The sequence below is a fragment of the Helicobacter enhydrae genome (assembly GCF_001693335.1).
Lineage (GTDB): Bacteria > Campylobacterota > Campylobacteria > Campylobacterales > Helicobacteraceae > Helicobacter_G > Helicobacter_G enhydrae.
Genome location: NZ_CP016503.1, coordinates 1,038,085 through 1,153,427, shown reverse-complemented (window position 1 = coordinate 1,153,427; position 115,343 = coordinate 1,038,085). Strand labels below are relative to the sequence as shown.

Annotated in this window: 101 protein-coding genes, 6 tRNA genes, 3 rRNA genes, 1 pseudogene and 1 riboswitch (2 of these 112 only partly in view); of the genes and pseudogenes, 43 read left to right on the top strand and 68 right to left on the bottom strand. The window is 41.6% G+C overall.

Features of this window, described 5'->3' with window-relative positions:
• The 6 genes in view from BBW65_RS05485 to BBW65_RS05460 are tightly spaced (at most 48 nt apart) and all read left to right on the top strand, a layout consistent with a single transcriptional unit that may run on beyond the window.
• Positions 1 to 360: the end of a hypothetical protein gene (locus BBW65_RS05485; RefSeq protein ID WP_066340811.1), read on the top strand. The gene continues 654 nt to the left of window position 1, outside the view; only the last 360 of its 1,014 coding nucleotides appear in the window; the start codon falls outside the window, past its left edge; its stop codon occupies positions 358 to 360.
• A gap of 48 nt (positions 361 to 408) precedes the next feature.
• Positions 409 to 1,578, top strand: coding sequence for a hypothetical protein (locus BBW65_RS05480; protein ID WP_066340808.1), 1,170 nt, complete (start codon positions 409 to 411; stop codon positions 1,576 to 1,578).
• Positions 1,541 to 2,350, top strand: a complete 810-nt coding sequence (locus BBW65_RS05475) for a hypothetical protein (RefSeq protein WP_066340805.1) — start codon at positions 1,541 to 1,543, stop codon at positions 2,348 to 2,350. Before BBW65_RS05480 ends, BBW65_RS05475 begins: the two co-directional genes overlap by 38 nt.
• Positions 2,347 to 3,822, top strand: coding sequence for a pilus (MSHA type) biogenesis protein MshL (gene mshL, locus BBW65_RS05470; protein WP_066340802.1), 1,476 nt, complete (start codon positions 2,347 to 2,349; stop codon positions 3,820 to 3,822). The genes BBW65_RS05475 and mshL overlap by 4 nt, the downstream gene beginning before the upstream one ends.
• Positions 3,812 to 5,197: a GspE/PulE family protein gene (locus tag BBW65_RS05465; protein ID WP_066340799.1), complete on the top strand. Its 1,386-nt coding sequence runs from the start codon at positions 3,812 to 3,814 to the stop codon at positions 5,195 to 5,197. Before mshL ends, BBW65_RS05465 begins: the two co-directional genes overlap by 11 nt.
• Positions 5,194 to 6,384, top strand: a complete 1,191-nt coding sequence (locus BBW65_RS05460; RefSeq protein WP_066340796.1) for a type II secretion system F family protein — start codon at positions 5,194 to 5,196, stop codon at positions 6,382 to 6,384. The genes BBW65_RS05465 and BBW65_RS05460 overlap by 4 nt, the downstream gene beginning before the upstream one ends.
• A gap of 23 nt (positions 6,385 to 6,407) precedes the next feature.
• On the opposite strand, the gene rplQ is transcribed toward BBW65_RS05460, so the two are convergent.
• The 29 genes from rplQ to rpsJ all read right to left on the bottom strand — a co-directional run bounded on the left by rplQ (position 6,408) and on the right by rpsJ (position 20,049).
• Positions 6,408 to 6,758, bottom strand: a complete 351-nt coding sequence (gene rplQ, locus BBW65_RS05455; protein WP_066340793.1) for a 50S ribosomal protein L17 — start codon at positions 6,756 to 6,758, stop codon at positions 6,408 to 6,410.
• Between the two features lie 3 nt (positions 6,759 to 6,761).
• Positions 6,762 to 7,775 carry a DNA-directed RNA polymerase subunit alpha gene (locus BBW65_RS05450; protein WP_066340790.1) on the bottom strand — a complete coding sequence of 338 codons (1,014 nt, stop codon included), beginning with the start codon at positions 7,773 to 7,775 and terminating at the stop codon, positions 6,762 to 6,764.
• A gap of 15 nt (positions 7,776 to 7,790) precedes the next feature.
• Positions 7,791 to 8,417 carry a 30S ribosomal protein S4 gene (rpsD, locus tag BBW65_RS05445; protein WP_066340787.1) on the bottom strand — a complete coding sequence of 209 codons (627 nt, stop codon included), beginning with the start codon at positions 8,415 to 8,417 and terminating at the stop codon, positions 7,791 to 7,793.
• Between the two features lie 10 nt (positions 8,418 to 8,427).
• Positions 8,428 to 8,817, bottom strand: a complete 390-nt coding sequence (gene rpsK, locus BBW65_RS05440; protein WP_066340785.1) for a 30S ribosomal protein S11 — start codon at positions 8,815 to 8,817, stop codon at positions 8,428 to 8,430.
• A gap of 11 nt (positions 8,818 to 8,828) precedes the next feature.
• A complete protein-coding gene (rpsM, locus tag BBW65_RS05435; protein WP_027326679.1) occupies positions 8,829 to 9,191 on the bottom strand; it encodes a 30S ribosomal protein S13 in 363 nt (120 codons plus the stop codon).
• 3 nt (positions 9,192 to 9,194) lie between these two features.
• The gene (gene rpmJ / locus BBW65_RS05430; protein ID WP_066340782.1) at positions 9,195 to 9,308 is read right to left on the bottom strand and encodes a 50S ribosomal protein L36; all 114 of its coding nucleotides are present in this window, start codon (positions 9,306 to 9,308) and stop codon (positions 9,195 to 9,197) included.
• A 123-nt stretch (positions 9,309 to 9,431) separates the two neighbouring features.
• Positions 9,432 to 9,650 (bottom strand): translation initiation factor IF-1, encoded by a 219-nt coding sequence (gene infA, locus BBW65_RS05425; RefSeq protein WP_066340781.1) that lies wholly within the window; start codon positions 9,648 to 9,650, stop codon positions 9,432 to 9,434.
• A complete protein-coding gene (gene map, locus BBW65_RS05420) occupies positions 9,650 to 10,411 on the bottom strand; it encodes a type I methionyl aminopeptidase (protein ID WP_066340778.1) in 762 nt (253 codons plus the stop codon). The genes infA and map overlap by 1 nt, the downstream gene beginning before the upstream one ends.
• Entirely contained in the window at positions 10,411 to 11,664 is a 1,254-nt protein-coding gene (gene secY / locus BBW65_RS05415) for a preprotein translocase subunit SecY (RefSeq protein ID WP_066340775.1), read from the bottom strand. The genes map and secY overlap by 1 nt, the downstream gene beginning before the upstream one ends.
• The gene (gene rplO, locus BBW65_RS05410) at positions 11,665 to 12,063 is read right to left on the bottom strand and encodes a 50S ribosomal protein L15 (RefSeq protein WP_066340774.1); all 399 of its coding nucleotides are present in this window, start codon (positions 12,061 to 12,063) and stop codon (positions 11,665 to 11,667) included.
• Between the two features lie 11 nt (positions 12,064 to 12,074).
• Complete coding sequence (gene rpsE / locus BBW65_RS05405) at positions 12,075 to 12,515, bottom strand: 30S ribosomal protein S5 (RefSeq protein WP_066340773.1); 441 nt, start codon at positions 12,513 to 12,515, stop codon at positions 12,075 to 12,077.
• 9 nt (positions 12,516 to 12,524) lie between these two features.
• Positions 12,525 to 12,881: a 50S ribosomal protein L18 gene (gene rplR, locus BBW65_RS05400; protein ID WP_066340771.1), complete on the bottom strand. Its 357-nt coding sequence runs from the start codon at positions 12,879 to 12,881 to the stop codon at positions 12,525 to 12,527.
• 9 nt (positions 12,882 to 12,890) lie between these two features.
• The gene (gene rplF, locus BBW65_RS05395) at positions 12,891 to 13,427 is read right to left on the bottom strand and encodes a 50S ribosomal protein L6 (RefSeq protein ID WP_066340770.1); all 537 of its coding nucleotides are present in this window, start codon (positions 13,425 to 13,427) and stop codon (positions 12,891 to 12,893) included.
• 10 nt (positions 13,428 to 13,437) lie between these two features.
• On the bottom strand, positions 13,438 to 13,833 hold the full coding sequence (gene rpsH / locus BBW65_RS05390; protein WP_066340765.1) for a 30S ribosomal protein S8: 396 nt from the start codon (positions 13,831 to 13,833) through the stop codon (positions 13,438 to 13,440).
• A gap of 10 nt (positions 13,834 to 13,843) precedes the next feature.
• Entirely contained in the window at positions 13,844 to 14,029 is a 186-nt protein-coding gene (locus BBW65_RS05385; RefSeq protein WP_066340761.1) for a type Z 30S ribosomal protein S14, read from the bottom strand.
• A gap of 1 nt (position 14,030) precedes the next feature.
• Positions 14,031 to 14,576 carry a 50S ribosomal protein L5 gene (gene rplE / locus BBW65_RS05380; RefSeq protein WP_066340759.1) on the bottom strand — a complete coding sequence of 182 codons (546 nt, stop codon included), beginning with the start codon at positions 14,574 to 14,576 and terminating at the stop codon, positions 14,031 to 14,033.
• 1 nt (position 14,577) lies between these two features.
• Positions 14,578 to 14,808, bottom strand: coding sequence for a 50S ribosomal protein L24 (rplX, locus tag BBW65_RS05375; protein ID WP_066340757.1), 231 nt, complete (start codon positions 14,806 to 14,808; stop codon positions 14,578 to 14,580).
• Positions 14,808 to 15,176 (bottom strand): 50S ribosomal protein L14, encoded by a 369-nt coding sequence (gene rplN / locus BBW65_RS05370; RefSeq protein WP_066340756.1) that lies wholly within the window; start codon positions 15,174 to 15,176, stop codon positions 14,808 to 14,810. Before rplN ends, rplX begins: the two co-directional genes overlap by 1 nt.
• A 2-nt stretch (positions 15,177 to 15,178) precedes the next feature.
• Complete coding sequence (gene rpsQ / locus BBW65_RS05365) at positions 15,179 to 15,439, bottom strand: 30S ribosomal protein S17 (RefSeq protein WP_066340754.1); 261 nt, start codon at positions 15,437 to 15,439, stop codon at positions 15,179 to 15,181.
• 3 nt (positions 15,440 to 15,442) lie between these two features.
• Complete coding sequence (gene rpmC, locus BBW65_RS05360) at positions 15,443 to 15,631, bottom strand: 50S ribosomal protein L29 (RefSeq protein ID WP_066340753.1); 189 nt, start codon at positions 15,629 to 15,631, stop codon at positions 15,443 to 15,445.
• On the bottom strand, positions 15,618 to 16,043 hold the full coding sequence (rplP, locus tag BBW65_RS05355; RefSeq protein ID WP_066340751.1) for a 50S ribosomal protein L16: 426 nt from the start codon (positions 16,041 to 16,043) through the stop codon (positions 15,618 to 15,620). Before rplP ends, rpmC begins: the two co-directional genes overlap by 14 nt.
• A 2-nt stretch (positions 16,044 to 16,045) precedes the next feature.
• Positions 16,046 to 16,747: a 30S ribosomal protein S3 gene (gene rpsC, locus BBW65_RS05350; RefSeq protein ID WP_066340749.1), complete on the bottom strand. Its 702-nt coding sequence runs from the start codon at positions 16,745 to 16,747 to the stop codon at positions 16,046 to 16,048.
• 1 nt (position 16,748) lies between these two features.
• The gene (gene rplV / locus BBW65_RS05345; RefSeq protein ID WP_066340739.1) at positions 16,749 to 17,099 is read right to left on the bottom strand and encodes a 50S ribosomal protein L22; all 351 of its coding nucleotides are present in this window, start codon (positions 17,097 to 17,099) and stop codon (positions 16,749 to 16,751) included.
• A gap of 11 nt (positions 17,100 to 17,110) precedes the next feature.
• Positions 17,111 to 17,392, bottom strand: a complete 282-nt coding sequence (gene rpsS, locus BBW65_RS05340) for a 30S ribosomal protein S19 (RefSeq protein WP_066340737.1) — start codon at positions 17,390 to 17,392, stop codon at positions 17,111 to 17,113.
• A 9-nt stretch (positions 17,393 to 17,401) separates the two neighbouring features.
• Complete coding sequence (rplB, locus tag BBW65_RS05335) at positions 17,402 to 18,229, bottom strand: 50S ribosomal protein L2 (RefSeq protein WP_066340734.1); 828 nt, start codon at positions 18,227 to 18,229, stop codon at positions 17,402 to 17,404.
• A 10-nt stretch (positions 18,230 to 18,239) separates the two neighbouring features.
• Positions 18,240 to 18,521: a 50S ribosomal protein L23 gene (locus BBW65_RS05330; RefSeq protein WP_066340733.1), complete on the bottom strand. Its 282-nt coding sequence runs from the start codon at positions 18,519 to 18,521 to the stop codon at positions 18,240 to 18,242.
• Between the two features lie 4 nt (positions 18,522 to 18,525).
• Positions 18,526 to 19,140: a 50S ribosomal protein L4 gene (gene rplD / locus BBW65_RS05325; protein WP_066340726.1), complete on the bottom strand. Its 615-nt coding sequence runs from the start codon at positions 19,138 to 19,140 to the stop codon at positions 18,526 to 18,528.
• Positions 19,141 to 19,719, bottom strand: a complete 579-nt coding sequence (rplC, locus tag BBW65_RS05320) for a 50S ribosomal protein L3 (RefSeq protein WP_066340724.1) — start codon at positions 19,717 to 19,719, stop codon at positions 19,141 to 19,143.
• Positions 19,720 to 19,734: 15 nt separating this feature from the next.
• Complete coding sequence (rpsJ, locus tag BBW65_RS05315; protein ID WP_066340722.1) at positions 19,735 to 20,049, bottom strand: 30S ribosomal protein S10; 315 nt, start codon at positions 20,047 to 20,049, stop codon at positions 19,735 to 19,737.
• Between the two features lie 178 nt (positions 20,050 to 20,227).
• Here rpsJ and BBW65_RS05310 point away from each other — a divergent pair, with 178 nt between their 5' ends.
• Positions 20,228 to 21,265, top strand: coding sequence for an ATP-binding protein (locus tag BBW65_RS05310; RefSeq protein WP_066340720.1), 1,038 nt, complete (start codon positions 20,228 to 20,230; stop codon positions 21,263 to 21,265).
• A complete protein-coding gene (locus BBW65_RS05305; protein WP_066340712.1) occupies positions 21,262 to 21,834 on the top strand; it encodes a ribonuclease HII in 573 nt (190 codons plus the stop codon). Before BBW65_RS05310 ends, BBW65_RS05305 begins: the two co-directional genes overlap by 4 nt.
• 81 nt (positions 21,835 to 21,915) lie before the next feature.
• Here BBW65_RS05305 and trmA read toward each other — a convergent pair whose 3' ends face one another.
• From trmA to BBW65_RS05285, 4 genes are read right to left on the bottom strand one after another with little or no spacing between them, the layout of a single operon-like run.
• Positions 21,916 to 23,010 carry a tRNA (uridine(54)-C5)-methyltransferase TrmA gene (gene trmA / locus BBW65_RS05300; protein WP_066340709.1) on the bottom strand — a complete coding sequence of 365 codons (1,095 nt, stop codon included), beginning with the start codon at positions 23,008 to 23,010 and terminating at the stop codon, positions 21,916 to 21,918.
• Positions 23,007 to 24,533 carry an AbgT family transporter gene (locus tag BBW65_RS05295; protein WP_066340707.1) on the bottom strand — a complete coding sequence of 509 codons (1,527 nt, stop codon included), beginning with the start codon at positions 24,531 to 24,533 and terminating at the stop codon, positions 23,007 to 23,009. Before BBW65_RS05295 ends, trmA begins: the two co-directional genes overlap by 4 nt.
• 21 nt (positions 24,534 to 24,554) lie before the next feature.
• Positions 24,555 to 25,262 (bottom strand): flagellar type III secretion system pore protein FliP, encoded by a 708-nt coding sequence (fliP, locus tag BBW65_RS05290; protein WP_066341834.1) that lies wholly within the window; start codon positions 25,260 to 25,262, stop codon positions 24,555 to 24,557.
• Between the two features lie 50 nt (positions 25,263 to 25,312).
• Complete coding sequence (locus tag BBW65_RS05285) at positions 25,313 to 25,774, bottom strand: hypothetical protein (protein ID WP_066340705.1); 462 nt, start codon at positions 25,772 to 25,774, stop codon at positions 25,313 to 25,315.
• Positions 25,775 to 26,928: 1,154 nt separating this feature from the next.
• Between BBW65_RS05285 and gdhA the strand changes: the two genes are divergently transcribed.
• The gene (gdhA, locus tag BBW65_RS05265) at positions 26,929 to 28,281 is read left to right on the top strand and encodes an NADP-specific glutamate dehydrogenase (protein WP_066340693.1); all 1,353 of its coding nucleotides are present in this window, start codon (positions 26,929 to 26,931) and stop codon (positions 28,279 to 28,281) included.
• Between the two features lie 44 nt (positions 28,282 to 28,325).
• On the opposite strand, the gene radA is transcribed toward gdhA, so the two are convergent.
• The 8 genes from radA to BBW65_RS05215 all read right to left on the bottom strand — a co-directional run bounded on the left by radA (position 28,326) and on the right by BBW65_RS05215 (position 37,726).
• Entirely contained in the window at positions 28,326 to 29,654 is a 1,329-nt protein-coding gene (radA, locus tag BBW65_RS05260; protein WP_066340692.1) for a DNA repair protein RadA, read from the bottom strand.
• Positions 29,655 to 29,656: 2 nt separating this feature from the next.
• Entirely contained in the window at positions 29,657 to 30,544 is an 888-nt protein-coding gene (gene ftsY / locus BBW65_RS05255) for a signal recognition particle-docking protein FtsY (RefSeq protein WP_066340691.1), read from the bottom strand.
• On the bottom strand, positions 30,544 to 31,071 hold the full coding sequence (locus tag BBW65_RS05250) for a hypothetical protein (RefSeq protein ID WP_066340690.1): 528 nt from the start codon (positions 31,069 to 31,071) through the stop codon (positions 30,544 to 30,546). Before BBW65_RS05250 ends, ftsY begins: the two co-directional genes overlap by 1 nt.
• 1,555 nt (positions 31,072 to 32,626) lie before the next feature.
• Positions 32,627 to 32,742 (bottom strand): 5S ribosomal RNA (gene rrf, locus BBW65_RS05235).
• Positions 32,743 to 32,895: 153 nt separating this feature from the next.
• Positions 32,896 to 35,780 (bottom strand): 23S ribosomal RNA (locus BBW65_RS05230).
• A 204-nt stretch (positions 35,781 to 35,984) separates the two neighbouring features.
• Positions 35,985 to 36,060 (bottom strand) — tRNA-Ala (locus BBW65_RS05225).
• A 3-nt stretch (positions 36,061 to 36,063) separates the two neighbouring features.
• A tRNA-Ile gene (locus BBW65_RS05220) sits at positions 36,064 to 36,140 on the bottom strand.
• Between the two features lie 88 nt (positions 36,141 to 36,228).
• Positions 36,229 to 37,726, bottom strand: a 16S ribosomal RNA gene (locus tag BBW65_RS05215).
• Together the 16S, 23S and 5S rRNA genes with 2 tRNA genes alongside form the textbook arrangement of a ribosomal RNA operon.
• A 546-nt stretch (positions 37,727 to 38,272) precedes the next feature.
• Between BBW65_RS05215 and BBW65_RS08110 the strand changes: the two genes are divergently transcribed.
• Both BBW65_RS08110 and BBW65_RS08105 read left to right on the top strand, forming a co-directional pair.
• Positions 38,273 to 39,286: a phosphoethanolamine transferase domain-containing protein gene (locus BBW65_RS08110; RefSeq protein ID WP_066340688.1), complete on the top strand. Its 1,014-nt coding sequence runs from the start codon at positions 38,273 to 38,275 to the stop codon at positions 39,284 to 39,286.
• 8 nt (positions 39,287 to 39,294) lie between these two features.
• A complete protein-coding gene (locus BBW65_RS08105) occupies positions 39,295 to 39,834 on the top strand; it encodes a phosphoethanolamine transferase (protein ID WP_066340686.1) in 540 nt (179 codons plus the stop codon).
• Here the strand turns inward: BBW65_RS08105 and BBW65_RS05200 are convergent.
• The 7 genes from BBW65_RS05200 to BBW65_RS05170 form a co-directional block, all read right to left on the bottom strand.
• Entirely contained in the window at positions 39,831 to 40,745 is a 915-nt protein-coding gene (locus BBW65_RS05200; RefSeq protein WP_199919389.1) for a lipid A biosynthesis lauroyl acyltransferase, read from the bottom strand. The two genes, BBW65_RS08105 and BBW65_RS05200, sit on opposite strands and share 4 nt — an antisense overlap.
• The gene (gene waaC, locus BBW65_RS05195; protein ID WP_066340683.1) at positions 40,742 to 41,716 is read right to left on the bottom strand and encodes a lipopolysaccharide heptosyltransferase I; all 975 of its coding nucleotides are present in this window, start codon (positions 41,714 to 41,716) and stop codon (positions 40,742 to 40,744) included. The genes BBW65_RS05200 and waaC overlap by 4 nt, the downstream gene beginning before the upstream one ends.
• A complete protein-coding gene (locus BBW65_RS05190) occupies positions 41,713 to 43,188 on the bottom strand; it encodes a Ppx/GppA phosphatase family protein (protein ID WP_066340680.1) in 1,476 nt (491 codons plus the stop codon). The genes waaC and BBW65_RS05190 overlap by 4 nt, the downstream gene beginning before the upstream one ends.
• 7 nt (positions 43,189 to 43,195) lie before the next feature.
• Complete coding sequence (locus BBW65_RS05185; protein ID WP_066340664.1) at positions 43,196 to 43,447, bottom strand: YfhL family 4Fe-4S dicluster ferredoxin; 252 nt, start codon at positions 43,445 to 43,447, stop codon at positions 43,196 to 43,198.
• 82 nt (positions 43,448 to 43,529) lie between these two features.
• Entirely contained in the window at positions 43,530 to 44,795 is a 1,266-nt protein-coding gene (locus tag BBW65_RS05180) for a tetratricopeptide repeat protein (protein ID WP_066340661.1), read from the bottom strand.
• Positions 44,792 to 45,178 (bottom strand): YkgJ family cysteine cluster protein, encoded by a 387-nt coding sequence (locus tag BBW65_RS05175; RefSeq protein WP_066340659.1) that lies wholly within the window; start codon positions 45,176 to 45,178, stop codon positions 44,792 to 44,794. Before BBW65_RS05175 ends, BBW65_RS05180 begins: the two co-directional genes overlap by 4 nt.
• A gap of 8 nt (positions 45,179 to 45,186) precedes the next feature.
• Positions 45,187 to 47,253 (bottom strand): MMPL family transporter, encoded by a 2,067-nt coding sequence (locus BBW65_RS05170; RefSeq protein WP_066340648.1) that lies wholly within the window; start codon positions 47,251 to 47,253, stop codon positions 45,187 to 45,189.
• A 96-nt stretch (positions 47,254 to 47,349) separates the two neighbouring features.
• On the opposite strand from BBW65_RS05170, the gene xseB reads away from it, so the two are divergent.
• The 11 genes from xseB to BBW65_RS05110 all read left to right on the top strand — a co-directional run bounded on the left by xseB (position 47,350) and on the right by BBW65_RS05110 (position 63,368).
• Positions 47,350 to 47,556, top strand: coding sequence for an exodeoxyribonuclease VII small subunit (gene xseB, locus BBW65_RS05165; RefSeq protein ID WP_066340644.1), 207 nt, complete (start codon positions 47,350 to 47,352; stop codon positions 47,554 to 47,556).
• A 94-nt stretch (positions 47,557 to 47,650) separates the two neighbouring features.
• Positions 47,651 to 49,531: an RNA polymerase sigma factor RpoD gene (rpoD, locus tag BBW65_RS05160; protein WP_066340641.1), complete on the top strand. Its 1,881-nt coding sequence runs from the start codon at positions 47,651 to 47,653 to the stop codon at positions 49,529 to 49,531.
• 130 nt (positions 49,532 to 49,661) lie between these two features.
• A complete protein-coding gene (gene feoB, locus BBW65_RS05155; RefSeq protein ID WP_066340640.1) occupies positions 49,662 to 51,830 on the top strand; it encodes a ferrous iron transport protein B in 2,169 nt (722 codons plus the stop codon).
• Positions 51,831 to 52,059: 229 nt separating this feature from the next.
• Entirely contained in the window at positions 52,060 to 56,763 is a 4,704-nt protein-coding gene (locus tag BBW65_RS05150; protein WP_066340638.1) for an autotransporter outer membrane beta-barrel domain-containing protein, read from the top strand.
• A gap of 828 nt (positions 56,764 to 57,591) precedes the next feature.
• A complete protein-coding gene (locus BBW65_RS05140; protein ID WP_066340634.1) occupies positions 57,592 to 57,831 on the top strand; it encodes an HP0268 family nuclease in 240 nt (79 codons plus the stop codon).
• A gap of 18 nt (positions 57,832 to 57,849) precedes the next feature.
• Entirely contained in the window at positions 57,850 to 59,166 is a 1,317-nt protein-coding gene (miaB, locus tag BBW65_RS05135) for a tRNA (N6-isopentenyl adenosine(37)-C2)-methylthiotransferase MiaB (RefSeq protein WP_083986084.1), read from the top strand.
• The gene (locus BBW65_RS05130; RefSeq protein WP_066340632.1) at positions 59,159 to 59,842 is read left to right on the top strand and encodes a lysophospholipid acyltransferase family protein; all 684 of its coding nucleotides are present in this window, start codon (positions 59,159 to 59,161) and stop codon (positions 59,840 to 59,842) included. Before miaB ends, BBW65_RS05130 begins: the two co-directional genes overlap by 8 nt.
• A gap of 32 nt (positions 59,843 to 59,874) precedes the next feature.
• Complete coding sequence (locus BBW65_RS05125; RefSeq protein ID WP_066340630.1) at positions 59,875 to 60,864, top strand: hypothetical protein; 990 nt, start codon at positions 59,875 to 59,877, stop codon at positions 60,862 to 60,864.
• Entirely contained in the window at positions 60,861 to 61,379 is a 519-nt protein-coding gene (locus BBW65_RS05120) for a hypothetical protein (RefSeq protein ID WP_066340629.1), read from the top strand. Before BBW65_RS05125 ends, BBW65_RS05120 begins: the two co-directional genes overlap by 4 nt.
• Before the next feature lie 13 nt (positions 61,380 to 61,392).
• Positions 61,393 to 61,944: a hypothetical protein gene (locus BBW65_RS05115; RefSeq protein WP_066340627.1), complete on the top strand. Its 552-nt coding sequence runs from the start codon at positions 61,393 to 61,395 to the stop codon at positions 61,942 to 61,944.
• A gap of 53 nt (positions 61,945 to 61,997) precedes the next feature.
• On the top strand, positions 61,998 to 63,368 hold the full coding sequence (locus BBW65_RS05110) for a major outer membrane protein (RefSeq protein ID WP_066340624.1): 1,371 nt from the start codon (positions 61,998 to 62,000) through the stop codon (positions 63,366 to 63,368).
• A gap of 92 nt (positions 63,369 to 63,460) precedes the next feature.
• On the opposite strand, the gene BBW65_RS05105 is transcribed toward BBW65_RS05110, so the two are convergent.
• The 5 genes from BBW65_RS05105 to BBW65_RS05085 all read right to left on the bottom strand — a co-directional run bounded on the left by BBW65_RS05105 (position 63,461) and on the right by BBW65_RS05085 (position 77,836).
• Complete coding sequence (locus tag BBW65_RS05105; RefSeq protein ID WP_066340621.1) at positions 63,461 to 63,748, bottom strand: hypothetical protein; 288 nt, start codon at positions 63,746 to 63,748, stop codon at positions 63,461 to 63,463.
• 1,014 nt (positions 63,749 to 64,762) lie between these two features.
• A complete protein-coding gene (locus tag BBW65_RS05100) occupies positions 64,763 to 65,806 on the bottom strand; it encodes an argininosuccinate synthase domain-containing protein (RefSeq protein WP_066340618.1) in 1,044 nt (347 codons plus the stop codon).
• Positions 65,784 to 67,415: a DNA primase gene (dnaG, locus tag BBW65_RS05095; RefSeq protein ID WP_066340615.1), complete on the bottom strand. Its 1,632-nt coding sequence runs from the start codon at positions 67,413 to 67,415 to the stop codon at positions 65,784 to 65,786. Before dnaG ends, BBW65_RS05100 begins: the two co-directional genes overlap by 23 nt.
• A gap of 1,000 nt (positions 67,416 to 68,415) precedes the next feature.
• Positions 68,416 to 71,574: an autotransporter outer membrane beta-barrel domain-containing protein gene (locus tag BBW65_RS05090; RefSeq protein ID WP_066340613.1), complete on the bottom strand. Its 3,159-nt coding sequence runs from the start codon at positions 71,572 to 71,574 to the stop codon at positions 68,416 to 68,418.
• Positions 71,575 to 71,725: 151 nt separating this feature from the next.
• Entirely contained in the window at positions 71,726 to 77,836 is a 6,111-nt protein-coding gene (locus tag BBW65_RS05085) for an autotransporter outer membrane beta-barrel domain-containing protein (protein WP_066340610.1), read from the bottom strand.
• 1,059 nt (positions 77,837 to 78,895) lie between these two features.
• On the opposite strand from BBW65_RS05085, the gene BBW65_RS05075 reads away from it, so the two are divergent.
• The 8 genes from BBW65_RS05075 (at position 78,896) to BBW65_RS05040 (ending at position 84,041) form a co-directional block, all read left to right on the top strand.
• Positions 78,896 to 79,399 carry a glycosyltransferase family A protein gene (locus tag BBW65_RS05075; RefSeq protein ID WP_066340604.1) on the top strand — a complete coding sequence of 168 codons (504 nt, stop codon included), beginning with the start codon at positions 78,896 to 78,898 and terminating at the stop codon, positions 79,397 to 79,399.
• 2 nt (positions 79,400 to 79,401) lie between these two features.
• Positions 79,402 to 79,860, top strand: coding sequence for a hypothetical protein (locus tag BBW65_RS05070; RefSeq protein WP_066340602.1), 459 nt, complete (start codon positions 79,402 to 79,404; stop codon positions 79,858 to 79,860).
• A complete protein-coding gene (gene holA / locus BBW65_RS05065) occupies positions 79,857 to 80,852 on the top strand; it encodes a DNA polymerase III subunit delta (protein WP_066340599.1) in 996 nt (331 codons plus the stop codon). Before BBW65_RS05070 ends, holA begins: the two co-directional genes overlap by 4 nt.
• Before the next feature lie 76 nt (positions 80,853 to 80,928).
• On the top strand, positions 80,929 to 81,372 hold the full coding sequence (rpsF, locus tag BBW65_RS05060; RefSeq protein WP_066340596.1) for a 30S ribosomal protein S6: 444 nt from the start codon (positions 80,929 to 80,931) through the stop codon (positions 81,370 to 81,372).
• A gap of 15 nt (positions 81,373 to 81,387) precedes the next feature.
• The gene (locus tag BBW65_RS05055) at positions 81,388 to 81,867 is read left to right on the top strand and encodes a single-stranded DNA-binding protein (RefSeq protein WP_066340593.1); all 480 of its coding nucleotides are present in this window, start codon (positions 81,388 to 81,390) and stop codon (positions 81,865 to 81,867) included.
• A gap of 9 nt (positions 81,868 to 81,876) precedes the next feature.
• Positions 81,877 to 82,134, top strand: coding sequence for a 30S ribosomal protein S18 (rpsR, locus tag BBW65_RS05050; protein ID WP_066340590.1), 258 nt, complete (start codon positions 81,877 to 81,879; stop codon positions 82,132 to 82,134).
• A 27-nt stretch (positions 82,135 to 82,161) separates the two neighbouring features.
• A complete protein-coding gene (locus tag BBW65_RS05045; protein ID WP_066340589.1) occupies positions 82,162 to 83,085 on the top strand; it encodes a glycosyltransferase family 2 protein in 924 nt (307 codons plus the stop codon).
• Between the two features lie 11 nt (positions 83,086 to 83,096).
• Complete coding sequence (locus tag BBW65_RS05040) at positions 83,097 to 84,041, top strand: alpha/beta hydrolase (protein ID WP_066340587.1); 945 nt, start codon at positions 83,097 to 83,099, stop codon at positions 84,039 to 84,041.
• 12 nt (positions 84,042 to 84,053) lie between these two features.
• Here the strand turns inward: BBW65_RS05040 and BBW65_RS08100 are convergent, their stop codons facing one another.
• Positions 84,054 to 84,182, bottom strand: coding sequence for a hypothetical protein (locus BBW65_RS08100; RefSeq protein ID WP_267886401.1), 129 nt, complete (start codon positions 84,180 to 84,182; stop codon positions 84,054 to 84,056).
• Between the two features lie 100 nt (positions 84,183 to 84,282).
• Here BBW65_RS08100 and BBW65_RS05035 point away from each other — a divergent pair, with 100 nt between their 5' ends.
• A complete protein-coding gene (locus BBW65_RS05035; protein WP_066340584.1) occupies positions 84,283 to 86,181 on the top strand; it encodes an NAD(P)-binding protein in 1,899 nt (632 codons plus the stop codon).
• A 56-nt stretch (positions 86,182 to 86,237) separates the two neighbouring features.
• On the opposite strand, the gene BBW65_RS05030 is transcribed toward BBW65_RS05035, so the two are convergent.
• From BBW65_RS05030 to BBW65_RS05010, 4 genes and pseudogenes are all read right to left on the bottom strand, one after another.
• On the bottom strand, positions 86,238 to 87,302 hold the full coding sequence (locus BBW65_RS05030) for a glycosyltransferase family 8 protein (protein ID WP_066340582.1): 1,065 nt from the start codon (positions 87,300 to 87,302) through the stop codon (positions 86,238 to 86,240).
• A 134-nt stretch (positions 87,303 to 87,436) separates the two neighbouring features.
• Complete coding sequence (gene groL, locus BBW65_RS05025; protein ID WP_066340580.1) at positions 87,437 to 89,074, bottom strand: chaperonin GroEL; 1,638 nt, start codon at positions 89,072 to 89,074, stop codon at positions 87,437 to 87,439.
• Positions 89,075 to 89,092: 18 nt separating this feature from the next.
• A pseudogene (gene groES, locus BBW65_RS05020) lies at positions 89,093 to 89,362 on the bottom strand (co-chaperone GroES); the annotation flags it as partial.
• A 1,069-nt stretch (positions 89,363 to 90,431) separates the two neighbouring features.
• Positions 90,432 to 94,973 carry an autotransporter outer membrane beta-barrel domain-containing protein gene (locus BBW65_RS05010; protein WP_066340575.1) on the bottom strand — a complete coding sequence of 1,514 codons (4,542 nt, stop codon included), beginning with the start codon at positions 94,971 to 94,973 and terminating at the stop codon, positions 90,432 to 90,434.
• Between the two features lie 948 nt (positions 94,974 to 95,921).
• Between BBW65_RS05010 and ilvC the strand changes: the two genes are divergently transcribed.
• The 9 genes from ilvC to BBW65_RS04965 are packed head-to-tail and all read left to right on the top strand — an operon-like array spanning position 95,922 to position 103,335.
• On the top strand, positions 95,922 to 96,908 hold the full coding sequence (gene ilvC, locus BBW65_RS05005; RefSeq protein ID WP_066340574.1) for a ketol-acid reductoisomerase: 987 nt from the start codon (positions 95,922 to 95,924) through the stop codon (positions 96,906 to 96,908).
• Positions 96,908 to 97,087, top strand: coding sequence for a hypothetical protein (locus BBW65_RS05000; RefSeq protein WP_066340572.1), 180 nt, complete (start codon positions 96,908 to 96,910; stop codon positions 97,085 to 97,087). The genes ilvC and BBW65_RS05000 overlap by 1 nt, the downstream gene beginning before the upstream one ends.
• The gene (dprA, locus tag BBW65_RS04995; protein WP_066340569.1) at positions 97,087 to 97,860 is read left to right on the top strand and encodes a DNA-processing protein DprA; all 774 of its coding nucleotides are present in this window, start codon (positions 97,087 to 97,089) and stop codon (positions 97,858 to 97,860) included. The genes BBW65_RS05000 and dprA overlap by 1 nt, the downstream gene beginning before the upstream one ends.
• 1 nt (position 97,861) lies before the next feature.
• The gene (gene ruvX / locus BBW65_RS04990) at positions 97,862 to 98,275 is read left to right on the top strand and encodes a Holliday junction resolvase RuvX (RefSeq protein WP_083986186.1); all 414 of its coding nucleotides are present in this window, start codon (positions 97,862 to 97,864) and stop codon (positions 98,273 to 98,275) included.
• On the top strand, positions 98,272 to 99,192 hold the full coding sequence (locus BBW65_RS04985) for a DMT family transporter (RefSeq protein WP_066340562.1): 921 nt from the start codon (positions 98,272 to 98,274) through the stop codon (positions 99,190 to 99,192). The genes ruvX and BBW65_RS04985 overlap by 4 nt, the downstream gene beginning before the upstream one ends.
• Entirely contained in the window at positions 99,185 to 100,366 is a 1,182-nt protein-coding gene (locus tag BBW65_RS04980) for a hypothetical protein (RefSeq protein ID WP_066340560.1), read from the top strand. The genes BBW65_RS04985 and BBW65_RS04980 overlap by 8 nt, the downstream gene beginning before the upstream one ends.
• Positions 100,356 to 101,090 carry a pilus assembly FimT family protein gene (locus tag BBW65_RS04975; RefSeq protein ID WP_066340557.1) on the top strand — a complete coding sequence of 245 codons (735 nt, stop codon included), beginning with the start codon at positions 100,356 to 100,358 and terminating at the stop codon, positions 101,088 to 101,090. Before BBW65_RS04980 ends, BBW65_RS04975 begins: the two co-directional genes overlap by 11 nt.
• Positions 101,090 to 102,244, top strand: a complete 1,155-nt coding sequence (locus BBW65_RS04970) for a glycosyltransferase family protein (RefSeq protein ID WP_066340556.1) — start codon at positions 101,090 to 101,092, stop codon at positions 102,242 to 102,244. The genes BBW65_RS04975 and BBW65_RS04970 overlap by 1 nt, the downstream gene beginning before the upstream one ends.
• Entirely contained in the window at positions 102,241 to 103,335 is a 1,095-nt protein-coding gene (locus BBW65_RS04965) for a DUF354 domain-containing protein (RefSeq protein ID WP_066340553.1), read from the top strand. Before BBW65_RS04970 ends, BBW65_RS04965 begins: the two co-directional genes overlap by 4 nt.
• Here the strand turns inward: BBW65_RS04965 and BBW65_RS04960 are convergent, their stop codons facing one another.
• Complete coding sequence (locus tag BBW65_RS04960) at positions 103,336 to 103,830, bottom strand: ferritin (protein ID WP_066340549.1); 495 nt, start codon at positions 103,828 to 103,830, stop codon at positions 103,336 to 103,338.
• Between the two features lie 97 nt (positions 103,831 to 103,927).
• Positions 103,928 to 104,031, top strand: a riboswitch (TPP riboswitch).
• Between the two features lie 54 nt (positions 104,032 to 104,085).
• Between BBW65_RS04960 and BBW65_RS04955 the strand changes: the two genes are divergently transcribed.
• Complete coding sequence (locus BBW65_RS04955; RefSeq protein ID WP_066340546.1) at positions 104,086 to 106,203, top strand: TonB-dependent receptor; 2,118 nt, start codon at positions 104,086 to 104,088, stop codon at positions 106,201 to 106,203.
• Here BBW65_RS04955 and BBW65_RS04950 read toward each other — a convergent pair.
• On the bottom strand, positions 106,197 to 107,129 hold the full coding sequence (locus tag BBW65_RS04950; RefSeq protein ID WP_066340542.1) for a D-2-hydroxyacid dehydrogenase: 933 nt from the start codon (positions 107,127 to 107,129) through the stop codon (positions 106,197 to 106,199). The two genes, BBW65_RS04955 and BBW65_RS04950, sit on opposite strands and share 7 nt — an antisense overlap.
• A gap of 54 nt (positions 107,130 to 107,183) precedes the next feature.
• Between BBW65_RS04950 and BBW65_RS04945 the strand changes: the two genes are divergently transcribed.
• Complete coding sequence (locus BBW65_RS04945; protein ID WP_066340540.1) at positions 107,184 to 107,999, top strand: WCX domain-containing protein; 816 nt, start codon at positions 107,184 to 107,186, stop codon at positions 107,997 to 107,999.
• Positions 108,000 to 108,049: 50 nt separating this feature from the next.
• Here the strand turns inward: BBW65_RS04945 and BBW65_RS04940 are convergent.
• The 4 genes from BBW65_RS04940 to BBW65_RS04925 all read right to left on the bottom strand — a co-directional run bounded on the left by BBW65_RS04940 (position 108,050) and on the right by BBW65_RS04925 (position 108,397).
• Positions 108,050 to 108,126: transfer RNA gene (locus BBW65_RS04940), tRNA-Arg, on the bottom strand.
• A gap of 7 nt (positions 108,127 to 108,133) precedes the next feature.
• A tRNA-Arg gene (locus tag BBW65_RS04935) sits at positions 108,134 to 108,210 on the bottom strand.
• A gap of 11 nt (positions 108,211 to 108,221) precedes the next feature.
• Positions 108,222 to 108,298: transfer RNA gene (locus tag BBW65_RS04930), tRNA-His, on the bottom strand.
• Positions 108,299 to 108,319: 21 nt separating this feature from the next.
• A tRNA-Pro gene (locus BBW65_RS04925) sits at positions 108,320 to 108,397 on the bottom strand.
• Positions 108,398 to 109,528: 1,131 nt separating this feature from the next.
• Between BBW65_RS04925 and nusA the strand changes: the two genes are divergently transcribed.
• Entirely contained in the window at positions 109,529 to 110,650 is a 1,122-nt protein-coding gene (nusA, locus tag BBW65_RS04920; protein WP_066340533.1) for a transcription termination factor NusA, read from the top strand.
• Positions 110,651 to 110,661: 11 nt separating this feature from the next.
• On the opposite strand, the gene polA is transcribed toward nusA, so the two are convergent.
• The 4 genes in view from polA to gyrB are tightly spaced (at most 41 nt apart) and all read right to left on the bottom strand, a layout consistent with a single transcriptional unit that may run on beyond the window.
• Positions 110,662 to 113,352 (bottom strand): DNA polymerase I, encoded by a 2,691-nt coding sequence (gene polA, locus BBW65_RS04915; RefSeq protein WP_066340531.1) that lies wholly within the window; start codon positions 113,350 to 113,352, stop codon positions 110,662 to 110,664.
• A gap of 2 nt (positions 113,353 to 113,354) precedes the next feature.
• Complete coding sequence (locus BBW65_RS04910; RefSeq protein WP_066340529.1) at positions 113,355 to 113,684, bottom strand: dihydroneopterin aldolase; 330 nt, start codon at positions 113,682 to 113,684, stop codon at positions 113,355 to 113,357.
• The gene (gene plsY, locus BBW65_RS04905; RefSeq protein WP_066340528.1) at positions 113,684 to 114,340 is read right to left on the bottom strand and encodes a glycerol-3-phosphate 1-O-acyltransferase PlsY; all 657 of its coding nucleotides are present in this window, start codon (positions 114,338 to 114,340) and stop codon (positions 113,684 to 113,686) included. The genes BBW65_RS04910 and plsY overlap by 1 nt, the downstream gene beginning before the upstream one ends.
• Positions 114,341 to 114,381: 41 nt before the next feature.
• Positions 114,382 to 115,343, bottom strand: partial view of a DNA topoisomerase (ATP-hydrolyzing) subunit B gene (gyrB, locus tag BBW65_RS04900; RefSeq protein ID WP_066340526.1) — the end only. 1,360 nt of this gene lie beyond the right edge of the window; only the last 962 of its 2,322 coding nucleotides appear in the window; its start codon lies beyond the right edge, outside the window; it ends in the stop codon at positions 114,382 to 114,384.

Below are 115,343 nucleotides of genomic sequence, written 5' to 3'. Positions count from 1 at the left end.
ATCACCCAAAAGCTCATTGCACACTTGCTAGAAGGTGGATTCAAAATCCCGCTTGATCAGCTCCAAAAACTGATTTTGAAAGCCAAGTTTTCAACACAAGCAATGATTGCCTTGCTTGGCAAACTCAACACCAATTATCCGCCTGATTCTTGTTTGCATCTTTTGGAAAACCTTGCTCCACACTCTCCAAATATCAAAGTTGCTTATGTGTATTTGTTACTAGAGTATTCAATGTTTCAAAAAGCACAAGAATATTTGCACACCGAAGAATGCGAGGAATTGCTTTGGGCTCAAGCATTTCTAGACCTCAAGGAAGCCAACAAGCACTATCCACTAAGCTTATTTTTTAAGTTTTCTTAAATTACTCTTGTGCTACCCTCTAAGCAAATACTTGCAGAGGGTGCTTAGATGCAAAGTTTAGAATCGCAGTTTTGGTTTTTTAGAATCCACAAAGACACTTTTGCATATTCAAACACGCCTCCAAGAGCCAAAGCTTCTTACCTCATCATCTCTTCCCAATCTGCCATCCACGCAGAGTTTGAGCTAAAAACAAACGATTTCAAATACCTCAAGCAAGAGCTTCTGCTCACAGCCTATCAGCAAGGCATCCTCAAGCCCGATCAAACCTATCTTCTCAACCACTTCACCACGCCACAGCAAACCTTCCAATGCTTTTTTATCCCCACACACTTCCTCCCCAAACATTATCAATACGCCACCCTTGATCTGTTTTTCCCATTGACATTACTCTCTGATGGAGCTTGCCTAATAGGCTATGACACACACTATGCTTTTTGTTTTTATCAAAACAACGCCCTCTCTTATCACAAAGCGATTCACTCTAGCGAGGATTTGTGGATTGCCACCCAATATGTCCAGACTATTTTGGACTACCAGCTCAAAGAGGTGTTTTATCTCTCACCCCACAACTCCCAACCCCCAGAATCCCCACTATCTGTATCCATCAAGCCTTATTCTCTACTTTTTTCCCAAGAGAGCTATGCCCATTTCCCACCAAACAAAGAAGTGCATTTCACTTACACAGCACTCCCAAATGCAAAAACAGACACGCACACCACGCCAATCCGACAAACAAAATACACCAAATTGCTCCTCTATATCGCCTCTCTTGCGTGTATCATCTACCCCTCAAGCCTTTGGCTCTACCACCTTCATCTCTCAAACACTCTCCAATCACTCCAACAAGACAGAACTGAGGCGATTCAAAACACATCGATTGCCCAAAAAAACCTCCAAGAGATTTCTGCACAAATGGCACAACTTGAGAATCTCAAAAAAGACAATCTATCCCTACTCTATGCGATTTGGTCGCACCAAAACGATAGGCTTTGGCAACAATGGCTGCTAGAATGTATCAACCTCATCCACCAAAAACAACTCTCCATACAAGAGCTAACTATCAGCCCCCACAAAGAGGTTTTTCTCAAACTCTTTGCCCCAAGCAAAGAGCATTTGATGGATTTCCAGCATTCGCTCAAAAACACACAAATCACACTGCTGCAAACCCACAAGGAAAAAGATGAAACACTTTTTTATATCAAGCTTTTTAAGCACTAAAGATTATTTGGCACAATGGCTCAACACGCGTAGCACAAGAGAAATCTATCTTCTTTATATTGTTTTTGCACTTATTCTTTTCTATGCCATTGAGCCAATGGCGACATCTTTGCACTACAAAATCGAGCATACCACACAGCAAATCCAAGCCCTAAAGCTTCAAACCAAACTTGAAAAAGACTTCATTCTCTCGTTGCAAAACAAAAGTGCATCTCCGCAAAATATCCAAGATTCACTCAAGCAAGAACAAGCATTACACCAACAAATCCTCCAAAAAATCAATGCTTTAGAATCCCACACCACCTCATACCACTCGCTATTGGAGCTATTCCCATCCATTCAGATCATCCAATCCAAAATCCTAGAAAATCAAAGTGTCAAACTTCTTATCAAAGGAAATGTGACGCACTTTTTGCAAGATCTCACCCACATTCAAGCACTCATCAAACTCACACAACTCCAATACACCCAAGAACGCTTTGAAGTGGAGCTCAAACTGCTCCAAACACTCCCCATTCCTCAGTTGCCCCAACAACTCTCATACACCCCAAATGAAATCACAGACATTTTGAGCCTGCAGAAACACAATACGACAAAACTCTCTCTTGAAGCCATTTTGAACTCTAGGGCAAAAATCAATGGAGTGTGGCTCTCAAATGGCGAAAGTATAGGAGAATACACAATCCAGCAAATCACACGAAGTAGCGTGATACTCACCTCCAAACACCACACAATCACGCTCAAACTCCATTCCAAAGGAATCTTCAAATGACAAAAATATTGTGGATATACGCATTATGCACTCTGATCCTGCTAGGTCAATGCAAAAACTTCAACCTCCAAACCAACGGCACATTGACATCTGCAGAGATCCTTGAAGAAGTCGCACACAAATGCCATTTGAGCTTGATTTATACAGACAAACTTGCAGAGGATTTTCTCACCCACAACAAACCTAGACTTATTTTCAAGAATCTCAATCTAGATGAAGTCCTCAAACTCCTAATCCAAGAGTTTGATTTGTTTTTCACCCTCAAAAACAAAGTGTTAAAAATCGGAATGCTCCAATCCAAAACCTATGATCTCAACTATGTTTCAACGCTCAGAAAAAGCTCAAGCAATACAGATATTATTTTTTCCCAAAACCTATCCAATGCCCAATCAACCTTTGGCGGAGAGGGCACCCAACCAAACTATGGCAAAAGTGGGACAAAAATCTCTAGCACGGATGAAAATGATTTTTGGAATACACTAGATACAGAACTCAAAGCAATGCTCTATCGCCCCGAAGATAGGCACTCTCCCAAACAAGACAACACAAACATCATCATCAACAAAAACGCAGGACTCATCACCATTACAGCCACACAAGCCCAACACAAACGCATACAAGACTATATCCAACGCATCAACAAAAAATCTCACGCTCAAGTTTTGATTGATGTGCATATTTATCTCATCAAGCACAGCAAATCCAAAACTTCAGGAATCAACTGGGATGAATTCTACAATCTTGGCAACATTGCACTCACAGGGGCAACGAGCCAATTGCCTAGCTTGCTTCAGATTCAGAACTCTTCAGTCAATTTTGGAATCAATGTCTTCTCTCAAGGGGTCAATCTCAATCGTATCGTGGAGTTTTTGGAAAAATATGGTGAAACACGCTCCCTCAGCAATCCCAAAATCCTCACCCTCAACAATCAACCCGCCATCATTTCTGTCGGTAGCGTATTGCGTTATTCCCAACAGCTCATCTACCAAAGCAATACTTCCAACGCCAATATCCAAAACTCCACCCAAAACTACCCTAGCATTTTCGCAGGGGTTTTGCTCGACATCACTCCATCGATCCAAAACGATGAAATCATCCTCAAAATCAATCCATCCATCACACGCACCAAAAACGCCTCTATCGAAAACGAATCCAACGCGCTCCAAAGCCCACCCAATCTATCCACCAACCAACTCTCATCGATTGTCAAACTCCAAAATGGTCAAAAAGTGGTGCTTGGAGGACTTATCTCCAATTTCAAAAGCAATAGGCAATACAAAGTCCCTATACTAGGAGACATCCCTTTGCTCAATTTGCTTTTCAGATACAAATGGGACACAGATTACACAGAAGAAATGGTCATCATCATCACGCCCAAAATCATCCAACCCCACAACCAGCCTTTCAAACAAGATCCCAAAATCCAAGAAAAACTTGAAACCCTCATCAAGGAGGCTCGATTTGAATCTTAGTGCATTCAAACTCCACACATCTATTTCAGAGAAACTAGAAATGATTCTCCAAGAGATTGATACAGCGATCCACATTGAGACAACGGGCAAAAATCCGCCCTCTCTCCTCAAAGAGTTTTTGCCAATCCCCCTCAGGCATCTCCCCATTCTTGCGACACAAATCACACAAGAGGACTTTTTGCTCAAGCTAGAAACACTCAAAACCAATCAAGCACTTCAAACCATCATCACCAAAATCAAACAAGAGGAAAATGACGCACTCACAGAGCTTTTGGATTTTTTGCTTGAGATCAGTATCCAACATCTTGCAAGTGATATACATCTAGAGCACAAAAACACAACAGCCACGATGAGGATACGCGTCGATGGCATCATCAGGGAAATCTTTCACTTTGATGAAGAGATATTTTTGCTTTTGAGCTCCAAAATCAAGCTAGAAGCTCATCTAGACATTCACGAAAAACGCAAAGCACAAGATGGTCGCTTTTGCAAAAAGTTTTCACTCATTCAGTTTGATTTTAGGATCTCAACACTCCCCACACAAAGTGGCGAATCCATCGTGATACGCATCCTCAACCAAAACACAAAACTCCTCAATCTCACAGAGCTTGGATTTGATTCTACGATCCAATCTGCACTCCAATCCCCAAGTGGCTTGATTTTTGTCACAGGTCCCACAGGTAGTGGCAAAAGCACCACGCTCTATGCAATGCTTGAAGAAATCAAAAGCATAGAAAAAAAGATCATCACGATTGAAGATCCAATCGAATATGATTTGGATCTGCTCACACAAGTCGCCATCAACGAAGAATATGGCTTTGGTTTCAGCCAAAGCCTCAAAGCAATCCTAAGGCAAGATCCCGACATCATTATGGTAGGAGAAATCAGAGATACACAAACCCTCTCTTTGGCAATCAGATCATCGCTCACAGGGCATCTTGTCCTCTCGACTTTGCACACCAATGATGCCATCAGTAGCATTGAAAGATTAATCGATATGGGAGCCAAACCCTACCTCATCGCCTCTGTCCTCAAACTCATCATCTCTCAGCGTCTAGTGAGAAAACTTTGCCCCCACTGCAAAATCATAGATTCCAATCCCCCATCGATACCCAACGCAAACCATCAGCACTTTTTTGCCCCCAAAGGGTGCCAAAAATGCCACAACACAGGATATAGCGGACGCATAATGATTGTGGAAAATCTACACATCACGCCACAACTCACACAGCTCATCGCCCAACGATCAAGCAAAGAAAAAATCCAAGAATACCTCACCCATCATCATTTCAAAACCCTACTAGAAGATGGAATCAACAAAGCCGCTCAAGGACTCACAAGCCTAGAAGAAGTGTTTAGGGTGGCGGGCAAATGAAATATCTCATCACGCTTTTAACACCACAAGGCACAAAACAGCACACCATCAATGCTCATTCCTTTGATGAAGCCAAACTGCTCACCATCAAACACTTCCACATTGCCCCCCATTCCATCTGCATTGCCCCACCACAATTCCCCACGCCAATTCCCCAACAACACATTATGCTGTTTTTCCACCAGCTTTTTTTGATGCTTCAAGCCAACTTGCCTCTCAAAGATGCGATTTATACAAGTATCACCAACTGCCAAAATCAACGCTTGGCACACACCCTAAACCTCATCTACAATCACCTCAACAATGGCTTGAGTTTGGGCGAGAGCTTTGAGCCATTTGCAAATATTTTTGGGACACTCACCACCAACCTCATCTGCATAGGTGCCCAAAGCAATCGCTTGGTCGAAACCCTTGAAATGATCGTCCTCTACCAACAAGAGCAACTTCATTATCGCAAAAACATCAAAAAAGCCTTCCGATACCCCCTCTTTTTGATCCTAACGATTTTCTTTGCTTTTGCTATTCTTTTGGAGCTACTTATCCCACAATTTATTGATATTTTTAGCACAAACTCCATTCCAGTCCCGCTATATACGCAGATTCTTTTTGATTTGCATCGCACTATCTCTCAAAACTTCTTGTGGATCATTGGCGGAGGGGTGTGTGTGGGATCGTGTGTCTATTTAAGTTTTTTACGCAAAGGCAGGAGTGCGAATTTTATTTATAAGATTCTGTGGCATATCCCATTGATTGGGGGAATCATGAAGCAAAACACTTGCTATCTATTTTTCCTTAGCTTATCGTTGTTTTATCAAGCAAAAATCCCCATCAATCTTGCCCTGCACAATGCAATCAAACTCATCCCCTATCCTTTTGTATCCCACACCCTCTTTCAAGCACTCCAATCCCTAGAAGATGGCAACTCATTGAGCCACGCACTCCAAGAATGCAAGTTTTTTGATCCTCTGCTGCTAAGTCTTGTTGCAACCAGTCAAAATAGTGGGAATCTTGGAGAGATTTTGGAGCTTTGTGCCAAAGAATACAAAAATCAACTACAAGACAATATCCAACAAAACATTGCTTATCTAGAGCCGATGCTTACGATTGTTTTGGGAGGTTTTGTATTGTTTTTGGCTTTGGCTATTCTCACGCCTTTGCAGGATTTGAATCAATTGATTAGTTTTTGAAGCCTAGAAGGCACAAATTGGCATTACACCAATTCGATCAGTGCCATCATGGAAGCATCACCGCGTCTGATTCTTGTGCGATGAATTTTTGTATATCCCCCATTACGCCCAGCATAGCGTGGAGCAATGTCAAGCACAAGTTTTTTTGTTGCAACCTTGTCTTGCAAATATGCAAAAACTGCACGATGAGCATTAAAATCACCCACTCTTGCTGTTGTGATAAGTTTTTCAATATAAGATTGCAATTCTTTTGCTTTGAACACTCCTGTTTCAATCTTCTCATGCGTGATCAAAGCGATTGCAAGATTTTTGAGCAACGCCTTGCGGTGAGAAGAAGTTCTACCAAGTTTTCTATATCCGTGCTTATGTCTCATACATTAATCCTTTTTAGATTTATTGATTTTCTTTTCAAATAGTGCAATAGTATTGTCTGCAAGCTTTGTGCCTACAGGATACCCAAGCTCTGCCATTTTTTCAGTGATCTCATCATAAGATTTTTTACCTAGATTTTTAATACCCTTCAACGCACTCTCTTCCATGATCACAAGCTCACCAATATGGCAAATTCCTGCACGATCAAGGCAATTGAAGCATCTTGCACTCAAATTCAAAGTATCAATCTTAATCATCAAAGTTTTGAGCTCTGCACTATCTTCACCATTATTTTTTGATGAGAAGTTTGGAGCTTCCAAAGACAAGTCTGCACCAAATACAGACATTTGAGAATGCATCACCAAAATCGCATTTTTAAAAGCTTGCATTGGGTCAATCTGTCCATCTGTCTGAATATCAAACACAATACGCTCGTAGTTTGGATTGTCCTCTACCAAAACATTTTCAATTTCATAAGTTACTTTTTTGACAGGCGTGAAAAACGCATCAAGTGGAATAAAACCTTGAGGCAATATCTCGCGAATGTCTTCACTTGGAACATATCCGATCCCACTCTGAATCAAAAGAGTGAGATTGAGTTCTGCACCTTCATTGATTGTGGCGATGTATAAATCTGGATTTTTGACTTCCATTCCCTCGACAGCAAAATCACCAGCACGCAAAATACGCTCTCCCTTGAACTGATAACTTGCTTTGAAAGGCTCACTATCCTCTTTGTTGGGAATAAAAAAGCGGATTTTCTTGAGATTGACAACAAGCTGTGAAACATCTTCAACAATTCCACGAATCGAATCAAACTCATGTGCCACATCCTCGATCTGAAGCCCAATGGGAGCAAAGCCCAAAGAACTAGACATCAAAAGGCGTCTGATAGGATGTGCAAAAGTGATCGCATATCCTGTTTCAAATGGATGTGCAGTGATTCTGATGTGATTGGTTCCAACCTCCTCTACAGAAATATCCGTAGGGACATAAGGGGTAGTTTTAATCGTTTTCATTAATGCCACCTCAAATTATTTGGAATACAACTCAACGATGAGTCTCTCTTCAATTGGAATCACGACTTCTTCTCGATTTGGGTATCTTGTAAAGATTCCAAACTTCTTGTCTTTATCTACATCAATCCACTCAGGAGTTGCGATTTGTGCAGAAAGCTCCAAAGCACGAACGATTTGTGCATTGTTTTTACTTTTTTCTTTGATTTCAATCTTTTGTCCAGGCTGAACCATATAAGATGGAATATCCAAACGCTTGCCATTCACCAAAATATGCCCGTGTGTCACAAGCTGGCGTGCGAAGCGTCTAGTAGTCGCAAACCCCATACGATAAACCACATTGTCCAAACGCTGCTCAATCAAGCGCACAAGGTTTGCTCCCGTATTGCCCTCGATACGATTAGCCTCTCTAAACAAACTTCTAAATTGCTTTTCACTGACACCATACATCATTTTGGCTTTTTGCTTCTCACGCAACTGCAAACCATACTCTGAAATCTTCCCGCGTCTTTGTCCGTGTTGTCCTGGTCCATAAGGTCGCTTGTCCAAAGCACTTTTGCCCGTAAGCCTACGCTCACCCTTCAATGCCAAAGAGACGCCAAATCTTCTTTCAATTTTTTCAACAGGTCCTCTATATCTTGCCATACGCTACTCCTTACACTCTTCTTCTTTTTGGAGGTCTGCAACCATTGTGTGGAAGAGGCGTAATGTCTTTGAACCACAATACCTTGATTCCCTCGATTGCTCCCACGCTCTTGACTGCAGTCTCACGACCACTTCCGGGTCCTTGCACCTTGATCCCGACTTCTTTGATTCCATGTTCTTTTGCCTTACTCATTGCACTCTCAACTGCTTGTTGTGCCGCATAAGGCGTTGATTTTTTGGAACCTTTGAAGCCCAAGCCTCCCGCAGTAGCCCAACAAATGACATTGCCCACTTCATCTGTCACTGTGATGTTTGTGTTATTGAATGTCGCAGAAATATACACAATACCCCTAGCGATATTTTTTTTGACAACTTTTTTCTTTATCGTTCTTTTTGCCATACTAATTCCTTTTATTTGCTACCTACGGTTTTCTTCTTGCCTTTTCTTGTTCGGGCATTATTTTTTGTTGTTTGTCCACGAACAGGAAGACCTTTTCTGTGTCTCAGACCTCTATAATTTCCTAAATCCATCAATGCCTTGATGTCCATAGTCACTTTTTTACGCAAATCACCCTCAACCATGTAGCTCTCTTGAATCTTTTTGGCAATCAAAGAGACTTCATCTTCGCTGAGATCATTAACTCGCTTATCAAAAGAAATATTTACGGAATTTAGGATATCCCTTGAACTCTTAAGTCCAATACCATAAATGTATGTGAGTGCATACTCAACTCTTTTCTTTTTTGGCAAATCTACACCAGCAATCCTAGCCATACTTTATCCTTGTCTTTGTTTATGTTTTGGAGTTGAACAGATTACTCTGATCACGCCTTTTCTCTTGATAACTTTACATTTATCACACATTTTTTTGACCGATGGTCTTACTTTCATTAACATCCTCCTTCAAATCTAGTGATGTAAAAAGTGATTTATAGAGCCTAAATTCTAGACAATATAAGCTTTGGATTATACCCAAAACTAAGGGTTTTTATCCAAAAACTTGCAAATTTCTTATTATTTGTATCTAAAAGTGATGCGTCCCTTATCCAAACTATAAGGGGTTAGCTCGATCTTGACACGATCGCCAAGAAGGATCTTGATATAGTGCATTCTCATTTTTCCAGCAATATGACACAAAACGATATGCCCATTATCAAGCTCTACCCTAAAAGTCGCATTTGGCAACACTTCAATCACTTTCCCATCAATCTCAATGACATCATCTTTTGCCATCATTTCTCCTCTGATAAAATTTTTGCTCTGCCATCGATAATAGCAACCATGTGCTCATAATGGCTTGTGTTTAGCCCGTCCTTTGAAACCACAGACCACCCATCTTCCAACACGACCGGCTCTCCACTTTTTTGACAAATCATAGGCTCAATACAAAACACCATTCCATTTTGAATCTTTGGTCCAGATTTGGCACTGCCATACTCTAAATAATTTGGAATCTGTGGATCTTCGTGTGGTTTGCGACCAATGCCATGCCCACAATAATCGCGTAATGGCACATAGCCATACCCCCTAATCAACGCCTCTAGCATTTGGCTCAATTCTTTGAAATGCATTCCTGCTCTAATCTCTTGGATCGCTTCCAAAAGTGTGTTTTTGGAACAAGCGATCAGCTCGTGATCTTTTGGTGCGATTTTGCCTATCCCTATAGTAATCGCTGCATCTCCAAAAAAGCCATCTTTTTCTGCCCCAACATCAATCCCCAAAATATCTCCATCTTGCAATTTATAATCTGTGGGGATCCCGTGTATCACTACGGAATTAAGAGACAAACAAGCAGAGTTTGGAAAACCATACAAGCCTTTGAATGCGGGTTTTGCACCACAGGAGCGAATGCTATCTTCAATCAAAGTATCCAGTTCAAGCAAACTCATTCCCACGGATGCAGAGTGGCGCGCCTTGCTCAACGCCTGTGCAACAATATCTGCAGATTGAGATAATTTCTCAATTTCAGATGTTTTGCGGATCGCGATTGCCATCAAAGACCTGTTGCACTAAGCATTTTGTATTTGTCCATATAGGCTTGTGCCTCTACTTTTCTCATTGTATCCATTGCCACTTGAACAACAATCAACACAGCGGTGCCGCCAAAATGAAATGGCAAACCCATTGCTTTCAAAATAATCCAAGGTAAAGTAGAAATCAATGCCAAATAAAGCGCTCCCCAAAAAGTCAGATTGCTCACCACATCATTCAAAAATCCAGTTGTCCCCTCACCTGGTCGTAATCCCGGGATAAACCCACCTTGTTTTTTGAGATTTTCTGCAATATCCTTGGAATTAAAAACAATGGAAGCATAGAAAAAAGCAAAAAATATGACAAACAAAAACATCAAAATGTTGTAGAGATAGCCACTAGGATTAATCCAATCAGCAATTTTGAGCAAATAGGGATTGCTAGAACTCTGCAAAATCGTTGCGGGAAAAATCAAAAGAGCCGAAGCAAAAATCGCAGGAATCACTCCACTCAAATTAACCTTAATAGGAATGTAGTTCATAATGCGTTTGTTTTGGTTTTGCATGACTACCTTTCTCGCATAGGACACAGGGATCCTGCGTTCTGAGAGCTCCATATACAAAATCACAAAAATAGTCCCTAGCATCACAGCCAAAATCGCCAACAAGCTCAACCAATTCAGCTGTCCGGTATTCACAAGCTCAAAAAGTGCCTTAATCCCTGATGGGATAGCCGATACAATCCCCGCAAAAATAATCAAACTCACACCATTCCCCACACCTCTTTGGGTGATTTGCTCACCAATCCAAAGCAAAAGCATTGTGCCTGCAAGCATTGAAAATGTTGATATGACCACAAAGCTTGTCATATCGATGGTAATCACTCCCCCATCGCCCATACTTCTCAAACCAAAAGAAACGCTGATGGATTGAATAATGGTGATGACTATCGTTGCATACTTGATGATTTGAGTGTATTTCTGTATCCCGTCTCTCTCTTTTTTGAGTTTGCCAATATTTGGAAATGTCGCAGCCAAAAGTTCCATAATAATTGAAGCAGTAATATAAGGCATAACCCCCAAAGAAATGATACTCAAACGCTCCACAGCATTTCCGCTAAACATATTAAAAAGCCCGAGTGCATTGTTGGCATTTTGATCAAAAAATCGTTTGATTTCTGCAATATCCACCCCTGGCACAGGAACATAAGCCAGCAGGCGATACAAAAAGAGGAATAAAAGAGTGATGAGAATCTTATCGACAATTTTTTTATTCATTTATTGTGCCTTAGTTACTCTTACTCTCTCATCTTTAATCTTAAAAGCCAAAGAAGATGCTTGTTCTCCAATCAATTTAACTTTGGTTACATAAAGAGGGAATCTATAGATTGCTCTCAAGCTCTCCAAAGTAATCTCTTCCAATGCCAAAACTGCGTCGCTTTTTGCGGTATTGATCACATAGGGCTTCTCAACTCTTGAGTTAAATCCAACTTTAGGAAGTCTTCTTTGAAGTGGTTGTTGTCCTCCTTCAAATCCTCGCTTTGCCTTATAACCTGTCCGTGCAGTTTGACCTTTTCCGCCACGCGTAGAAGTCTTCCCCATTCCGCTCCCTTGACCTCTTCCTACACGCTTGATTTCTTTTGTGCTTCCTTTTGCAGGTTTAATTTGCTCTAACATATTCTTGCTCCTTAGGCTTTAATCTTTGCCAAAGCATCAATAGTCGCTCTAACAACATTGTAAGGATTGTTTGATCCCAAAGATTTTGTCAAAATATCTTTGATTCCTGCAAGTTCTATCACTGGGCGCGCAGAACCACCGGCAATGACTCCGGTTCCCTCGCTTGCAGGTTTCAACAAAATCTTACTTGCATTGTATTTGTGCTCAATATCATGAGCGATTGTTGTGCCTTTAACATTGACTTGAATGATGTTTTTAAAAGCATCATCAATCGCTTTTTTGATCGCATCAGGCACTTCTTTTGCTTTGCCCAAACCAAAGCCTACAAGTCCATTTTTATTGCCAACCACAACAAGAGCATTGAAACGAAATCTACGCCCACCTTTCACAACTTTGGTAACTCTTCCAATATTTACAACAACTTCACTAAATTCTTCTCGATTAATTTCCATACCCATCCTTTATAGAGTGATTCCATTTTCGCGTAAAGAATCTGCAAAAGCAGAAACAACCCCGTGATAAAGATAACCATTACGATCAAAAACAACTTCAGAAATCTGATTTTTCTTCAAAGTTTCTGCAAATGCCTTTGCAACCTCTTTGGCGTTTTCTTTATTATTGCCTAATCCCATTTTTCTTCCATCTACACTTGCAAGCGTTGTGCCATTGCAATCATCAATCGCTTGTGCATACAAGTAACGATTGGAACGAAAAATACTCACTCTTGGTTTGGAGGAGATTCCAAAAATAGAACCTCTCACTCTCATTTTTCTCTTTAATCGCAATCTTTTCTTTTGCTCTAATACTTTATTTGTCATAGCCTACCCTTATTTCTTAGCAGTTTTTCCAGCTTTTCTAATGATGACTTCATCACTATACTTAATCCCTTTGCCCTTATAAGGCTCAGGTGGTCTAAACTCACGGATCTCAGCAGCAATTTGTCCAATTTGTTGCTTATCACTTCCCTTGATGGTAATCGTGTTTTTATCCACACTCATTTCCACACCTTCAGGAATGTCATACTTCACAGGATGTGAAAATCCCAACGCAAGCTCCAAAACTTTTCCTGACACACTTGCTCTATACCCCACACCATTGATTTCAAGCACTTTTGAAAAGCCTTGACTAAGCCCAATCACGATATTGTTAGCCAAAGCACGATAAGTCCCCCAATAAGCCCTAGATTGTGCCTCTCCATTGATGGGCTGGAAACTCAAAGCCTCGTTTGAATTTTCAATCACTACACGCCCAAAAGTTTCAAGCTCTTTTGAAATTTTAGAATTTTTAAAAATAATTTTGCTTCCCTCAACACTCACGCTCACGCCTGAAGGAATGTTGATAGGTCGTTTTCCAACTCTTGACATACTTTACTCCTTACCAAATACTGCAAAGGGCTTCGCCACCAACATTGGCTTTGTAAGCATCTTCATTTGCAATCACACCTTTGGAAGTGCTAACCACAATCGTTCCATAACCATTTTTGAAACGCTTAAGCTCATTGCGACTTTTATAGACGCGACGACCCGGTTTGCTGATACGCTTCACTTCACTAATGACACTATAGCCTCGCTCATCATAAGCAAGCTGCACACTGATGCTTTGCTTTCCTTCTTTGTCATTCACTCTATAATCTTTAATGAAACCTTTTGCTTTGAAAACTTCCAAAATTGAAACTACAATCTTTGCATAATATAAAGTTGTATGCTCCAATCGTCTCATTGAAGCATTTCGAATCCTTGTCAGAGAATCTGCAATAATATCATTGACCATTTTTATCTCCTTACCAACTTGCCTTACGAAGACCTGGGATCAGCCCTTCGTTGCCCATTTTTCTCAAGCACACTCTGCACAATCCAAAATCTCGATAAACCGAATGAGGTCTGCCACAAACTTGACATCGTGTGTATGCTCTTGCGCTAAATTTTGCTTTTCTTCCCGCTTTTGCGATCATTGATTTTTTTGCCATCTTACTTTCCTTTTGCAAAAGGCATTCCAAGAAGCTCGAGCAACTTGAATGCTTCCTTATCGCTATTTGTTGAAGTGATAAAAGTGATATTCATTCCGTGACTTACCATAATGTCATCATAAACAACTTCAGGGAACATCAACTGCTCATTCAAACCAAAACTATAATTTCCTCTTCCATCAAAACCATTGCGAGACACACCTCTAAAGTCTTTCACTCTAGGAAGCGAGATCACAATGAGTTTTTCCAAAAAGTTATACATCATATTGCCTCTAAGGGTTACTTTGACACCCATAGGCATTCCCTCTCTCATCTTGAATCCAGCAACGGATTTTTTTGCCTTTGTGATCACTGCTTTTTGCCCTGCGATGATTGAAATCGTATCTGCAATATTTTGCATAATCTTCATATCTTTGGCATACTCACCTGCACCCACGCTAATCACAATCTTTTCAAGTTTTGGAGTCAGCATAGGATTTTTGATATCCAATTCTTGCACCAATTTTTGCTTAATTTCATTTTGATATAAACTTCTCAAACCATACATCTTAGAGCTCCTCTTTCTTGACATTTGAAATGCTCATTGGAGCTTCTTTTGAAACAAAGCCACCTTTGGGATTCTCCTCTGTTGGCTTGATTGCTTTTTTGACCATTTTGCAACCCTCAACAACAACTTGTGCCGTTTTGGGATAGACAAATAGCACCTTTCCGCTTTTTCCTTTATCATCACCAGCGATCACTTTGACTGTGTCGCCCTTTTTAATTTTAAACTTTACCACTACAATACCTCCGGAGCTAACGATACGATCTTCATAAAATTGGCATATCGCACTTCTCTACTAACTGGACCAAAAATCCTTGTTCCGATTGGCTCACGCTTCGCATCCAAGATAACAGCTGCATTATCATCAAAACGCACAAGAGAGCCATCTTCTCTTTGGATTTCCTTTTTGGTTCGCACAACGACAGCTTTGACCACTTGACCTTTTTTGACCTTTCCATTTGGAATGGCTTTTTTTACAGATGCCACAATGACATCTCCAACAGTGGCATAGCGTCGATGACTTCCACCCAAAACCTTGATACACATAATCTCTTTTGCACCACTATTGTCTGCAACATTCAATCGAGTAAAACTTTGAATCATAATTACACTCCTACAGAAACAATATTTTGCAAGTTAAAAGTTTTTGTCTTTGAGATAGGCTTGCACTCAATAGCGCTAATCACATCGCCGACTTTGACACTATTGTTTTCATCGTGAATAGTGTATTTCTTAAACCTTTTAACAATCTTGCGGTATTTTGGATGGACCACTTTACGCTCCACCAAAATCACAACACTTTTATCCCCTGCCTTGCTTACGACTTTTCCCTGAATAATTCTTTTATGTGGTTCTTTGGCGATCATCTATTAATCCTTTTTTGCACTAATGGCAGTATTGATTCTAGCGATATCTTTGCGAACACCTTTGATTTCACTAGGGTTAGTCAATTGCATTGTTTTGAGTTTGAGCTTAAGCTCAAACAACGCTGTTTTTTTCTCCTTAAGAAGCTCATTGAGCTCCTTGCTGCTTTTCTCTTTCAAATCAATAAATTTCATTTTCACTCTCACTAGTTACAATTTTTGTTTTGAAAGGCAATTTGCTTTGAGCCAATGCCAAAGCATCTCTAGCTGTTGCCTCATCAATCCCAATCATTTCATAAATGATTCTTCCGGGTTTAATGTTCATCACCCACTTATCCACTGCGCCCTTACCTTTACCCATCCTTGTTTCAAGAGGCTTGGCTGTCAAAGGCTTATCAGGGAATACACGAATCCAAACCTTACCTGCTCTTTTGATATGACGGGTCATCGCAATCCTTGCGGCTTCAATCTGACGCGAATCGATTCTGCCGTGCTCTACTGCTTTAATCCCAATATTTCCAAAAGCAAGGTTGCAACCCCTAAAAGACTTCCCTCTGTTGCGTCCTTTTTGTTGTTTTCTATATTTTGTTCGTTTTGGCATCAACATGATTATTGTCTCCCTCTTCTAGTTTTTGGGCGCTCTTCTCTTGTTGCCTCTTCCTTTTTCTCTACTTGGATTCCCTTGTGAAGCACTTCACCTTTGAAAATCCAAACTTTAACACCAATGATTCCATAAGTTGTCATCGCCTCTGCAAAGCCATAATCAATCTTGGCTCTAAGTGTATGGAGAGGCACTCTTCCTTCCATATACCACTCTGTCCTAGCCATTTCAGCTCCTGCCAAACGACCTGAAACTTTGACTTTGATACCCTTGGCACCAGATTTCATCGCTGCTTGCATTACCTTTTTCATCGCACGCCTAAAAGCAACACGACGCTCAAGTTGAGTAGCTACGCTTTCTGCTGCAAGTTGAGCATCAGCTTGAGGACGCTTCACTTCTTTGATGTTGATTGCTACTTCTTTTTGCACAATCTTTTTGAGGGTTTCTTTGACTTTTTCAATATCTGCACCCTTTTTGCCAATGATAAGCCCTGGTCGTGCAGCAACAACAGTCACTCTCAATTTTTTTGCCGCTTTTTCGATGATAATCTCACTAACACCTGCATAATAAAGTTCCTTTTTCAAGAACTTTCTGATCTTGTGATCTTCCAAAATACTACTAGGAGTAATTTGAGAACCTGGAAACCATCTTGAAGTCCAATTTCTATTAATTCCTAGTCTTAAACCAATCGGATTAACTTTTTGTCCCATCTTACTTGCCCTCTTTCTTCATTTTTTTCTCTTTAGAAGCCATTGCCACTTCTACCAAAATATGAGAAGTTGGTTTGCGAATAGGTGTGGCTCTTCCTCTTGCTCTTGGCATAAATCTTCTTAGCACTGGACCTGCATCCACTCTACAAGATTTCACAATCACAGATTGAGGCTCATAACCTCCGTTTGCAACAGCTGACGCAATCACTTTGGCAATGATCTTTGCTGCTTTGTTTGGAGTGAATTCAAGACTTGCAAGTGCAAGTTCTGCATTCATTCCTTGCACCTCCCTAGCTACCAATCTAGCTTTTGTAGGAGAAAGTCGAATGTATCTCAATAATGCTTTACTCATTTCTCTCTCCCTTACTTACCGATTTTCTTTTGGACACTACCTTTGTGTCCTTTAAAAGTGCGTGTAGGTGCAAATTCACCAAGCTTATATCCCACATGGTTTTCTGTCACATATACAGGCACAAATGCACGACCATTATGAACATTAAAAGTCAGTCCGATCATATCGGGCAAAACCATACTTCTGCGTGACCAAGTTTTAATTGGTTTGCTATCTTTTGTTTCTTTTGCTTTGAGAACTTTTTTCATCAAGCTCTCATCAACAAAAGGACCTTTTTTTACTGATCTAGCCATTTTTCTTCCTTACTTTTTTCTTCTAGAGATAATTAAGCGATCGCTTGCTTTTTTGCGTCTAGTTTTGTAGCCCTTCGCTGGTGTCCCCCACGGAGAAACTGGATGACCACTAGAGCCCGTCTTACCTTCACCACCACCATGTGGGTGATCCACTGGGTTCATCGCACTACCTCTTGTCTGAGGACGAATCCCTCTGTGACGATTGCGTCCTGCTTTACCAATGCTAATATTGATAAAATCTTCATTGCCCACAACACCGACAGTTGCCATACACTCATCAAGAATGTATCTCATCTCGCCACTTGGCATTCTGAGAGTTGTGTATTTGCCTTCACGCCCCATAATTTGTGCACTTGCTCCTGCACTCCTTGCAAGTTGCCCACCTGCTCCCGGGTGCATCTCGATATTATGCACAATGGTTCCGATAGGAATATTTTTGAGCTTCATTGCAAAACCCACTTTGATGTCTAGACCACCCTCTGCAGACAAAACGCTATCACCTACATTCAAAGCACTTGGGCGGATAATATAGCGTTTCTCGCCATCTGGATAAACCACCAAAGCAATGCGACAATTTCTATAAGGATCATACTCGATAGCTGCGACTTTGCCTTCGATATTAAACTTATTGCGTTTGAAGTCAATGATTCTATAAAGTTTTTTTGCTCCACCCTCTTTGTGACGACTTGTGATGCGTCCATTGTTGTTTCTTCCTGCACTGACTGGAAGCTTGACAAGCAAACTTCTCACGCTTGGTTTTGATGTAATGTCCTTGGAACTAAGATTGGACATAAAACGCCGGCTTGGCGTATAGGGTTTGTAAGTTTTAATTGCCATCTAATCCTCCTTATACTGCCAACGAATCGATTTTTGCACCTTCAGGCAATTTGACATAGAATTTTTTGTAATCTGCTCTCTTGCCCTCCTTGCCTTTAAATCTCTTCGTTTTTCCACTTTGTTTGAGTGAGTTGATTCTCACAGGAGTGAAACCAAAATACTCTTTAAACACTTGTTTAAGTTGATTTTTGCTGACTTTAGGAGAAGTCTGAACAACCAAAACACCACTCTCTTGAAGAGCTAATGACTTTTCTGTATATAAAATTGATTTGATATCTGTTATATCTGCCATTGTTTTACCCTTCCTTCACAATTTCATCAAACACCGCTTTTTCAATCACTACAGACCTAAAAGCAGCAACCAAATAAGCATTAAGCTCATTGGAATCAGCCAAATAACATTGCTTGAGATTTCTATATGCCAAGAATGTAGGCTCATCACTCATTTGAGAAACAAACAATGTGCTTCTCTCGCCCAAAGCCTTGAAAGCATTGTAAGCATCTTTTGTTTTTCCACTAGCAATCGCCACAGAATCAACAATATAAAGTTTCCCTGCATCAGCCTTTTGTTTCAAAGCAAACTCAAGTGCCAAACGCTTTTGCTTTTTGTTGATTTTGAGATTGTAGTTTTTGTTATTGCTTGGTCCGTGAGACACACCACCACCTACAAATACAGGAGAAGTGATACTTCCCGCTCTCGCACGACCGCCGCCTTTTTGAGCCCAAGGCTTTTTGCCTCCACCACTCACTTGCCCTCTAGTCTTTGCATCTGCACTATTTGCACGCAAAGATGCAAGATAAGACTTGACATAAAGATAGAGATTATGCTCGTGAATCTCATTGTAGCGTTCAGGCAATGCAACTTCACTTGTTTTTTTCATTTTCTGATCTAACACTAATGCCTTCATTATTTATCCTACTACTTTAATTTTTCCGTATGCGTTATTAAATCCCGCAACAGAGCCTTTAAGCACCAAAATCCCATTGTCTTTGTCAAAAGAGACAATTTCATTTTTAGCACTCACTTGCTCATTACCATAATGTCCTGCCATCTTTTTGCCCGGCTGAACGCGTCCTGGCCATTCGCGATTTCCGATTGATCCCAATCTCCTATGGAAACGGCTTCCGTGTGCTGCTGGACCACCTTGAAAATTCCAACGCTTCATCGCACCACTAAAGCCACGCCCTTTTGTCTTGAAAGTTGTTTTGACAACCTTACTCTCCGCCAAAACACTTGTATCAAGATCGCCAATCTCTTGATTTTGCACTTTCAAAGTCGCAAAACGATTGAACTCCTTGCTCAAGCTGTATTTTTTTTGTTGCCCCTCAATGGCTTTATTCATTTCTTTCCCTTGAGCATAGGCAACCAACGCTTTTCCATCTTCACGCAAACTGCACACTTTCGCATCCAACACTTTCAAAAGTGTCACTGCGGTGCTTGAAGATCCGATTGTTCGGCTCATACCGATTTTTTGAACGATAAATTCCATAACTCTACCTTACCCTTAATTTTTTCCCATAGAAACAACTTCTACATCGACTTCTGGAGCCAAATCCAAGCTCATCAAACTATCCACTGTGTCTGGGGTTGCAGACATAATGTCAATGATTCGATGGTGGATTCTGATTTCAAACTGCTCTCTAGAATCTTTATTGACGTGAGGAGAGCGGAGAACCGTATATCTCTTTTTCTTGGTAGGCAAAGGAATGGGTCCTTTGATCTCAGATCCCGTTCTCTTCACTGCCTCAACAATCGCAACAACTGATCGGTCAAGCACGCGATGATCATATGCTTTAAGCTTTAATCTAATTTTTTCCATAATATTTTCCTCTCAAAGAACTCATCAGAACAATACTGATGTTGGATTTTGGAAGCGGCAATTATAAAAAAAGAAGGGTAATCTGTCAATATTTATCCACATTTTGCGATAATATTTGCACATTTTGTTTCCTTATCCATAAGGAAGCAATACCTTCAAAGACTTTGGGAGTTGTTTTATGCATTTTTTTTCACATTTTTATCTTGAGCAAAACTACCACACACTTCCTAGAAAGCAATCCATCTCTTCAGCCAAAACCATACTCTATGGACCCCCCAAAAGTGGCAAAACCTCTCTTGCTCTAGACTTTGCAAACAACTCCAATCTATCGCACAAAAAAATCATCTATCTAGACTGCCAAGACCCAAGGGTTTCTTATGAAGAGGCAAAAAGCGAACTGCTCAAACTCTATCTCGAAAAAAAGATCGAGCTCCTAATCATCAAAAACTACACCCACTCTTTCACCCTGCCAAACCTAGACCAAATCATCATCACAAGTCAAACACCCATACAAATCCCATCGTTTAGATTGCAGCAATGCAATTACTTGACACTGATTGAATATGCAAGTTTTTGCTTCAAAAACCTTGCTCCAGACCTGATGCTCAAAAACTTCATCAAAGACGGCAACCTCCCTCAAATGCCATTTTTGCAAGAACATCAAAAAACTCGCACCAAACAAGAAATGTTGCAACTCTCTCTATCCAACGATCTGAATCTATTCGCCCAACTTGCCTTATTCCAATCACAGAAGCTCACCTCCTTCCAATTCTACACCCTGCTCAAAAAACACCTCAAAATCTCAAAAGACAAAACCTACGCCTTTATCCAGTCTCTCGAAGAAAAAGGCTTGATTTTTTTTGTGCCACACATTTTGCCCAACAAACCCAAAAAACTCTATTTTGCAGATTTTTCAATCCCCAAAGCCCTGCACCTACACCACACCATCTTGCCCATTCTTGAAAATATGTTTGTTTTGGAGTTACGCGCCCTCAATCAAGAGATTTTCTATGATGATTTTGGGTGCTTCATCATTCCAAATCTTGGGAAATTCCTCTTTGCTCCGTTTGCACAGCAAGACTTCATCGCCCAAAAACTATCCAAAATGCCACAAGAATCCATTAAAATCATCACGCTCAATTTTTCAGATCACACGCAAGGTCGCTTTTGGGAAGCCCTAAACTTCCTTGAGTTTGCACTAGGAGGGATAGAATGATTTGTGGTATCGATGAAGCTGGACGCGGTTGCATAGGAGGGAGTCTTTTTGTATGTGGAGTGGCTTATTGCGATACGCTCATCTCCTCTCTCAACACACTGCCCATCAAAGATAGCAAAAAACTCTCCGAAGCCCAAAGAGAGAAAACCGCACAAGCTCTTTTGCACCACTCTCAAATCCATCACATCTTGGTGCAAAAAACCCCTCAAGAGATTGATTCTCTAGGCTTAAGCCTATGCCTCAAACTCTCTCTTGAAGAGATTATGCAAAAAATGCACTCTCAACACCAAATCACACGCTTCATCTATGATGGAAACTCCACTTTCAAAGCCCAAATTCCTTTTGAATGCACACTGCAAACCCTCATCAAAGGGGATATGCTAATGCACCAAATTTCTTCTGCCTCCATTCTTGCCAAATATGCCAAAGATCAAGAATGCAAAGAGCTAGATACCCTCCACCCCAATTATGGCTTTGCCTCTCATAGTGGCTATTGCACCTCATTGCACAAAGCCAAAATCGCAGAGCTCGGACTCACCCCAGCACACCGCAGAAGTTTTAAGATATAATTCCAAACTCATCTCAAAATTCAAAAAGACTTCAGTCTTTCAGACTGAAGTCCCCCCCAATCATCAAGCTAAGCACACAGCTCACTTTTTCTTCAGCCATACCCCACATTCCAAATGATGTGTGTAAGGGAATTGATCAAAAACGACAAAAGTTTGAATATGGTGCGTTGTTTCAAGGATTTCCAAATCCTGTTTGAGTGTCAAAGGATTGCAAGAAATGTAGATAATATTTTCAAAACGCCCCATAAAGCTTAGCATTCTTCTATCGCCGATTCCACTTCTTGGTGGATCCACAAGCAAATGCGTAAAATCATAATCCCTCAAACACACTTCTTGCAAACGAACAAACTCTCGCTCAAAACTCAAAGCTTGGATACTCTCCTCTCCGCTCATTCTCGCACAAAAGACATTTTGTATGGCATTGAGTGCAAGATTTTGCTTGAGGGCATTGATAGCCGTCCTATCGACCTCTGTGGCAAAAACATTTCTAAACCTCGCACTCAAGGGAAGCGTGAAATTCCCACCCCCACAATACAACTCTAGCAAATCCACAGCATTTGCACCAACACACGATAGGGCAAAATCAATCATTTTGGCATTCATATAGGGGTTGGGTTGTGAGAAACTATTGTCATAACGCACAAAAGTATAACGCCCACTCTGACACGACACGAGATCTAGTAGAGTTTCTTGAGAGATGATGACTTTTTGAGAACGACTACGCCCGATGAGAATCGTGCCTAGAGATTGAGCAAGAAGCTTGGCTTGTGCCTCCCATTCTTGATCCAACTTGCGATGATAAATCAAAGTGAGCAGACTCCCCCCACCAACAACGCCCAAAACCTCTACCGCAAAAAGCTTGGAGGCAAATGCCAAATCTTGATTTAGCAATCTTTTGAGCTTGGATAGAAGCTCTTGCAAATGGGGCAACAAAATCGGGCAATCGGCAATGATCACGGGTTTTTGCTTGGCAAACATTGCAAAATGCAATCCATGCTCATCGCGATAAACTTTGAACTCCGCCCTTGCCCTATAGCCTTTGTGAGGGCTTTGGAACACTGCTTGAGGAGCCCCCAAATCAAGCTTCTCAAAAGCACTGAGCTTACAATCAAGCTGATCTGCATAGCTTAGGGGCAATGAGCATCCACCACACTCCCCAAATACAGAGCAATTCAAAACGCACTCTGATAGATGTTTGCAGAGCCAGGTCCTACAGGCAATCCAAACACAAACACCCAAATATAAAGCATCACACACCAGCCAATCAAAAAGACAAGGCTATAAGGGAACATCAGCGAGATCAAGGTGCCGATTTTGATGTCTTTTTGATATTTCATCGCGGCTGCCAAAATCACCGGTAGATATGCCATCAGTGGAGTGATGATGTTTGTCGTAGAATCCCCGATTCTGTATGCCACCTGAATCACTTCAGGCGAATAACCCAAAAGCATCAACATCGGCACAAAGATTGGAGCAGTCAAAGCCCATTGGGCAGAAGCTGAGGAAATCATCAGATTGATAGAAGCACTAATTAGCACAAAGCCGATCAAAAGCAAACCTGCATTCAAATCCAACGCCTTAAGGAAGTTCGCCCCTTGGATTGCCAAAAAAGGTCCAAAGTTACTCCAAGAAAAGAGTGCGATAAACTGAGCTGCAAAGAAAATAATCACAAGATAGGCACTCATTGATTGCATAGCTTTTGACATCGCCTCAACGCAGTCATTGGCGTTTTTGAAGGTTTTCAAAACAAATCCATACACCAATCCCAAAATGGCAAAAAAGACAAACACAAAGAAAATGATTCCTTTGAAAAATGGTGATCCGATCAAAGATCCATTTGTAGGGTTGCGAAATGGGCTATCTATCGGTAACACACACGCCAAAACAATACCCAACAAAACAACGCCGCTCAATATCGCATACCACAAAGCTTTTTTCTCTTCGGGCTTGAGCGTCAAACAAACCTTCTCTCGCGTTGCGTCTTGAGGAAGCTCTCCCAAACGAGGTTCAACAATTTTTTCAGTCACAAAATAACCCAACAAAGTGATCAAAAATGTGCTGACAAACATAAAATACCAATTCGCCTCTATTCCGACCACATAGTTTGGATCAATGATCCTTGCTGCCTGTTGCGTAATCCCTGAGAGAATCGGATCCAAAGTCCCAATCAAGAGATTGGCACTATAGCCCCCGCTCACCCCTGCAAACGCCGCCGCAATCCCTGCAATAGGATTCCGTCCGACAGAGTAAAACACCATTCCTGCCAAAGGTATCAGCACGACATAACCCACATCCGATGCAAGATTGGACATAATCCCTGCAAACACAACAGCAAGGGTGATGAGCTTTTTGGGTGCATTGACCACCATCGCACGAATCACAGCAGACAAAAACCCTGATTGTTCAGCAATCCCCACACCAAGCATCGCCACCAACACCGTTCCCAAAGGTGGAAAAGCAGAAAAATTGCTCACTAGATTCGTAGCAATATGCACCCATTCTTTGAGGCTCAGCAAATTGATAATAGCAATCCTTGCATCCGGTTTTCTTGGATCAGCCACCGAAAGCTCAAAAAAACTTGCGACACAAGAGGCGACCAAAAGCAAGGCAATCAAGCACGCAAACAGCACCACCGCACTCGGCACATAATCCCCCATTTTTCTCAAAATATCTACAAAACTAGTTTTTTGTGTTTTCATTTTGTTTCCTTACAAATCAAACTATTTAAATCCCGCAACTAAATTGCCTACCAACAAATTAAACCCATCTACAAGCACAAAAATCAGTATCTTAAACGGAAGAGAAATCATCACAGGTGGCAACATCATCATACCCATCGCCATCAGAATCGAGCTCACCACCATATCAATCACCAAAAATGGCAGATAGAGCAAAAAGCCAATCTGAAAGGCTGTTTTAAGCTCACTAATCATAAAAGCTGGAATCAAAGTCGTGAGAGGAACATCATCGACGCTATTTGGATTTTCAAGTTTGCGAATACGATAAAACAATGCCAAATCTTTTTCTCTCGTATTGTGCATCATAAACTCTTTGAAAGGCTTCACTCCTTGTTCAAAAGCCACATCATAAGAGATTTTTTTGTCAATGTAGGGGGCAATCCCTGCATCATAAGCCTTTTTGGCTGTCGGCTCCATAATAAAAAAAGTCAGAATCAATGCCAAGCTCACAAGGATTTGTGTAGGTGGGCTTTGCTGCGTCCCAAGAGCCGTGCGTAAAAAGGCAAAAACAATTAAGATTCGCGTAAAGCTTGTCATCACAAGTATCAATGACGGAGCCAACACAAGCAAAGTCATCACGATGACAATGTTGAGAGTATTGACTAATTCTTTTGGTTCATTTGGTGCAGACAAAGAAAGATTGACGGTTGGCACGACAGGATCTGCCCCATACGCCAACAATACAAACATTGCTAAACCAATGATAATTTTTTTCAATTCTGTCCTCTATGTTGCAAAACTTAAGCAAGCATTATACATAAAAACACAAAGCTCATTGCACAAAGCTCGCAAGGCTCTGTTGCAAAGCCCCAAACGCTTCGACACCCCTCCACAATGTTGATTACCAATGCCTTAGACTCGATACGATTCTTTTGCTTGAGATTGGTTTGGCACAAGCATACTCTTGGGGATTCTAGAATCTCCCAGATTCTCTTTTTTGGCTTGACAAAGCACACTCTTTGGAGGATTCTTGATTTGTTTGCTAGTTTTTGAGATTGCTTTTGCAAAAGCACACTTTTTGATGATTCTAGAATCTGTGAGCTTTTCTTTGCAAGTTGGCTTGAGTGAAGCACACTCTTGGGGATTCTAGAATCTCCCAGATTCTCTTTTTTGGCTTGACAAAGCACACTCTTTGGAGGATTCTTGATTTGTTTGCTAGTTTTTGAGATTGCTTTTGCAAAAGCACACTTCTTAGTTTCCAAATCCCACTTTGCTTTTTTCTATAAGGGGGACAAGGGGGTTTATTGCGAGGCACCCCCCTTATCCCCCTTAAAATCCCCCAAACCCCTGCCCGCTTTTTGTGTGTTACCCACATTAGTTTGACTTTGTTTTGATTCTTTGGTGTTTCAGATTTGAATCTTGATTCTTAGAATCTTTGGAATCCCTATCAAAAACCCTAAAAAATATAAAACTCCACTATTTCAAAAAAGCAATGAAAACCGCTTCCAAAACCAACCTTGTAGAACCAAAAAAGGATTCCAAGTCAATGTAATCTTGAACAAGCCTTGCTAATGCAATGCTGGGGTTATGGGGGTTGTTAAGGGGGATAAGGGGAACGCTTGCTATAAGTTCCCCTTGCCCCCCCTTAAGAGAGATCCTAGGGGATTCTAGAATTGCATAAAGGGTGGTTTGCTCAAAGCAACTTGAAAAGAAAGAGAATTTAAGAGATTCTGGAATCACCAAAAGAACATAGCTCCCCAAGCCAAGATTCAAAAAGAAAGCTCTAAGAGATTCTAGAATCGCTAAAAAGCATAGTCTCAACAAACCAACTTCAAAAGAAAAACTCCAAGCTGTGCTTGAGAAATTGGGAAATGTGCTTTTTTCAAAGCAAACACCAAAAAGATAGAATCAGAAAGATTCAAGAATTGCCAAAGAGTATATCCCCCCTCAACTCCCCCAAGAAAACAATCAAGCCAATTTTAAAACAAGATTCAAATCAAATTCGCAAACTCAAAAGTAAGCGATTGCCAAACCAAGCTCCAAAAGAAAATCAAAGCATTGAACAACAAGATAATCTAGGAATACAAAATCTGTCTCATAGATTACAAAAGCTTGAAATGATTGTGAGGCACACACATTGCCTTGTAAGCTAGAATTTAGCCAAATATTGAGAGGTGGGGCATATAGTTTTTGAGAGTGGGGTGGTGTGAGCTATGACAAAGATCAAGGTGGGGCTGCAAGAGCTTTGTCTCAGACAGCAAAAGAAAGAATGTGGGAAACCTGCAAAGTGAATCTAGAGGGGGATAAAGTGGTATTTGGAAAAGAAAGAATGGGTTGTGGTGAAAATAAAATCAAATTTTTATATTTGTATTGGAAGTTTTGTTATATTTAAGAGACTTTATTTGAAAGGATTAAAATGAGCTATACACAGAGTGTCATACAGACAATGAGCGAGAAATACCCTCACCAAAAGTTTTTTCTTCAGGCATTGAGAGAAATTTTGGAAACTTTAGATGATGAGATTAAGCGCAATCCTATCTATGAGAAAAACGCGATTTTGGAGAGATTGGTTGTTCCTGAGAGAAGCATTGCGTTTCGTGTGCCTTGGGTGGATAAAGAGGGCAAAATACAAGTGAATCAAGCTTATCGCATCGAGTTTAATTCCGCATTGGGTCCATATAAAGGAGGCTTGAGATTCCACCCTAGTGTGAATGAAGATGTGATTAAGTTTTTGGGCTTTGAGCAGATTCTCAAAAACTCTTTGACGACTTTGAATATGGGTGGAGGAAAAGGTGGATCTGATTTTGATCCTAAGGGCAAAACTGATATTGAAGTGATGAATTTTTGCCAATCTTTTATGAGCGAGTTGTATCGTCATATCGGAGATCGCACTGATGTCCCTGCAGGTGATATTGGAGTGGGTGCAAGGGAGATCGGCTATCTTTTTGGACAATATAAACGCTTGAGCAATCGTTTTGATGGGGTTTTGACTGGTAAGGGGTTGAAATGGGGTGGCTCTTTGGCTAGAAAAGAAGCAACTGGTTATGGCAGTGTGTATTTTGCTCAAGCAATGCTTGAGGATAATGGTCAAAGCTTGGAGGGCAAAGTTTGTGCAGTTTCTGGAAGCGGCAATGTGGCAATTTATACGATTGAAAAACTCTATGCTTTGGGTGCAAAACCTGTCACTGCAAGTGATTCCAAAGGAATGGTTTATGAGGAGAATGGAATCAATCTTGAGTTGCTCAAGCAAATCAAAGAGGTAGAGAGACTAAGTCTAGAAGAGTATGCCAAGCGTTCTCCTAGTGCAAAATATACGCCTGTATCTCAGTATCCTCAAGGGAGAAATATGGTTTGGAGCATTCCTTGTTTTGCAGCCTTTCCTAGTGCCACACAAAACGAGCTTAATGCCGAAGATGCCAAAGTGTTGCTAGATAATGGTTGCAAATGTATCAGTGAGGGGGCTAATATGCCCTCGACTTTGGAAGCGACAAATCTTTTTATCGACGCACAAATCCACTATGCTCCTGCCAAAGCAGCAAATGCTGGAGGGGTGGCTACAAGTGGCTTGGAGATGAGCCAAAATGCAAGTATGAGCATTTGGACATTTGAAGAGGTTGATTCAAGATTGTCTGACATTATGAACAAAATTTATCGCAATGCCAAAGAAACGGCAAAAGAATTCAAGCAAGACAAAAACCTTGTGCTTGGGGCTAATGTGGCAGGTTTCAGAAAAGTTGCTCTTGCGATGATTGAGCAAGGGGTAGTTTGATCTATCGCTAAAAAAGGGTGGGGTTGAAAGGGGGTGTTTGGGGACTACATCCAATCTAAGAGCTTGGTAACTTCCTCAACAGCAAAACATTTGATGGGGGTTTGCATCGTGGGTTTTTTGGCGACAATGGCTTTGGTGAAGTTTTGATTTTCTAATTCTTTTAGTCGAATGTCTATATTGCTTGCTTGACGGATATCCCCTGTCAAACTCACTTCCCCCAAAAATGCTGTGCCTTGATTGAGCGGACGATTTTTGAAACTTGAGATAATGCTAGCAACTACGGCAAGATCGGCACTTGTTTCTGTGATCTTGATGCCACCTGAGACATTGATAAAGACATCATAGCGATTGAGAGGAATCTCTAGTTTTTTTTCTAGCAAGGCTAAAAGCATATTGAGGCGGTTGTTGTCAAAGCCTGTCGCAAGGCGTTTGGGTGCTCCAAAACTACTTTCGCTCACCAAAGCCTGAATCTCCAAGATTATGGCTCTAGAGCCCTCCAAAACCACAGTGATTGCACTCCCTGCCATCGGTTTTTTTTGCTCAAAAAACAGATGTGCAAACTCTTTGGCACTTGCTAGCCCATCTTCTTTCATCTGAAAAATCCCAACATCGCTTGTCGTGCCAAAGCGATTTTTGAAGCTCCTCAAGATTCTAAGCTCCTTGCTGGGATCGCCTTCAAAATACAGCACACAATCCACCATGTGCTCCAAAACTCTAGGACCTGCGATACTGCCCTCTTTGGTAATGTGTCCGATGATGAATATAGCCAGATTGTTTTCTTTGGCAATTCTCATTAGTGCGAAAGTGCTTTCTCTCACCTGTGAGACTGAACCTGGTGCAGAGGAGATGTTGGGAGAAAAAAGCGTCTGAATCGAATCAATTACGCAAATGTGGTATTGGAGCAAGTGTGCAAGAATGCTTTCAAGATTGATTTCGCTAAGGAGAAACAAATTGGGATTGAGGCAGTTTAGACGCATAGAGCGTAGTTTGATTTGCCCTAAACTTTCTTCGCCACTCACATAGAGAACCTTTTTGTCTTGTGAGGCAAGATTGGAGGCGATTTTCAAAAGCAAAGTCGATTTGCCTACTCCGGGATTGCCTCCGATAAGATACAAGCCTCCAGGCACAATCCCACCCCCCAAAACAATGTCAAATTCTTTTTCAAATGAGGAAAATTTTTCAAAATGTTCAACTTCCACTTGCGTGATGGGGATTGCCACAGAAGTGGTTGTATTGTCTTTGAGTGCTTGAATTTGAGCTGGATTTAATTCGATGAAGCTCTCCCAAGTATTGCAATTTGGGCATTTGCCTAGCCATTTTGGAGATTGGAAGCCACAATGTTGGCATTCAAATAGATGTTTTTTCTTTGACATTGTTATGCCTTGATGAAAATGCTATCAAGGAGCATTTGGACATACTCTTCTTCATCAAATGCCACAAGATCATCTTCTTTTTCGCCCATTCCAAGATACACAATGGGAAGCTTGAGTTCATAAATCATACTCAAAATCGCACCGCCCTTGCTTGTCCCATCAAGTTTTGTCACGATGATTCCATCTAGATCAAGAATTTGATGAAAGATTTTTGCCTGATTGATTGCAGAACTTCCTTGTGTCCCATCAAGAACAAGAATCTTGTGGAATTCTTGCCCATTGAGAGCCTTTTGGCAAACTTTGGCGATTTTGATGAGCTCATTTTTGAGATTGGTTTGATTGTGGAGGCGTCCAGCCGTATCGATGATAATCTCATCATATCCTCTTGCAATACCTGCCTTAATGCAATCAAAAGCAATCGAGCTTGGATCGTGCCCAAGTTGCGAGCTAATCACTTCAATATCCAAGCGATTCCCCCAAAGTTTGATTTGCTCAATCGCAGCAGCCCTAAAGGTATCACCCGCACCTAGCAAAACACGCTTGTTCTCTTTTTTTGCCTTTTTTGCAAGTTTGGCGATGGTTGTCGTTTTCCCTGCACCATTCACCCCAAGGATCAAAGTCACATTGGGCGATGCGTTGAGGGGGTGGTATTGGATTTTGTCATAATAGCTTTCTGAACGAAAAAAGCGAAAAAGTGCAACTTCAAGTGCCTCTCGCGTAACCTCTTGAGGCAGGTTGTCCAATATCATTTCCACCAAAGCATAATCAATATCGCTTTGGATTAATGCTTCTTCTAGGATTTCTTTTGCGATCTTTTCTTTTTTGATTCCAATGGTCTGGGTGATGCCATCGGTGGTTTTTTTGAATAATTCTTTTAAGCCTTTAAACATCAATTTGCTCCATTTTCCAAAATTTGATTGAGATCAAAGCCAATCATTTCCTCAGGCACAAGCCCTTCATATTCCATTACCTTTTGCAATTTGGCATTATATAAAACTAGAAGGGGGGTATTGGTTTTTTGTTGGAATGTTTGCAAAAAATCCTTGCCATCGGTGGAGTAGTAAAAATCAAAGGGCAGATTGTATTTTTTTTGCAGAGTGATGGCTTCCTCTCGCAGTTGGGTGGATTGTATGGAGGGGTTTTGCAAATCATAGATGATGGGGATAAAATTGATTTTGTCTTTGTATTCCTCAAAAATTCTGATTGTGTGCTCAATGCCATTGAAACATTCTGTGCAAGAAGCGCGTATCAAAAACAGCAAAACAGGTTTATGGTTGTTGGGCAACTCTAGGGTGTTGTGGTTTTGGATTAATTTGAGTTTGTCGCCGTTTGTATTTTGGAAATAAAAATGGTTTTTGGCGGATTGAAAATCGCAACCAGTGATGAAAAAGACTAGCAAAACAATAAGATAGGGCATTGGATACTCCTTGTGATTGGGATTTGTATTATACCAACTTCCTATGTTGGTGTGATAGTGGGAGGTGTATTGACTTTGGGGATTCAAATTGCGTTTTGAAGTGTTGGTTTGGCTTGGGGAAATGCGTCTTTAGATGATTCTAGAATCTCTTAGAGCTTTCTTTTTGAATCTTGGCTTGGGGAGCTATGTTCTTTTGGTGATTCCAGAATCTCTTAAATTCTCTTTCTTTTCAAGTTAGCTTGAGCAAAGCACCCTTTATACAATTCTAGAATCCCCTAGGATCTCTCTTAAGGGGGGGCAAGGGGAACTTATAGCAAGCGTTCCCCTTATCCCCCTTAACAACCCCCATAACCCCAGCATTGCATTAGCAAGGCTCGTTCAAGATTACATTGACTTGGAATCCTTTTGGGTTCTACAAGGTTGGTTTGGTCAGCAGTTGTTTATGCTTATATTGAAATAGTGAGGGTTAATATTTCTTAGAGTTTTTTAAAAGATTGCAAAGAGATTCTAAGAATCCAAAGAATCAAGAATCAAAAATGTTTTCACAAAGATTCTAAAGATTCTAAGAAATAAATACAAAAACTAGATTCAATTCAAATCAAAAACATAAGAATCTAGAATCTAGATTCAAATCAATAAATCTAGAATCAAAAAAACAAACCTAAAACACCAAAGAATCAAAACAAAGTCAAATTAATGTGGGTAACACACAAAAAGCGGGCAGGGGTTTGGGGGATTTTAAGGGGGATAAGGGGGGTGCCTCGCAATAAACCCCCTTGTCCCCCTTAAGAGAGAAAGCACTTTAAGATTCAATTATTAGAAAGCGTGCTTGTGCAAAAGTAATCTCGAGCAAGATTTCATCAAATTTGAAAAACCAAGAATCCGTGCTTCATTCAAACTAAGATTCAACAACAAAAAATCACCAAAAGAGCATAGCCCCTCAAGCCAACTTGCAAAGAAAGCCTCAAAGATTCCAGAATCCCCCAAAAGTATGTTTCTGCAAAACTAACCCAAAAAGAAAGCTTTAAGCCAACTTTGAATCACTCCAAAGTCGTGTTTCATTCAAGCCAACCCCAAAAAAGAAACCAAGAGATTCTAGAATTAGCAAACAAGCGTTATTCTACGAAAGCATATTTTGATATTTCAAACTTGGTTTGTTCTTTCTTTTGAAGTTGGTTTGGACAAAAGGGTGATTTTGTGTGTTTCTAAAATCTCTCAGTTTCTCTTTTTTGGGATTACTTTGGCAAAAACCACGCTTCTTGGCTTTTTATGTTTGACTAAAACTCCCAAATCCGTGCTTCACTCAAACCAAGATTCAACAACCAAAGAATCCCCTCAAGAGTATAGAGCCTCTCAAGCCAATTTCAAAAGGAAACCCTTAGAGATTCTAGAATCCCCCAAAGAGTATAGCCTCCTCCCATTCAACTTTTCCAACCATCTTGAGCCTAAAGTTTTCAAACCATTAAGCCATAACAAGACACAGAAATAAGAATTCATAAAAACAATCAACATAAAAGCAAAAAGATTAAAAAAGAAAGAATTGAAGTAAATCCCAACCCTGCATCGACCTACATTCCCACACTTGAAAAGTGCAGTATCATCAGCGATGAGGAGCTTAACTTCCAGGTTCGGAATGGAGCTGGGTGTGACCTCCTCTCTATAGACACAGGGAAAAGGGAATAGAAGATAAAAGCTTATCCTCTATTCCCTTTTCTAAGGGGATTATAACACATTGTTTCAAGCCTTGAAGCCAAAAGCTTCTTTGTAATAAGTCTATACACTCAATAAGGCAGTGATGCTCAAACATTACAAGAGCTTATCTAAATAAATAAGCCAAACGGTCTATTAGTATTGGTCAGCTAAATGTATTACTACACTTACACATCCAACCTATCAAGCAAGTAGTCTTCTTGCGACCTTCAGGGAAAGTTTATCTTAGAGTTGGCTTCCCGCTTAGATGCTTTCAGCGGTTATCACATCCGTGCGTAGCTACCCAGCGATGCCCTTGGCAGAACAACTGGTACACTAGTGGCACGTCCATCCCGGTCCTCTCGTACTAGGGACAGCTCTCCTCAACTTTCCTACGCCCACGGCAGATAGGGACCGAACTGTCTCACGACGTTCTGAACCCAGCTCGCGTACCGCTTTAAATGGCGAACAGCCATACCCTTGGGACCTGCTCCAGCCCCAGGATGCGATGAGCCGACATCGAGGTGCCAAACCTCCCCGTCGATGTGAGCTCTTGGGGGAGATCAGCCTGTTATCCCCGGGGTACCTTTTATCCTTTGAGCGATGACCCTTCCACACAGAATCACCGGATCACTATGACCGACTTTCGTCTCTGCTTGACTTGTTTGTCTTACAGTCAGGCTGGCTTATGCCATTACACTCAACTTGCGATTTCCAACCGCAATGAGCCAACCTTTGCAAGCCTCCGTTACTTTTTAGGAGGCGACCGCCCCAGTCAAACTACCCACCAGACATTGTCCTGCTTATGGATAACATAAGCCAGTTAGCAGACAGAAACATTAAGGGTGGTATCTCAAGGATGGCTCCATCTCCACCGGAGTGAAGATTTCAAAGCCTCCCACCTATCCTGCGCATAATGCTCCCATCGGCAGTGTCAAGCTGTAGTAAAGGTCCACGGGGTCTTTCCGTCTTGCCGCGGGTAGGAGGAATTTTCACCTCCACTACAATTTCACTGAATCCCTGGTTGAGACAGCTCCCATCTCGTTACGCCATTCATGCAGGTCGGTATTTAACCGACAAGGAATTTCGCTACCTTAGGACCGTTATAGTTACGGCCGCCGTTTACTCGGGCTTCAATTCAAAGCTTCACCTTGCGGCTGACTAATCCTCTTAACCTTCGAGCACCGGGCAGGCGTCACACCTTATACTTCCTCTTACGAGTTTGCAAAGTGCTGTGTTTTTGGTAAACAGTCGGGAGGGACTCTTTGCTGAGACCACATTGCTGTGGCACACCTTATCGCGAACTTACGGTGCTAGTTTGCAGAGTTCCTTAACCAGAGTTCTTTCACGCGCCTTAGAATACTCATCTCATCTACCTGTGTCGGTTTGCGGTACGGGCAACATTAGCTAAACTTAGAAGCTTTTCTTGGCACGACGGTATCAGTGATTCTCTCTTCCATCCGAAGACTTCAAAGAGCCTGTCAGGTTTGTGATACAGGAGCGGATTTGCCAATCTCCCAACTTACACCTTTCGACCAACTATTCCATCAGTTGGCTCACCTAACCCTATGCGTCCCTCCATCGCACACTAATGTTGGTATAGGAATATTAACCTATTTGCCATCGCCTACCCCTTTCGGACTCGGCTTAGGACCCGACTAACCCTACGATGACGAGCATCGCGTAGGAAACCTTAGACTTACGGCGAATATGATTCTCACATATTTTATCGCTACTCATTCCTGCATGCTCACTTCGCATCGCTCCAGCACTCCTTACCGGTATACCTTCAACGCTGATACGAACGCTCTTCTACCACTTGCACACAAGGTGCAAATCTACAACTTCGGTGTCTATCTTAGCCCCGTTATATTTTCTGCGCAAAATCACTAGACCAGTGAGCTGTTACGCTTTCTTTAAAGGATGGCTGCTTCTAAGCCAACCTCCTGGTTGTCTGAGTAACTTCACATCATTTTCCACTTAGAATAGAACTTGGGGACCTTAGTTGGTAGTCTGGGTTGTTCCCCTCTTGACGATTGATTTTATCACCCACCGCCTGACTCCCAAGATAGGGTAATAGGTATTCGAAGTTTGACAGGGTTTGGTACCGCGGTGAGCAGCCCTAGCCCAATCAGAGCTCTACCCCCTATTACTATTACTTGAGGCTATACCTAAATATATTTCGAAGAGAACCAGCTATCACTGAGTTTGTTTGGCCTTTCACCCCTATCCACAGCTCATCCCAACCCGTTTCAATGGGTACGAGTTCAGTCCTCCATAAGCTATTACACTTACTTCAACTTGGCCATGGATAGATCACTCAGCTTCGGGTCTGCAGCATCTGACTAAACGCCCTTTCAGACTCGCTTTCGCTACGGCTTCGCGTTTGCTTAACCTCGCCAGATACCACAACTCGCAGGATCATTATGCAAAAGGCAGTCCGTCACCCTGATAAATCATAGGGCTCCGAATGATTGTAGGCAGATGGTTTCAGGTTCTATTTCACTCCGCTCACTGCGGTTCTTTTCACCTTTCCCTCACGGTACTTGTGCACTATCGGTCAAAGAGTAGTATTTAGGGTTGGAGAGTGGTCTCCCCGGCTTCAGCCCGGATTTCTCGTGTCCTGGCCTACTCTGGATCCTGCTACCTAGCAATCACTTTTCATATACGGGGCTATCACCCTCTGTGGCTAACTTTTCCAAGTTATTCTACTAAATGATTGCAGTGGATATTGCAGTCCTCAACCCCAAGTGCAAGCACTTGGTTTGCCCTCTTCCCCGTTCGCTCGCCGCTACTAAGAGAATCTCTATTGATTTCTTTTCCTCTAGGTACTGAGATGTTTCACTTCCCTAGGTTCGCTCCATTTAAGGTAATACATATCTCTATGTATTGGGTTGCCCCATTCGGAAATCTACGGATCAAAGCTTCTTGACAGCTCCCCGTAGCTTATCGCAGTCTAGTACGTCCTTCATCGCCTCTCTTTGCCAAGGCATCCACCATCTGCCCTTAAAAGCTTATTTATTGCTTTTAAAGTATTGATAAAACTGCTTGTAATGAATGATTCTAAGTCATCACTGCCTTATTGAATGTATTGCTACACTCTTTTAAAGCAGAGTTATTGTAGTCTTATTACTATAGGCTATTAACAATGATAAATCAAATAACGCTTAGACAAAAGTCTAATCTAAACCTTTGATAAAGACTTAGATTAGACTTTGAAATCTTGGTGGAGAATAGCGGGATCGAACCGCTGACCTCCTGCGTGCAAAGCAGGCGCTCTCCCAGCTGAGCTAATTCCCCTTATGGTGGGCTTAGGAGGACTCGAACCTCCGACCTCACCCTTATCAGGGGTGCGCTCTAACCACCTGAGCTATAAGCCCCAATGCACCAAAGATAAATAATCTCTGAAAACTAAGCAAAAGAAGTCAAGTTGAAGCAAAGCAAATGAATGCTTGCTTATCTCTCTTGAAAGGAGGTGATCCAACCGCAGGTTCACCTACGGTTACCTTGTTACGACTTCACCCCAGTCGCTGCATCCGCCGTGGACGGTAGCCAGTTTAGCATCCCGGCTTAAGGCGAATACAACTCCCATGGTGTGACGGGCGGTGAGTACAAGACCCGGGAACGTATTCACCGTGACATGGCTGATTCACGATTACTAGCGATTCCAGCTTCATGTAGTCGAGTTGCAGACTACAATCCGAACTGAGAGATGTTTTTGAGATTTGCTCCACCTCGCGGTATTGCGTCTCTTTGTGCATCCCATTGTAGCACGTGTGTAGCCCTAGGCGTAAGGGCCATGATGACTTGACGTCGTCCTCACCTTCCTCCTCCTTACGAAGGCAGTCTCCTTAGAGTGCTCAGCCGAACTGCTAGCAACTAAGGACGAGGGTTGCGCTCGTTGCGGGACTTAACCCAACATCTCACGACACGAGCTGACGACAGCCGTGCAGCACCTGTTTTCAAGCTCCACAGAAGTGGCACTCCGCTATCTCTAGCAGATTCTATCAATGTCAAGCCTAGGTAAGGTTCTTCGCGTATCTTCGAATTAAACCACATGCTCCACCGCTTGTGCGGGTCCCCGTCTATTCCTTTGAGTTTTAATCTTGCGACCGTACTCCCCAGGCGGAATGCTTAATGCGTTAGCTGCATTACTGCCCTGACAAGCAGGGCAACAACTAGCATTCATCGTTTAGGGCGTGGACTACCAGGGTATCTAATCCTGTTTGCTCCCCACGCTTTCGCGCATCAGCGTCAGTTATGTTCCAGCAGGTCGCCTTCGCAATGAGTATTCCTCTTGATCTCTACGGATTTTACCCCTACACCAAGAATTCCACCTACCTCTCCCATACTCTAGAAAAGTAGTTTCAAATGCAGTTCTATAGTTAAGCCATAGGATTTCACATCTGACTTACTTTCCCGCCTACGCGCTCTTTACGCCCAGTGATTCCGAGTAACGCTTGCACCCTCCGTATTACCGCGGCTGCTGGCACGGAGTTAGCCGGTGCTTATTCGTTAGATACCGTCATAATCTTCTCTAACAAAAGGAGTTTACAATCCTAAAACCTTCATCCTCCACGCGGCGTTGCTGCTTCAGGCTTTCGCCCATTGAGCAATATTCCCTACTGCTGCCTCCCGTAGGAGTCTGGACCGTGTCTCAGTTCCAGTGTGTCCGTTCACCCTCTCAGGCCGGATACCCGTCATAGCCTTGGTGAGCCATTACCTCACCAACAAGCTGATAGGACATAGGCTGATCCTTTAGCGAAAAACTTTCCCCCGTAGGGAGTATCCAGTATTAATCACCGTTTCCAGTGGCTATCCTAGACTAAAGGGCACATAACCTATGCATTACTCACCCGTGCGCCACTAATCCACTTCTAGCAAGCTAGAAGCTTCATCGTTCGACTTGCATGTATTAGGCACGCCGCCAGCGTTCACTCTGAGCCAGGATCAAACTCTCCATAAAAAATGGAAGTTTGAGCCAAAGAATGAATCAGTGGCTAAACTCTCCATAAAAGTGTTTGTCCCAAAACTCTGTGTATCACAAGTTATAACTTCAATATAGAAAAATCTATACGGGTTATAAGAGTTGTAATGACATCAGAATATTAAGTCTTATTTTTTAAAGTCTTTGTTTGACTTGTAAAGGTTAATACTTAACATTCTTTTGCTTAGTTGTCAAAGATCATTATCTTATTTCAATATCTCAAAAAGACAAAGCTATAAAATAGAACAACCAAATCAATGTTTCAAAACATTTCTAAATGACTAAATTAAAACAATAGTTTTTTGAATCATAAAAATTAAAAAACAAAGCCAAAATCTAGGAGATAAAAAGTGTCTCACTGATTGGGAAGTGCAATCATACAAACAATAAACTTAAAATCTGCTGAAGTTTTTGAAAAAGGGGGGGAATAAGCAAAAATATCTTTTATCGCTCTGCTTTTGATGTGCATTTTGCGTGATTGAAGTATTATCATTATAATCCAATCAAAAAATCCCAAGGAACATTATGTTGAAACTTTCATACCACTTGTTTATTTTCTGCTTTGCGTTGGTGTTAAGTCTGTTTTATAACACCTACTTCTTTGATATTCTCAAACAAAGCCTCTCATCAGAACAAACGATTCTTGCAAGCTCTCTGCTCACCCTGCTATTGGCAATGGCACTTGAGATTTTAAGCTGTCGTTGGACGATCAAATGGGTCTCCTTGCTCATCTTGCTGATTGCGAGTGCTAGTTCATACATCATCAACACACTGCATATTGGTATCACAACTGATGTGATCCAAAGCCTGATCTATGCAAATCCTAGAGAGTTTCAAGAAAGCTTGACACTGCCTGTGTTTTGGCATTTTTGTCTTTGGTTTGGAATCCCTGCTTTGGTGATTTTGTATCTGCCACTTGCCAAAAGCCCTAGACTGCTTCCTGCATTGATCACAAAATGCGTGATTCTCCTAGGATATGCCGGGGCTGTGCTATTGCTATGGTTTGGATTGGTTGGCACGGATATAACTTTTGCTTTCAAAAAAGACAGACTCCTCTACTACATATCAAACCCCATCTCTCCGATTCGCACAAGCATTCAGTTCATCGATCAACAATACAAATCTCAACTCAAATACGAGCAAATCGCACTTGATGCCGTGCTTCAAAAAAGCCAGAAACCTAAATTCATCGTTTTGATCATTGGCGAGAGTGCTAGAAGTGCAAACTTTGCCATCAATGGCTATAGCAAACCCACCACTCCCCTTTTGTCTCAACAAAACCAAATCATTAGCTTCCGAAACTTTCGATCTTGTGGCGTGATCACGGCGATTTCTGTCCCTTGTATGCTCACAAATTACACACATCAAACATACACCAAGCGTTATTTGTCAGAGTTTCGCGATAATATCTTGGATATTACCCAACGCGTGGGCATTCAGACTTATTATATCGGCAACAATGGTGGAGGGTGCATAGGTCAAGTGTGCATACGGCTACCCAAAAATCACATCAAATTTTATGATAGGGGGGGGCACTAGATGCAATCATGCTCACCGATCTTGCACACATCATTCAAACAGCCAATCACCGATCCACTTTTGTCGTCCTTCATCAGCTCGGTAGTCACGGACAAGCGTATCACAAACGCTATCCAAAAGAGTTTGAGAGATTTGCACCTATATGCCAAACATCAGAAATCCAAACCTGCTCCCAAGAGGCACTCATCAACACTTATGACAATAGTATCGCCTATACAGACTTTTTTGTCAATTCTGCGATCGAGCAACTCAAGGCAATCCAAAAAGACTATGATGTGGCATTGTGGTATGTGAGCGACCACGGGGAAAGTTTGGGCGAAAACAATATGTTTATGCATGGCGGAATGCCTTATTTTATGGCTCCTGATGAACAAACCCTCATCCCCTCGATTCTGTGGCTTGGCAATGGCTTTGACACCCAAAGAGAATCAAGCATCAAGAAAACAAACTCTCCACTCAATCACGACTATGTTTTCCACACTTTGCTTGGGCTGTTTGGTATCAAAACAAGCGTTTATGAATCAAATTTGGACCTCACCGCACGCTAGTGATAAATCTCTGAATACCTTGCCTTGAAGCGTTTGTGGAACCAAAACCAACTTTTGGGATTGGCTTCAACCATCTCTTGCATGATTTGTGCCTGTCGTTGTGTCGCTTCCAAAATATCCTCTTGCACATTTTCACTCACGGGACAATAAAAAGGCTCGAAAAACTTCACTTTGAAACGCGTATAATCCTCGTTGAAATCGATAAATACCGGCACAATAGGGATCTTGAAACGCCTTGATAGCACCGAAGCAACCGGCGTGTGTGTCACTTCTTTGCCAAAAAACTCCACCCACACCCCCTCATTGGGAAAAACATTTTGATCCACAATGATTCCTGCGATTTGTCTAGGTTTGGCGTATAGTTTGAGCAAGTCTTTCAAAGCTCCCTTTTTGTCTATGAGCTTCACCCCATAGGATTGACGGCTTTGGATGATGACTTGATTGACTGCTTCAAACTGCGTCAAACGCCCAAGAGAATACAATTCGTGGTTTGGGGTGAAACGAGGCAACGCACTGCCAATCGCTTCCCAATAGCCAAAGTGCCCTGAAACAATCACGGCACTTTTGCCCTCTCGCTCAATATCCAAATAATAATCAAGGTTTTCAAAATCAAATTTCTGATAATGCTCTTGCTTATCGATATACATTGCGCGCAAACTCTCAAGCAACACAAAAGCAAAATTGCGATAGTTTCTAAGAATAATTTGGTGCTTTTCCTCATCGTTCATTTGATCTGCATATACGAAATTCAAGTTTATCAAGGCGTCTTGATAGCGTCTTTTATCAAACTTGCGAAACACAAACGCCAAGCTATCCACGCAAAACAAAAAGCATCTGTGGGGCATTTTGGCAAACAAATAGCCGCAGCATTTCATCATACAAACAAAACAAAACCCGATGAAATTTTTCATTGCAATATCTTTCTTAGAGATTCTAGCACTTCTTGTGGCTTGATATGGCGAATCGACCAATCATCTTTGGCATAACACGCCTTTGGATTGGCACTCAACGAAATATGATGCCTCCCACCAAGCTCAAATCTTGCAAGGGGTGTGTTGCCATAGAGTGTCACGCTTGGCTTGTGCATAGCCCACGCCAAATGCGTGATCCCTGTATCTCCACCAATGATGGCATCGACACTGGCTACTAGAGCTTTGACCTCATCGAGATTGAGTTTGGGCAATAGGCGTGCTTGTGTCTGATTGCAAAGTGTGTGAGCCAAATCCGAATGCGTATGATGTAGCACCCAAAACTCTACAGAATCACACAAGTTGCACAACTCCACGAAATGCTCGATTGGATACATTTTTTGGGGTTTTGAAGCCTCAATCACAAGCAATACATTGAGTTTGGAGGAAGCAGCAAGGATGTCTTGTGCTCTCATTGATGCCATATCGGTGAAACCAAAGGCTTGATCTCTTGTTTGCATTTGATTTTCACTCAGCCCCAAGACTTTGGCATTACGCTTCAAAATATTTTCCTCATAAGCAATATGCACTTTATCGCGATAAAACACACTTGCCACCCCCTCCTTGATACTCGCAGAATCAAACCCGCGATAGTCTTTGGATGGCAACAACCATCCAAGGATCGCTGATTTACACAAGCCCTGCATATCCACGACCATATCATAATGGGGCATTTGCGTTTGACGATAGGCGATTTGACACAAAAGTGGTAGATTGAAACTGCGACTAGCCCGTTTGAGTGGCAAAGAAATCACGCGATCCACGAGCGGAGATTGGCTCAAGATTTCTGCAAACCTCTCATCCACAAACCAATCAATCTCACAATCTGGATAGGCGTTTCTAAGTTGTGGCAAAAAACTCATCGCCACGACAATGTCCCCCAATGCACTCAAACGAATGATTGCGATCCTCATATCGAAGCTTTGGGGTGGAATGTTTTGGATTTCATAGGGCTTTTGGGTTTATGCTCCCATTGGATAGGAATCATTTTGGTGATTTTGCCCACCAAGTCTTTTTGCAAATAGGACGCACCCCTCACATATAGCACCTCTTTGCTCCATTCATAAGTGATGCGATGCTCAAAGGTGCCAAAAATCTTTGCCAAAGCCAACATAAAACTCAACGCCTGAAGCTCAAAGAGTGTGAGGTGCTTGTGCTTGTTGTCTTTGGGGAGTTTTTTGTTGCCAAACTCAATGAGATTTTTAATCAAAAATCGATCTTGATATGAGAAGCCATACTCCAATCCACAAAAAGCAAGATGTGCACTATGTATCGATTGCGTATGGCAACCAAGCACAGAGCCTATCACGCTAAGTTGCCCTGCACACTCAAGGATGTATCTCAAATCTTGTGAGCATTGATGCCAAGGGAGCAACACATCAAACAAAGCCAGAGCTTCTTTTTTGATTCTTTTGGAGCGTTGATCGCTGAAACGATCCAATAGCGACATCAGCGAGGGGTTGATCGCATTTGGGAAGCGTCCGTGATGATTACGCAACAAATCAGACAAAAACACACCCTCACGCACACCCACACCGCTAGTGACCACACGCTTGATCTGAAAAAACTCCAAAATCGTGGCAAAAATCAACGCCCCCGCACAAATGCTATCAAGCCTCTCTTCATTGAATCCCATCGAACGCAACTCTTCCCCATCGCTTTGCATAATCTGATTGCAAAAATCAATATAACGCTTGCACTCCACTTCAAAGCCGTGCATAATCGGGACTTCACGCTCTTCTTTGAGAATAATTTTGCTCAAAGCACGGATACTCCCCCCGATCCCCAAGACAACATCGCATTTGATACCACTTGCTATGCTTGATAGGCTTTGCACGATAAATTCTTTGGCAGATTCAAAATCCCTTTTGGTATCAAGAAACAATTCTTTGATTCGGATCGCACCGATATTCAAAGAAAAAGTTTGGAGGATTTTGCCATCTTCAATCACGCCAAACTCCGTCGAGCCGCCCCCCACATCAATGCTCAAGCCTGTTTTTTGGTGCAACAAATTCACACAAGCCAAAGAACCATAATAAGCCTCTTTGGCTCCATCAATGATTTTGATCTGTAGCCCACACTCGACTTTGACTCTTTTCAAAAAAGCTGCTGCATTGGGTGCATCTCTCAAGGCACTTGTTGCCACACAAAAAATCTTCCTAGCCCTATACATTTTGGCAATCTGCATAAAGTCTGCAAGTGCATTGATAGTTCTTTGCATTGGGATTTCTTGCAACACCCCTTGATTCTCATAAGAGCCTTCAGAAATACGCACTCGCGATTTTTTCTCATCCAACAAAAAAAATCCAAAACGACTAGTGCGTCTGTATATAGCCATTCTGACGGAATTAGAACCAATATCAATGACAGCTACAATTTTGGACATCTAGTCTCTATTCGCCTTTTTGCAATTGCTCAAATTTAAACTTCAGCTCTTCAATGCTCTCCATATTGTCTGGATCTGCACTGATTGCATCAACCGGACAAACACTGATACAGGTGGGTTCATCATAATATCCGATACATTCTGTGCAACGATCAGGATCGACACTATAAATCGGATCGCCCTCTTCGATCGCCTCATTGGGACATTCTTCTCGACAAGCATCGCACGCGATACATTCATCGCCAATCATTACTGCCATTTTTTCTCCTTTTGATTCAAGATAAATTCAATAATCTAAAATTTTAAGCTTGTGTTTTAGCCAAACTATTCTTAAATTATACTTAATCTTTTTGTTTTACTATATTGCATCGTGAAATTATCTCAAAATGCTCTGCCAATTCTGCGAACTCCTTGATTTTCTCTTGTGGGATCCGTGCAAACACTTCTTGAGCCATTTGGCATTTCCCAAGCTTATAATACCCCCACGCCAAAGAATCAAGAAATTCATAATTTGTTTGATCAAGCTCCAATGCTCTTTTGACATACTCAACCCCCTCTACAAGATTCACATCATAATTAATCAAAAGATACCCCGCAAAATTCCAAAGACTTGCGAGAGAGACTCCCTCTTCGTGGCGTTGCGTTGCTTTGATTTTGGCAATCGCTTCTAATGTGTTTTTGACAATTTCTTTGATTTGCTGATGTGTGATTTTGTCTTTGTATGCCTCAAATGCATAGATCTGTGCAAGTGCAAGGTATTGAGGATTTTTACTCTCTTCATAGATCCCCTGTGCCTCTTTGGAAGCATTGAGATAATCCCCCTTGCCGATATAAAGCTCTAGAAACACTTCGCGTTTGATGGGGTATTTGTGTGCGATTTTCAACGCTTCATCATACTTTTTTTGGTGTGCATAAAGCATAATGAGATTCATTGCATTTTGGGGGCTGGGCATCTTTGCCTCAATATCTTCAAGCAGTTTTTGGGCGTGACCAATCTGTTTGGTTTTGATATAAAACTCTAGACTGCTTTTGCATAGCTCTTGGGAGCAACCATATTCTTTGAGATGTTGATCTAGCATTTCGCTGACTTGTTTGATTTTGTTGCTTTGTAGATAAATCGCCATCATTTTTTCCAAACTACTCTCACTATGCCCGTCAGTATAGGCTCGATTGAGTTCTTTGAGCGCACGATCTAGATGGTTTTGCTGTAGATAGAGTGTCCCAAGTATTTCACGCACAAGAGGGGTATCGTCTTTTAGCTTGATTCTCTCAATGATAGTGATTGCCTTTTGGGTATTGCCTAGCTTCATATAAGAATCAGCAAGGATTTTCTCCACTTCCAAATCATAGGCACTATGTGCTTTTTTGTATAACTCTACGAGATTGATTGTTTGCTGGGGGGCTTTGAGCAGTGATGACACCAAAATACTCTCACGCAAGTATTCGATTTTGTGGCTCTCATCATAAAGGGCAAGATACAAATCTCTGGCTTGAGAGTATTGATTTGCCTCTACCGCATTGAGAGCCTCATTGATCATATCATCCTCGTTGAAAGCACCCAAACAAATGCCGCCTAGCAACAACAAACCAAGCCAAAATTTTTTCATTTTTTCTCTCCTTTAAGCTTCACGCCTATACATTCTTTGCACAAAGTATCAAACATTTCTTTGGGACGATAGACCTCCCAAAATGGGAAGGTGCGACATTGTTTGGGGCGATGTGGATAAATGCTGCATTGTTTGTTTTGTGTATCAAAAAACACGCAGGCATAGCCATCCAAAAACGGCTTCTCAATCAAAGAAAATTTGTAGCCGACCTTTTTGACAAATCGCTGTGTCCATTGTGCAAACTCCATCCCCATACTCTCGGCAATGGCTTCCATTTCAGCTACACTCAAAAAAATATAGCCACTTTCTCCAATGCAACATTTTCCGCCACATTCTGCACACATTTCGGAGTTAAAATCATAACAAAAGTTATTTTTTATCATTGTTTATTTTAAACCTTTTGTTGCAACAATATCAGACCTATCACACAAAGCATTCCCACAAAAATCACTTGACCAAAAGAATACAAAGCCCGCGTATCGCTAAACATAAACACCCCAAACGAACTTAGGGTAGTCAGCACAGAAAACAAAATCGCGTGTCTTGTCTCCAAGCTATCGCCCTCTTGTATATGATACACCCCATAATCCACGCTCACAACGACTAAAATCAGCAGGGCAAAAAGGTGCATAATATTGATCACTCCATTCAAAGAAAGATAAAACATCACACACGCAAAAGGAAAAATCACAAAGCTCAAAGCATCAAAAAAGCGATTTCTTGTAGCGATCAACAAAATCACAAGCATTGCAAGAAAAGCCAAGCCCAAAATACTCACCATTGGTGCATAAATCCCACTTGTAATGCGTGCGATCAAATCTGGCAATTGTGCCACATACACCCCATCGATGTATTCCAACCGCACAAGATTCTCAGACTCCACTTTGCCCTGATAATAGTAGTTTCCATTCTCCTTGATGATATTGAAACCTAGCCCAACTAGCGTTTGCAAATTGGGCTGCTGCATATATGGAGGGATAGAGGCATAGCTATTGGCTAACAACATATACAAATCAGGCATTTGTTTGCGGATCTCATACAATGCTCTTTTGTATTGTTTTTGGAATCTACGATAAGACACAGATTTGAGAAACCTTATCCTCTTTTTGATTTCGCTTTGGGTGGGCATCAGGGCGAGGGGAATGTGAGCATTTGGTATCAAATGCTTGATCTCTCTTGCGCGCGTGATCAGCTCATCGATACTATGAGCAGACACAATAAAATCTTTGTGGTTTGAATCAAAATCCAAAAAATATGCTTTTTGTGCGTTCATTTGGGGGTTTTGGTAGTCTAGTTTGGAGAGATCCATTTCTGTTTGCAAATGAAAGACCCCATATCCTCCCAACAACAAAGCCAAGCCAACAAACACAAAAGTAGGGATTTTGTTGAAACCCATGCGTCGCAAAATACCATAATATTTTGGCTCACCAAACCCGATCCATTGATACAAGAAGCCAAAGCAAAGATAAGCGATTGCGAGATTGACAATCGCATAAAGCGAGAGTTGATTGAGCAGTGGGAATGGCACAAAAAGGCAGACCACAAACCCGCTCATTGTCGTGATAAAACCATAAAAAACAGGGAGGTTGAAACGCACTTTGCCCACACAATAAAACCGCAAAAAATGATGGTGCAAAAGATAATCCACACAAATATTACTAATCCCCATTCCAAAACTCAATGCCATAATGCTCACTTGAGGATACACTAACAGCAACACCCCCATTGCAAAAGCATTGGACACAATCAAAGTGACAATCATATTGAGTGTCAAAAGTGGCATTCTTAGCATCACAAAATACAGCACGACAAAACACAACCCCACAACCCCCATCAACAGATTCACTTCTTTTAGAATCAGCTGGGGATTTTCTGTCTCCATAAACAATGGTGCAAAATAATGCGTGATGTGGTATTCCTCTGCCAAAGGAACAAAAGCATCATAAAGCCTCTTGACTTCTTTGGCATCGCTATCTTGCATCACTACCAAAACAAATGGAACTGCTCCGACTTTCAGTTCTTTTTTGGTATTGTCAATCCGCACAAACCCCAAAGGATCCAAAGGATTGATCTCTAGCCCCAAATCATTTTCAAACTTACGCACCATCTCCTCGCTCTCCATTTGGCGTGGCACAAAATCCCCCATATAAAAATAATGTTGCTTGATATATTCCTCCAAAGCAGGATTGCCCTCTTTGATGATTTTCTCTACATTTGGCAATTTTTGCACTCTAGAGAGAAAGGCATCAAACTCTTCTTGAGCGACATCTTGAGAGACAAAGATGTATTTGGCATCATTAAACTTGCGATACAGATCTACAAGTTTGCGTTCTTGTGTCTTGGGAAACAAATCCAACACTTCAAGGCTGATTTGTTTTGGAGAGATTTTATCCCCCCACAACACCGCAAAACACAAAGCGACACATAGCAATATCAAAAAATTAATTGTTTTTTTCAAGTGGATTCCTTACATTGCACTAAATTTCTCTGATTTCCAAAGAGTGGATTATAATTCAAAAGCAAAAACTTTACCACCACATTTCAAGGAGACTTAATGCCAAACCCACAAAACACAACCAAAGATTTTGAAACACTCATTGAAGAAGCCAAAACCTCCCTTGACAAGCTCAACACACCAGAGCTAAGCCTCAAAGAGAGTCTTGCGATCTATACTCAAGGGATTCAATCTCTAGAAGAAGCTCAAAAACTCCTAGAAGAAGCCAAACTCCAATACACGCAAATCCAAATGGAGAATCAATAAGCTCTAAGCCAAAACCTGCTATAATGCCCCCTTACATTTTTGCAAAAAAAGTGTCAATCATTCTACGCAAATACCCACAAAAGGCTCTTAAACAATGAAAGCAGAAGAAATCCAAGACATCAAAGAAACAAAAGAAAACTCCAAAAAAGATCCGATTACAGAATTAGAATCATTTTTCCAAACTGAAGAGATTCCTTATGTTTCTTATGAAAAAATTGCACAAATCTTAGACAAAACCCCAAGTGCCGCACAAGTCAAAAAGATACAAGCACTCACCAAAAAATACGATAAACAACTGATGAGCTCTTCAGAAGTTGCAAAACGCCTCAATCTCGAAGACAAAACAAAGCTCCAAGAAGAAAAACGCAAAATGCTTGATGGTGAGCTTGAAAATGAGTTTGACTTCCTCAAAGAGAGGGAGCTTCTAGAGTGGAGCCGTAGCGATAGCCCCGTGAGAATGTATCTCAGAGAAATGGGACAAATCCCTTTGCTCACAAAAGAAGAAGAGGTGATTTTAAGCAAACAAATTGAAATAGGCGAAAACACGATTTTGGATGCGATCTGCTCTGTGCCATACCTCATCGATTTTATCCACGATTATCGCGACGCCCTCATCAATCGCGAAAGACGCGTCAAAGAACTATTCAAAAACTTTGATGATGACGAAGAGGGCGAAGAATCTCAAGAAGTAGAGGATAGCGATGATTCTGAAGAGGCAAACAAAAAACCTCTCTCACGCAAAGACCAAAAACGCATTGACAATGTAGTCGAAAGCTTCCAAAAACTTGAGGATGCCAAAAAAGACTGGCTTAAAACTCTTGAGGAGCACACGCAAGAAAGCAATGATTTGCTAGAAATCCTAATCCTTGCACACAAAAAACATTTACTCAAAGAACGCCTCCTAGAGCTTGGACCGACAAGCAAACTCATCAATGAGCTTGTCAAGGCAATGGAAAACACACTCAAAAATGGTGATGGATTTGAAAAAGAGCTCAAAAGACTCGAATACAAACTGCCTTTGTTCAACGATGCCCTAATCGCCAACCACCAAAGCATTTTGCAAAACATCACCCAAATGTCACGCGAAGACATCAGTGCCTCTGTGCCTGAAATCACAATGGTAGCCACCTACCTTGAAATCAAAAAACTCTTCCAAACCAAAGAAGCAAGTGAGGGTGGATTTAACCTTGAGCCTGAAAAACTCAAAGAGATTCTAGAACAAATCAAACGAGGGAAAAACATCTCCGATCAAGCCAAAACCAAAATGGCAAGATCCAACTTGCGTCTTGTCGTCAGTATCGCCAAACGCTACACCAATCGCGGATTGCCATTTTTGGATCTGATCCAAGAGGGCAATATCGGACTGATGAAAGCGGTGGATAAGTTTGAATACAAAAAAGGCTACAAATTCTCCACCTATGCCACTTGGTGGATACGCCAAGCGATCTCGCGTGCTATTGCCGATCAAGCGCGCACGATACGCATTCCTATCCACATGATCGAAACCATCAACAGAATCCACAAGATTATGAGGAAATACATCCAAGAAAACGGCAAAGAGCCTGATGTGGATTTCATCGCCCAAGAAGTGGGGCTTAGCGTAGATAAAGTCAAAAATGTGATCAAAATCACAAAAGAACCTGTGAGTCTTGAAGCCCCTATCGGTAACGATGAAGATGGGAAATTTGGAGATTTTGTAGAGGACAAAAACGCGATCGGACCAATGGATCACATCCTCAAAGAAGACCTAAGAGAGCAAATTGATTTGATTCTAGAACAGCTCAACGATCGCGAAAAAGCCGTTGTGCGTATGAGATTTGGGCTTTTGGATGATGAGAGCGATAGGACACTTGAAGAAATCGGCAAAGAGCTCAATGTCACACGCGAGAGGGTGCGTCAAATCGAATCAAGTGCTATCAAAAAACTCAAACATCCCAAAGTCGGACGCCAACTCAAAAACTACATGGAGGAGTGATCTCCCCCACCCACCCCCTCTAGATTCTCATTAATTATCCAAAACGATAATAAATCTCATTTTTATTGACTTGACTCCCAAAAATCAGTAGAATCCACAAACTACCCCAAAATCCCAAAAAGGACACATAATGAAACAACAAATCATTGTTGCTTTGGCTGGACAGCCCAATGTCGGAAAAAGCTCAATTATCAACAAAATGAGCGGTGCCAACCTAAAAGTCGGCAATTTCACCGGCGTAACTATCGAGAAAGCCGAAGCAACGCTACACTACCAAGGATATGACATCACAATCATTGATTTGCCGGGGACATACTCCCTCAACCAATACTCCGAAGAAGAAAAAATCGCTCAAGACTTTCTCTCCACCCAACATTATGATTTGATTTTGAATGTTGTGGATTCTACAAATCTTGAGAGAAATCTCGCCCTCACCTCGCAACTCTTGGAATTAGAACAAAAACTCCTAATCGCCCTCAATATGAACGATGAGGCACAGCAAGAGGGGATTGAAATCGACGAGAAGCAACTCTCTAGCATTTTGGGAGTCCCCTGCCTCAAGGTCACATCTAAATCTCATCAAGATATGATCGCCCTGCTTGATCTCATCGTCCAAATCCACACTGCACCCCTTACCCCATCCAAACGCACCTATCATCAATCCATAGAAGACGCTATTTTGGAGCTTCATCATTTCCTAACCCTCAAACAATACCCCTGCATCGCCCAAACAATGCAAGAGCACCGCATTGCCTCCCTGCGTCGCTTGATAGTGTTGCTTCTACAGCAAGATGAAACAATGTATGCCACACTCTCTAGCAAACCCTGCTGGGTCGATCTATCCCCACTCCTTGCCAAACGCATCAATCAGATTCGCCAAAGCAATGATGAAGAAAATATGCAAAACATTTTCACTCTTGATCACTATGCCTATGCCAAAGGTGCGTGTCTTGAAGTCCAAAAACAGCGAGTTACCCCCACAGATACGACGCAAAAACTCGATGCCATTCTCATCAACAAATATTTTGGGATTCCTATTTTTCTCGTTTTGATGTGGCTTTTGTTCCAAGCGACTTTTATACTTGGTGCATATCCCAAAGACTTGATTGAGGGTGGATTTGTGTGGCTGGGCGAACTTGCAAGCCAACACATTGGCAATCATTTGATTGCCTCGCTCATCGGCGATGGTGCGATACAAGGCGTGGGAGCGGTTTTGAGCTTTTTGCCTGATATTTTGATTTTGTTTTTGGGAATCACACTGCTTGAAGCCACAGGCTATATGGCAAGGGTGGCATTTCTGCTAGATGGATTGTTCCACAGATTTGGTTTGCACGGCAAAAGCTTCATTCCTCTTGTTACAGGGTTTGGGTGCAGTGTCCCTGCCTTTATGAGCACAAGAATGCTCAAAAACAAAAGCGACAAAATGCTCACTCTTTTTATCATCAATTTTATGAGTTGTAGTGCGCGTCTCCCTGTCTATGTGCTATTTATTGGGACTTTTTTCCCATCAAGTCAATCTGGGAATATGTTGTTTGGCATTTATATTTTTGGCGCTATTGTCGGACTTTGCTTTGCCAAGATTCTCAAACTCACTGCATTTAGAGGGATTGATGAGCCTTTTGTGATGGAAATGCCAAAATATCGCCTACCCTCTTCCAAACTAATCCTCCTAAGCGTATGGAACAAAGCCAAAATGTATCTCAAAAAAGCAGGGACATTTATCCTACTAGCCTCTATCGCTATTTGGTTTGCACAAGAATATCCACACAATGAAGCGATAGAAGAAGAGTTTGATTCAAAAATCGCCACACTTGAGCGAAGCCTCACTCCCGCAAATCAAGAAAGTCTGCAAGAGCAAATCGCCCTCCTCACACACCAAAAAGAATCCACACTAAGCGAACAAAGCTATCTTGGACGATTTGGCAAAATCCTCTCTCCGATTTTTGCACCCTTTGATTTTGACTGGAAGCTCTCTGTAGCCCTTGTTTCAGGGATAGCTGCCAAAGAAGTGATGATCTCTACAATGGGGGTGCTATATTCTGTCGGTGAAGTCGATGATGATATGGAGAGCCAAGAAAGCCAAGAATTGATGAAAACCTTGCGTTCTAGCACCTCAATCCCCACTGCGATTGCTTTTATTATGTTTGTGATGTTTTACAATCCCTGCTTTGCTGCCACAATCGTTTTTGGCAAAGAGGCAGGAGGCAAACGCTATATTGTTTATCTTTTTGCTTTCACCTCAATAGTTGCCTACCTATTCGCATTGCTCGGATATTATGCGACATCTCTAGTTCTTTGAAGCCAACTTGGCTCAAAGGCTTTTGGCTGATTTGCCTTGCAACCCAATTGTGTCCAAGCATTATGAGACAAATCAATTCTAAACTATTTCATTTTTCTTTAAAATGCCTCAAAATTTTTATACAATTCTCCAAATTTAGAGAAATCTAAATTGATAACCAAATCATATAGATAAGGAGCATTTATGAAAAGGATTTTCAAAACTACTAGAAACGCAGTAGGGGGGGGGTATGATGAAATCTTACAGACCTCTCATCGCCACATCGTTGGCATTGGCTCTCAGTGTGAGTGTGGCAAGTGCGACAGATGCAAATTGTCCAAGTGGCAACACAAGTACGATCTGCTATAGCACTAATGGCACAGATTTCAAACAATTCACAGGTTTGACAATCGGAATCAGTGGGGATTTCAACAAAATACAATTTGCTCAATTGCCAAGTGGCACGCCTGAAGTCGGTGACTTCACCCTCAAGTTTAGAAAAGACGGCACAACCGCACCCTCAAGCTCAGAAGCCTCTGTAAGTGGAGCCAATGCACAGCTCAAACTCGTTAGCGAAACCAAAGGACTTCAATTGGGTAGTGCAGGAACTAGCACCCTCACTATTGATTTTGGGAAATATGAAGCCCAAAATTTTGCACGCAAAGCTACACTTACTTTTAATGGCACTACTCCTCCTGCAGCTGCTGGCACACCAAAAACTGCCCTCAAAGGCAATATCAAAATCATAGCTAGTGCCTTTAAAGACGATTTTGTAGAAGCCACTTTCAAAGGCGATATGATAGGCAATATCACTCTCACAAGGTATGAAGGTCTAAATAGTGATCCTAGCGACTACGAATTCATCAAAAGCAGATTTACATTTCAAGATGGAGCAAGTATTACGGGAGATTTGCAAGCTGTCAGTGCGATAGGTGGGCAAGATTTCATTTTTGAAGGAGGAGGGGGAATCAATGGAAATATCGTAGCTAGAGGAGGGTATGTCGATGCAAACAATGTCTTGATAGGAGCTGCAACAAACACTACAGAAGTCAATATCACTTTCAGAAACAAGGAGGGTTCAACCAATATCATCAAAAAAGGCGGAAGCAAAGGGGAAATCCTAGCCGCAGGTGCTGGCAATGCCAACAATTTGAAACACCACGCCCACAACAGAATCTTATTTGAAGGCAAAGGACAAATCGGAGGGAGCGATAACGATCGTATGGATATTCTCGCAGCACCAAGAAAAAATTCAGTTGGCGGTCCTTTTGTAGGTGCTCAATCCTACAACCTTATCAAGTTCAACAAGCAAGCTACTTTGTTTTTGAAAGATTTAAAAGCATTTAATAATGTCGATACCGATCGTCGCAACATCATCAGCCTTGATCTTGCAAATACAAATAGAGCAGGTAGTGACACAAACTCTCTCAACATCAAAACAATCAATGCCGATGGCGGTCAAGGACGCAACTACATCGGTAAAGGATTCTTGACGCTTAGCGGTGGTGGCACTGCCAAAGACTTGATCATCAACACAGAATCCACAGAGAACCCCACTGCAGCCAATATCGCACAAGGCACGCTCACAGCTGATAAAATCGTAAGCTGGAATGGTGCGAAAAATACAATTTTGATTGAAAACATTGTAGTGAATGGCGGGATTTTTGCAAGCAAACGCGGGAGCAATCTGATTTTTATCACCAAAGATAGCGATGTTGGACAAAATGGAATCAAGAATGATGGCAATACAAATAAACGCGGCACTGATTATTCCCTCTACGCTAGAGAAGGTGGTAGCAATATCCTCAATCTAAATATCGCAGCAGACACCAAAACCCTCTCGCTCAAAAAGAGGGTGACACACGATTGGGCTGCTTGGCAAACAACATTTAACCTCAATGGAAACGACAACAAGATCGAGATCAAAGGCAATGGTACCAATGGATCAATTAACAATATCGGATTAGAGGTTTCTGGAGCCGAAGGAACCGAGAATCCCGGAATGACTTTCAACTTCAATGGCAATAATGGAGTGCTTGATGTCACAAATGGTGCCGCTAGTGGCGGTGGAAATATTATTGTGGGGGTTAATAAGGGAGACAAAAACGCCAAGCTGACTTTCAATGTCAATGGTGGCAATGCTACTATCAAGGGAGGGATCACCACTCAAGGTGGGAAAAGCACCACACAGCAAAACACCACCACCTTCAATATCGCCAATGGCAAAACCTTGACAATCGAAGGTGAAATCAAACAGCAACAAGCAACAACAAAAGGTGGCGATGGCACCGAAAATGCCACCGATTCTGCTCAAACCATTTTCAACTTCAATCCTTTGGTAGAGGATTCTCTAGGCTCTCGCATAGGAGAAACCACCCTCAAGCTCAAAAATAATATCACAAACACTTCAGGGAATGTAGTTTTCAATTTCAATGCGGATAATGCACAAGTTACCAAAGTAGTTAGTGCTAGTCCTGATCCCAAAATCACCACCACAGCCACAGGCAAAACCATTTTCAATCTCAATCTTGGAAATGCAAGTGCCACAGTAACCCAAGCGATTGAAAGCACAGATCAAGGGCAAACATTTATCAATTTCAACCAAAATAACTCCACTCTGATTCTCACTGATACCAATGGAATCAAAGCTGGCAATAATGGCACAACCTCTATCATTGTAGGAAATGCAGAATCTCCAGAGCAATCTGTTAATGCAATCATCAAAGGAAATGTTATAACGCAAGGGCACGGAAGCACAACCATTAGCTTCAATAGCAAAGATTCAAGCCTAACTATCAAAGATAGCAGTAGCGAAGATCTCAAAGATATTGCTCACACTGCAGGCACACTTGAAATCGACTTCCATAGCCAAAATGGAACTTTCAAAAACAAAGTTACAACAAATACTGCAGGAGCCACAACAAACATTCAAGTCACTGCAGGGCAAGGAGAAAAAGGCAATAGTGGAATCTTTGAAAAAGAGATTCAAACAAATAGTGGTGGAAGCACTAATATCACATTAGGAGCATTGCCACAAGAGCAAGGACAAACAGATGGCAAAGCCACCCTCACATTGCAAGGTGCGACCAACACTATCACTAAGCTTACTGCCAACGCCACAGAATCCACTCTCAATCTTACAAATGGGACTGCTACTATCACAACCACAGAGATTGGAAATGGAAGCACTCTCAATCTCCAAGCCTCAAATGGCAAAATCAAAACAGACACCCTCAAGCTTAGTGCCAATGCCACATCTGCCACCCTCAATCTCTCAAGTGATGCACAAACCAAACTAGGAACACCCCACCACTTCAACCTCCTAGAGATTGGAAAAGCAACATCTCCTACTGCTGACACAGGACTCACTGCTGATAACCTCACCTTTGTTGTCTCTGTGGATACTGCAACGACACAAACAGGTAGCAAAATCGGAGGAGAGGCTACAAAATCAGGTGGCACCTACGGACACGCCTACTCTGATAGAATCATCGTGCATAATGTAGGAGACAATTCTCAAGCCAAATCAGCTGATCTTGTTGTTATCATTGACCCAGATCAAATCAAAGGAGTGCATTACACACCAACAAAAGGCACAGAGACAGAACACAACATCGCCGTCGCTACAATCAAAAACACTAGTGATAATAAAGCTCTAGTTGCTTTTGACACCAACACCAAAATCATTGAAAATGGTGGAGAGTTGCTTGAAGTCGGATTGGTTACAACAACTACGGATGAAAATGGTAAAGCTACAGGCACATCCAAAGACTACACCACCTACTTCCTAGGCAAAGCAATCAGTCTAGGAGTGGATAATACCACCCAACAAGCTCTCACTTCTGCTCTCTCTATCAATTATGATTTATACATTGCAAACCTCAATTCTCTTAACAAACGAATGGGAGAACTTAGAGACAATCCTTACACTCAAGGAGTATGGGCTAGAGTGTTTGGAGGACTCCAAGAATCTAACTTTGGATTGGGAGCACGCACAAGCTATGTGACTGCTCAAGGAGGATATGATTATGCACTAGAAACAGAGGGTGCCAAAAACTACATAGGACTTGCATTCTCTTATATGCACTCTAAGGGTGAGAGCAACAAAGCCACTCAAGCTAGCAATGCAATCAATGTGAGTGGTATCAATACTATCTATCTCTCCAATATCCAATCAAGTGGATATGAAATTGCTCTTTACAATTCTTATGTGAGCAATGTAGGTCTTTATAATGACACAATTGCCAAACTCAGCTATATCACTTCTGATTTTTCTTTGAGCAATAGTAGTGATCACAACAACACTGCAAACAATCTAGGATTCACTCTCTCCAATGAAGTGGGTTATCGTTTCATTCTAGGAGAACAACAAGATTATTTCATTGATCCACAATTAGAGTTAAGCTTAGGTTATCTCAATCAATCTGACTTCACCACCAAGATGAAAACTAGAAGTGGTAAAGGCAATCAACTCAAAGCACTCCAAGAGAGTGTGTTTTTGACTAGAACTAGACTAGGAGCTAGTTTTGGTAAAAAGATTGTAGAACAAGACAAAAACATCTCTCTTTATGTTGGAACATTCTATGAATATGATCTTGTCACAGGAGGATCTAACAAACTCACTACAAGCACAACAAAAGCTTACAATCCTGAGTTTGCTTCCAATGGTAGAGTGGTTTTAAATGTAGGAAGCAATCTAGAGCTTAATCAATCCACTAGAGTCTATGTGGATGTAGAGAAAAGCTTTGGAGACAAACTAAGGACACAACTCCAATTCAATCTAGGAGCTAGATATAGCTTTGGAGAGAAAACAAGCATTGAGAATGCAAAAGCACAAACCACTGCTCCTTTGAGAGTAGGAAATACTCCTACAGAGGAAACAGAAAAAGCTTCAATAGTTCCTTCAGGCTCTCAAAAAGTCAAAGACACAGGGACAAAAGCTGCTAATCAGTAGTGGGATACTAAAAGGGGGAGGGGGTGATTCAGAAGCAAAGGGGAGATGGGGTGAATAAAAGCAAAGCAAACGCCGATCAAACCAAGCTTGTAGAACCCAAAAAGATTCCAAAATTGCCAAAAGTATGGTTTTGCAGAACGCTGTTCGCTACTTCTCTTTTTTGAGATTGTTTTGCACAAGCACACTTCTTAGTCATTGAAACTTGCTTTGCTTTTTCTATAAGGGGGACAAGGGGGTTTATTGCGAGGCACCCCCCTTATCCCCCTTAAAATCCCCCAAACCCCTGCCCGCTTTTTGTGTGTTACCCACATTAGTTTGACTTTGTTTTGATTCTTTGAGTTTTAAAGTTTGATTCTAGATTTATTGATTTGAATCTAGCTTGTGTTTTTGATTTGAATTTAAAAACCATAAAAACACAAAAATCCTCACTATTTCACACAATCACGGCAAACCGCTGACCAAACTAACCTTGTAGAACCAAAAAGGATTCCAAGTCAATGTAATCTTGAACGAGCCTTGCTAATGCAATGCTGGGGTTATGGGGGTTGTTAAGGGGGATAAGGGGAACGCTTGCTATAAGTTCCCCTTGATCCCCTTAAGAGAGATGCTAGGGGATTCTAGAATTGTATAAAGGGTGGTTTGCTCAAGCCAAGATTCAAAAAGAAAGCTCTAAGAGATTCTGGAATCACCAAAGAACATAGCCCCCAAGCCAAACCCAAAAACAAGAATCAAAGATTCAAGACTTGCATCGAGTATGCTTTACTCAATCCTAGCACCCAAACTCTTTTAAGGTATAATATATTTTTATTTCACATTTAGGATTTGATTATGGATTTCAAACTTGCCAAAAGCACATCGCAATCTGCAGAAACAACAATCACTCTCAAAGAGATTCAAGAAAGCGTCAAAGATCAAGAAAAGTTTTTTTATTTTTCAAATGAAAACAACCACAAAGATCTTTTGAAAATCGTCGAGCAATTCAACAAATCTGGGAGAAGTGCCTATCTCAGAGAGGCAAAATTCGGACTGGATGAAAAAGAATACATCTACGAGCTTCACATCATCTAAGCCATCTAAGCCATTGCAATGAATCAAAAAAAACTTTATATCGAAACAATGGGCTGTGCGATGAACAATCGCGATAGCGACCACCTCATCGCAGAGTTGCGAGAAAAAGAGAGCTACACCCTCACAGACGACCCCAAAGAAGCCGATCTGATTTTGCTCAACACTTGCTCCGTGCGTGAAAAGCCCGAGCGTAAATTGTTTTCAGAGATTGGGCAGTTCGCACAGATGAAAAAACCCGGTGCCAAAATCGGAGTTTGCGGTTGCACTGCGAGTCATTTGGGGGAGCAAATCATCCAAAAAGCTCCTAGCGTGGATTTTGTGTTGGGTGCTAGAAACATCAGCAAAATCACTCAAGTGATTCATCAGCCAAAAGCTGTCGAGGTGGATCTTGATTATGATGATAGTGCCTATGTGTTTTCCAAAGTGCAAAACACAGATGTCAAAGCCCTGCTCAATATTTCTATCGGTTGTGACAAACAATGCACCTATTGCATCGTCCCACACACTAGGGGCAAAGAGATTTCCATCCCCACCCCTATGCTCTTGCAAGAAGCAACCAAAATGGCTCAAAACGGGATCAAAGAGCTGCTACTGCTAGGGCAAAATGTCAATCACTACGGCACGCGATTTTCTATCCCCCACAAGCCCACAAACTTCACCCAGCTCCTGCGAGAATTGAGTGCGATTGAGGGGATTGAGAGGATTAGATTCACCTCCCCCCACCCCTTGCATATGGATGATGAGTTTTTGGAGGAGTTTGCCCAAAACCCCAAAGTCTGCAAAAGCATCCATATCCCTTTGCAAAGTGGCTCCACAAAGGTTTTGAGAGATATGAAAAGAGGCTACACACAAGAATGGTATCTTGATAGGATTCACAAGCTCAGAGCACTTGTCCCAAATGTCGGGATCAGCACAGACATCATCGTAGCTTTCCCCACAGAGAGCGATTCTGATTTTTTGGAAACGATGAAAGTGCTAGAGGAAGTGCGGTTTGACACGCTTTATAGCTTCATCTATTCTCCACGCCCCCACACCCAAGCCCAACATCTCCCCAACACGATTTCTAGAGAGGAAGCATCTGCGAGATTAAGTGCTTTGCAATCAAGACATCGCGAGATTTTGGCAGAAAAAGCCCAAAAAGAGATTGGCAAAACACATCGCGTTTTGATAGAAAACTATCAGGACCGAGCCCCTGAGATCTGGAGTGAAGGGCGTAGCGACACCAACCGCCTCATCAAGATCCCCAACCAAATCTTGCCGATGGGTGCACTTGTCGATGTCCAGATCACTCACAATGACGGGGGAAGTCTATCAGGCAAACTGCTCAATGCTTAAGCGACTAAAAAGCCTTGTTTTGCTCCACATTGCCCCAAGAGTGCTGTATTGCTATCTGTTTTTGGTGCACAAAACCTCCAAAAATCGCTTCTTGATCGCCCCCCAAAGCTGTGAGGGCAATGCGATCGCTCTGTTTTGGCACGGCGAGATCCCAATGCAGGGGCATTTGTATCATCATTTTTACAAGATTCGCCACCCAAACACCAAGCTAGATTTGGACAAATTGCCTTATGGGACACTCATCAGTGAGCATTCCGACGGAGAGATCGCCACACGCCTTTATGCCCTGTATGGATTCAAAGGCATACGAGGCTCCAGCTCCAAAGGCGGGAGGAGGGCATTGATCGAGGCACTCAATAAGCTCAAAAACCAATGGGATGTGGGGCTAACCCCTGATGGACCAAGAGGACCTTATCACAGCGTAGCAAAGGGGGCAGTCGCGATGGCACTCAAAAGCCAAACCAAAATCGTGGGCTTGAGAGTGCAGCCGACCAAATATTGGCAACTCAAAAGTTGGGACCAGATGAAGCTCCCCAAGCTATTTGGCGAGATTGATTATTATGTGTTGCCACCTCTTGAGTTGGATGCGACTTGTAGTGTGGAGGAAAATCAAGAAAAAATCAAAATTTACCTTGAGCGAGATCCAAAAGAGTATTTTTGGAATAAAACTTGCTAAAGTATCTAGAAGTATTGTTATAAGGGCTAAAAGTGTTATCTCAAATATTGCAATTTTTCTATTCTAGAGTGCTGATTGGCATTGACCTAGATTATGATTCCTGCCGTCTCAACATCTTGCGTTTGCACGGAGGGAGGGTCAAGCAAAACATTTCAAGAGAAATCAAAATGATTGATGGCTTGATACCTATGGAAGTGGTGAAGCTACTCTATTTTTACAAGAAAAAATTCCCATTCACTTATATTTCTGCGATGTCCAAAGACACGACACAAGGGGCATTGCCCACGATCAACCCCAAAGACTTCCTTGATTTTGGCGTGTCCTCTCAAGGAGTCAAAGCCCTCTCTATCAATCAACATTGCTCATGCTACATCCAACAAGACAAAATATTCAACGAAATACGCAGATTTGAGGAAATCGGGTATCTTGATTTTTTGTTTTCACCCTTTACATTGTTGTTTGAAGAATCCAAAAAAATCAAAGAACACGCCCTATATCTTTTGCAACAAAAAGAAAACATCGCAATAATGATCGCCAATCATCAGCAAGTCATCAGTGGCAGAGTCGTGTCTCTCGACCTTGACGCACAGCAAACTCCGCAGAATTTCTACACTTCAGACATATCCTCCAATACCGACAGCATTGAAAATATTTTGGATTTTTTGGATCAAGGATTTGAGGATCCGCTAGATGAGTTGTTTGATGAGGCATTTGCATCAGATGAGGATTTGCAAGAGTTCGCCCAAGAGCAAGAACAGCAAGAAAAAGACAAAATCGAAGCCCTAAGGGACTTTATGCGTGCGACCAAAGTCGTGGAGGCAGTAGAAAATATCATCAAAGAATACTATGCTAGCAATCAAAGCCAATTCCTCCAAAAAGTCATTTTGTTTGACACTTATGGTATGGCTCCAGATGCACTCAAACATTTGCAAGATGTTTTGATGCTTGACATTGATGTGCGTGAGTATAATGTCGCTCAAGCTCTTTTAACATTGGCACAAAAGGAATTTGATCAACAATGAAAAATCATTATAGTTTTATTGCCCCACAGAAAAAAGCCATTTTTTCTCCATTGTCCAAAACTTGGTTTTTGTATATCTTTTTGATGTTGCTTGTGATTGCCTGTATTTGGTTGATACTCAATATCCAAACAATGCGTATCGGCTCACAAACTGAAATGATTGAAGCCAAGATTGTCAAACAAAGAGAGAGGAACCAAACCCTTGTAAGCTACGATCAAATCCTCCGCACAAGGATCCAAGAGCTCAAAACACTGCAATCCAACAATGCCAAGCTTGTGACAGCCATACACAATATTTTTGGTTTGATTCCAGAACAAATCACGATCAATTCTATCAGCCTAACTTCAAAAAACCTCGTCATCAAAGGCATCACGCCTTCCAAAGAACTCTATTTGTTTTTGCTAGAAACCCCTTTGAGTGCGATTTTTTCAGAAAGCCGTGTGGATTTTTATGTGTTGCCAAGCGGGTGGTATAACTTTGTTTCTGTGAGCAAGGTAGTGACAGGCAACAACTAAAATGGAGAATTAAATGAACAAACGAGACGAAACAGCGGACTTCATCATCAAAAACCTTGCATTTGTTGTGATTTTTTTTGCACTTGCATTTTATGCGTTTTTGTATATTGTATTGCCCCAGATTCAAAATTTCAAAAACTCTCAAGCCAATCTACACAGCACTCAAACCCTCTACAATCGGATATTGAGTGAAAATCAAGAAGTCAGCACAAGCGTCCAAGAGCAACGCAAAGAGACAGCACTCCATTCACTAGAAAAAGCCGTGAATGAGGGCGTTGTTTTGGCTTTGACACAAGGATTTTTGGAAAATGTCTCTTTGAAAGAAATCCAAACCAAAACCCCACCTCAAGAGGGATTCAAAACAATCACCTACCAAATCCAAGCAATCGTGCAAAACCCTCAACAGATTTTTGATTTTGTCAAAATCTTGAGAGAGAGCTTCCCCAACAGCACCCTCATCCCGCCATTCACAATCCAGAAACAAAACCTCTTGCAAAATGTGCTGAAGGCAGAAATTTATGTTCGATTCACGCAAAATGTCGCAAAAGAGCAAAAAATCCCATAATTTTTGGCTATCATTGATAGGTGGTTAATTTTATTAATAAACAAGGAGAAACGATGAAAACTACGAAACTTTCACTTATTGCCTTAATGGCTCTTGGGACACTCTCATCAGTATATGCAGAAGAAGTTGCCAAACCTGCTCAAGAAGGAGAGGCTCAAGTAGAACAAACTCAAACTTCTGTGCAAGCCAAAAAAAGCACAACGCTAGGAGATATTTTTGCCGGAACGACAATCAAAGGTTATGCTTATGAGCGTTTGACTTCGATGTTTGGCGATGATGCAAGCGGAACAGCACTCAGGACAAGGATTTTTGCCAATATCGAAACAGGTGCATACCAAGGCTTCAGCGTCGGGACAACACTATGGGCAAGCATTGGTGGAAGTGCCCCAAATGGTGGGACATTCTTGGAGAATTCTACCAAAGGAAAAGATGTCAATAACTCTGTGCCTTTGTCTATCTATGGAATCTATGCGAAGCAAACTTTCCAAAGCACCAAAACAACGATTACTGGAGGACAAGTGACGATTGACACTCCTTTCAACGATAGTGCTTGGGATTATGGTTTGGGTGTAGCTGTGAATAATACAGACATCAATGGCATTCGCTTCAGTGCACAGGCTTATGGTGCTTGGGGATTAGATGTGAGCAATGAACTTTCTAAGTCAGCAGCAGGGCATTATTCTTTTGATTCTGATCGCCCATTGATGATTGCAGGGGTGAGCGGAGATGCTGCAGCATTGAGCGGTGTTGGATTCAAACTTTGGGCTGCCAACTCTATCAAAACAGTGGATTATCTAGTATTTGGAGAGCTAGGATACACAACATCAGGTGTAACGATACAAGGACAAGTGGCAGCCACTCAAGTCAATACACAAAGCACATTCTTCAACAACGATATTTTGTTGAAGAATAAAACCAATATTGCCAAAACAAGAGGTCTGTATAATGTCCAAGTGGCTTATTCTGGAAGCGGATTGGGTGCATCAGTGGGCTACACAGGAAGCTTCGGAGAAGGATATGGAGCATTGCTCAACAATGGCAGCTTCAACATGGGTGGTAAATTCTGGTATGACACCGTTGGTGACAAGAATGGCTACACACTTGGAGGCAATGGTGGTGTCAAAAACACAAGCATCCAAGTCGTCTATGCACAGCTCACATACAAACTAGGCGGTGTGGGACTTGGTTTGGACTATGCTTATGTCAGTGGCAACAATCATTATTCTTTGATGAAAAAGGGTATTGCAAATCATAAGAATGCAAATGGTCAAAGCATAACAAATATGAATGCGACATTGCACGAATTGACTGCAAGTGCTTCTTATGCATTCTCTGACAAACTCAAGCTCACTGCCCTAGTTGGTTCTACATTTGGCGACTTGACTCAAGGACGCGCAAGAGCAGAACTCAAATACACATTCTAAATCTTTGGGGTCCCCCCCAAGAGCTCAACCCCTTTTCAAAACACAAACCCCCAAACCAAGTGATCCCTAGAATCTCCAAAAACCCCACTATTTCATACAATCACAGCAAATTGCTTCCCAAAATAGCCTTGTGGAGCCCAAAGGATTCTAGAATTGGCAAAAGTGCGGTTTTTGCAAAACGCTGTTTGCTGTCTCTCTTTTTTGGGATTGGTTTGGGCAAAGCACACTTTTGGGGATTCTAGAATCTCTAGGGTTTCCTTTTGGAGTTGGCTTGAGAGGCTATACTCTTTGGTGATTCTTTGGTTGTTGAATCTTTGTTTGAATGAAGCACACTCTTGGGGATTCCAGAATCTCTCAGATTCTCTTTTTTGGCTTGACAAAGCACACTCTTTGGAGGATTCTTAATTTGTTTGCTAGTTTTTGAGATTGGTTTCGCAGAAGCACACTTTTGAGTGATTCTGGAATCTCTTAGATTCTCTTTTTGGGGTTGCTTTTGCCAAAGCACACTTTCTAGTCACCAATTCCCACTTTGCTTTTTTCTATAAGGGGGACAAGGGGGTTTATTGCGAGGCACCCCCCTTATCCCCCTTAAAATCCCCCAAACCCCTGCCCGCTTTTTGTGTGTTACCCACATTACTTTGACTTTGTTTTGATTCTTTGGTGTTTTAGATTTGTTTTTTTGGTTTGAATTGAATCTAGATTCTTGGAATCTTTAGAATCTTTGTGAAAGCATTCTTGATTCTTTGGTTTCTTGGATTCTTAGAATCTTTTTGAAAAGTTTTAGTTTTGATTTTTAAGAATCTCTTTGCAACTTTTTAAAAAATCACAAAAATATATAAACCCTCACTATTTCAATATAAGCATAAACAACTGCTTCCCAAACCAACCTTGTAGAACCCAAAAGGATTCCAAGTCAATGTAATCTTGAACGAGCCTTGCTAATGCAATGCTGGGGTTATGGGGGTTGTTAAGGGGGATAAGGGGAACGCTGCTTTAAGTTCCCCTTGTTCCCCTTAAGAAAAACTCCAAGCCAAGCTTGAGAAACCAAAAGCCGTGCTTTTGCCAAAGTAACTTAAAAAGAGAATCTAAGAGATTCTAGAATTGTATAAAGGGTGCTTTGCTCAAGCCAACTTGAAAAAGAACCTCAAGCCGAGCTTGAAAAATTAGAAAATGCGCTTCCCCCAAGCCAATCCCAAACAGAGAATCAAAGATTCTAGAATCACCCAAAGTCACCCTTTTGCCAACCAAACACCAAAAAAGAGAATCCAATAGATTTTAGAATTGCATAAGGGGTGGTTTGCTCAAACCAACTTCAAAAGAAAAACTCCAAGCCAAGCTTGAAAAATTGGGAAATGTGCTTTTGCAAAACAAACTCCAAAAAAGAAACAAACCTTTTAAGAAAACAAAAACCCCTGTGCCTGTGTTTTATCCAAAGGCTCAAGGGTATGGATCTCTTCCCCAATCTGCACGCGATAGCTTCGAGCTGGATCGGATTTGCCATAGCCTAGAGCGATCCTCCCTGCGAGTGTTTTGTCCTCATTGGTTGCGTTTTTTTCCACCAAGCCAATCGGACCTACGCAATCTAGCAGTGTGATTCTCTCCATTTGCGAATGAGGAATGTCAAGCTTGTGGTTTTCCTCTTCGTTTCTTGCGATGACGCACCTTGCACCATTTGGAAGCTTCATATAACGCCCTGCTTTGACAAGTGCAACATCTTCAAACACCATTCCGCGATGTGCTTGCAAATCTTTGATTTTGTTTGCCACGCTTGTGTCTGTGAGCAGACAACCGCCTCCGGGCTTCTCAAAATATTTCCACCCATAATTTTTGATCATTTCCAACTGCCTACTCCTACCACGCCCTTGGACATCTAGCAGTTTCTCGCGATCCACCCAACCCATAAGCTCAGGATAGCTAGGCTCTAGAAGCTTGGCACTCATCGGACGCAATAGCAACGCATCGAGAGTTTTTGGCTTGGCAATACCATCTCCATTTGGATCGACCAAATGGCGGAACTCCTCTTCTTCCCCCATTTTTCTCACCAAAAGCTTGACTTGCTCTAGTGCCTCTTTTCGCTGACTTTTGGGGCGTTGTCCCAAAACCTCGCCACTGATCACAAAATCAGCCTCAAGCTCAATCAATTTTTTAAACGCATTTCTAAACATATTGGCGTGGCAATCCACACAGGGATTGAAGTATTTGCCATAACCATATTTGGGGGCAAACAACACTTGATCAAAAAATTGTTTGCGGATATCGACGCTGACAAATTCCACACCGATTTGGGCTGTGGCGTTTTGAAAATATTGGAGTTTGTCTTTGTTGCTTCCAAAGCCGATGTTGAAGTTGAGGGCAACCACTTCAATCCCTTGCTCTTTGAGCAGCTGCATACTGATGAGACTATCGCAACCACCGCTAAATAAGGCTAAAGCTTTCATTTGTTTTCCTTTCTCTGATCTGTGAAATACAAGAACGATATTTTGCAATCAATTCTAGTTTTTGATTATAACTTATGCCCGTTTCTAGTGGAATCGTTTTGAGTTTTTTCTCATAAAAATTCAGCAAAAATGAGAAAACTTGATGTTGGAACTCTTTCTCTGTTAATGCTTTGATGTCTTCGTTGATCCTGATACCAATAAGCGTTGGGTGCTCTAGCTCTCCTTGGAGAATCAGCTCAAAGGCACTTTGATGACTCTCAAAGCATTCTGCCTGTAGATATTCCAAAGCGAGTTCAAGATAGTGCGGGGATTCCAAAATGCTTTTGATCAAAACGAGTTCGGCGAGATTGGCGTGTTGTTTTGAGGCTTTGGGGGCTTTGGGGCGTTTGATGTTGATGAGGTGGGGCTGGATTTTCAAAAGTTTGGCAGTGAAATGCTTGTATTCCTCTTGGATCACAGGGCTTAGTGAGCGTAGAAACTCTAGGCATTCTTTGAGGGCGTGTTCTTTTTGAATCGGGTTTGTGAGATCATAGGCTTTGCTGATCTCTCTCAAAACAAACTCTACAAAAGGAATCGGGGAGGCAAAAAGTCTCCGCACCTCTTGCTCCTGCTGTGCCAAAATCATATCCGCAGGATCGGCTCCATTTGCAAAAATCACGACCCCTCCGTCTTTGCTATTAGAAGCTAGAAGTTTGCTTGCTTTGAAAGCGGCGTTGATCCCTGCTTTGTCGCCGTCATAGCTGACAATGATTTGGGGTTCGCCTTTGTTGAGTAGGGGCAAATGATCAGGCGTGAGGGCTGTGCCAAGAGTGGCTACGACATTTTGGAATCCTGCTTGGTGGAGCATAATCACATCCAAATAGCCTTCAGTGATGATGATTTGCTTTTGGCTATAGATTTTTTCTTTGGCAAGATGATAGCCATAGAGGAGTTTGGATTTGTTGAACACTTTGGTTTGTGGGGAGTTGATGTATTTGGCACCCGCGTTGTCTAGACTTCTGCCACCAAATCCGATAATCTGCCCATTGGGAGAACAGATAGGAAACATAATGCGATTGAAAAATCGTGCATACACCCTCTGATCATCCTCCCCCAAAATCCCTAGCTCGATCGCCTCTCTGCGTGCGTTGTATTGATCAGCAAGTTTGACACTCTCAAACCCCGCACCACAAAACCCAAGATGAAACTTCGCGATACTCTCTGCAGTCAGCCCTCTTTTGCCAAGATAGTCCAAAATCTCTGGAGAATGGGAGAGCTTGTTTTGATAAAACTCTGCGACTTTGTCCAAAAACTTGAAATCTACGCGTTTTTGAGATTTGGTGTATTCCAAAGTGAAACCAACCAATGAGGCGATTTTTTCGATAGCTTCTGTGAAGCTTAGTTTTTCATACTCCATTACGAATTTAATCGCATCTCCACCGACACCACAACCATAGCAATGGTAAAACCCTTTTGATGGGCTGACCATAAAGCTTGGGGTTTTTTCATCGTGGAATGGGCAACACGCACTATAGTTGGCTCCTGATTTTTTGATCTGGATATAGTGGCTAATGATGTCGATAATGTCAATCAGAGCTTTGAGTTGCTGGATGGAAGCTTCGGCAATCATTGGAGTCCTTGATGAGGATTGTTGTGGTGGTATTATATTGCAAAATATCAAAGCCCATCAGTTTTGCTGTGTTTCTAGTGGTTTCAATCCATATTAACTCTTGCTGTTGCATACAATCACGGCAAACCGCCTCTCAAACCAAGCGATCCCTAGAATCTCCACAAAAACCCTTATCAATCATCAAACCTTACTATTTCAATAAAAATAAAACTTTGAGATTCGGCAACCTGATTCTTTGCTTGAGATTGCCTTTGCAGAAGCACACTTCTTAGTCATTGAAACTTGCTGTGCTTTTTTCTATAAGGGGGACAAGGGGGTTTATTGCGAGGCACCCCCCTTATCCCCCTTAAAATCCCCCAAACCCCTGCCCGCTTTTTGTGTGTTACCCACATTAGTTTGACTTTGTTTAGATTCTTTGGTGTTTTGAGTTTGATTCTAGATTTATTGATTTGAATCTAGATTCTTAGAATCTTTGTGAAAAGTTTTGTTTTTGATTTTTGAGAATCTCTTTGCAAACTCTCAAAAAACTCTAATCAATCATCAAACCTCACTATTTCAATATAAGCACAAACAACTGCTGACCAAATCAACCTTGTAGAACCAAAAAAGATTCCAAGTCAATGTAATCTTGAACGAGCCTTGCTAATGCAATGCTGGGGTTATGGGGGTTGTTAAGGGGGATAAGGGGAACGCTGCTTTAAGTTCCCCTTGTTCCCCTTAAGAAAAACTCCAAGCCAAGCTTGAGAAACCAAAAGCCGTGCTTTTGCCAAAGCAACTTAAAAAGAAAGAATCCAAGAGATTCTAGAATTGCTAAAAAGCGTAATCTCCCCAAGCCAGCTTCAAAAGAAAAACTCCAAGCCGTGCTTGAGAAATTGGGAAATGTGGTTTTGCAAAACCAACTTTAAAAAGAAGTTTCAAGCCAATCTTTAAATCACCTCAAATCTGTGCTTTTGCAAAACCCCAAAAGAGAGCAGATCGCCCCCTTCCCCCCTCCCTCCTATCAGCTATTCGCTCCGCTCTCTATTTTCAAAGGAGCTTTTTCTTGCGTTTTTTCTTGCTCTTGAGCTTTTGCTATTACTTCCCCAAAGCTATATCTTGCTCCAAGATTCATTTGCCATTGTGTTGAGAATTTATTCCCAAAGCTCTTTTCAAAATCCACATACACTCTTGTAGATTCTTTGATTTTCACATTACTCCCCATATTTAGCACAAAACGCCCATTGGAATCATAAGATTTGATAGAGCTTTTTTTGTTGTTGTTGATGAAAGTGAAGTTGTTCTCTCCCCCTGCCAATACATCATATTCACAAAAACTTCCAAGATAGAGAGAAACTCCCCAATCCTCTCCTTTGAACTCTTTGCCCACATCTGCCCCAAGTCTTGAACGCATAAGAAAAACAGAATCTTGAGTGATTTCAAAAGGATTAGCACCAAATTTGTCTTTGAAATCAGAGGAGCTCAAATAACCCAGTCCTATTTCTATTTGAGGAGTGACAAACCAATCTTTTGCTTCTCCAAAGTCATAACGATACCCCACCTCATTGGAGAGCAAAAAAGTGGCGTTAGTCGTATGCCCTTTTGTAGCTCCATTGTTAATCATAAAATCTGAAGCAAGATAGCCAAACTTCAAGACGCTATCGTTATACAAACCTATATCGCTAAAATATGAGTTATACACTGCGATTTCAAAACCTTGAGATGTGATGTCATCCAAACTCTTATCCCCTAGCTTACGCCCTTTGCCATTTGAGTGTGCATAAGAGAGGGCGACTCCTGCATAAGTTTTGCCACCCTCAAACACAAAGGCATAATCATAGCCACTTTGCAAAGTCACATAGGTGCTTTGGCTTCCTATGCCAAACTTTGATTCTTGTCCTCCAGCAAAGATTCTAGCCCATACCCCTTGAGTGTAGGGGTTGCCCCTCAGATCACCCAGTCGTTTATTGATAGAGTTGAAGTTGGCGGCAAACAAATCATAGTTGATTGCAAGGGCAGAGGAGGCAATTTGTTGGATAACAGAATCAGCTCCTAGTGATTTAACAGATGTAAGGAAGTAGGTGGTGTAGTCACCCCCTGTTTGTTCTGTGCCATCTTTGGCAGTTTCTTTGCTCTCAAATGTGGCTTCTATCACTTCTCCATTGATAGATTTTTTTGATGTTGTGTTGAATTTGACTTTTGCTGTTTCTTTATTTCCTGCTGTTGTGTTTCTAATTGTAGCAAGAGCGATGTTTTGGGTTGTGGCTTTTTGTGAAAGCTTTGCGACATCAGCATTATCCACAAGCAATTCAAGGGTTTGATTCTCTGTGGTATTGGCATTTTCAATCACAATGCGATCTGCATAGGAGTCAATCTCTGTTTCCAAAGTCAATTTTTTTTCATTTGAGGAGGCATAGAGTTGGAATGTGTAGCCATTGCCCTCAAGCCCTGTGCCACCTGTGCCAATGGTGAGACTATTGTATTTAGTGCTATTTTTATTGCTAGAGAGATTTATTGTGGCGTTGGCTTTGTCCAATGTCTTGAGAGTTTTGATGTTATTGTTTGTTCCGCCAAGATTGAGAGCGGCAGTGCCTCCCACAAACTCCATTGTAAGTTTTTCCCCATTTGTTATACCATTAGTGATACTTGTTGTGGATGTTGTGCCAGCTTTGCCAAGTTTGAGAGTGGCATCTGAGCCACTGAATCCAAGAGTTTTGATTTTGTTGTTTGTGCCCTCCAAAATAAGGGTGGTGCTACCTCCAAGAGTTACTTTGAGATTATCGCCAGTGACATTGTCTGTGAAAGTTGCCTGATTAAAATCTCCTACTGCGAGTTTTAGCTCTCCATATTTTCCCTTAGGGACTTCAAGTCGTGTGAGTCTGTGTTGATTGTCAGAAGTGTTTTTAAAGATGAGTGTTGCTTCTGCCCCTTCGCTTTTTCCATTCAAGACCACATTGATTGTCCCCTCTCCTGTGATCGCTTTATCAAGGCTAAGGTATCCATGTGTTACTTCAAGATTTAGAGTTTTTCCAGCTCCTACGCTTACTGCATCAGAGATAGAAGCTGTGCCACCATTTGCAATGGCAAGAGTGCCTGCACTAGCTCCACCAAATGTAATGGTTTTGAGTGCATTTGTTGCTCCATTGAGCATAAGGGTAGGAGTGCCTCCTGCGAAATTGACTTCAATATTGTGAGTGATGCTGTTGCCTTTTATAACACCAATCGTTGTGTTTCCATTTTGAAGTGCAAGGGTGGCTTTCTTATCGCCTGAAGCAGTGGTGGTAAGCGTAGTGATTTGATTGCTGTTCCCTTGCAGTGTGAGAGTGGCACCCTCTGGAAGTTGAGTAATGTTGGTTTTAGCACCATTGCCTGTGGTGATATTTCCTGTGATCGTGATATTGGTAAAACTAGTGAATCCTAATTCTGTTTCTACACCATTTCCTTTTGTTGTGATAGCACCATTAATCGTAATTTCTTGCTCTCCTGTTCCAATAAAATCAAAACTGCTTTTGAGATTTTGCTTTTTGCCAGCTTGTGTATCTGCCCCTATTGTGATATTTCCTTTGATATTACCTTGCAGTGTGGCATCAAATGTGTCTTGAGTAGTATCAGACTTTTCTCTTTCTTTGCCTTTCACTTCAAGATTGCCTTGCAAGGACATTCCACTTGTTGCCCCCAAATTAAGACTCATTTTGGGAGTCTTGTTGCTTGTTTGAGCAGTAGAAAAATCAAAAACTAGAGTGCCCATTCCACCACTCCCCATTTTCAAGCCCTTGGTTCCTGTGCCTAGAAATAAGTGCGTATCCCCTGTTTTTCCTACGATAGTCACTTTGTTGCTACCTTGCTTTGTTGCCGTGACATTGCTTCCAGTGCCAAACTGAAAAGCCAATGTTTCCAAAGCAGAATTATTGGTGAGTTGTGGTTGATGGAAGCCACCTGATTCTATAAACTTAAAACTCTCATTGCCCCCATCACCAACATTTAAAGGCAAACCTACTTTTGTCAATGCACTCGTTGCAATACCCACTCCTGTGCAAATCCGTGCCTCATTGGTAGCGTTATCGCAATCCCCAGCACTCACCACACTAACACTCAATGCCAAAGCCAAAGAGCTAGCCACAAGGGGTTTGAAAAATGAGAGGGTTGGTTTGGTAATCCTAGTGATTTTTTTGTCTCGTGTCATAGGAAATCCTTTCTTGACTTTTTCTTAAAGTGGCTTCATTGTATAACAAAAGTTAATGAAAGGTTACTGAAATTAAAAAAGTGTAAAAAAATATTATTTTCTTTTAAGATATAAGGAGGGAGGGGGCTTTGGGGATAGCTCCCCAAATATTTTAGTTTGCACTATCGCTTGTGTTTTCTATTTTCAAAGGAGCTTTGTTTTCTTGTGTTTTCTCTTGCTCTTGCTCTTTTGCCACTGCCTCCCCAAAGCTATATCTCGCCCCTAGATTGACTTGGTAGCGTGTCCTAAACTTGTCCCCGAAGCTTTTCTCAAAATCCATATACACCCTTGTGGATTCTTTGATTTGCACATTGGCTCCGAGATTTAGCACGACGCGACCATTGGAGCCATACGACTCAGCGATGCTTTGGCTTCCGCTATGCAAAAATTTGATATTGTTTTTCCCGCCTAGCAGTGCATCATATTCGTAGAATCCTCCCACATACAGAGAAGTCGCCCATTTCTCGCCCCTAAACTCTTTGCCTAGACTTGTCCCAGCCCTTGAGCGTAGCACAAGGATATTTGCCTGTGTGGCTTCAAGGGTGTTTCTATCAGGTTTGGCATTGAATCTAGAGGGATTGAGGTAGCCCAAACCGACCTCTGCTTGAGGATCGATGAACCAATCTTGCGTTGCCCCAAAGGCATAGCGGTAGCCCACTTCATTGGAGAGTAGGAGGGCGATGTTGTCGATTTGGCTTTTTGTCGCACTGCTACTGATTTGGAAATCTGAAGTGATGTAGGCAAACTTGGCAATCGTGTCGTTGTATAAGCCCACTTGGCTCACATAGGAGCTATACACCGCGATCTCAAAGGCTTGAGAGTTGATACCATCTAGGCTCACGATTTTGTCTCCACTTGTGGCTTTGCGACTTGTGCCTTGCGATCTTGCATAGGCGAGTGCAACCCCCACATAGTTTTTTGCATTTTCTAGATCAAGTGCGTAGTCATAACCGCTTTGCAAAGTCACATAGGTGCTTTGGCTTCCTATCCCAAAATCTGATTCTTGATTGCCTCCAAACACTCTTGCCCATACGCCTTGAGTGTGTGGGTTGTTGCGGACTTCTCCTAGTCGCTTGTTGATAGAGTTGAAATTGGCTACAAACAAATCATAGTTGAGCGTTAGGGCGGAGGAGATGATTTTTTGTGTGGTTGGACTTGCTCCGAGCGTGATGAAATTGTCTAGGAAGTAGGTGATGTAGCCGTTGGAGGCTGTGATTTTGCCGTGTTCGTCGGTGGGTTGTTGGCGAGTGATGACTTTGATCGTCTCTCCACCGATGTCTAGGTTTTGGATCGTGAAATCCACTAGAGGGACAGAGGGAGCACCTGTCGTGCTTTTCACTGTGGCGACTGCGATATTGCCATCTGTTGTTGTGCCTCCACCTTGGTAGGTAATTTTTGAGATTTTTAGTGGGTCGATGATGACTTGGAGATTTTCGCTCACTTGGGTGCCTTCAACCTTATGAACCACGATACGATCAGAATAGGCGTGTCCGTAGGGGCTTTCTGCTTTTGTGGCTTCTCCTCCAATCTTGCTATCTGTTGCACCCTGTTTTGCACTAGGATCTACAAAAACTTGGAAGGTGAGATTGCTTGAGGCAAGTCCTGTGCCAGTGCCACTTGTTTCTCCAATCGTGAGGAGGTTGAAATTGTGGGCGGTGTTTGTGGGGGAAGCCTCTCTAGTTTTGGCAGGATAAGTGCCACTTGCTAGATCAATGAGAGATTTATCATTGCCATTTAAAGTTTGAATTGTAGTCTTAGTTCCCCCTGTCAATCTAAGAGTAGCTCCTGCGACACTGGTTGTGGCAATGGAATTATTCCCTTGCAAAGTGAGGGTGGAGTCGTTGTTAAGCGTGATGTTGTTAGCACCATCTCCACTTATTGCTTTGGTGATGATTCCAGCTTTGCCTGCACTCACTTCAATTGCTGTGGCTTTGCTTGCTTGTGTGGTGATCGTGCTATCAAGTGTGCCATTGCCGGTGAATGTGAGATTGGTTGTGCCATTGTTTGTGAGATTGCCTGTTAGAGTGAGTGTTGCAGAATCAGCTTTGGCATTAGAGCCAATATTGAGATTGAGGGTTTGTGTGTCTGTAACGCTCACTTGAGTTTCAATCGTCGTGTTTGCACCCTCGAGATTGAGCGTGCCTGTTGGACTGCCTGTTCCAAGTGTAAGGGTTTTGATTTGATTGTTTGCCCCTTGCAAAGTGAGGGCGGAGCCGTTTTTGAGGGTGATTGTGTTCTCCCCTGCTCCGCTTATTGCTTTGGTGATGATTCCAGCTTTGCCTTCAGCAACTTCAATTGTTGTAGTTTTGTTTGCTAGCGTGTTGATAGCACCATCAAATTTGCTATTGCTTCCAGCAAATGTGACTTTCGCTGTGCCACCATTCTCTAATCCACCTGTTAGAGTAAGGGTGGAATTGTTTCCAGTGCTAGATCCAATATTGAGATTGAGAGTTTTATTTTCTCCTACGCTCACTTGAGTTTCAATCGTTGTGTTTGCACCCTTGAGATTGAGGGTGGCTGTTGTGGGATTTGTTGTTCCAAGTGTAAGGGTTTTGATTTGATTGTTTGCCCCTTGCAAAGTCAAACTCGTTTGGTTGCCAAAACTCACTTCTAGATTCTCTCCTGTGGCATTGCCTGTGATAGTGGTGGCTTTTGCAGTGCCATTTCCTGTAAGGAGCAGTTTCCCATATTGTTTTGCCGTAAGGCTTGTGAGTGTGTTATTCTCTCCTTTTACCTCAAGAATGCCTTTGCCACGCTCTCCATTGAGAGTCACTCCAACTTTTCCACCTTCTGCTTTAAGATTATTTGTAAAACTAAGTTTCTCTCCTTTTACTTCAAGTTTTAGGGCTTTGTTTGCCCCTACACTTACTGCATCAGCAATCGTTGTGGTAGTGTTGGTAGTGTCCGTGATCAGTGTGCCTGTTGGATTGCCTGTGCTACTAAGTGCAAGGGCTTTGATTTTATTTTCTGTGCCTTGCAAAGTGAGGGTAGAGCCATTGTTGAGAGTGATTTCATTTTCTCCACCATTTTCAGTAGTTACTGCTTTGGTGATTGTTCCTGATTTGTTTGCTTCAACCTTGATTGTGGTTTTATTTGCCTTTGTGGTGATCGTGCTATCAAGTGTGCCATTGCCAGTGAATGTGATATTAAGCCCTGCTCCATTATTCTCAAGATTATTTGTTAGGGTGAGTGTTGCAGAATCGGTTTTGGTGCTAGAGCCAATGTTGAGATTGAGGGTTTTACCACTTCCAACATTCACTTCATCTGTAATCGTTGTTTTTGTGCCTTCTGTGGTGAGGGTGGCTGTTGTATGATCTAATGTAAGGCTTTTGAATTGATTATCATTGCCTCGCAAAGTAAGGGTGGATTCACTTGTTTCACTACCCTCATTGTTGAAAATGATTTTATTTTGCCCACTACCACTAGTAGTAACATTTTTGGTAATGATTCCAGATTTGCCCTTATCCACTTTAACTTCACTCAATGCCCCATTACTTGTAGTGAGTGTTCCATCAAAAGTTCCATTTGTCCCTGCAAAACTAATCGTTGTATGGGCTGTAGCAGGGGCGTTGTTGGTTACGCCACCTGCAGAGGTTAATTTTGCATTATCGCCTGAAAGTTTGATCGTGAGTTTGTTCCCACCATTCACTGCGATGGCTTCTGTGATGGTGCTATGCCCAGTTCCACTTTGTTCTAAAGTGAAATTTGTGTTTTTGGCATTACCTCCTGTTTCGCCATTTCCTAGTGCAAGGCTTTTGATTGTAGCTTGCGTAGAGTTATTGAGTTTTAGTGTGGAAGTTGTAGCAGTGGATTTGACTTGCAAATTGTTATTCACAATACTATCAATGGTGGTGGTTTGAGCTTCTGGAGTTGTTTTGTCCTCCAAAAGCAATATAGAGTTTGGATTCTCCGCTGTTAGTGTGGTGATAGTATTTTGGCTTCCTTGAAGTTTCAAGGTTGCAGAACCTAATGCTGATATGAGATTGACATTGATTGTTGCATTAGTGACACTATTACCTTTTTTGAGATCGTTTTTGAGAGTGAGAGTTGTGTTGCCATTGCCCTCGCCTTTTAACTCCAAAGTAAGAGAATCATTGGCATTAGTGAGCGTAGTGGCATCTGTGATTGTGGTTGTGCCTCTTGTAAGGACAAGTTTCCCGGTATTGCTTCCGCTACTTCCATTGTTGAGTATAAGTTGTTTGATTGTGTTGTTTATTGTTTCATTTGAAATGATGTTGGTTGGATTCAAAGTAAGGGTGGAGTCGCCTCCTAGTTGGATGGTGAGCTTTTCTCCATTTAATTGTTTGAAGATTGTGGTTTCATTTTTTGTGCCACCGCCATTTGTCGTGAGTATAAGAGTGGCGTTTGTGACACTTTTATCAAGCGTAACTTCATTGATTTGGTTTTTTGCTCCTTTGAGAGTGAGTGTTGGACCACCACCACCTCCAGCCTCATTTGTGAAGCTAATATTGTTTTCTCCACCATTTTTTGCGGTGATACTGCCAGCGATAGTTCCACTTTTTCCACTAGCGACTTTGATAGTGGTGGTGGCTTTTGCCTTTGGATTTTTGTCTGTAGCAGTGCTAGTGTTGATTGAGCTAGTAAGTGTTCCACTTGTTCCATTAAAATCAATCACCGCTTTTCCATCGCTATTTGTCAAGTTGTTTGTTAGAGTGAGATTGGGACTTGCACCTTCAAACTTTAGCGTTAGAGTATGCTTGCTGTTTGTCACACTCACACCTTGTGCAATCGTTGTATTGCCTGATTTTAGAAGTAGTGTTCCGTATCTTGGAGTGTTTTTATTATTTTCAAGTGGGCTTTCAACGATTCCTAGTCTAGTGATTTTGTTTTCTCCTGCTGCAAGTTCAAGGATTCCTTGATTCTCTCCACTTCCAGTAAGATAGGCATTGATGATTCCACTACCTGTGGTTTTGAGTGCATTAGTTAGAGCGAGTCTTTGCCCTGTGACTCTGAGATCGAGGGTTTGAGTATCTGCAACACTCACTGCTTGAGTGATTGTGGTGCTTTTACCCGCAACGATAAGTGTTCCTTTTGTATTAGCCCCAAATTTTAGGGCTTTGAGTTGATTATCCACGCTATCATCTGCTTTGCCGATAGTGAGGTGCGATTCGTTTTTGTCAAACTTCACTTCGAGTTTGTTACCATTTGTAACTTGATAAATCGTTGTTTGTTGATCTATGGGTTTTGTGCTGCTAGAATCTCTAGTTTCGCCTTTGCCTCCTGTGAGTTTAAGAGTAGCTTGAGTAACACCTGAATCTAAGTCAAGCTTAGTGATTGTGTTATTTCCTCCACCTAGTGTGAGGGTAGAGCTGTCTTTTTTGAGAGTGATGTTGGTTTTACTCTCTGGGGCTGTGGTGATATTGCCTTTGATTGTCCCATTTTTATGAAAGGCTAATTCTGTTTCTACACCATTTCCATTTGTTGCGATTGTGCCATCGATGATAGCTTCTTGCATTTGTCCTGCTACTTCAATAAAATCAAAAAGGCTTTTGAGATTGTATTTTTTGTTGGATTGTGCTCCAGAGCCAACAGAGATGTTTCCTTTGATATTGCCTTTGAGTTGTGCTTCAAATGTGTCTTGACTAGTATCATCCTTTGCTTTTGCTTTTGCTTTTGCTTTTGCTTTTGCCTTGCCTATGACTTCAATATTGCCCAACAAAGAAACCTGTTTGTCTGTGTCGGTGCCAGTGCCCAAATTGAGTGTCATAGTATGATTATCTGAACCTGTGGTGTTAGTAAAATCAAAAATTAGAGTGCCTGTCCCACTCCCCATTTTCAAGCCCTTGGTTCCTGTGCCTAGGAATAAGTGCGTATCCCCTGTTTTTCCTGCGATAGTCACTTTGTTGCTATCTTTTGTTGCTTTGACTTGTGCGTCATTGCCAAATTGAAAAGTCAGTGTTTCCACTAAGGTTGATGTGGTAGGGCTGCCATTTGATATGAGTTGCGGTTGATGGAAGCCACCTGATTCTATAAATTTAAAACTCTCATTGCCTCCCCCACTAATTTTTAAAGGCAAAGTTACTTTTGTCAAGTCGCTTGTAGCACCCATCCCTGTGCAAATCTGTGCCTCATCGTCAGAGGGGTTGCAATCCCCAGCCCCACTCGCCCCACTCACACTCAATGCCAATGCCAAAGAACTAGCCACAATGGGTTTGAAAAAAGATGAAGTGTTTGGTTTGGTGTTTCTTATGTCTCGTGTCATAGGAAATCCTTTCTTGATTTTTTCTTAAAGTGGATTCATTGTATAACAAAAGTTAATGAAAGGTTACTGAAATTAAAAAAGTGCAAAAACATATCATTTTCTTTTAAGGTTCAGATAAGCTACAGAGGGGTAGCGGTGGTTTCAGGATCTTTTTGCAAAAGTATGGTTTTGGCGATTCTTGGTTTGCCTGCTCTCTTTTTGGGGCTTTGTTTTGCAAAAGCACTTTTTCTAGTTTTCAAGCACGACTTGGATTCTTTCTTTTAAAGTTGGCTTGAGCAAACCACCCTTTATACAATTCTAGAATCCTCTAGGATCTCTCTTAAGGGGGGCAAGGGGAACTTATAGCAGCGTTCCCCTTATCCCCCTTAACAACCCCCATAACCCCAGCATTGCATTAGCAAGGCTTGTTCAAGATTACATTGACTTAGAATCTTTTTTGGTTCTACAAGGTTGGTTTGGGAAGCGGTTTCCTATTGATTTTTTGAAGTAGTTGGGTTTATAAATTGATCAGGGGTTTTTATGGAGATTCTAAAGATTCTAAGAAATAAATGCAAAAACTAGAATCAAATCAATAAATCTAAAATCAAATCAACAAAACAACAAACAAGAATCAAACTCAAACATTGCACTCTATCGTTGTGTTGTCACACAAAAAGCGGGCAGGGGTTTGGGGGATTTTAAGGGGGATAAGGGGGGTGCCTCGCAATAAACCCCCTTGTCCCCCTTATAGAGAAAAAGCAAAGTTGGATTTGGTGATTAGAAAGTGTGCTTTTGAAAAAGCAATCTCAAGCAAGATTTCATCAAATTTGAAAAACCAAGAATCCGTGCTTCATTCAAGCCAAGATTCGACAACTCAACAATCACCAAAGAGTATAGAGCCTCTCAAGCCAATTTCAAAAACAGAATCAAGCCAAGCCTCAAGGCATTGGCACACAACATTTGGCAACAAGTTTCTGCAAACCCCATTGTAGAGAAAACCAAAGGCATTTGGGGTTTTGCAACACTTCAAAGATATGCTAGAATGATAAAAACCATCCACACAAAACACAAAGGACAGAAATGAAACCACATATTTATGTTGTTGTTCCATTTTATAATGTTGAAAAATATCTTCAAGATTGCATTCAATCCATACTTCATCAAAGCTATCAAAATACCTCAATCATTTTAGTGAATGATGGAAGCACAGACAAGAGTGGAGAGATTGCCAAAAAATATCTAAACCATTCACACATCACTTTGATTTGCAAAGAAAATGGAGGTTTGAGCAGTGCAAGAAATGCCGGAATTGAAGAAGTGTTGAAAAATAATCCAAAAAGAGATGATATTCTAGTTTTTCTTGATTCTGATGATATGATAGGTGAAGGTTTTTTGGTCTCTATGGTAGAAAATGCCACAAAATATCCTGATGCAGATATATTGCTGGGGGGAGTGCAGTTTATAAGCGAAGAAGGCAAACCATTGGAAAGATACACAAGGCAAGACTCAAGTTGTAGAGCGATGGAATATCTTGCTTCAATCGAAGGAAATTATTTTGCTTTTAGTTGGGGGGGGGGGGGATAAAAATGAAACTTGTGCAGGATAATGACTTAAGATTTATCGAAGGGATTATCAATGAAGATCTTATTTTTGGCTTCCAACTCTTTCTTGCCGCAGATAAAATTTCTTTTTTTGATGGTGTATTTTTATACCGCCAAAGACAAGGCTCTATCTCTTGTATAGAAACTTTTTGGAAACATCCTAATGATTTAATATTTAAATCCTATCAAACAAATTGCAATTATTTGCTTTCTCTCCTAGATCAACAAGAGCTAATTGCAATCCATCCCTTAGTTAAGCGTTGCTTAAAAAGCTGTGCCCAAGCTCCTGTGTCTTGCTGGCTTGAAAACCCCACTTTGGCAAAAAAACAAGATCTCGCTCGACTTTTGCCTTATGCGAAACTTAAAACTAGACTAGCCTATCATTTCCCGTTTATTGCAAAATATGTGCAAAAACTGCTTAGGTTTCTAAAGAACCCAAAATGAGAAGACAAGAGTTAGAGAATTTTTTGAAAACACAGACGCCAAATGCCACGCTACTCTATGGCGATGGGGTTTTTTGGATCCAACACTATGCGTCTCAAATCGCCAAGCAAACAACACAGCCAGAAAATATTTCAAAATTTTATTTTGGCGAATATGATTATGCTTTGGTGCTTAGTCTTTTGGGGCAATCCTCGCTTTTTGGAGATCGCACTCTTGTGATTCTAAAAATAGACAAAAAGATTTCCAAAAAAGAGCTACAAGCACTAGTGAAAGCCACACAAAGCAATACGGACAATTTTTTGCTCATCGAGTTTTATCACAATGAAGCCAGAACCAGCGGAGAATACTCCAAAGACTGCAAAGAAATGGCAAGTGCTTTCAATGGAGCGGGTGCGATTGAAGTGCGTTTCTTCAAACCCAGCCTGCAAGAATCCCAGCTAATACTTGCACAAAAAGCCAAAGAACACCAGCTCCAAATCAGTGGGCAAACCCTCACCTATCTCCTCAACCTCCAAAACGGAGACCTCGGCATTGCCCTCAAAGAGCTTGAAAAATTCAGCCATTACAACCACCAAATCACGCACAAAGACATCGACGCACTTTGCTCTAGTCTAGGCAATCTAGAATTTGATGATTTGCTCAAAGCATTGCTAGAAAAAAAACAAGTCCTCCCTATCTATGCCCAGCTTGAGGAAGAGGGGCTCGATGAAATGGAATTGCTCAATGCGATCGCTTCTTATTTTTATCGACTTTTTGTAATTTTTGCCCATATGCGTATCAGCGGTAACATCGACCTCAAAGAGATTTTGGGCTACATCCCGCCAAGACATATCGCAGAGAGATATACGCGTGAGGCAAGTTCTTTGCGTGAGTGGCAATATCAACATATCTTTGAGGCTTTGCTAGATTGGAGATTGGCAATCTTTGCGGGTAAGGGCAAGGCGTTGAACGCAATCATCGCTTTAAATAAACTTCAAGAAATTTTACGCTAAAATGCCGAGCTTTTTATTTTAAAAAGACCTTGCCTGATTGATCATCAATTAGGCTAAAAATCCACAAGGAGCTTTAATGAAACATTATGAAACGATGTTTATCCTCAAGCCCACTCTCACAGAAGAAGAGATAAAGGCTAAGATCGAGTTTTACAAAGAGGCGATTACAAAAAATGGCGGTGCGATTGAAACTTGCCTTGATATGGGTATGAGAAACCTTGCCTATGAAATCAAGAAAAACAAACGCGGTTATTATTTTGTGATTTATTTCAAGGCAGAGCCTGCATTGATTCTAGAGCTTGAGAGACTTTATAGAATCAACGAAGATGTTTTGCGATTTATTGTGATCAAATATGTGAGCAAAAAAGAGCAAAAAGCTTGGGAAACTTTGGTGGATAAAGCCAACAATCCTGCAAAATATGCCAAAAAACCCAAAAAAGAAGAGTCTAAGCCTCCGCGAGAAACAGCGAAACAAGAAACAGAGGCTGTAGAAACTGCAGTGGCAACACAAGAGGTATAACCCAAAGGTTGGAATATGTATAACAAAGTGATTATTGTTGGGAATCTAACGCGTGATGTGGAGTTGAGGTATTTGCCTAGTGGCAGTGCGATTGCGACACTTGGTATCGCTTCAAATCGTCGCTACAAAAAACAAGATGGCACACAAGGCGATGAAACTTGTTTCGTGGATGCGAAGCTATTTGGACGCACTGCAGAAGTTGCCAATCAGTATCTTAGGAAGGGGAGCAAGATTTTGATTGAGGGGCGTTTGACTTTTGAGAGTTGGACAGACCAAACTGGAGCGAAGCGTTCTAGACACATCATCACCGCAGAGGCTATGCAAATGCTTGACACGCGTGCAGACAATGGCTCGTATGCTCCACGCAATAACGATACGCCGCCTCAAGAGGACTACACAAGTGCCAATTACGCTCAACATAACCCAACACCAAATCATCAATATACGCAAAATATTCCTGAAATCAATATTGATGATGACGAAATCCCATTCTAGGAGTGAAATATGGAAAAGAAAAAATATTCAAAACGCTATTGCCGATACACTGAAGCAAAGATTGAGTTTATCGACTACAAAGACATCGATATGCTCAAATACTCTCTCTCAGAGCGTTACAAAATTATGCCAAGACGCCTAACAGGCAATACGAAAAAATGGCAAGAACGCGTAGAAAAAGCGATCAAAAGAGCAAGACACATGGCTCTGATTCCTTATATCGTTGATCGCAAAAAAGTGGTTGAAAATCCATTTAAACTTTCATAAGGCTTCCTAGCCTTATCAAGGACATTGATGAGTTTGGTAAGCATAATTGTCCCTATCTACAATGTCGCCCCCTATTTGAAAGAATGCCTTGATTCTTTGGTCAATCAAACCTATCCACATCTTGAGATTATCCTAATCAATGACGGAAGCACCGATGAAAGCGAAGCTATCGCAAAAACATATATCCAAGATTCACGCTTCACCCTTATCTCTCAAGAAAACGGAGGCTTGAGTAAAGCAAGAAATGTCGGAATGCGACAAGCAAGTGGGGAGTTTATCGCCTTTGTCGATAGTGATGATTATTTATCAAATGGCTACATTGATGAAATGCTAAAAACTCTCACCACACATCAAGCCGATTTTGTCTGCAATGATAATATTGCTTATTTTTCAGAAACCCAACAGCCAGAGATCCAACCCACTCGCAAAGAATCGATCCAAGTTTGCACACCTAGTTCTTCCAATATCGTATTTGGGGGGGCAGTTTGGAGATTTTTGTTTGCAACGGAGTTTTTGAAACGATGTGGGGTGGAGTTTTTGGAAGGCAAGATTTATGAAGATGAAGCGTTTTTGTATATGATTGCCCCACAAGCCTCTTCTTTTGTGCGTTTTTTTGGAATGCCCTATTTCTATCGACGACGCAGTGATAGCATTATGGCAACACACGCAAATTTCAGAAGTTATGATTTGCTCGATGTCTTTGAAGCTATTTATCTTTGTTATCAAGATAGGGGCTATCTCAAAGATTTTCAACCGCCTTATCACTTTTTGACTCACGCATCGATAGGTTACAAAAACGACAAAGAATACCTCAAGCGTGCCAAACTTTTGGCTCAAAAGCATCGTATTATTCTCACCCCCCCCCCGAGACTTTTTGTCAAACTCAAGGCTTTTTACAAAAATAAAATCAATGCTTTTAGATTAAAATTGCACAAATGGATTTCAGCATAAGGATTGCAACAATGCAAAAAGAACATTTGAGCTTTCAGAGTGATTTTGGAGAGATTGTCTATAGTGTGTATTGCCCCCAAACTCCCAACAATATCCTTATCCAAATCGCTCATGGAATGATTGAGGAGAGAAGCAAATACGAAGCCTTTGCGACTTTTTTGTGTTTGCAGGGCTACACGATTGCAGTGAGCGATCATCGCGGACACGGAGAAAGCATAGGTGGGAAAAGTGGTGATTATGAGGTGGGGTTTGGAGAGATGGGGGAAAATGGCTTTGAAAGGGCGGTGCAGGATTTGCTCACGCTTACCAAGATTCTCAAACAACGCTTCAATCCCAAGCATTTCGTTCTTTTTGGGCATTCGATGGGCTCGTTGCTTTCAAGACGCTATTTGCAACTCTACGAAGCAGAGCTAGATGCGTTGATTCTGATGGGGACGCCCTCGCCCAACTTCTTTGCCTCATTGGGCTCTAAGATTTGCAAAAAATTAGAGGCATTCAAATACGACAAAGTCGGCACAAAGCTTATGAATCTAGCTAGTGTCGTGGGCTTCAATCGTGAATTCAAACGCAGAGATCCCCTCAATCCCCACTATGCTTGGCTCACAAGAGATTTGGAAGGAGCCAAAGCTTATCAGCAAAGAGAGGATTATAATTTTTCTTTCACACTCAATTCTTTTGGGGGGCTATTTGCTGGACTGCATCAAGTTTTCTCCACCTATCCCAACGCAAAACGCTTGGATCTCCCTATTTTGTTTTTGAGTGGAGATGATGATCCTTGTGGAGAGTTTGGAAATGGTGCACACAAAGCCTACAAACACCTTGTTTCTCAAGGCTATCATTGTGTCCAATTACGCCTTTATAGCGGTGCAAGGCACGAACTTCTTTTGGAAACCAACAAAACTCAAGTGATGAGAGAAATCAAAGAATGGCTTGATGGGGTGTTTGCTCAAAACTAAAATCATCGCTCTTTAAATGGAGATGATTGGGCATATTTCGATTTCATTGCTCACATCGTTATCGTATCTTTGACAATACAAAACAATATAGACAAGTGCTGTGATTTTGCACACAAATGCTCTTGTAACCAATGTAGACAATAACCTTCTTTTGTTATCAAAATCTACCAAAAATATTTGCACAATAATTTTGCACGCTAGAATGTTAAAGAAAATTTAACCAAACTCAAAGGATCAAATAATGCATGTTACAAGAAGAGATTTTTTAAATGGCGTTAGTCTTGCAGTAGTTGCTGGTATGTCCCCCTTATCATTGCTATCTGCAAATCAAGGTAAAGCACAAAAGATAATCTATCCTCCCTCTCTTATGGGACTAAGAGGTAGCACCAATGAAAGCTATCGTTTCGCTCATTTGATGCGTGATGGAGAAGAGTTTGATTTCTCCTCTATTGCTACTGAAGAAAAATATGATCTTGTAGTGGTTGGGGCAGGAATTAGTGGTTTGTGTGCAGCCTGTGTTTTCCAAGACAAAAAGGGCAAAAAAGCTAAAATCCTCATTTTAGATAATCATGATGATTTTGGAGGACATGCAAGACGCAATGAGTTTCATCTCAAAGATAGAATGATTCTAAGCTATGGAGGCAGCGAATCTTTGCAATCCCCAAAAGCCCTATATTCCAAAGAAGTTGTTGAATTTTTGAATAAAATTGACATTGATATTGATGCTCTAGCAAGAGCTTTTGATGTGAATTTTTATCCTGATTTGGGATTAGGTAGAGGGGTGTATTTCAATGCAAAAGATTTTGGCTCTGATATCGTGGTGAGTGGAAATCCACGCAGAATGATTGCAGATGATATTCCACCAAATAGAATCAATGGGCGTTCTTACAAAGACTTTTTCAATGATTTTCCTATGAGTCAAAAAGACAAAGAGCAACTCATTGAGCTTCACGAAAGCCCACGCGACTATCTTGAAGGCATGACTGCAGAACAAAGAGAGGAGTATGTCGCCAAAACAAGCTACAAAAATTTTCTCAAAGACAAAGTAGGATTATCTCCTTTAGCCATTTCTTTTTTTGAGGGAATGACAGATGACTTTTTAGCCTTAGGCATTGACTCAGTTTCTTGTGATGATGCAAGAGGTTCATTTTTGCCAGGATTTGATCAACTCAAACTCCCCCCACTTAGTGAAGAGGCAGAAGCTGAAATTACAGAGCCTTATATCTATCATTTTCCAGATGGAAATGCTACTATCGCAAGAATGATGGTAAAAAGACTAATCCCCTCTGTAACAAGTGCAAAAAGTGTAGATGAAATCGTTTTGGCAAAATTCAATTATGCAAAACTTGATCAGCCAAAAGCACCTGTGCGTTTGAGACTAAATAGCACGGTGGTGCGTGTGAATAATCTCAAAGAGGGAGCAGAAGTATTTTATGCAAGCGCACAAGATAACAAAATCCACAAGGTTTTTGCCAAAAAAGTGGTGATGGCAAATTACAATAGCTCCATTCCTTATATTATCCCTAATATGCCTACAGAACAAAAAGAGGCATTAGCCCAATGTGTCAAAACGCCTCTTATTCACACCAAAGTTATCTTAAGAAATTGGGAGAGTTTCAAAAAACTAGGAGTGCATGAAATCTATTCGCCTAAGATGTTTTATGCAAGAACGAAGTTAGATTATCCTGTGGATATTGGGACATACAAGCACCCAAGAGATCCCAAAAAACCTATTTGTGTGCATATGGTAGGAGCTCCTATCACTCTTATTAGAGGTATGGGAGATGGGGATAGTATGACTGCAAGAGATCAATCAAGACTTGCACGCCACCTCCTTATTGAACTTCCTTTTTCAAAACTTGAAGAAATGATAAGAGAGCAATTGCAAGGTATGCTAGGTTCTAGCGGATTTAATCACAAAAAAGACATTCTAGCAATCACATTAAATCGTTGGGGGCATTGCTATTCTTATGCCTTCAATTCTCTTTATGATGATGAAGAAGAGAGTGAAGCCATTATCGCTAGAGCCAAAAAACGCTATGGCAATATCACAATTGCTAACTCTGATGCAGCATGGGATGCTTATGCACATACTGCGATGGAAGAGGCAATGCGTGCAGTTGAAGAGCTAGAAGTTTAAAGCTTAAGAGGGGGTTTTGAATCTTTTCAAACCCTTCCCTCGTCGTTTATAATAACCTAAGAGTTTTTAGACCCAAAAACTAAAGTCAAGATACGAGTATACACTCTAGTATCCAAGAAAAACAATGGATTTTTTTTGACAAAATTCAAAATGCGATAAGGCAAAAAAGTGCGTTGAAATTTTTGAAACATAATAGATTCCATTTTTCTAAGGTAATCTTGTAAAAATGGGGTTTTGCAAAGATAAACAAACCACAAATCTGCCATCGGCACACTTGGTGTGTTCCAAGGTTTGTTGGCACCAGCAAAATGGATCTGAATCGGCTTGTCTCGTGCTTCCCATATTTCTTCTTGTGTATAAACATTGGGTTTGAAATCCTTCCACTCTTTTCCCAAAACCTCCCAACTTGTATTGCACACAATATGGGCAGGAGAGATTTTTTTGATATATGGAAAAGAAATAACTCCTAAAACATCTTGTTCTGCCAAAACAAGCTTGCCAACGCTTTTCTTAAGATAATCAATTGCACGCTCTTGGATTTTGTTTTCTCTCCATTGTTTAAGATTAATGATAAGATAAGCTCCATCAATTCCGTGTTGTATTGCCTTCAATTCTTCAGAATTAAACTTTTTGTATCCACTTCGCCAACCGACATTTGGAATAGGAAAAAACGCATCAGGATCGTTGGAAACAACACCTCCAATCACATACTCTTCATCAACATCAAAATCCCAAAAACTCTTTGTTATATCGTTCAAAAAACACACATCAACATCAGAAATAATAATCTTGTCATATTGGGGAAAAAGACTGGGTGCAATGAGTTTATAAAACACCTCATAAGCAAAATGATATTTGTTTGACATTTTTTTCCAAACATCTTTCAAATACTGATTTGCATCTATAAATTCCAAAGAGGCAAAATCGCAAAAAGGCTTGATTGTCAATTGAAGTTTTTCTTGATCTTCTTGGGAAATATCATTATGGACAACAAAAAGTTTAAATTTTAGGTTCTCTGTAGGGGGGGGGGGGGTATTGCTTTCTAAAAGCGAATAAAAAGCTACTGAAGCTGGGATAACATAATTTGAATCAAAACAAAACATAAGAGGAATTTCTTGCATAATATAACCTTTTGAATGATTTGGCAACAAAGCAACAATTTGTCACGATGCGAAATTATATCCAAATGCAAATGAAGAAAATTTGTTTAAAAAGATTGAAAATGTGGAGATTGTGGAGGTTGGAGGGGGGGGGATTACATCATCCCGCCCATTCCTCCCATACCACCCATTCCGCTCATATCAGGCATCGCGGGTTTATCTTCTTTGATGTCGTTGATTGTCGCTTCTGTTGTCAAAAGCAAACTTGAAACGCTCACTGCGTTTTGGAGTGCCACTCTTGCCACTTTGAGAGGATCGATGATCCCAGCTTTGAACATATCTACATATTCTCCACTACTTGCGTTAAATCCATAAGAATCTTCTTTGCAACTCTCGACCTGATTGACGACCACACCTGCATCGTATCCAGCATTTTCAGCGATTTGCTTCATTGGTGCTTTGATCGCCCTGAGGATAATCTCATAGCCGATTTGCTCATCTCCTTTGAGATTGAGATTGACTTTTTGTGCTGCACGGATAAGGGCTGCTCCTCCACCGATGACAATCCCCTCTTCTACCGCTGCTTTTGTCGCACTCAATGCGTCATCAACACGATCTTTTTTCTCTTTCATCTCAACTTCGCTTGCTGCCCCTACTTTGATGACTGCAACGCCACCGCTTAGCTTTGCCAAGCGTTCTTGAAGTTTTTCTCTGTCATAGTCGCTTGTAGTGCTTTCAATTTGTGTGCGGATTTCTGCCACACGCTTCTTGACTTCCTCTGCACTTCCTTTGCCATCTACGATTGTTGTGTTGTCTTTGTCGATCACGATTCTTCCAGCCTGTCCCAAATCCTCGATACTAGCGTTTTCGAGTGTTTTTCCAAGCTCCTCGCTAATGACTTCACCACCTGTAAGGATTGCAATATCTCTAAGCATTTCTTTTCTACGATCGCCAAATCCGGGGGCTTTCACCGCTGCAACATTGAGCACACCTCTGAGCTTATTGACCACCAAAGTTGTCAAAGCCTCGCCCTCAATGTCCTCTGCGATGATGAGCAAAGGCTTGCCACTTTTCATTGTGGATTCCAAAAGAGGCAAAATGTCTTTCATTGATGTGATTTTTTTGTCTGTCAAAAGAATATAGGGGTTGTCAAGTTGAGCGTTCATTTTGTCACTATTTGTCACAAAATAAGGTGAGAGATATCCACGATCAAACTGCATTCCCTCCACGACACTTAGCTCATCGTTGATGCCCTTCGCTTCTTCCACGGTGATCACGCCATCTTTGCCGACTTTTTCCATCGCTTCTGCGATCAAGCTTCCGATTTTCTCATCAGAGTTTGCAGAGATTGTTGCGACTTGAGCGATTTCCTCTTTGCCGCCTACTTTTTTACTTCCCTTTTTGAGTTCCTCGATAATCGCCTCGCTTGCCTTATCCATTCCTCTTTTCACTTCGATTGGATTTGCCCCTGCTGTGACATTTCTCAATCCCTCTTTGAAAATGCTATAAGCCAACACAGTAGCTGTGGTTGTCCCATCTCCTGCGGCGTCTGCAGTTTTACTCGCGACTTCTTTGACAAGCTGTGCTCCCATATTTGCGATAGGATCTACAAGCTCTACTTCTTTGGCTACACTCACGCCGTCTTTTGTGATTGCAGGAGCACCATAGCTTTTTTGGATCAACACATTGCGTCCTCTAGGTCCCATAGTTACCTTAACTGCATCGCTTAATTGTTTCACACCCTCATAAAGTTTATTTCTTGCATTGTCTGAAAAATTGATTTCTTTTGCCATTTTTAACTCCTTATTTTATGCAATGATTCCCAAAACATCTTCGATTTCAAGAACGATGTATTCTTTGCCCTCTAGCTTGATTTCGCTTCCTTTGTATTTTCCAAAAACAACGACCTGATTAAGTGCGACACATTTGCACTCCTCCTCGATCTCTTTGCTCACCGCAACGATTTTGCCCATCAAAGGCTTCTCTTTGGCATTGTCAGGAATGATGATCCCAGAACTTGTTTTCGTGTCTTCTTCAAGTCTTTCTACCAAAATGCGTTTTCCTAATGGTTTGAAATTCATTTCGCAACTCCTTGTATATCAAAATAGCACTTAAAAGTTTTAAGTGCCACAATTCTATCTTTTTTTTGATTTACTTTTGTAAATTTAGTTTTTATCTATCAAGATATATTAGTCTATATCACTAAAACTTCATTAGCTATTTTTATGAACTTTGGGATCCCAAAAGTCAATCCATAAGTGTCAAACCCAAACGATTTGACGCTTTTTGGCGATTCCAAAATCTCTAGAATTCTCTTTTTTGGCTTTGGCTTGGGGGAACTCTGCTCTTTAGCGATTCTAGAATCTCTTGGAGGTTTCTTTTTGATTCTTGGTTTGGGTAAAGCACGGCTTTGGGGTGATTTAAAGTTGGCTTGAAGCTTTCTTTTGGGGTTTGGTTTTGCAAAAGCACATTTTCTAGTTTCTCAAGCTTGGCTTGGAGTTTTTCTTAAGGGGGTCAAGGGGAACTTAGGGCAGCGTTCCCCTTATCCCCCTTAACAACCCCCCATAACCCCAGCATTGCATTAGCAAGGCTCGTTCAAGATTACATTGACTTGGAATCCTTTTTGGTTCTACAAGGTTGGTTTGGTTAGCAGTTGTTTATGCTTATATTGAAATAGTGAGGGGTTTGTGTTTTTTAGAGTTTTAAAAAATTGCAAAAAGATTCTAAAGATTCTAAGAAACCAAAGAATCAAGAATGCTTTCACAAAGATTCTAAAGATTCTAAGAAACTAGAATCAAATCAAAAAAACAAATCTAAAACTCAAAGAATCAAAACAAAGTCAAACTAATGTGGGTAACACACAAAAAGCGGGCAGGGGTTTGGGGGATTTTAAGGGGGATAAGGGGGGTGCCTCGCAATAAACCCCCTTGTCCCCCTTATAGAAAAAAACAAAGCGGGATTTGGAAACCAAGAAGTGTGCTTTGGCAAAAGCAATCCCAAGAAAGAGAATTAATTTGTCGAATCTCAAAGTTTTATTTTTGGTTTGCTTGGCAAAAAGATGGCTTTGGGATGATTCTAGAATCTCTAGGGTTTTCTTAATGGGAGGCAGGGGAGCTTAGGACAAGCGTTCCCATTACACACATAGTGTGCCTATTTGCCACTATCGCTTGTGCCTTCTAGCGTTTCACTCTCTATTTTCAATGGAGCTTTGTTCTCTTGCTCTGTTTGTGGGTTCTCTTCTGATGTCTTGAGCTTGATGACTTGCTCTCCGAAACTATACCTCGCCCCTAGGTTGATTTGCCATTGTGTCGCAAACTGATTCCCAAAGCTCTTTTCAAAATCCACATAGATCCTTGTGGATTCTTTGACACTCACATTGCCCCCGACATTTAGCACAAAACGCCCATTGGAGCCGTAGGATTGTGTCGCGGTGGGAGTGTCTGTTGGCGTGAAGCTGATGTTGCTTTTGCCTCCATTGAGCACATCATATTCATAGAATCCCCCCACATACAGAGAGGCACCCCAACTCTCGCCTTTGAACTCTTTGCCCACATCGCTCCCTAGCCTTGAACGCACAAGCAAGATAGCATCCTGCGTCGCTGAGACAGAGTTGGTCTGCCCTTTGCCCTCTTCAAGTTCAGCTTGGAAGCTAGAGGCACTCAAATAGCCTAGCCCTATCTCGACTTGAGGGGTCACAAACCAATCCCGCATCGCTCCAAAGCCATAGCGATAACCCGCTTCATTGGAGAGCAAAAAGGCGGAGTTGGTGGTTTGGCTACCTGTGGCACTATCGCTGATTTGGAAGTCTGAATGGATGGTGCTGAATTTGGCAATGCTGTCGTTGTAGAATCCTGTGTCGCCTAGATATGAGTTGTAGATTGCGATTTCAAAGGCTTGGGATTTGATCCCATCTAGGCTGATCGTTTTCGCTCCTCGCACGCTCCCCTGCCTCTCGATCGTGCGGCTTTTGCCTGTCGAGCGTGCATAAGAGAGGGCGACTCCTGCATAAGTTTTGCCACCCTCAAACACAAAGGCATAATCATAGCCACTTTGCAAAGTCACATAAGTGCTTTGGCTTCCTATGCCAAACTTTGATTCTTGTCCTCCAGCAAAGATTCTAGCCCATACTCCTTGAGTGTAGGGGTTGCCCCTCAGATCACCCAGTCTTTTGTTGATAGAGTTGAAGTTGGCTACAAACAAATCATAGTTGATTGAGAGGGCGGAGGAGATGATTTTTTGTGTGGCTGTGTCGGCTCCACCGAGTTTGACCGAGCCTAAGAAATAGGTGGTGTAACCCCCACTTGGATTCACTCCACCATCTTGGTTGGTTTTTTTGTCTGTAAGTTTGATTTTCACTTCCTGCCCACCTTGAGTAAAGGTTGGCTCCTCTTTGAAAGTCACCAATGCACCTTTTTTACCATCAGTTTTGTTTTTCACCGTAACAAGGGCAATGCCACTACCCTTTTGGGCTTGTTCTGTGAGTTTTGAAGCCTCATTCGAATCTATATTAAGTGTAATCATTTGTCCTGTTATGGTTGTGTTACTTTGAGTGCCTTCAATCAATACACGATCCGCATAGGCGTCATTAATTGCAGGATCCAATCCCTCTAGTGTGCCTTGTTTTGTAGAGGCATAGAGTTGGAATATATAATCGCCATAAGTGCTCACATCAAGAGTACCAATGGTGAGGGTGTTGTATTGGTGTGTGCCTCTATTAGTGGCATTGGCGGCTCGGCTAGAAAGATTGATTGTGGCATTATGGTTTTTCTCATTAGTCCTTGTGAGTTTGGCAATGGCGTTTTGAGTGCCTTGCAATGTAAGGGAGGGGCTATTTCCAAGCGTAACATTGATAGTCCCGCCTGTAGCTTTTAGATTCTGATTGATAGTTAGTTTCCCATCTCCTTGTGCTTCAAGATTGAGGGTTTTTCTTGCTCCTACACTTACGGCTCCTGTGATTGTTACCTCATCACCTGAACCAATCTTGAGCTTGCTTGTTGTGGCATTTAATGTAAGGGATTTGATTGTATATAAGCCAGCAAGATTGAGGGTTGATGTATTGCCTAAAAATTCTAATGCAAGTTCTTTTTTATCATTTATGCCACCACCAATAGTTGTGGTGGTGTTTCCATTTTTGCCAAGTTTGAGTGTGGCTTCACTGCCACTAAGTTTTAAAGATTTGATATTGTTAGTTGTGCCTTCTAAAGCAAGAGTGGTGTTGTTTCCAAGAGTTACTTCAAGATTATCCCCACTCACATTGCCTGTAAAAGTTGTTGTTGCACCACCTCCTGCAAGAATTAATTTTCCATATTTCTTATCGGTAACACTAAGCGTTGTGAGCGTGTTGTTTGCATTAGCTAGTGTAAGAATGCCTTTATTTTTATCTACTCCAGCAAGGGTAGCGTTGATTTCTCCACCTGTGGTTTTAAGTTCGTTTTGAAAAGTAAGCCCTGTTCCTGTAACATTAATATTAAGGGTTTTGTTAGTTACACTTACTGCATTTGTGATTGTTGTCGTGCCTGATGTGAGATTAAGGGCATTTGTCGTAGCATTTGTTGTAAGAGCTTTGATTGTATTTGTTCCACCGAGATTGAGGGTTGCTTCATTGCCCAAGAGTTGTATTGTGAGTTTTTCACCACTTAAATCCTGCTTAATAGTTGTCGTGGTATTGTTACTAGCTTTACCTAATTTGAGTGTGGCTGATGTTGCACCTGCTCCAATTGTAACTTTATTGATTTGATTTTGACTTCCTTCTAATGTAAGATTAGGAGTGCCACTATCAAAGCTAATGTTATTTTTTCCACTGCCACTTTGTGTAATATTCTTAGTAATTGTCCCATTACTCTTTGTTGTAATTGTAGTAGCGTGATTTGTGGTTGTGATTGTGCCATCAAATGTCCCAGATTGATTGAAATTGATTTGAGTGCCACTACCACCATTTGTCAAGCCACCTGTCAATGTAAGTGTAGAATTAGCTTGGTTAAGGTTTAGTTTTATATATTTGCCTGATATTACATTCACTGCTTCTGTGATTGTTGTGCTGTCTGCTGTGAGATTGAGAATATTTGCTATAGCTTTTGGATCAAGCTTGTTGATTGTATTATTTGTCCCACCAAGATTGAGAGTTGATGAGGTTCCCAAGAGTTCTATTGTTAGATTCGCACCACCTGTTATGCCATTAGTAATATCTGTAGTGCTAGTGCCTTTATCTTTGCCTAATTTGAGTGTGGCTGTATCACCACTCAGTTTTAAAGTATTGATTTTGTTGGTTTCACCCTCTAGAGCAAGAGTGATGTTGCCTCCAAGAGTTACTTCGAGGTTATCTCCTTTCGCATTGCTTGTAAAAGTAGTGGTTGCTTTAGAAATACTATTTGTGAGATGTAGATGTCCATACTTATTTTCTTTCACTGTAAGCGTTGTGAGTTTATTATCTACGCCAGCTAACTTAAGAAGTCCTTGTCCACTAATTCCATCAAGAGTGACATTGATTGTCCCACCCTCTTTGGCTTCAAGTTTATTGCCAAAAGTAACCTTATTTCCTGCCACTATAAGATTAAGAGTTTTTTTGTCTCCTACACTTACTGCCTCATTGATTGTTGCGATTGATTTAACATTGAAAGTGCCCTCTGTTCCATTGACTTTGAGGGTTTTGAGTGTTGTTGTGTTTGTTCCATCAAGATTGAGGGTTGATTGATTCCCCAAGAATTCTATTGTAAGCTTTTCAGCATTCAAACTTTCAGCAATGCTTGTCGTGGTAGTGCTACCATCTTTGCCTAGCTTGAGTATGGCTTTGGTAGTTACTTTTTTATCCAAAGCAAAAGTGGTGAGTTGATTCTGCTCTCCTTGCAATGTGAGGGTGAGATTATCCTCTTGTAGAGTGATGTTAGTTTTGGCGTGAGGTTTATCTGTGGAGATATTACCTGTAATTACTCCACTTTTTTGAAAAGTTAGTCCTGTAATTACACCACCACCTTTTGTTGTAATACTGCCATTAATAATGACATCTTGTGTCTGATCTTGTGTTTTAATAAAATTAAAATTGCTTATGAGATTGTAGGCTTTGCTTGATTCGCCGATTGTGATATTCCCCTCAATCCCCCCTGTTAATGTTGCCTCAAATGTGTCTTGACTAGTATCACCCTCTGCTTTTTCTTTGCCTTTTACTTCAAGATTGCCCAACAAAGAAACCTGTTTGCCTGTGTCGGTGCCAGTGCCCAAATTGAGTGTCATAGTATGGTTATCTGAACCTGTGGCGTTAGTAAAATCAAATACTAGAGTGCCTTTCCCCTCGCTTCCCATTTTCAAACCCTGAGTCCCAGTGTCTAAGCGTAAAGATCTATCAGTATCTTTTGTTTGAATCTTGAAGCTCCCTGCATCACCACTACCTTTGACTTGAGATTCGCCGCTAAATTGCAAAGTAAGGTTTGTGATAGGAGTGCTTCCACCATTTTTGATATTAGGTTGATAGAATCCATTTGGGGTTGAAAGTGATTTGAATTCAAAATTATTTTTTAGATTTTCCATCGCACTACTTAAAGAGTCTTCGCTTGCCCCTGTGCAAATCACAGCACCACTACTAGCATCACAATCAGCACTTGCCCCACTTACCCCACTGATACTCAATGCCAAAGCCAAAGAACTAGCCACCATAGGCTTCAAAAGAGTTAAATCAAATCTATCGCATCGTTTTTCCATCTCTGTTCCTTTGTGGGTTTGTCGCTCAAACATTTCAAATGTCAATGAGCTAGGTTGATTAATTCTAGCACAAAGGGTTTGAAGTTGGTATCTATTATCAAATTACCCTTTTTGTTTATAGTCTATTGGCTTTGTGATGTCTCAAAGTTGGTTTGAAACTTTTTTTGGGTTTTGCTTTTGGCAAAAGGGTGGTTTTGAGGTGATTCAAAGTTGGTGTGAATCTTTTTTCAAGTCGGCTTGAGCAAAGCACCCTTTATACAATTCTAGAATCCTCTAGGATCTCTCTTAAGGGGGTCAAGGGGAACTTATAGCAGCGTTCCCCTTATCCCCCTTAACAACCCCCATAACCCCAGCATTGCATTAGCAAGGCTTGTTCAAGATTACATTGACTTAGAATCTTTTTTGGTTCTACAAGGTTGGTTTGGGAAGCGGTTTCCTATTGATTTTTTGAAGTAGTTGGGTTTATAAATTGATCAGGGGTTTTTATGGAGATTCTAAAGATTCTAAGAAATAAATGCAAAAACTAGAATCAAATCAATAAATCTAAAATCAAATCAACAAAACAACAAACAAGAATCAAACTCAAACATTGCACTCTATCGTTGTGTTGTCACACAAAAAGCGGGCAGGGGTTTGGGGGATTTTAAGGGGGATAAGGGGGTGCCTCGCAATAAACCCCCTTGTCCCCCTTATAAGAAAAAAGCAAAGTGGGATTTGGTGATTAGAATGTGTGCTTTGGTAAAACAAACCCCAAAAAGAGAATCTAAGAGATTCTAGGAATCAAAGAGTTAGGAAGCAATATCAGAATCAAGATTCAGATTGCAACAAGATTCTACAAACCATTGAAACGAAAGCACCGAAACCATTGGGAAGGGGGATTGCGTGGGGGTTGCTCATTAAATCGCTTGTATTATAATCTCAAATCGCAGTTAGATTGGAGGAGCTTGGATGCAGGTATTGACGCAGAAAGATTGCCACACAGATTATTTGAGCTTGATGCAGATTGGGATTTTGGGATTTGGCTCCCAAGCAATAGCACAGGCTCAAAACCTCAGAGACAGTGGGCTCAATGTAAAAATCGGACTAAGAAATGGCTCAAACTCAAAGACATCAGCAGAAGCGATGGGGTTTGAAGTTTTGGATTTGGCACATTTGGCACAAGAATGCCAAATGCTTGTGTTTCTGATACCTGATGAGTGCCACCAACAAGCCTATCAGGAGATGTTGCCGTATTTATGCGATGGGCAGGTGCTGTGTTTCGCACACGGATTCAGTGTCTATACGCAAGAGGTGGTGCCTCCTAGTTTTGTCGATGTCATTTTGGTCGCTCCCAAAGCTGCGGCAAGTGCGGTGAGAGGGGAGTATGTCAATGGGAGGGGCGTGGTGTCTTTGATCGGTGTGGCTCAAGATGTCAGCTCTAGGGCGTATGACTATGCACTGGAGTATGCTTGTGCTTTGGGAAGTGGCAAAAGTGGGGTGTTGCCAAGCAGTTTTGGAGATGAGTATGAGTGTGATTTGTTTTCAGAACAAGCTGTGATTTGTGGCGGGCTTGAGGCGTTGATTTGTGCGGGGTTTGAGACTTTGGTGGAAGCGGGGTATCCAGCAGAGATCGCTTATTTTGAGTGTTTGCACGAGCTAAAAATCGTCGCAGATTTGATCTATGCTCAAGGGTTGTCAAAAATGAGGGAGCACATCAGCAACACAGCGGAGTATGGGGCGATGAGTCGCACGGAGGCACTGCGTGGGTTGCTCAAAGAATCAATGAAGCCGATTTTGTCTGATATCCGAAGTGGAGCGTTTGCGGAGCGTTTCTTGCAAGAGCGGGATAATGGGTTTGGCAAACTCAAGCTTGAACGCAAGGCGTTGCAAGATCTAGAGATCGAGCAAGTGGGGAGCAAGATACGGGCGTTGATGCCTTGGCTTGGGGGCAAATGATGAAAAAGAGCCTTTGTTTGTGTATTTTGGTAACATTGTGGCTGAGTGGTTGCGTGCAAGAAAAAACCACCGCAACTTCTCTGCCACCAACATCCCAACAAGACAGCAATGCAGTGGAGCTAAAATTTGAGGACATTCCCAATGTGCCACAGCAAGAACAAGTGATTCTGATCCATTGATGAGCGTTTGTAGTTTTCAAGGGAAAATCAAGCAGTTTGAGGCTTTGGAAAACCCTCCACAGCAATTGTTCTATCGAGGGGATCTCACACTGCTAGACAAAGTCAAAGTCGCGATTGTTGGCACACGCAAACCCAACACCTACACACAGGTGCAAACCCAAGCCCTAGCCAAACTCATCGCCCAATCTGGAGGGGTTGTCGTCAGTGGCGGGGCGTTGGGGGTAGATATTTTGGCACATCAGGGGGCTTATCCCTCTACGATTATGGTGGCTCCGACGGATTTGAATCACTGCTACCCTGCCACCAACAAAGCTTGGATCGCCTCAATATATGAGAATGCTTTGGCACTCAGTGAATATGAGGCAAACCCACGCCCACAGGCTTATCATTTTTTGGAACGCAATCGTTTGGTGGTGGCTTTGAGCGATGTGGTGGTGATCCCACAGGCAGATTTGCGGAGTGGCTCGATGCGGAGTGCTGAGATCGCCACAGAGCTCAACAAACCGCTTTTTGTGTTCCCTCATCGCCTCAAAGAGAGTGAGGGCACAGATCAGCTTGTCTATGAGGGCAAGGCTCAAATGATTTTTGATTTTGCTGTGTGGGCTTCAGGGTTTTTGCCTTGTGTGCCATCTGAGCAGGAGGATGAGGTGCTGGTGTTTTGCTCCAAAATGCCGACTTTTCAGGAGGCGTTGGATCGCTTCGGCTCCAAAATGTATGAGTATGAGCTAGAGGGCAAGATAGGACGCAAAAATGGAGCGTTTTATGTCCTCTAAAATCATTTTGGCTTGTGATATAGGGCTGAAACGCATAGGACTTGCGACTTGTATCGACTCGCTTTGTCTGCCTTTGCCACCGATTCTAAGAAAAAATCGAGAACAGGCTTCAGAGGAGCTATCAAACCTTTTGCGTAAGCGTGAGGTCGCGGTTTTGGTGGTGGGAATGCCTGATGGAGAAAATGGGGAGCACGCGATGAAAAAGCGTATCGAGCATTTTGTGTCTTTGCTGTCTTTTGGCGGGGAGATTGTGTATGTTGATGAGGGACTAAGCTCAAAGATGGCGTTTGAATCACTAGGAGAGTTGAGCAAAAAAGAGAGGGGGAGGAAAAGCAAAAATGGGGAGCTTGATAGCCTTGCGGCTGTGATTATTTTGGAGAGATATTTGCAACAAGCCACAAAAGAGGGAAAATGAAGCAACAAAACACACTAGGGATTTTGGCGATGTTGCTAGCGACTTTGTTTTTTGCACTGATGAATGCACTGGTCAAGAAACTAGGTGCAGATATTTCTGTGGCACAATCTGTGTTTTTTCGCTCTGTGCTTGTGTATGTTTTCATCCTGCCACTCTTTGCTTTCAAGCCATTGCAAAAAAAGCAAAAGGGGGGCTATTTGCCATTGCTGATACGCTCGATGGCTGGGGGCATTTCGATGGTTTTGTTTTTTTATAACATTGCGACGATTCCTCTAGGGATTGCCTCTGCTTTTGCACAGAGTGTGCCAATCTATGCTGTGTTTTTTGCGTATTTCTTTTTGAAAGAACGCATTTCACTTGGTGCGATTTTTGCCACATTGCTAGGGTTTTCAGGGCTTTTGCTCATCAGTGATCCTCAAGGGGACATTCCTTGGGTGAATGCTGTGATTGGAGTTTTGAGCGGTGTCACTGCCGCTGGGGCTTTGGTGAGCGTGAGGGTGTGCAAGGAGTATTTTGATGAGAGGGTGATCATTTTGAGTTTTTCTGGGGCGACTTTGGTGCTAAGCCTTGTGATGTTGTGGGTGGGGAGCTACACACAGATTGAGTTTTTGGTTTATCGCAAAATTGATGGAGAGGTTTATTGGTGGATTTTGGCGATGGGGTTTTTTGGGGCATTGGGGCAGTATTTTATGACAAAAGCCTACATCCTCGCACCTGCGGGTATCGTGGCTCCTATCGATTATGTCAAAGTGGTGTTTAGTCTGTGGTTTGGGATTTTGCTGGGGGATTTGGTGCCTCAAACGCGGGGGTTGATTGGGATGGGGCTGGTTGTTTTGTCAGGACTTTTGATCGCTCTGCCGGTTTTTATCCGTGATTTCAAAATGGCAAGAGCTGGAGCGAGGAGGGGCGATGTTTGAGAGAGTGATTGAACGCAATAGGGTGTTTTTGGTATTTGTAGCGATTGTGCTAGTGGATGTGGCTCTGCTTGTTGGCACGATGAGTCAAATCAGTATCAGTTTCCGTGAGGCAGATGGATTTTATCACTCTTCAGATTTTGTGTTTGAGCTTGCACGCTTGAGTGTGTCGTGGTTTGGGCACAATGATTTTGCGTTGAGGATGCCGTTTTTGGGGATCCATATTGCAAATCTGTGCTTGGTGTATCAAATCTCTAGAATCTATCTCAAGCAACCGCAGGATTCTTTGCTTTGTGTTGTGATTTATGCCCTAATCCCCGGCGTGAATATCACTTCTATTTTGATTTCCAAAAGTGTAGTGATTGTGTTTTTTGCCTTGCTTGTGTGCTATTTGCACCTTAGGTCTTATCGCGTTGCTTTTTGGGCGTTGTGTTTGCTAGGGAGTGTGCTTGATGTGAGTTTTGGTCTTGTGCTGTTGGCATTGTTTGTTTATGGACTCAAAAATACCCAAAAGAAAACAATGCTATCGGCTCTGTGCCTTTTTGCACTCAATGCTTATTATTTTGATTTTGGGATTGGGGGCATTCCTAGTGGGCATTTTTTGGAAACTCTGGGGCGTTTTGCGTTGCTGTATTCTCCTCTTTTGTTTATTTATTATGTTTATACGCTTTATCATCGTATCAGTCGCGGAGAGAGCAATCTGATGCTTTATGTGGGGGCAAGTTCGATTGTTTTTAGTCTGCTTCTCTCGTTGCGGCAAGATGTGGATCTGCCGACATTTTTGCCATTGAGCATTGTGGCATTGCCTGTGATGATCAAGGATTTTTTGCGTGATGTGAGAATCCGCCTCAAGCCTTTTAGAATGTCTTATGTGCGTAGATTCTATGTGATTTTGTTGCCATTGATACTAGAGGCGACTTTGCTATTTGGCAATAAATTTTTGTTTATCTATTATCCCAAAGATCATTTTTTGCAAAATTTTTATTACGCCAAAGAATTGGCAGAGACACTCAAAAGCCAAAACCTCACACATTTGAAGACAAATAAGCGTCTGCAAATGCAATTGAGGTTTTATGGTATCGGCTTTTCTAGCTCTCCTGTTTTGGTAGAAAGTGAGAATGGGACAATCAAGGTGAAATATTTCAATCAAAGCGTGAGGCGTTACAATGTGTTGTAGGGGGAGCCAAAGGGAGGGGTTTAGCCTCATAGAGTTGGTGGTTGCGTGTGCGATTGTTGGGGTGATTTGGGGAATGGTGCCTAGAGGCTTTGATCATTCGTTGATGTTGGCTGCCAAAAGCCTAGTGCTTCAAATCAAAATGGCACAAAACCTCGCACTCAATGATCATAGGAATTTCACTCAAGCAGTCTTTGCCTCCAAGCTCAAAGAGCAGTTCCCAAGCATTGACATTGCAGGGCTTTTGAAAGAGCCACAAAAAAATATGTGGCAAGTCCAGTTCCACACCAAAGGAAAATACACCCAAAGTAGCTACAGCATCTATAGTGACACGCCAAGAGTGTCTGCGACGACACACTATGATGGGCGTCCGATGAGCGGGGATTTTGTAGCTGTTGAGTTGTTTTCTAATCAATGCTTGAGTGGGTATAACAATACCAATGTGTCAGATTATTGCAAAAACAACACCAGTGCTGAAGTGCGTTTGGGTGAGAAGTATGGAGTTAGCTCGATCGCATTGAGCGGGGATGCTTTTTGTTTGGGCAAAGAGGGGGAGAGGGTTTATTTTGATTCGTTTGGGGTGCCTTATTGTGGCAGAAAACCACAAAGACTGAATCAAGCGTTTAAGATTGTTTTGAGCAAGAAAAATGCCAAGGTGGCGGTTTGCATTCTGCCAAAAAGTGGCTATGCTTTTATCTCCCACTCCCTAGATTGCAAAGGAAAATGATGACAAAGATAGCGATTTTGTGTGATAGTGACCCTTTTACCAAGCCCCGCCCTTCGCGTATGATCGAGATGCTTGAGGGGCATTATGATTTGTATGTGTTTGGCAAGGGTGTTGCCACAGGCAAAGAGGGGATTAGGATCTTTTCGTTTCCAAATAGCAAAAGTGCGGCACAACGCACTGCCCAAGAGGAGGAGGAGCTAAGGAATCTGTGCAGACAACGAGAGTTTGCTCCATTGATTTTCACTCCCAATCGTCTTGTGTTGCAATCAAGGCTTATGGCAGTAGAGGGGCTAGAAATCTTGATCGTAGAAGACATCACGCTCCTACCTTTTGCAGTGGAATACAAAGAACGCTATGGATCTTGCAAGATTGTGATTGATTTGCGAGAGTTCTATCCTCTTGAATATGAGAATGATAGGGGGTGGCAAGAGAGTTTTGGACTTTTTTTTGAGTATCTGTGTGGGACTTATTTGCCCTATGTGGATTGGGCATTGAGCGTGAGTGAGGGGTTGATTGCAAAATACAAAGAAGTATTTGGTTTGGAATGTGAGCTGTTTTTGTCTTTGCCCCCTCTCTATGATCTCCACCCCCAAATCAACTCACATTTGGAGCTTGTGTATCACGGATTGATCAGCCCCGATCGCGAAAGTGAGAATCTATTGCAGATCGCATCTTTGCTCAACAAGGGGATTTATCTCAATTTGATGGTGCTTAGCAATCAAGATTGGTTTTTGCAAGAGTTCAAAAAAGAGGCACAAAAACGCAGCAATGTAAGGATTTTGGAGCCTGTGAAACTAGAAGAGATCATCCCTAGAACCAATGCTTTTGATTTGGGGTTGATCACCTTGCAAAACAATGGCTTCAACAATACCAATGCTTTGCCCAATAAGTTTTTTGAATACATCCAAGCACGATTGGGCGTGATCAGCACTCCATTGCCTTGTGTGCGTGCGATGATTGAGGAGTATCAGATCGGCGTGGTGAGCGAGGATTATGCTCCTTTGAGTGTTGCCAAAATGGTGAATGCTTTGAGTGGTGAGAGGGTTTTGGACTACAAACGACGGGCACATCAAGTGAGTGCGACATTGTCTCTCAAGGCAAATCAAGTGAAAATTTTGTCAAGAATCAAGGCTTTGCTAGAGGAGGGAAAATGATTTGGCTTGATATTACAGACCCTAAGTATGTGTTGTTTTTCAAAGAGATGATTCCATACCTTGAGGGCTTTGATGAGGTGCTGATCACGACGCGTGCAAGCGATGGGTATAGTGAGTGCCAAAGATTGCTAGATCTGTTTGGTTTGCATTATTATCAAGTGGGGGGGTATGGAGGTGCTGATAAACTAGGCAAACTTCAAGCAAGGCTTGAGCGTCAGAATGGGTTTTTGCAACTCTTTGAGCGTTTGCAAATCAGACCTAGCTTGTTTGTGTGTGGGGCGAGTGTGGAGGGGGTGCAAACTGCCTATGGGCTTGGGATCCCTGTGATTAATTTTGCCGATACGCCGATTGCTGGAAGTGCTTTTGAGCTATCAAAAATCACCATACTCTCAAGACTCACCCTCCCACTATCAGAGCTAGTTTTCCACCCATTTGTAGTTCCAAAAGAGTGCTATTGTGCTTTGGGGCTTGAGGCTAAGAGGGTGTTGGCGTATCCGTTTATCGATGTGGTGCTTTGGCTCAAGGGGATGCAGGCAGGAGAGGATTTCAGGACAAAAATGAATCTCAATCCACACAAGCCTACAATTTTGGTGCGTGAGGAGGAATATCAGGCTCACTATGTCAAGCAAAAGCTTCCTATCATTTATGAGAGCGTGAGGCTTCTCTCTCGCAGTCTTGATGTGCAAATCGTGATAATGCCTAGATATGGCTCACAAGAACTACAAAAAGAGTTTTGCGGAATCAGCAATGTCCATATTTTGGAGGAAAAATTGGAGCCAAATTGCTTTTATCCTTATATTGATTTGTTGATTGGGGGTGGAGGCACGATGAATCTAGAGAGCTGTTATTTGGGGATACCGACAATCTCTACGAGATCTTTGTTTTTGTTCCACGATATGTATTTGATCCAAAATGGTTTGATGTGGCACGCAAAAACAGCCGATGAAGTGTTGGAATATGCCAAAAGCAGCCTCAAACATTGGACGCCAAATCAAAATAGACTGGATTTTCAAAATCAGATTTTTGAGAAAGAGAGTGCGGGGTTTGATGGGATTGTCGATACCCTCTATCAAAGAGGATATCTAGGATAATTATGCTTTGGCAAGGCTTCCAAGGTATTGATCGGCTAGATACAATCCATTGCCACCCTCTCCTGCAAGTTTGATTTTATCTACGATCCCACGGAAAAGTGCTTCTTCTTCGTGTTGCTCTGAGACATACCATTGCAAAAAGTTGAAAGTCGCGTAGTCTTTGCTTGCAAAAGTGAAATCCACAAGATCTACGATAGATTTTGTGATTTCTTGCTCGTGCTTGTAAGTTTTTTCAAACACATCAAGCAGTGATGCAAAGTCACACTCAGGCTTTTTGATTTCAGAAAGCTCGACTTTTGAATCTGTTTCATTGAGATAGACGATGAGTTTTTTGGCGTGATTGCTCTCTTCGGCAGCGTGATCAAACAAAAACTTCCCAGCACCATCCAAGCTGTTTGCATAGCACCAAGAACTCATACTGAGATAGAGGTTTGCTGCATACATTTCTTTGGCAACTTGCTCATTGAGCTTGCGAACGATTTCTTGTGACAACATGATTAACTCCTTTTTATATAAATTTCAATTATCATTATATACTACAAAATGATAATAAGTGATGTAAAAATTTCAGAAGCGTTTTGTTAGAATATGCGTTTCAAGTGACGGGAGTCTATACATAGGCTGAGAGTAAGCTAAGAGCTTAGACCGAACCGGATCTGGGTAATGCCAGCGTCGGGAACGCTAGAATCATATTTGCCAATTCTTGTGCCACCTCCTTTTGCTTGTCATTTTACGATAGAAGGACAAGTTATGAAAACCTATATAGGAATGTTTGGTTTGGTCGGATTGCTGTGGGCACAACAAGATTTGCAGACGCCCCTTGTGGATGTGGAAACGCAACAATACGCCACCAAAGCCGAATCCTCCCAAAGCTCCAATCTCAAAAACGCACAAATGCTTGAGGATCATCTCATCAATACAACGACTGAACTGCCTCTGTTGTTTCCGAGTTTGCAGATGTATCCACAAGGGAGCGATGTTTTTCCGATGATTACACTTCGAGGAATGAGCGGTCCTGATTTTTATTCTTATGTTTTGGGGCTTTATGTCGATGGGGTGCCTCAAAGCCCAAATTTTATGTTGCAAGTTTTGGGCGATGTCGAATCCGTGCGTTTGATCAATGGGGCAGAGGGGCTGTTCTATGGGGAGAATGCCCCTTTGGGATTGATTGAGATCAAAACCAAAAATCCTTTGCAACAAAACTATGCCAAAGCCTCCATTTCTGCCTCCAATCTGCAAGAGGAGGTGCTTGGAGAAATAGGATGGAATCTTGTGCCAAGTCAATTGTGGCTGAAGGCAAATGTGCGTTATTTGCACGATAATGGCTATCTCAAAGACCCCAAAACGCACCGAATGCTCAATACTGGAGATAGCGTGACTACGGGATTTACGCTCTATTATCTACCCTTTGTAGAAATGCTAGTCACTGCTCATTATGACTATCATTACACATTGACTCATAAGGATTTTTTCCTCTCCAAATCACAAATCAAGGATTTGAGCTTTGGCAGTGGTGAGCAGATAGGCGGGTATGAGGAATATCAGCAGGGAGTCACAGATAAGATTTTCAATCTCAATCCTTTCAATCGTTTTGATGCACACAATGCCAATGTCAAGATTGATTATTATTTTGCAGATTCTACTTTGAGCTCTATCACGGCATTTCAAAAAGTAGATACTTTGGGCAACACTTATCCGGGGATTTTTGTGCAAGACAATGGAAAAGACGGGTATTACTACAATACCTACCAAATGATTGAGGAGCTTAAACTCCATCATTATCATCAATATGGCATCGAAAGCATTTTTGGGGCGTATTATAAGTTTTTCTTTCTTGACAATGGGATGGACAATGTCCCGACAGGAAGTCCAAGTGAGCCGCCATTGTATTATGATGGCACTTGGAGGGCGATGGAAACGATCAACACCGCAGCACTCTATGGTGATGTGTCTTTGCCCTATGGGGATTGGTTGTTCAATCTTGGTTTGCGTTATCAAATCTACCATTCAAAGATTGATACGCCATTGCCCCCCATGCGTCCAAATATGCAACCATATACAGATAGTGCGTTGTTTAATGCTTTGAATGCAAGAGTCAATCTCATATATCGCATTGATTCAAATCATCAGGTTTTTACGCAGTTATCCAACACGACCAAACCGGGAGGGTTTAGCAAGTTTCCTTTTGCCGATACAGACACACTGCCCTATCAGCAAGAGCAGATTTATACTTTTGAGTTTGGATATAGTGGCAAATTTTTGGATACTGCATTGCGTTTGGATAGTTCGGCTTATGGATTATTGAGGACACACGCACAGGCGTATGTGGGGGAGGGTTACAACAAAAGTATCGCAAACATCGGTGATGTCTATGCGGTGGGAATGGATGTGGAGCTTTCTTATCGTGGGGAGATTTTTGGAGGGTTTTTGAGTTCTAATGTGAGCTATGCAAGATTTGGCAAAGATAGCAAAAATGAGGGGTTTTTGATCATCAACAATACCCCAAGCCATTATGATGTGCGTGGGCTCACTCCGCGTTTTTCTCCTTTGTTGAGCTTGAGTGCGGGTGCAGATTGGGTGCTTTTTGCACATGCAGATCATCAGATCACTTTGTCCTCGCTCATACGCTTTTCAAGTGGATATTTTCTTGATGACTTTAACCACGAGGAGGATTTGAGACAGAAGCCCTTTGTGCTGATGAATGCAAGTTTGAATTATCGTTTTTTGAGACATTATGAACTTAATTTTTTCACAGAGAATCTGACAAATACGCGTTACATCACAAGTGTCTTGTGGGATGGCAAGGGACGCGCTTATACAAGCGGAGATCCCATCAGCTTTGGCGTTCGATTGACTTATGATTATTGAGATTGGAGGAAGTTCTTGATGTTTTCATAGACGCGTTGCATCAGTCTTTGGCGTGTTTCTTGATATGCCCACGCAGTGTGTGGTGTGAGTATCAGTCGGTGTGTCAGGGTTGGGTGTAGCAATGGGTGGTTGTTTTGCATTGGTTCTTTTTCTAGCACATCGCCTCCAAATTTGATATGACTTGTGAGCATACGGGCAGCCAATGCCTCCTCATCGATAATCCCGCCACGCCCCACATTGACAATGATTGCGTTGTCTTTGCATAGTGCGAGTTTGGAAGAATCGATGAGGTGGTATGTTTGCGGATTGAGGGGAGCGTGTATGCTGATAATATCGCTATTCCTCAAAAGCTCCTCTAGGCTTTGATGGACAAAATCAGAGCAGAGATTGTTGCCACTTGTGGAGTGGTAGCTCACCTCTGCTCCCAATGCTTGAGCGATGGTTGCGGTGCGTTTGCCGATATTGCCCAATCCGATAATCCCCCATTTTTTGCCTTCTAGCTCCCAACACCCCTCCGTGATATGTGTGAAAACCAAAGATTCGCACCATTGGGAGCTTTTGCAATAAAAGTCATAAAATGGGAGATTCCCAAGTAATGCCAAAACAAGCATTAGGGTGTGCTGGGCAACGGCGTTGGTGCTGTATCCTGCGACATTTTTCACCTCGATGCCTAGCTCTTGGGCTTTGACCAAATCAATGATATTTGTCCCGGTGGATGTGAGGGCGATGAGTTTGAGGTTGGGAAGCGATGAGAGTGTGTGGGCATCAAAGCTTACTTTGCAGGTGATGATGATTTGTGCGTCCAAACAACGCTCAATCACCTCATCGGGAGCCGTGTGTGCATAAACGCTCAGTTCTCCAAAATCCTTGAAACATTCCAAATCCACATTTCCCAAAGTCAAAGAATCCAAAATAACAAGTTTCATTGTCTACTCCTTAATCGATATAATTGAGCAATTATTTTAGCAAGGAATGCTTGAATGCAAGAGAAATATCAGCGATTGGGAAGGATTTTGGAGCGTTTGTGTGCTGGAGAAAAGCTCAAGATCGGCGCGCTTGCCAAAGAATACAAAGTCAGCACAAAAACAATCCAAAGAGATTTGAAAGAGAGGCTTGGATTTTGCAAGCTGACAAAAGAGGGGCATACTTTTTATCTTGCCTCTACGATGAAAAACTACGGCAAAGACTACTTCATCGTGGGAATGCTCAAAGAGATGATTGGTGAGATTGGTGGTAGTTTCGCTGCACAGGCGATGCCTTTTTTTGAGCTGATTGGCGTGTGTGATGGTGGATCGAGTCTAACAAAAGAGGTGGCAGAAAATCTTGTACTTTGTTTCAAAGCTAGGCAGAAAGGGGTTGGACTAGATTTCTATTATCAGCAAGAGGCATATCGCGGGGTGCGTGTTCAAAACATTGTGATTGCCAATGCTAGATTGGTGCTGGAGGCTGTTTTGGATCAGCAAGTGCGTCATTTGGATATAGCCAAACTCACAAAAATCAAGCTCAGTCAGAGAATCTGTGGGGAGGCATTGGGAGAATGTCGTGCCAAAGAGTTGTTGTCTTTGTTTGTTTATCCGCAAACTTCAGAAGCTTTTAAGCAAAGCATTTTGGCACAAGAAGCACGATGGCTTGAGGACAAAGATGGGAGTTTGGTGGTAGAAAAGGAGGTGGAGAACCTTGATGATTGGGTTGCAGAGGTGATGTATTGGATTCCAAATGTCGTGGTGCTAGAGCCACAAAGGCTAAAAGATCAAATCGTGGAAGCTCTGAAGCTGTATTCAGAGAGAAATCAATAAAACGCACTGATCGTTGATGTGGAGTGCTAGATGACAAGCTCAAGGGGAGATGGTACGCCCAAGAGGATTCGAACCTCTGACCTACGGCTTAGAAGGCCGTTGCTCTATCCAGCTGAGCTATGAGCGCTTGGGTTTGGTACGCCCGAAGGGAGTCGAACCCCTAACCCCCAGATCCGAAGTCTGGTGCTCTATCCAGTTGAGCTACGAACGCACAAAAATCTATGGGGTGGGTGATGGGGATCGAACCCACGACCCTCAGGACCACAATCTGATGCTCTAACCAACTGAGCTACACCCACCATAGTGAAATCAAGTGAAAATGGTCGGGGCGAAAGGATTCGAACCTTCGACCCCTTGGTCCCAAACCAAGTGCGCTAACCAGACTGCGCTACGCCCCGACGAAAAGATAAAAGCAGGAATTATAAAGTAATAAGTTAAAAAAGTCAAGTTTTGTGAAAATCATAATCTTTGTTTGGGTTTGGCTTGAATTTTCTTTTGAAGTTGGCTTATTGGACTACGCCTTTTGGTAATTCTAGAATCTCTTGGATTCTCCTTCTTTGAGTTGCTTTGGCAAAAGCACATTTCCTAGTTTTTCAAACACGGCTTGGAGCTTTCTTTTTTAATCTTGGCTTGAGCGAAGCACCCTTTATACAATTCTAGAATCCCCTAGGATCTCTCTTAAGGGGAACAAGGGGAACTTAAAGCAAGCGTTCCCCTTATCCCCCTTAACAACCCCCATAACCCCAGCATTGCATTAGCAAGGCTCGTTCAAGATTACATTGACTTGGAATCTTTTTTGGTTCTACAAGGTTGGTTTGGGAAGCGGTTTGCCGTGATTGTGTGAAATAGTGAGGATTTTTGTGTTTTTATGGTTTTTAAATTCAAATCAAAAACACAAGCTAGATTCAAATCAATAAATCTAGAATCAAACTTTAAAACTCAAAGAATCAAAACAAAGTCAAACTAATGTGGGTAACACACAAAAAGCGGGCAGGGGTTTGGGGGATTTTAAGGGGGATAAGGGGGGTGCCTCGCAATAAACCCCCTTGTCCCCCTTATAGAAAAAAAGCAAAGTGGGATTTGGAAACCAAGAAGTGTGCTTTGGCAAAACAAACCCCAAAAAGAGAACCTAAGAGAATCTAGAATCACCAAATAGCACAACCTCTCAAGCCAATTTCAACAAAAGAATCCAATCGCAAAAAATGACTAGCAAATGGCATTTTGCAAAATGAGCTTTGGAAACGAGCTGCCGAATCTACTTGAGGAATCTATATGCTTTAGTGATTCTAGAATCTCTTAGTTTTTCTTTTTCAAGTTGGTTTGGGCAAAAGCGTGTTTTCTAATTTTTCAAGCTTGGTTTGGGGTTTCTTTTGTGCTTTGCCCAAATCAAACCCAAAAATAGATTTGCAAGATTTGATGATGCAATGAAAATGCCAAAATCGAGTGCCTTATGAAATTTTATAAGATTTGCTATAATCTCAAACCTCTCAAAAAATCAATCAAAATAATTTTATCAAGGAGCGGATCAAGTGGAAAAAATTTTGGACATTGTTGAGCTTATTGCCTATGAAAAAGGTTTGGAATCTTCGGTTGTCATAGAACTCATCAAAGAATGTATGATCAATGTTGCTCAAGAAACTTTGAGTGAAAATGCAAATTTTTGCGTTCAAATTGATGAGAAAGAGCGTAATCTCAAGTTGTTTCAAAAAATCATCGTTTGCAAAGAGGATGAAGAAGAATCTTGCAATCATATCCCCCTATCCAAAGCCAAAGAAATCAATCCTGATTTGAATGTTGGCGATGAGCTCAATTATGAAATCAGTTTGGAAGATATGAGTCGCAATACGATCAATATCTTGTTTAAAAATCTAGAATTCAAACTGCAAAAAATGATTGAAGATCAGTTATTTGAACGCCTCAAAAGCAAAGTGGGCAAAATCGTGAGTGGGCAAGTTGTCCGAATCGATGATGAAGAAAATACTTATGTAGAAATTGGGGAAGTGAGAGGGATTTTGTCTATGCGTAATCGTATCAAAGGGGAGAAGTTTAAGATAGGGGATACGATTTTGAGCCTTTTGAAAAACATCCGTTTCTCAAAAAATGGAATGTTGATTGAGCTTTCACGCACATCTCCACAATTTGTCGTCCAATTATTGCACCTTGAAGTGCCAGAAATCAAAGATGGCGAAATCACGATTCACAAATGTGCGAGGATCCCGGGAGATAGAGCCAAAATCGCCCTCTCCTCTCTCAATCCAAGAATTGATCCTATCGGCTCCACGGTTGGCACAAAAGGCGTGCGGATCAATGCGATCAGTCGTGAGCTCAATGGAGAAAATATCGATTGCGTAGAGTTCAATGAAAATCCTGAAATCTTTATCGCCAAAGCCCTCTCCCCTGCGATGATTTCAAATGTTAAAATCCTCAAAGACACAGAAAAACCTCAAGCTATCATTACGCTCACCAATGATCAAAAATCAAAAGCGATTGGCAAAAATGGTGTCAATATCCGCTTAGCCTCAATGCTCACAGGCTATGATTTGCAAATCAATGAAGTCGGTATGCAGGATCTTTTGGAAGCACAAAATCAACCACAAGCAGAGCAACGCAAAGTCGGTCTTGACGCTTTGGAATCGCTTTTCAAAAATTAATGCAAATTGGGCTATTTGAGTTGTGCCCAATTTTGTCCTAGATTCACCCCACATTCCAAAGGCACTTTTAACACATAAATCCCATTCATTATCGATGCAATCTCTTGAGCATATTGCATTGCCCCTTGCTCGGGCAGTTCGAAAATCAGCTCATCATGGACTTGGATCAACATCTTCACAGGGGTATTTGCGATATATGTTTTGATTTTGAGCATTGCAAGTTTGATGAGGTCTGCGGCACTCCCTTGGAAAATAGTATTGATACCCTCGCGTAAAAAGTTGGCTTTTTCAAATTCTGTGGCATTGGCAAAATCAAAATAGCGTCGATGTCCTAGCAAAGTCTGTGCATAGCCCAAAGAGGCGATATTGTCTTCTTGGATTTTTAGGAAACTTTTGATAGTTGGAAAAGCTGAAAAATAATTCTGGATATATTCTTTGGCTTCTTTTTGGGTGATTTTGAGACTTTCTGCAAGTTTTTTGGCACCCATTCCATAGAGCAACCCAAAATTGATTGTTTTGGCGATAGAACGCTTCTGCACATCGCACTCTCCAAAGATTTTTAGTGCGGTTTGTGTGTGAATATCTTGTTTGTCGTGGAAGGCTTGTATGAGTTTTGGATCTTCACTGAAATGTGCCAAAAGTCTAAGCTCAATTTGTGAATAATCTACGCTTAAGAGCGTGTTGCCCTCTTGAGCGATGAAGCCCTGACGGATTTGGCGTCCAAACTCTGTGCGAACGGGAATGTTTTGGAGATTTGGGGATTTGGAACTCAATCTGCCTGTAGCCGTTCCTGTTTGCAAAAAGGAAGTGAAAACTTTGTGCTTGGGGTTGGCAAGTTTCAACAATGGATCGATATAGGTATTTTTGAGTTTGTTGGCTTCTCGATATTTTAGAATCGGGGCAATGATTGGGTGTGCATCAATCAGCTTTTCCAACACTTTTTCTTCTGTGCTAAATCCACCCTTGACGCGTTTGCCTCCTTGCAAATTTAGTTTTTCAAACAAAATGTGTGCTAACTGCTGGGGTGAATTGAGATTGAAGTCTTCTTTGGCATATTCATAGACTTGTGCAGAATATTTTGCGATAGATCCACCAATCTCATCTTGGAGTTCTTGAAAAAATGGAATATCAATCTTAATGCCATTGCTCTCCATTCCTGCCAAAACAAAAATAAGAGGGAACTCCAATTCTTGAGCAAGTTTGAGCAAATGCTCCGATCCTTGATTTTTGATCTCCTCTTGCAAACGGAAAAAAAGGCGATAGGTGGCTACGGCGTCTTCTGAAGCGTATTTTGATGCTTGAGCAATATCCACACAAGCAAAATTTTCATTTTTTTGCACAATGCTCTCAAAACTAATCATTTTGTGATGAAACCATTTAAACATTTGTTTGTCCAAACCAATATGGCTACTACTATCATAGAGCCAAGCCAAAATCATAGAATCAGAAATATGGTTTTGAGGGATGAGATTGAAATTGTGCTGTGTGATGAGTATGTCAAATTTTAGATTATGCCCGATGAGTGGGTATTGGAAAATTTTTTGGATTGCCATATAGGCGTCTTCGTGGCTCAATTGCTCCCCTACTCCCAAATAATTATGAGCGATTGGGACATAATAGCCATTTTTTCCATCAAGCGAAAAACTAAAACCCACCATTTTGGCTTCTTGGGTGTTCAGACTATCTGTCTCGCAATCATAAGCGATCACAGAATCTATAGGGTGATTCTCTAAGAGTTCTAAGATTGCATCGAGTTTGGTCAATAGATGGGACTGGAAGCTGAATTGTTGTGGAATGTTTTCTTGTTTAATAAGGCGAGAAAGCTTTTTCTTTGCCCCAAATGGATTTTGTTTCTTGACACTGAGACTCAAACGCTCAAAATCATATTTATCCAATTCATCAGCGATACACTCCAAAGGATTGTGGCTAGGAAAAGGCACCAGATGAAAATCATCAATCAAATCTGTTGTCAGAGTGACAAGTTTTTTGCTGTGGTAGGCGTTTTCTTGCCCTACTTCCAAAAGATTGACAATGCGTTTGGAAGTGAGTTTTTCAACTTCTGCAAGATTTTCAAAAATCGTATCAAGATTGTGGAATGCGTTGATCAATTTCTGTGCTGTTTTTGAACCAATTCCTTTCACTCCTGGGACATTATCACTTTGATCACCAATGAGACTTTGGAAATCAACGAAATCTTGAGGATTGACTCCCCATTTTTGCAAACATTCTATTTCTCTAATCTCTTGCTTTTTGATGGGATCATAGAGGAAAACCCTCTCATTGATGAGTTGATAGAGGTCTTTGTCATTGCTGATGATTTTGACATTATGAGCGTTTTTCGCTCCCCAATTTGCAAAAGAAGCAATAGCATCATCAGCTTCATATCCCTCAAATGCGATAGTTTGAAAACCCATTTTTTCAATCCACTCAATCGCGATAGGAAGTTGCATCAATAACTCTTGTGGAGCAGGTGGGCGATTGGCTTTGTAGTTGGGATCTATCAATTTCCGATAATTCGTGCCACCACCCTCAAGGGCAAACACCAAATAATCTGTGCTTCCCTCTTTGTGGATTCGTTGGATCAATTTTGCAAAGCCAAGCAAAAGCCCTGTAGGAAAACCCTCTGAGTTTTTCAATGGAGGCAAAGCGTAATAACTTCTAAAAAAGAATCCAAAAGTATCAATAATGCTTAATGTTCTCATTTTTAATCCTTAAAATCAAAAACTTCTCTCACTCCGATACTACAATTTGCAAAAATATCAGGCTTTTGAATCAAAAGTATCATTTTGTAGAATTGAGGAAAAGCCCTATGTAATTTTCTAGCCAAATCTTGCAAAGCATCTTCCAAAATCTCATACTTTTGTGTCTGTAGATTTTCAGTCAAACACTCTATCACTTGCCTATAGTCTAAATATACCCCTGCATAAGAATAAAATAATTCTGCACTTAGGAGGATTTTTTGGGGTTTTTCTCTCTCAAATGGCAAAACCCCGATAATGACTTCAAGCTCAAGATTTTCAATGATGATTTGCATCAAAAAATTTGTTTTTCCTCTTTTTTTATAAGTCGTATGATATTGGGAATGTGGGTATAAAGAATCAAAATTCCAATAATAATAACAGGAGAATGAGAGCCGATTTGTTTCAAAATATCAATGTTTTGAGGCAAATCAAAACAATAAGGCACAATGAAACTAAAAACTATCCCACTCAAAACTCCAAGCAATGAGGAAAGTGAAGAGATTTTAAAAATCTTGCCCACGACAAACCACACTATCAAACCCAACAAGCCCTCTATCGGTATGAGTAAAAAAATCGAACCAATCGCTGTAGCAACCCCCTTGCCACCTGTGAAATTGAGATAAGGGCTATAGCAATGCCCCAAAATTGATAAAACTGCGATACTCCATTGAGTTTCATAACTCAAGCCATAGAATTTCGCCAAAGCCACGACAAACAAACCTTTGAAAGAATCAAGCAAAATTGTTAAAATCGAATATTTTTTGGCATTTGTAGGATCTACTTCTTTGATAGCACGATAGACATTGGTCGCTCCGATACTTCCTGATCCAATTTCTCTCAAATTGATGTGATAAAAAACTTTGCAAATCAATAACCCAAATGGAATCGCCCCTATAAAATAAGCCAATAGATAAAAAATCACATTGGTATTGCTTAAAATTTCTAACATAAATTCTCCTGAGCTTTACTTCATATCTAAGCCAAAGATATTTAAATATCCAAATGCTTCACATTTTTGGCATTTTCTTGGATATATGCTCTCCTTGGCTCCACTTCATCGCCCATAAAAAGAGTGAAAATACCATCTGCAGATTCGATGTCTTCAAGTTTCACACGCAGAAGAGTGCGGTTTTGGGGAGTCATTGTCGTCTCCCAAAGTTGCTCTGGATTCATCTCACCCAAACCTTTGTAACGCTGAATATCAGCACCCTTTTTGGCACTCTCTTCGATTTCTAAAAGCAAATCTAACAAATCTTTTTCCAACAAAAACTTCAAATCATATTCTTGGATTTTGTTGTAGATATAACAAGCCTCTTCAAAATAAGGGTCTGTGAAAAGTGTATCATCAAGGTTAAGCTCTACAAGTCCTGTTTTTGTTTGGATATAAAACAAAATTTTTTCTTCTTCCACCACTTCATTCAAGATATTGCAATCAATGCCTTGTAAAAACTCTTTGATTTTTACACTCATATTTTGGAAATCAAGCCCAATATAATCACGATTTTCAATCAAAAATCTCACCACTTCAATCATTGAATAACGCTTCTCAAGCTCTTTTAAAACACTACGATAAGCAGAAATGTATTTGAGAATCTCAAGCAATTCTTGTGTGCCAATCCCCTCAAAGACAAAATTTTCGATCCCATTTTCAATCAAATATTCGCTCAATGCTTTTTCGTCTTTGAGATAAATCTCTTTTTTTCCTTTTTTGAAACGATATAGAGGGGGTTGGGCAATATAGATATATCCATTTTCAATCAAAGGACGCAAATAGCGGTAGAAAAATGTCATTAGAAGGGTTTGAATGTGTGAGCCATCAACATCGGCATCTGTCATTATGATGATTTTGTGGTATCTCAAACGCTCCAAATTGAACTCTTCACCGATTCCACAACCAAAAGCTGTAATCATATTTTTGATTTCTTCGGATTTGAGGATTTTATCTAAGCGTG

Coding starts and splice junctions, on each gene's coding strand:
- BBW65_RS05385 (WP_066340761.1), bottom strand. CDS start 14,029: ATGGCAAAAAAATCAATGATCGCAAAAGCGGGAAGAAAAGCAAAATTT.
- rplE (WP_066340759.1), bottom strand. CDS start 14,576: ATGTATGGTTTGAGAAGTTTATATCAAAATGAAATTAAGCAAAAATTG.
- BBW65_RS04965 (WP_066340553.1), top strand. CDS start 102,241: ATGATTTGGCTTGATATTACAGACCCTAAGTATGTGTTGTTTTTCAAA.
- infA (WP_066340781.1), bottom strand. CDS start 9,650: ATGGCAAAAGATGATGTCATTGAGATTGATGGGAAAGTGATTGAAGTG.
- BBW65_RS05090 (WP_066340613.1), bottom strand. CDS start 71,574: ATGACACGAGACAAAAAAATCACTAGGATTACCAAACCAACCCTCTCA.
- BBW65_RS05075 (WP_066340604.1), top strand. CDS start 78,896: ATGAAACCACATATTTATGTTGTTGTTCCATTTTATAATGTTGAAAAA.
- BBW65_RS04960 (WP_066340549.1), bottom strand. CDS start 103,830: ATGTTGTCACAAGAAATCGTTCGCAAGCTCAATGAGCAAGTTGCCAAA.
- BBW65_RS05110 (WP_066340624.1), top strand. CDS start 61,998: ATGAAAACTACGAAACTTTCACTTATTGCCTTAATGGCTCTTGGGACA.
- gdhA (WP_066340693.1), top strand. CDS start 26,929: ATGAGCTATACACAGAGTGTCATACAGACAATGAGCGAGAAATACCCT.
- rpsK (WP_066340785.1), bottom strand. CDS start 8,817: ATGGCAAAAAGAACGATAAAGAAAAAAGTTGTCAAAAAAAATATCGCT.
- rpsR (WP_066340590.1), top strand. CDS start 81,877: ATGGAAAAGAAAAAATATTCAAAACGCTATTGCCGATACACTGAAGCA.
- BBW65_RS04945 (WP_066340540.1), top strand. CDS start 107,184: ATGCAAGAGAAATATCAGCGATTGGGAAGGATTTTGGAGCGTTTGTGT.
- rpmC (WP_066340753.1), bottom strand. CDS start 15,631: ATGAAATTTATTGATTTGAAAGAGAAAAGCAGCAAGGAGCTCAATGAG.
- BBW65_RS05140 (WP_066340634.1), top strand. CDS start 57,592: ATGGATTTCAAACTTGCCAAAAGCACATCGCAATCTGCAGAAACAACA.
- BBW65_RS05305 (WP_066340712.1), top strand. CDS start 21,262: ATGATTTGTGGTATCGATGAAGCTGGACGCGGTTGCATAGGAGGGAGT.
- BBW65_RS05250 (WP_066340690.1), bottom strand. CDS start 31,071: ATGCCCTATCTTATTGTTTTGCTAGTCTTTTTCATCACTGGTTGCGAT.
- rplO (WP_066340774.1), bottom strand. CDS start 12,063: ATGTTAGAGCAAATTAAACCTGCAAAAGGAAGCACAAAAGAAATCAAG.
- dnaG (WP_066340615.1), bottom strand. CDS start 67,415: ATGATTGCCGAAGCTTCCATCCAGCAACTCAAAGCTCTGATTGACATT.
- rpsS (WP_066340737.1), bottom strand. CDS start 17,392: ATGGCTAGATCAGTAAAAAAAGGTCCTTTTGTTGATGAGAGCTTGATG.
- BBW65_RS05100 (WP_066340618.1), bottom strand. CDS start 65,806: ATGAAAGCTTTAGCCTTATTTAGCGGTGGTTGCGATAGTCTCATCAGT.
- rpsQ (WP_066340754.1), bottom strand. CDS start 15,439: ATGATCGCCAAAGAACCACATAAAAGAATTATTCAGGGAAAAGTCGTA.
- ftsY (WP_066340691.1), bottom strand. CDS start 30,544: ATGTTTAAAGGCTTAAAAGAATTATTCAAAAAAACCACCGATGGCATC.
- BBW65_RS05450 (WP_066340790.1), bottom strand. CDS start 7,775: ATGAAAACGATTAAAACTACCCCTTATGTCCCTACGGATATTTCTGTA.
- rplC (WP_066340724.1), bottom strand. CDS start 19,719: ATGGAATTTATCGTTCAAAAAATCGGTATGAGCCGAACAATCGGATCT.
- BBW65_RS05120 (WP_066340629.1), top strand. CDS start 60,861: ATGAAAAATCATTATAGTTTTATTGCCCCACAGAAAAAAGCCATTTTT.
- rplR (WP_066340771.1), bottom strand. CDS start 12,881: ATGACAAATAAAGTATTAGAGCAAAAGAAAAGATTGCGATTAAAGAGA.
- rplQ (WP_066340793.1), bottom strand. CDS start 6,758: ATGAGACATAAGCACGGATATAGAAAACTTGGTAGAACTTCTTCTCAC.
- rplF (WP_066340770.1), bottom strand. CDS start 13,427: ATGTCAAGAGTTGGAAAACGACCTATCAACATTCCTTCAGGCGTGAGC.
- rpsJ (WP_066340722.1), bottom strand. CDS start 20,049: ATGGAAAAAATTAGATTAAAGCTTAAAGCATATGATCATCGCGTGCTT.
- BBW65_RS04950 (WP_066340542.1), bottom strand. CDS start 107,129: ATGAAACTTGTTATTTTGGATTCTTTGACTTTGGGAAATGTGGATTTG.
- rpoD (WP_066340641.1), top strand. CDS start 47,651: ATGAAAGCAGAAGAAATCCAAGACATCAAAGAAACAAAAGAAAACTCC.
- rpsM (WP_027326679.1), bottom strand. CDS start 9,191: ATGGCTAGGATTGCTGGTGTAGATTTGCCAAAAAAGAAAAGAGTTGAG.
- rpsH (WP_066340765.1), bottom strand. CDS start 13,833: ATGGTCAATGATATTATTGCAGATTCTCTGACAAGGATTCGAAATGCT.
- plsY (WP_066340528.1), bottom strand. CDS start 114,340: ATGTTAGAAATTTTAAGCAATACCAATGTGATTTTTTATCTATTGGCT.
- BBW65_RS05000 (WP_066340572.1), top strand. CDS start 96,908: ATGAAAAAGAGCCTTTGTTTGTGTATTTTGGTAACATTGTGGCTGAGT.
- BBW65_RS05085 (WP_066340610.1), bottom strand. CDS start 77,836: ATGACACGAGACATAAGAAACACCAAACCAAACACTTCATCTTTTTTC.
- BBW65_RS05045 (WP_066340589.1), top strand. CDS start 82,162: ATGAGTTTGGTAAGCATAATTGTCCCTATCTACAATGTCGCCCCCTAT.
- rplB (WP_066340734.1), bottom strand. CDS start 18,229: ATGGCAATTAAAACTTACAAACCCTATACGCCAAGCCGGCGTTTTATG.
- groL (WP_066340580.1), bottom strand. CDS start 89,074: ATGGCAAAAGAAATCAATTTTTCAGACAATGCAAGAAATAAACTTTAT.
- BBW65_RS08110 (WP_066340688.1), top strand. CDS start 38,273: ATGTTGAAACTTTCATACCACTTGTTTATTTTCTGCTTTGCGTTGGTG.
- BBW65_RS05055 (WP_066340593.1), top strand. CDS start 81,388: ATGTATAACAAAGTGATTATTGTTGGGAATCTAACGCGTGATGTGGAG.
- BBW65_RS04970 (WP_066340556.1), top strand. CDS start 101,090: ATGACAAAGATAGCGATTTTGTGTGATAGTGACCCTTTTACCAAGCCC.
- BBW65_RS04985 (WP_066340562.1), top strand. CDS start 98,272: ATGAAGCAACAAAACACACTAGGGATTTTGGCGATGTTGCTAGCGACT.
- waaC (WP_066340683.1), bottom strand. CDS start 41,716: ATGAGGATCGCAATCATTCGTTTGAGTGCATTGGGGGACATTGTCGTG.
- mshL (WP_066340802.1), top strand. CDS start 2,347: ATGACAAAAATATTGTGGATATACGCATTATGCACTCTGATCCTGCTA.
- holA (WP_066340599.1), top strand. CDS start 79,857: ATGAGAAGACAAGAGTTAGAGAATTTTTTGAAAACACAGACGCCAAAT.
- map (WP_066340778.1), bottom strand. CDS start 10,411: ATGGCAATCGCGATCCGCAAAACATCTGAAATTGAGAAATTATCTCAA.
- rpsD (WP_066340787.1), bottom strand. CDS start 8,417: ATGGCAAGATATAGAGGACCTGTTGAAAAAATTGAAAGAAGATTTGGC.
- BBW65_RS04955 (WP_066340546.1), top strand. CDS start 104,086: ATGAAAACCTATATAGGAATGTTTGGTTTGGTCGGATTGCTGTGGGCA.
- BBW65_RS05115 (WP_066340627.1), top strand. CDS start 61,393: ATGAACAAACGAGACGAAACAGCGGACTTCATCATCAAAAACCTTGCA.
- BBW65_RS05040 (WP_066340587.1), top strand. CDS start 83,097: ATGCAAAAAGAACATTTGAGCTTTCAGAGTGATTTTGGAGAGATTGTC.
- BBW65_RS05130 (WP_066340632.1), top strand. CDS start 59,159: ATGCTTAAGCGACTAAAAAGCCTTGTTTTGCTCCACATTGCCCCAAGA.
- BBW65_RS05185 (WP_066340664.1), bottom strand. CDS start 43,447: ATGGCAGTAATGATTGGCGATGAATGTATCGCGTGCGATGCTTGTCGA.
- BBW65_RS05180 (WP_066340661.1), bottom strand. CDS start 44,795: ATGAAAAAATTTTGGCTTGGTTTGTTGTTGCTAGGCGGCATTTGTTTG.
- BBW65_RS05460 (WP_066340796.1), top strand. CDS start 5,194: ATGAAATATCTCATCACGCTTTTAACACCACAAGGCACAAAACAGCAC.
- BBW65_RS04980 (WP_066340560.1), top strand. CDS start 99,185: ATGTTTGAGAGAGTGATTGAACGCAATAGGGTGTTTTTGGTATTTGTA.
- BBW65_RS04975 (WP_066340557.1), top strand. CDS start 100,356: ATGTGTTGTAGGGGGAGCCAAAGGGAGGGGTTTAGCCTCATAGAGTTG.
- BBW65_RS04910 (WP_066340529.1), bottom strand. CDS start 113,684: ATGCAAATCATCATTGAAAATCTTGAGCTTGAAGTCATTATCGGGGTT.
- secY (WP_066340775.1), bottom strand. CDS start 11,664: ATGAATAAAAAAATTGTCGATAAGATTCTCATCACTCTTTTATTCCTC.
- BBW65_RS05035 (WP_066340584.1), top strand. CDS start 84,283: ATGCATGTTACAAGAAGAGATTTTTTAAATGGCGTTAGTCTTGCAGTA.
- BBW65_RS08105 (WP_066340686.1), top strand. CDS start 39,295: ATGCTCACCGATCTTGCACACATCATTCAAACAGCCAATCACCGATCC.
- BBW65_RS05295 (WP_066340707.1), bottom strand. CDS start 24,533: ATGAAAACACAAAAAACTAGTTTTGTAGATATTTTGAGAAAAATGGGG.
- BBW65_RS05175 (WP_066340659.1), bottom strand. CDS start 45,178: ATGATAAAAAATAACTTTTGTTATGATTTTAACTCCGAAATGTGTGCA.
- BBW65_RS05310 (WP_066340720.1), top strand. CDS start 20,228: ATGCATTTTTTTTCACATTTTTATCTTGAGCAAAACTACCACACACTT.
- ilvC (WP_066340574.1), top strand. CDS start 95,922: ATGCAGGTATTGACGCAGAAAGATTGCCACACAGATTATTTGAGCTTG.
- polA (WP_066340531.1), bottom strand. CDS start 113,352: ATGAGAACATTAAGCATTATTGATACTTTTGGATTCTTTTTTAGAAGT.
- dprA (WP_066340569.1), top strand. CDS start 97,087: ATGAGCGTTTGTAGTTTTCAAGGGAAAATCAAGCAGTTTGAGGCTTTG.
- BBW65_RS05475 (WP_066340805.1), top strand. CDS start 1,541: ATGAAACACTTTTTTATATCAAGCTTTTTAAGCACTAAAGATTATTTG.
- BBW65_RS05330 (WP_066340733.1), bottom strand. CDS start 18,521: ATGGCAGATATAACAGATATCAAATCAATTTTATATACAGAAAAGTCA.
- miaB (WP_083986084.1), top strand. CDS start 57,850: ATGAATCAAAAAAAACTTTATATCGAAACAATGGGCTGTGCGATGAAC.
- BBW65_RS05070 (WP_066340602.1), top strand. CDS start 79,402: ATGAAACTTGTGCAGGATAATGACTTAAGATTTATCGAAGGGATTATC.
- BBW65_RS05200 (WP_199919389.1), bottom strand. CDS start 40,745: ATGAAAAATTTCATCGGGTTTTGTTTTGTTTGTATGATGAAATGCTGC.
- BBW65_RS05030 (WP_066340582.1), bottom strand. CDS start 87,302: ATGCAAGAAATTCCTCTTATGTTTTGTTTTGATTCAAATTATGTTATC.
- radA (WP_066340692.1), bottom strand. CDS start 29,654: ATGTCAAAGAAAAAACATCTATTTGAATGCCAACATTGTGGCTTCCAA.
- rplP (WP_066340751.1), bottom strand. CDS start 16,043: ATGTTGATGCCAAAACGAACAAAATATAGAAAACAACAAAAAGGACGC.
- xseB (WP_066340644.1), top strand. CDS start 47,350: ATGCCAAACCCACAAAACACAACCAAAGATTTTGAAACACTCATTGAA.
- BBW65_RS05150 (WP_066340638.1), top strand. CDS start 52,060: ATGATGAAATCTTACAGACCTCTCATCGCCACATCGTTGGCATTGGCT.
- BBW65_RS05010 (WP_066340575.1), bottom strand. CDS start 94,973: ATGGAAAAACGATGCGATAGATTTGATTTAACTCTTTTGAAGCCTATG.
- rpsC (WP_066340749.1), bottom strand. CDS start 16,747: ATGGGACAAAAAGTTAATCCGATTGGTTTAAGACTAGGAATTAATAGA.
- rpmJ (WP_066340782.1), bottom strand. CDS start 9,308: ATGAAAGTAAGACCATCGGTCAAAAAAATGTGTGATAAATGTAAAGTT.
- rplN (WP_066340756.1), bottom strand. CDS start 15,176: ATGATTCAAAGTTTTACTCGATTGAATGTTGCAGACAATAGTGGTGCA.
- feoB (WP_066340640.1), top strand. CDS start 49,662: ATGAAACAACAAATCATTGTTGCTTTGGCTGGACAGCCCAATGTCGGA.
- fliP (WP_066341834.1), bottom strand. CDS start 25,262: ATGTTTGTATTGTTGGCGTATGGGGCAGATCCTGTCGTGCCAACCGTC.
- rpsF (WP_066340596.1), top strand. CDS start 80,929: ATGAAACATTATGAAACGATGTTTATCCTCAAGCCCACTCTCACAGAA.
- BBW65_RS05480 (WP_066340808.1), top strand. CDS start 409: ATGCAAAGTTTAGAATCGCAGTTTTGGTTTTTTAGAATCCACAAAGAC.
- rpsE (WP_066340773.1), bottom strand. CDS start 12,515: ATGGAAATTAATCGAGAAGAATTTAGTGAAGTTGTTGTAAATATTGGA.
- rplV (WP_066340739.1), bottom strand. CDS start 17,099: ATGAGTAAAGCATTATTGAGATACATTCGACTTTCTCCTACAAAAGCT.
- BBW65_RS05190 (WP_066340680.1), bottom strand. CDS start 43,188: ATGTCCAAAATTGTAGCTGTCATTGATATTGGTTCTAATTCCGTCAGA.